The organism is Microbacterium sp. NPDC088619, from assembly GCF_044752825.1.
Classification (GTDB): domain Bacteria; phylum Actinomycetota; class Actinomycetes; order Actinomycetales; family Microbacteriaceae; genus Microbacterium.
The window spans coordinates 2,359-113,835 of the sequence record NZ_JBIVLZ010000001.1 but is presented as its reverse complement, the minus strand read 5'-3'; the positions used below and the strand labels follow the sequence as shown (position 1 = coordinate 113,835).

At 67.0% G+C, this 111,477-nt stretch carries 115 protein-coding genes, 2 tRNA genes and 1 pseudogene (1 of these 118 only partly in view); 39 read left to right on the top strand and 79 right to left on the bottom strand.

The window, feature by feature from the left end; genetic code table 11:
• Positions 1–1,247 carry the 5' portion of a 30S ribosomal protein S1 gene (gene rpsA / locus ACIP5T_RS00605; protein WP_056377208.1) on the bottom strand. 208 nt of this gene lie to the left of the window's left edge, so 1,247 of the gene's 1,455 nt are visible here — the first part of the coding sequence; the start codon lies at positions 1,245–1,247; its stop codon lies off the left edge, out of view.
• A gap of 203 nt (positions 1,248–1,450) precedes the next feature.
• Here rpsA and ACIP5T_RS00600 point away from each other — a divergent pair, with 203 nt between their 5' ends.
• Complete coding sequence (locus ACIP5T_RS00600) at positions 1,451–2,386, top strand: 5'-3' exonuclease H3TH domain-containing protein (protein WP_400859749.1); 936 nt, start codon at positions 1,451–1,453, stop codon at positions 2,384–2,386.
• A gap of 1 nt (position 2,387) precedes the next feature.
• On the opposite strand, the gene ACIP5T_RS00595 is transcribed toward ACIP5T_RS00600, so the two are convergent.
• Both ACIP5T_RS00595 and trpD read right to left on the bottom strand, forming a co-directional pair.
• Complete coding sequence (locus tag ACIP5T_RS00595; RefSeq protein ID WP_400859747.1) at positions 2,388–3,374, bottom strand: PHP domain-containing protein; 987 nt, start codon at positions 3,372–3,374, stop codon at positions 2,388–2,390.
• A gap of 8 nt (positions 3,375–3,382) precedes the next feature.
• Positions 3,383–4,447, bottom strand: coding sequence for an anthranilate phosphoribosyltransferase (gene trpD / locus ACIP5T_RS00590; protein WP_400859746.1), 1,065 nt, complete (start codon positions 4,445–4,447; stop codon positions 3,383–3,385).
• A gap of 192 nt (positions 4,448–4,639) precedes the next feature.
• Between trpD and ACIP5T_RS00585 the strand changes: the two genes are divergently transcribed.
• From ACIP5T_RS00585 to ACIP5T_RS00555, 7 genes are all read left to right on the top strand, one after another.
• On the top strand, positions 4,640–5,293 hold the full coding sequence (locus ACIP5T_RS00585; RefSeq protein WP_091234540.1) for a heme-copper oxidase subunit III: 654 nt from the start codon (positions 4,640–4,642) through the stop codon (positions 5,291–5,293).
• 20 nt (positions 5,294–5,313) lie between these two features.
• Positions 5,314–6,117 carry a c-type cytochrome gene (locus tag ACIP5T_RS00580; RefSeq protein ID WP_400859745.1) on the top strand — a complete coding sequence of 268 codons (804 nt, stop codon included), beginning with the start codon at positions 5,314–5,316 and terminating at the stop codon, positions 6,115–6,117.
• Positions 6,118–6,153: 36 nt separating this feature from the next.
• Entirely contained in the window at positions 6,154–7,230 is a 1,077-nt protein-coding gene (locus ACIP5T_RS00575) for a ubiquinol-cytochrome c reductase iron-sulfur subunit (RefSeq protein WP_042538395.1), read from the top strand.
• Positions 7,227–9,041, top strand: a complete 1,815-nt coding sequence (locus ACIP5T_RS00570) for a cytochrome bc complex cytochrome b subunit (protein ID WP_400859744.1) — start codon at positions 7,227–7,229, stop codon at positions 9,039–9,041. The genes ACIP5T_RS00575 and ACIP5T_RS00570 overlap by 4 nt, the downstream gene beginning before the upstream one ends.
• A 96-nt stretch (positions 9,042–9,137) precedes the next feature.
• The gene (locus ACIP5T_RS00565; protein WP_400859742.1) at positions 9,138–9,551 is read left to right on the top strand and encodes a RidA family protein; all 414 of its coding nucleotides are present in this window, start codon (positions 9,138–9,140) and stop codon (positions 9,549–9,551) included.
• Positions 9,548–10,051 carry a GNAT family N-acetyltransferase gene (locus tag ACIP5T_RS00560; protein WP_400859741.1) on the top strand — a complete coding sequence of 168 codons (504 nt, stop codon included), beginning with the start codon at positions 9,548–9,550 and terminating at the stop codon, positions 10,049–10,051. Before ACIP5T_RS00565 ends, ACIP5T_RS00560 begins: the two co-directional genes overlap by 4 nt.
• 86 nt (positions 10,052–10,137) lie before the next feature.
• Positions 10,138–10,557, top strand: coding sequence for a rhodanese-like domain-containing protein (locus ACIP5T_RS00555; RefSeq protein WP_400859739.1), 420 nt, complete (start codon positions 10,138–10,140; stop codon positions 10,555–10,557).
• Between the two features lie 55 nt (positions 10,558–10,612).
• On the opposite strand, the gene ACIP5T_RS00550 is transcribed toward ACIP5T_RS00555, so the two are convergent.
• The 5 genes from ACIP5T_RS00550 to ACIP5T_RS00530 form a co-directional block, all read right to left on the bottom strand.
• The gene (locus ACIP5T_RS00550) at positions 10,613–11,047 is read right to left on the bottom strand and encodes a cytochrome c oxidase subunit 4 (protein WP_400859737.1); all 435 of its coding nucleotides are present in this window, start codon (positions 11,045–11,047) and stop codon (positions 10,613–10,615) included.
• Positions 11,048–11,050: 3 nt separating this feature from the next.
• Entirely contained in the window at positions 11,051–12,784 is a 1,734-nt protein-coding gene (gene ctaD, locus ACIP5T_RS00545) for a cytochrome c oxidase subunit I (protein ID WP_042538403.1), read from the bottom strand.
• 3 nt (positions 12,785–12,787) lie between these two features.
• Entirely contained in the window at positions 12,788–13,687 is a 900-nt protein-coding gene (coxB, locus tag ACIP5T_RS00540) for a cytochrome c oxidase subunit II (protein ID WP_400859734.1), read from the bottom strand.
• A gap of 96 nt (positions 13,688–13,783) precedes the next feature.
• Positions 13,784–14,149 carry an iron-sulfur cluster insertion protein ErpA gene (erpA, locus tag ACIP5T_RS00535; protein WP_194763425.1) on the bottom strand — a complete coding sequence of 122 codons (366 nt, stop codon included), beginning with the start codon at positions 14,147–14,149 and terminating at the stop codon, positions 13,784–13,786.
• 71 nt (positions 14,150–14,220) lie between these two features.
• Positions 14,221–15,642: a dipeptidase gene (locus tag ACIP5T_RS00530; protein WP_400859732.1), complete on the bottom strand. Its 1,422-nt coding sequence runs from the start codon at positions 15,640–15,642 to the stop codon at positions 14,221–14,223.
• A 46-nt stretch (positions 15,643–15,688) separates the two neighbouring features.
• On the opposite strand from ACIP5T_RS00530, the gene ACIP5T_RS00525 reads away from it, so the two are divergent.
• A complete protein-coding gene (locus ACIP5T_RS00525; protein WP_400859730.1) occupies positions 15,689–16,276 on the top strand; it encodes a DUF3043 domain-containing protein in 588 nt (195 codons plus the stop codon).
• 71 nt (positions 16,277–16,347) lie between these two features.
• On the opposite strand, the gene ACIP5T_RS00520 is transcribed toward ACIP5T_RS00525, so the two are convergent.
• The 27 genes from ACIP5T_RS00520 to ACIP5T_RS00390 form a co-directional block, all read right to left on the bottom strand.
• On the bottom strand, positions 16,348–17,370 hold the full coding sequence (locus ACIP5T_RS00520) for a quinone-dependent dihydroorotate dehydrogenase (RefSeq protein WP_400859728.1): 1,023 nt from the start codon (positions 17,368–17,370) through the stop codon (positions 16,348–16,350).
• A gap of 10 nt (positions 17,371–17,380) precedes the next feature.
• Positions 17,381–17,851, bottom strand: coding sequence for a transcriptional regulator NrdR (nrdR, locus tag ACIP5T_RS00515; RefSeq protein WP_400859726.1), 471 nt, complete (start codon positions 17,849–17,851; stop codon positions 17,381–17,383).
• Positions 17,852–17,861: 10 nt separating this feature from the next.
• Positions 17,862–19,169, bottom strand: a complete 1,308-nt coding sequence (hisD, locus tag ACIP5T_RS00510) for a histidinol dehydrogenase (RefSeq protein ID WP_400864540.1) — start codon at positions 19,167–19,169, stop codon at positions 17,862–17,864.
• Complete coding sequence (locus tag ACIP5T_RS00505) at positions 19,169–20,527, bottom strand: hypothetical protein (protein WP_400859724.1); 1,359 nt, start codon at positions 20,525–20,527, stop codon at positions 19,169–19,171. The genes hisD and ACIP5T_RS00505 overlap by 1 nt, the downstream gene beginning before the upstream one ends.
• A 113-nt stretch (positions 20,528–20,640) precedes the next feature.
• Positions 20,641–24,159 carry a DNA polymerase III subunit alpha gene (gene dnaE, locus ACIP5T_RS00500; protein ID WP_400859722.1) on the bottom strand — a complete coding sequence of 1,173 codons (3,519 nt, stop codon included), beginning with the start codon at positions 24,157–24,159 and terminating at the stop codon, positions 20,641–20,643.
• A gap of 64 nt (positions 24,160–24,223) precedes the next feature.
• Positions 24,224–25,348, bottom strand: a complete 1,125-nt coding sequence (locus ACIP5T_RS00495; RefSeq protein WP_400859720.1) for a hypothetical protein — start codon at positions 25,346–25,348, stop codon at positions 24,224–24,226.
• Positions 25,335–25,919, bottom strand: coding sequence for an RNA polymerase sigma factor (locus tag ACIP5T_RS00490; RefSeq protein WP_400859718.1), 585 nt, complete (start codon positions 25,917–25,919; stop codon positions 25,335–25,337). The genes ACIP5T_RS00495 and ACIP5T_RS00490 overlap by 14 nt, the downstream gene beginning before the upstream one ends.
• Positions 25,920–25,950: 31 nt before the next feature.
• Complete coding sequence (locus ACIP5T_RS00485) at positions 25,951–26,550, bottom strand: GNAT family N-acetyltransferase (RefSeq protein ID WP_400859716.1); 600 nt, start codon at positions 26,548–26,550, stop codon at positions 25,951–25,953.
• 43 nt (positions 26,551–26,593) lie between these two features.
• Entirely contained in the window at positions 26,594–27,514 is a 921-nt protein-coding gene (locus ACIP5T_RS00480) for an RluA family pseudouridine synthase (RefSeq protein WP_400859714.1), read from the bottom strand.
• 2 nt (positions 27,515–27,516) lie between these two features.
• A complete protein-coding gene (gene lspA / locus ACIP5T_RS00475; RefSeq protein WP_400864537.1) occupies positions 27,517–28,125 on the bottom strand; it encodes a signal peptidase II in 609 nt (202 codons plus the stop codon).
• Positions 28,126–28,176: 51 nt separating this feature from the next.
• Positions 28,177–28,782, bottom strand: coding sequence for a DivIVA domain-containing protein (locus tag ACIP5T_RS00470; protein WP_400859712.1), 606 nt, complete (start codon positions 28,780–28,782; stop codon positions 28,177–28,179).
• A 154-nt stretch (positions 28,783–28,936) separates the two neighbouring features.
• Positions 28,937–29,236: a YggT family protein gene (locus ACIP5T_RS00465; protein WP_400859710.1), complete on the bottom strand. Its 300-nt coding sequence runs from the start codon at positions 29,234–29,236 to the stop codon at positions 28,937–28,939.
• A gap of 3 nt (positions 29,237–29,239) precedes the next feature.
• Positions 29,240–29,716, bottom strand: a complete 477-nt coding sequence (locus tag ACIP5T_RS00460; protein ID WP_400859708.1) for a cell division protein SepF — start codon at positions 29,714–29,716, stop codon at positions 29,240–29,242.
• 42 nt (positions 29,717–29,758) lie between these two features.
• Positions 29,759–30,463, bottom strand: coding sequence for a YggS family pyridoxal phosphate-dependent enzyme (locus ACIP5T_RS00455; protein WP_400859707.1), 705 nt, complete (start codon positions 30,461–30,463; stop codon positions 29,759–29,761).
• Entirely contained in the window at positions 30,460–31,611 is a 1,152-nt protein-coding gene (gene ftsZ, locus ACIP5T_RS00450; RefSeq protein ID WP_400859705.1) for a cell division protein FtsZ, read from the bottom strand. The genes ACIP5T_RS00455 and ftsZ overlap by 4 nt, the downstream gene beginning before the upstream one ends.
• A 176-nt stretch (positions 31,612–31,787) precedes the next feature.
• Positions 31,788–32,735: an FtsQ-type POTRA domain-containing protein gene (locus ACIP5T_RS00445; protein ID WP_400859704.1), complete on the bottom strand. Its 948-nt coding sequence runs from the start codon at positions 32,733–32,735 to the stop codon at positions 31,788–31,790.
• 3 nt (positions 32,736–32,738) lie between these two features.
• Complete coding sequence (gene murC, locus ACIP5T_RS00440) at positions 32,739–34,136, bottom strand: UDP-N-acetylmuramate--L-alanine ligase (protein ID WP_400859703.1); 1,398 nt, start codon at positions 34,134–34,136, stop codon at positions 32,739–32,741.
• A gap of 65 nt (positions 34,137–34,201) precedes the next feature.
• On the bottom strand, positions 34,202–35,278 hold the full coding sequence (locus tag ACIP5T_RS00435; protein ID WP_400859701.1) for a UDP-N-acetylglucosamine--N-acetylmuramyl-(pentapeptide) pyrophosphoryl-undecaprenol N-acetylglucosamine transferase: 1,077 nt from the start codon (positions 35,276–35,278) through the stop codon (positions 34,202–34,204).
• Positions 35,275–36,513, bottom strand: coding sequence for a putative lipid II flippase FtsW (gene ftsW / locus ACIP5T_RS00430; RefSeq protein ID WP_400859699.1), 1,239 nt, complete (start codon positions 36,511–36,513; stop codon positions 35,275–35,277). Before ftsW ends, ACIP5T_RS00435 begins: the two co-directional genes overlap by 4 nt.
• Positions 36,482–38,020: a UDP-N-acetylmuramoyl-L-alanine--D-glutamate ligase gene (gene murD, locus ACIP5T_RS00425; RefSeq protein WP_400859697.1), complete on the bottom strand. Its 1,539-nt coding sequence runs from the start codon at positions 38,018–38,020 to the stop codon at positions 36,482–36,484. The genes ftsW and murD overlap by 32 nt, the downstream gene beginning before the upstream one ends.
• A complete protein-coding gene (gene mraY, locus ACIP5T_RS00420) occupies positions 38,010–39,122 on the bottom strand; it encodes a phospho-N-acetylmuramoyl-pentapeptide-transferase (protein ID WP_400859696.1) in 1,113 nt (370 codons plus the stop codon). The genes murD and mraY overlap by 11 nt, the downstream gene beginning before the upstream one ends.
• Positions 39,119–40,531, bottom strand: coding sequence for a UDP-N-acetylmuramoyl-tripeptide--D-alanyl-D-alanine ligase (gene murF, locus ACIP5T_RS00415; protein WP_400859694.1), 1,413 nt, complete (start codon positions 40,529–40,531; stop codon positions 39,119–39,121). Before murF ends, mraY begins: the two co-directional genes overlap by 4 nt.
• Before the next feature lie 28 nt (positions 40,532–40,559).
• A complete protein-coding gene (locus ACIP5T_RS00410) occupies positions 40,560–42,341 on the bottom strand; it encodes a peptidoglycan D,D-transpeptidase FtsI family protein (RefSeq protein WP_400859692.1) in 1,782 nt (593 codons plus the stop codon).
• Between the two features lie 39 nt (positions 42,342–42,380).
• On the bottom strand, positions 42,381–42,956 hold the full coding sequence (locus tag ACIP5T_RS00405; RefSeq protein WP_400859690.1) for a hypothetical protein: 576 nt from the start codon (positions 42,954–42,956) through the stop codon (positions 42,381–42,383).
• Complete coding sequence (rsmH, locus tag ACIP5T_RS00400; protein WP_400859688.1) at positions 42,953–43,891, bottom strand: 16S rRNA (cytosine(1402)-N(4))-methyltransferase RsmH; 939 nt, start codon at positions 43,889–43,891, stop codon at positions 42,953–42,955. Before rsmH ends, ACIP5T_RS00405 begins: the two co-directional genes overlap by 4 nt.
• Positions 43,892–44,008: 117 nt before the next feature.
• On the bottom strand, positions 44,009–44,440 hold the full coding sequence (gene mraZ / locus ACIP5T_RS00395; protein WP_311259213.1) for a division/cell wall cluster transcriptional repressor MraZ: 432 nt from the start codon (positions 44,438–44,440) through the stop codon (positions 44,009–44,011).
• Between the two features lie 289 nt (positions 44,441–44,729).
• Positions 44,730–45,101: a DUF3040 domain-containing protein gene (locus ACIP5T_RS00390; RefSeq protein WP_042538457.1), complete on the bottom strand. Its 372-nt coding sequence runs from the start codon at positions 45,099–45,101 to the stop codon at positions 44,730–44,732.
• Between the two features lie 86 nt (positions 45,102–45,187).
• On the opposite strand from ACIP5T_RS00390, the gene ACIP5T_RS00385 reads away from it, so the two are divergent.
• Complete coding sequence (locus ACIP5T_RS00385) at positions 45,188–46,288, top strand: polyprenyl synthetase family protein (protein WP_400859686.1); 1,101 nt, start codon at positions 45,188–45,190, stop codon at positions 46,286–46,288.
• A 34-nt stretch (positions 46,289–46,322) separates the two neighbouring features.
• Here the strand turns inward: ACIP5T_RS00385 and ACIP5T_RS00380 are convergent, their stop codons facing one another.
• A complete protein-coding gene (locus ACIP5T_RS00380) occupies positions 46,323–46,667 on the bottom strand; it encodes an Rv2175c family DNA-binding protein (RefSeq protein WP_400859684.1) in 345 nt (114 codons plus the stop codon).
• A gap of 204 nt (positions 46,668–46,871) precedes the next feature.
• On the opposite strand from ACIP5T_RS00380, the gene ACIP5T_RS00375 reads away from it, so the two are divergent.
• Positions 46,872–48,062, top strand: a complete 1,191-nt coding sequence (locus tag ACIP5T_RS00375; RefSeq protein WP_400859683.1) for a LysM peptidoglycan-binding domain-containing protein — start codon at positions 46,872–46,874, stop codon at positions 48,060–48,062.
• Positions 48,063–48,141: 79 nt separating this feature from the next.
• Positions 48,142–50,088 (top strand): Stk1 family PASTA domain-containing Ser/Thr kinase, encoded by a 1,947-nt coding sequence (pknB, locus tag ACIP5T_RS00370; RefSeq protein ID WP_400859681.1) that lies wholly within the window; start codon positions 48,142–48,144, stop codon positions 50,086–50,088.
• Between the two features lie 120 nt (positions 50,089–50,208).
• Here the strand turns inward: pknB and ACIP5T_RS00365 are convergent, their stop codons facing one another.
• Together ACIP5T_RS00365 and ACIP5T_RS00360 are read right to left on the bottom strand one after the other, a co-directional pair.
• Positions 50,209–51,549: a class II 3-deoxy-7-phosphoheptulonate synthase gene (locus tag ACIP5T_RS00365; RefSeq protein ID WP_042538465.1), complete on the bottom strand. Its 1,341-nt coding sequence runs from the start codon at positions 51,547–51,549 to the stop codon at positions 50,209–50,211.
• Between the two features lie 38 nt (positions 51,550–51,587).
• Entirely contained in the window at positions 51,588–52,286 is a 699-nt protein-coding gene (locus tag ACIP5T_RS00360; RefSeq protein WP_400859680.1) for a lysophospholipid acyltransferase family protein, read from the bottom strand.
• Positions 52,287–52,437: 151 nt separating this feature from the next.
• Between ACIP5T_RS00360 and ACIP5T_RS00355 the strand changes: the two genes are divergently transcribed.
• A complete protein-coding gene (locus tag ACIP5T_RS00355; protein WP_400859678.1) occupies positions 52,438–54,270 on the top strand; it encodes an AMP-dependent synthetase/ligase in 1,833 nt (610 codons plus the stop codon).
• Positions 54,271–54,331: 61 nt separating this feature from the next.
• Here the strand turns inward: ACIP5T_RS00355 and def are convergent, their stop codons facing one another.
• The 3 genes from def to ACIP5T_RS00340 all read right to left on the bottom strand — a co-directional run bounded on the left by def (position 54,332) and on the right by ACIP5T_RS00340 (position 60,288).
• On the bottom strand, positions 54,332–54,823 hold the full coding sequence (gene def / locus ACIP5T_RS00350; protein ID WP_400859676.1) for a peptide deformylase: 492 nt from the start codon (positions 54,821–54,823) through the stop codon (positions 54,332–54,334).
• Positions 54,823–56,814: a MinD/ParA family protein gene (locus ACIP5T_RS00345; protein ID WP_400859674.1), complete on the bottom strand. Its 1,992-nt coding sequence runs from the start codon at positions 56,812–56,814 to the stop codon at positions 54,823–54,825. Before ACIP5T_RS00345 ends, def begins: the two co-directional genes overlap by 1 nt.
• Positions 56,815–56,880: 66 nt before the next feature.
• Positions 56,881–60,288, bottom strand: coding sequence for a pyruvate carboxylase (locus tag ACIP5T_RS00340; RefSeq protein WP_400859672.1), 3,408 nt, complete (start codon positions 60,286–60,288; stop codon positions 56,881–56,883).
• 94 nt (positions 60,289–60,382) lie between these two features.
• Between ACIP5T_RS00340 and ACIP5T_RS00335 the strand changes: the two genes are divergently transcribed.
• Positions 60,383–61,195, top strand: a complete 813-nt coding sequence (locus tag ACIP5T_RS00335) for a ParA family protein (protein ID WP_290161951.1) — start codon at positions 60,383–60,385, stop codon at positions 61,193–61,195.
• A 75-nt stretch (positions 61,196–61,270) separates the two neighbouring features.
• Here ACIP5T_RS00335 and ACIP5T_RS00330 read toward each other — a convergent pair whose 3' ends face one another.
• The 3 genes from ACIP5T_RS00330 to ACIP5T_RS00320 all read right to left on the bottom strand — a co-directional run bounded on the left by ACIP5T_RS00330 (position 61,271) and on the right by ACIP5T_RS00320 (position 63,087).
• Positions 61,271–61,816 (bottom strand): MerR family transcriptional regulator, encoded by a 546-nt coding sequence (locus tag ACIP5T_RS00330; protein WP_079113096.1) that lies wholly within the window; start codon positions 61,814–61,816, stop codon positions 61,271–61,273.
• Positions 61,817–61,915: 99 nt separating this feature from the next.
• On the bottom strand, positions 61,916–62,602 hold the full coding sequence (locus ACIP5T_RS00325; RefSeq protein WP_400859670.1) for a MerR family transcriptional regulator: 687 nt from the start codon (positions 62,600–62,602) through the stop codon (positions 61,916–61,918).
• The gene (locus tag ACIP5T_RS00320; RefSeq protein WP_311259203.1) at positions 62,602–63,087 is read right to left on the bottom strand and encodes an FHA domain-containing protein; all 486 of its coding nucleotides are present in this window, start codon (positions 63,085–63,087) and stop codon (positions 62,602–62,604) included. The genes ACIP5T_RS00325 and ACIP5T_RS00320 overlap by 1 nt, the downstream gene beginning before the upstream one ends.
• Positions 63,088–63,186: 99 nt before the next feature.
• Between ACIP5T_RS00320 and ACIP5T_RS00315 the strand changes: the two genes are divergently transcribed.
• Positions 63,187–63,846 (top strand): copper resistance protein CopC, encoded by a 660-nt coding sequence (locus ACIP5T_RS00315; RefSeq protein WP_400859668.1) that lies wholly within the window; start codon positions 63,187–63,189, stop codon positions 63,844–63,846.
• Between the two features lie 9 nt (positions 63,847–63,855).
• Positions 63,856–65,253: a dihydrolipoyl dehydrogenase gene (gene lpdA / locus ACIP5T_RS00310; protein ID WP_400859667.1), complete on the top strand. Its 1,398-nt coding sequence runs from the start codon at positions 63,856–63,858 to the stop codon at positions 65,251–65,253.
• Positions 65,254–65,393: 140 nt separating this feature from the next.
• Here lpdA and ACIP5T_RS00305 read toward each other — a convergent pair whose 3' ends face one another.
• Genes ACIP5T_RS00305 through ACIP5T_RS00285 form a run of 5 tightly spaced genes read right to left on the bottom strand, consistent with a single transcriptional unit; the run spans position 65,394 to position 68,685 of the window.
• The gene (locus ACIP5T_RS00305) at positions 65,394–66,113 is read right to left on the bottom strand and encodes a methyltransferase domain-containing protein (RefSeq protein WP_400859665.1); all 720 of its coding nucleotides are present in this window, start codon (positions 66,111–66,113) and stop codon (positions 65,394–65,396) included.
• Positions 66,110–67,276 carry a type III polyketide synthase gene (locus tag ACIP5T_RS00300; RefSeq protein WP_400859663.1) on the bottom strand — a complete coding sequence of 389 codons (1,167 nt, stop codon included), beginning with the start codon at positions 67,274–67,276 and terminating at the stop codon, positions 66,110–66,112. Before ACIP5T_RS00300 ends, ACIP5T_RS00305 begins: the two co-directional genes overlap by 4 nt.
• Positions 67,277–67,330: 54 nt before the next feature.
• On the bottom strand, positions 67,331–67,975 hold the full coding sequence (locus ACIP5T_RS00295; RefSeq protein WP_400859661.1) for a CYTH domain-containing protein: 645 nt from the start codon (positions 67,973–67,975) through the stop codon (positions 67,331–67,333).
• The gene (locus ACIP5T_RS00290; protein ID WP_042538484.1) at positions 67,968–68,180 is read right to left on the bottom strand and encodes a hypothetical protein; all 213 of its coding nucleotides are present in this window, start codon (positions 68,178–68,180) and stop codon (positions 67,968–67,970) included. Before ACIP5T_RS00290 ends, ACIP5T_RS00295 begins: the two co-directional genes overlap by 8 nt.
• A 34-nt stretch (positions 68,181–68,214) precedes the next feature.
• Positions 68,215–68,685, bottom strand: coding sequence for a prepilin peptidase (locus ACIP5T_RS00285; RefSeq protein WP_400859658.1), 471 nt, complete (start codon positions 68,683–68,685; stop codon positions 68,215–68,217).
• A gap of 132 nt (positions 68,686–68,817) precedes the next feature.
• Between ACIP5T_RS00285 and ACIP5T_RS00280 the strand changes: the two genes are divergently transcribed.
• From ACIP5T_RS00280 to ACIP5T_RS00270, 3 genes are read left to right on the top strand one after another with little or no spacing between them, the layout of a single operon-like run.
• Complete coding sequence (locus ACIP5T_RS00280) at positions 68,818–69,615, top strand: hypothetical protein (RefSeq protein ID WP_400859657.1); 798 nt, start codon at positions 68,818–68,820, stop codon at positions 69,613–69,615.
• Complete coding sequence (locus ACIP5T_RS00275) at positions 69,612–71,153, top strand: DNA polymerase Y family protein (protein ID WP_400859655.1); 1,542 nt, start codon at positions 69,612–69,614, stop codon at positions 71,151–71,153. Before ACIP5T_RS00280 ends, ACIP5T_RS00275 begins: the two co-directional genes overlap by 4 nt.
• The gene (locus ACIP5T_RS00270) at positions 71,153–74,614 is read left to right on the top strand and encodes an error-prone DNA polymerase (protein WP_400859653.1); all 3,462 of its coding nucleotides are present in this window, start codon (positions 71,153–71,155) and stop codon (positions 74,612–74,614) included. Before ACIP5T_RS00275 ends, ACIP5T_RS00270 begins: the two co-directional genes overlap by 1 nt.
• A 5-nt stretch (positions 74,615–74,619) precedes the next feature.
• On the opposite strand, the gene ACIP5T_RS00265 is transcribed toward ACIP5T_RS00270, so the two are convergent.
• Together ACIP5T_RS00265 and ACIP5T_RS00260 are read right to left on the bottom strand one after the other, a co-directional pair.
• Entirely contained in the window at positions 74,620–75,009 is a 390-nt protein-coding gene (locus ACIP5T_RS00265) for a hypothetical protein (RefSeq protein WP_400859652.1), read from the bottom strand.
• 268 nt (positions 75,010–75,277) lie between these two features.
• The gene (locus ACIP5T_RS00260) at positions 75,278–75,880 is read right to left on the bottom strand and encodes a TetR/AcrR family transcriptional regulator C-terminal domain-containing protein (protein ID WP_400859650.1); all 603 of its coding nucleotides are present in this window, start codon (positions 75,878–75,880) and stop codon (positions 75,278–75,280) included.
• Between the two features lie 181 nt (positions 75,881–76,061).
• Here ACIP5T_RS00260 and ACIP5T_RS00255 point away from each other — a divergent pair, with 181 nt between their 5' ends.
• From ACIP5T_RS00255 to ACIP5T_RS00240, 4 genes are all read left to right on the top strand, one after another.
• On the top strand, positions 76,062–77,297 hold the full coding sequence (locus ACIP5T_RS00255) for an MFS transporter (RefSeq protein ID WP_400859648.1): 1,236 nt from the start codon (positions 76,062–76,064) through the stop codon (positions 77,295–77,297).
• A complete protein-coding gene (locus ACIP5T_RS00250; protein WP_400859647.1) occupies positions 77,297–78,886 on the top strand; it encodes an amidohydrolase in 1,590 nt (529 codons plus the stop codon). The genes ACIP5T_RS00255 and ACIP5T_RS00250 overlap by 1 nt, the downstream gene beginning before the upstream one ends.
• Positions 78,887–79,120: 234 nt before the next feature.
• Positions 79,121–79,405, top strand: coding sequence for a hypothetical protein (locus ACIP5T_RS00245; protein WP_400859646.1), 285 nt, complete (start codon positions 79,121–79,123; stop codon positions 79,403–79,405).
• A 53-nt stretch (positions 79,406–79,458) separates the two neighbouring features.
• A complete protein-coding gene (locus ACIP5T_RS00240; RefSeq protein ID WP_400859645.1) occupies positions 79,459–79,737 on the top strand; it encodes a hypothetical protein in 279 nt (92 codons plus the stop codon).
• A gap of 82 nt (positions 79,738–79,819) precedes the next feature.
• Here the strand turns inward: ACIP5T_RS00240 and ACIP5T_RS00235 are convergent, their stop codons facing one another.
• Positions 79,820–79,987: a hypothetical protein gene (locus ACIP5T_RS00235; protein ID WP_400859643.1), complete on the bottom strand. Its 168-nt coding sequence runs from the start codon at positions 79,985–79,987 to the stop codon at positions 79,820–79,822.
• Between the two features lie 209 nt (positions 79,988–80,196).
• Here ACIP5T_RS00235 and ACIP5T_RS00230 point away from each other — a divergent pair, with 209 nt between their 5' ends.
• The 3 genes from ACIP5T_RS00230 to ACIP5T_RS00220 all read left to right on the top strand — a co-directional run bounded on the left by ACIP5T_RS00230 (position 80,197) and on the right by ACIP5T_RS00220 (position 82,707).
• Positions 80,197–81,033 (top strand): hypothetical protein, encoded by an 837-nt coding sequence (locus ACIP5T_RS00230; protein ID WP_400859642.1) that lies wholly within the window; start codon positions 80,197–80,199, stop codon positions 81,031–81,033.
• Between the two features lie 38 nt (positions 81,034–81,071).
• A complete protein-coding gene (locus tag ACIP5T_RS00225) occupies positions 81,072–81,605 on the top strand; it encodes a hypothetical protein (protein WP_400859640.1) in 534 nt (177 codons plus the stop codon).
• 901 nt (positions 81,606–82,506) lie between these two features.
• Positions 82,507–82,707 (top strand): hypothetical protein, encoded by a 201-nt coding sequence (locus tag ACIP5T_RS00220; protein WP_400859638.1) that lies wholly within the window; start codon positions 82,507–82,509, stop codon positions 82,705–82,707.
• A 462-nt stretch (positions 82,708–83,169) separates the two neighbouring features.
• Here ACIP5T_RS00220 and ACIP5T_RS00215 read toward each other — a convergent pair whose 3' ends face one another.
• Positions 83,170–83,319 carry a hypothetical protein gene (locus ACIP5T_RS00215; RefSeq protein ID WP_400859636.1) on the bottom strand — a complete coding sequence of 50 codons (150 nt, stop codon included), beginning with the start codon at positions 83,317–83,319 and terminating at the stop codon, positions 83,170–83,172.
• 327 nt (positions 83,320–83,646) lie between these two features.
• Between ACIP5T_RS00215 and ACIP5T_RS00210 the strand changes: the two genes are divergently transcribed.
• The 3 genes from ACIP5T_RS00210 to ACIP5T_RS00200 all read left to right on the top strand — a co-directional run bounded on the left by ACIP5T_RS00210 (position 83,647) and on the right by ACIP5T_RS00200 (position 85,706).
• Positions 83,647–83,958, top strand: coding sequence for a hypothetical protein (locus tag ACIP5T_RS00210; protein WP_400859635.1), 312 nt, complete (start codon positions 83,647–83,649; stop codon positions 83,956–83,958).
• A gap of 50 nt (positions 83,959–84,008) precedes the next feature.
• Positions 84,009–84,686 carry a DUF2510 domain-containing protein gene (locus ACIP5T_RS00205; protein WP_400859633.1) on the top strand — a complete coding sequence of 226 codons (678 nt, stop codon included), beginning with the start codon at positions 84,009–84,011 and terminating at the stop codon, positions 84,684–84,686.
• A gap of 153 nt (positions 84,687–84,839) precedes the next feature.
• Positions 84,840–85,706, top strand: a complete 867-nt coding sequence (locus ACIP5T_RS00200) for a hypothetical protein (RefSeq protein ID WP_400859631.1) — start codon at positions 84,840–84,842, stop codon at positions 85,704–85,706.
• A 67-nt stretch (positions 85,707–85,773) separates the two neighbouring features.
• Here ACIP5T_RS00200 and ACIP5T_RS00195 read toward each other — a convergent pair whose 3' ends face one another.
• The 6 genes from ACIP5T_RS00195 to ACIP5T_RS00170 all read right to left on the bottom strand — a co-directional run bounded on the left by ACIP5T_RS00195 (position 85,774) and on the right by ACIP5T_RS00170 (position 88,173).
• Positions 85,774–86,034 (bottom strand): hypothetical protein, encoded by a 261-nt coding sequence (locus tag ACIP5T_RS00195; protein WP_053097287.1) that lies wholly within the window; start codon positions 86,032–86,034, stop codon positions 85,774–85,776.
• A gap of 9 nt (positions 86,035–86,043) precedes the next feature.
• Positions 86,044–86,376: a hypothetical protein gene (locus ACIP5T_RS00190; protein ID WP_400859629.1), complete on the bottom strand. Its 333-nt coding sequence runs from the start codon at positions 86,374–86,376 to the stop codon at positions 86,044–86,046.
• A 2-nt stretch (positions 86,377–86,378) separates the two neighbouring features.
• The gene (locus ACIP5T_RS00185) at positions 86,379–86,777 is read right to left on the bottom strand and encodes a hypothetical protein (protein WP_400859627.1); all 399 of its coding nucleotides are present in this window, start codon (positions 86,775–86,777) and stop codon (positions 86,379–86,381) included.
• A 91-nt stretch (positions 86,778–86,868) separates the two neighbouring features.
• Positions 86,869–87,132 (bottom strand): hypothetical protein, encoded by a 264-nt coding sequence (locus ACIP5T_RS00180; protein WP_400859625.1) that lies wholly within the window; start codon positions 87,130–87,132, stop codon positions 86,869–86,871.
• Positions 87,129–87,560, bottom strand: a complete 432-nt coding sequence (locus ACIP5T_RS00175; protein WP_400859624.1) for a hypothetical protein — start codon at positions 87,558–87,560, stop codon at positions 87,129–87,131. The genes ACIP5T_RS00180 and ACIP5T_RS00175 overlap by 4 nt, the downstream gene beginning before the upstream one ends.
• A 271-nt stretch (positions 87,561–87,831) precedes the next feature.
• Positions 87,832–88,173: a hypothetical protein gene (locus ACIP5T_RS00170; RefSeq protein ID WP_400859622.1), complete on the bottom strand. Its 342-nt coding sequence runs from the start codon at positions 88,171–88,173 to the stop codon at positions 87,832–87,834.
• A 44-nt stretch (positions 88,174–88,217) separates the two neighbouring features.
• Here ACIP5T_RS00170 and ACIP5T_RS00165 point away from each other — a divergent pair.
• Positions 88,218–88,290: transfer RNA gene (locus tag ACIP5T_RS00165), tRNA-Val, on the top strand.
• Positions 88,291–88,329: 39 nt separating this feature from the next.
• Here the strand turns inward: ACIP5T_RS00165 and ACIP5T_RS00160 are convergent.
• Positions 88,330–88,674 carry a hypothetical protein gene (locus ACIP5T_RS00160; RefSeq protein ID WP_400859621.1) on the bottom strand — a complete coding sequence of 115 codons (345 nt, stop codon included), beginning with the start codon at positions 88,672–88,674 and terminating at the stop codon, positions 88,330–88,332.
• A gap of 33 nt (positions 88,675–88,707) precedes the next feature.
• On the opposite strand from ACIP5T_RS00160, the gene ACIP5T_RS00155 reads away from it, so the two are divergent.
• Entirely contained in the window at positions 88,708–89,328 is a 621-nt protein-coding gene (locus ACIP5T_RS00155; protein WP_400859619.1) for a hypothetical protein, read from the top strand.
• A 210-nt stretch (positions 89,329–89,538) separates the two neighbouring features.
• On the opposite strand, the gene ACIP5T_RS00150 is transcribed toward ACIP5T_RS00155, so the two are convergent.
• Positions 89,539–90,165, bottom strand: coding sequence for a hypothetical protein (locus ACIP5T_RS00150; RefSeq protein WP_400859617.1), 627 nt, complete (start codon positions 90,163–90,165; stop codon positions 89,539–89,541).
• 92 nt (positions 90,166–90,257) lie between these two features.
• On the opposite strand from ACIP5T_RS00150, the gene ACIP5T_RS00145 reads away from it, so the two are divergent.
• Both ACIP5T_RS00145 and ACIP5T_RS00140 read left to right on the top strand, forming a co-directional pair.
• Positions 90,258–90,482, top strand: a complete 225-nt coding sequence (locus ACIP5T_RS00145; protein ID WP_400859616.1) for a hypothetical protein — start codon at positions 90,258–90,260, stop codon at positions 90,480–90,482.
• A 158-nt stretch (positions 90,483–90,640) separates the two neighbouring features.
• Complete coding sequence (locus tag ACIP5T_RS00140) at positions 90,641–91,135, top strand: tyrosine-type recombinase/integrase (protein ID WP_400859615.1); 495 nt, start codon at positions 90,641–90,643, stop codon at positions 91,133–91,135.
• Positions 91,136–91,317: 182 nt separating this feature from the next.
• On the opposite strand, the gene ACIP5T_RS00135 is transcribed toward ACIP5T_RS00140, so the two are convergent.
• A tRNA-Pro gene (locus ACIP5T_RS00135) sits at positions 91,318–91,394 on the bottom strand.
• Between the two features lie 118 nt (positions 91,395–91,512).
• Between ACIP5T_RS00135 and ACIP5T_RS00130 the strand changes: the two genes are divergently transcribed.
• Genes ACIP5T_RS00130 through ACIP5T_RS00105 form a run of 6 tightly spaced genes read left to right on the top strand, consistent with a single transcriptional unit; the run spans position 91,513 to position 95,162 of the window.
• Positions 91,513–92,097, top strand: coding sequence for a GNAT family N-acetyltransferase (locus tag ACIP5T_RS00130; protein WP_400859613.1), 585 nt, complete (start codon positions 91,513–91,515; stop codon positions 92,095–92,097).
• The gene (locus ACIP5T_RS00125) at positions 92,094–92,291 is read left to right on the top strand and encodes a hypothetical protein (protein WP_400859611.1); all 198 of its coding nucleotides are present in this window, start codon (positions 92,094–92,096) and stop codon (positions 92,289–92,291) included. The genes ACIP5T_RS00130 and ACIP5T_RS00125 overlap by 4 nt, the downstream gene beginning before the upstream one ends.
• A gap of 20 nt (positions 92,292–92,311) precedes the next feature.
• On the top strand, positions 92,312–92,767 hold the full coding sequence (locus ACIP5T_RS00120) for a hypothetical protein (RefSeq protein WP_400859609.1): 456 nt from the start codon (positions 92,312–92,314) through the stop codon (positions 92,765–92,767).
• A gap of 39 nt (positions 92,768–92,806) precedes the next feature.
• Positions 92,807–93,475 (top strand): lysoplasmalogenase family protein, encoded by a 669-nt coding sequence (locus ACIP5T_RS00115; RefSeq protein WP_400859608.1) that lies wholly within the window; start codon positions 92,807–92,809, stop codon positions 93,473–93,475.
• The gene (locus tag ACIP5T_RS00110; protein ID WP_400859606.1) at positions 93,475–93,861 is read left to right on the top strand and encodes an RNA-binding S4 domain-containing protein; all 387 of its coding nucleotides are present in this window, start codon (positions 93,475–93,477) and stop codon (positions 93,859–93,861) included. Before ACIP5T_RS00115 ends, ACIP5T_RS00110 begins: the two co-directional genes overlap by 1 nt.
• A 38-nt stretch (positions 93,862–93,899) precedes the next feature.
• Entirely contained in the window at positions 93,900–95,162 is a 1,263-nt protein-coding gene (locus tag ACIP5T_RS00105; protein ID WP_400859604.1) for a DUF222 domain-containing protein, read from the top strand.
• A 340-nt stretch (positions 95,163–95,502) separates the two neighbouring features.
• On the opposite strand, the gene ACIP5T_RS00100 is transcribed toward ACIP5T_RS00105, so the two are convergent.
• The 17 genes and pseudogenes from ACIP5T_RS00100 to ACIP5T_RS00020 all read right to left on the bottom strand — a co-directional run.
• Positions 95,503–96,480 carry an NUDIX domain-containing protein gene (locus tag ACIP5T_RS00100; RefSeq protein ID WP_400859602.1) on the bottom strand — a complete coding sequence of 326 codons (978 nt, stop codon included), beginning with the start codon at positions 96,478–96,480 and terminating at the stop codon, positions 95,503–95,505.
• A gap of 89 nt (positions 96,481–96,569) precedes the next feature.
• Complete coding sequence (der, locus tag ACIP5T_RS00095) at positions 96,570–98,090, bottom strand: ribosome biogenesis GTPase Der (RefSeq protein ID WP_311259174.1); 1,521 nt, start codon at positions 98,088–98,090, stop codon at positions 96,570–96,572.
• Entirely contained in the window at positions 98,083–98,757 is a 675-nt protein-coding gene (gene cmk, locus ACIP5T_RS00090) for a (d)CMP kinase (protein ID WP_290161905.1), read from the bottom strand. Before cmk ends, der begins: the two co-directional genes overlap by 8 nt.
• Positions 98,750–99,895, bottom strand: coding sequence for a prephenate dehydrogenase (locus ACIP5T_RS00085; protein ID WP_400859600.1), 1,146 nt, complete (start codon positions 99,893–99,895; stop codon positions 98,750–98,752). The genes cmk and ACIP5T_RS00085 overlap by 8 nt, the downstream gene beginning before the upstream one ends.
• A complete protein-coding gene (locus ACIP5T_RS00080; RefSeq protein ID WP_400859599.1) occupies positions 99,892–100,680 on the bottom strand; it encodes a pseudouridine synthase in 789 nt (262 codons plus the stop codon). The genes ACIP5T_RS00085 and ACIP5T_RS00080 overlap by 4 nt, the downstream gene beginning before the upstream one ends.
• Before the next feature lie 73 nt (positions 100,681–100,753).
• Positions 100,754–101,368, bottom strand: coding sequence for an SMC-Scp complex subunit ScpB (gene scpB / locus ACIP5T_RS00075; protein WP_400859597.1), 615 nt, complete (start codon positions 101,366–101,368; stop codon positions 100,754–100,756).
• The gene (locus ACIP5T_RS00070; RefSeq protein WP_400864534.1) at positions 101,358–102,161 is read right to left on the bottom strand and encodes a segregation and condensation protein A; all 804 of its coding nucleotides are present in this window, start codon (positions 102,159–102,161) and stop codon (positions 101,358–101,360) included. Before ACIP5T_RS00070 ends, scpB begins: the two co-directional genes overlap by 11 nt.
• A 91-nt stretch (positions 102,162–102,252) precedes the next feature.
• On the bottom strand, positions 102,253–103,086 hold the full coding sequence (locus tag ACIP5T_RS00065) for a ParA family protein (protein WP_140038740.1): 834 nt from the start codon (positions 103,084–103,086) through the stop codon (positions 102,253–102,255).
• Positions 103,087–103,246: 160 nt separating this feature from the next.
• Positions 103,247–104,149: a site-specific tyrosine recombinase XerD gene (xerD, locus tag ACIP5T_RS00060; protein ID WP_400859595.1), complete on the bottom strand. Its 903-nt coding sequence runs from the start codon at positions 104,147–104,149 to the stop codon at positions 103,247–103,249.
• Positions 104,150–104,151: 2 nt separating this feature from the next.
• Positions 104,152–104,730, bottom strand: coding sequence for an NUDIX domain-containing protein (locus ACIP5T_RS00055; protein ID WP_400859593.1), 579 nt, complete (start codon positions 104,728–104,730; stop codon positions 104,152–104,154).
• A 58-nt stretch (positions 104,731–104,788) separates the two neighbouring features.
• The gene (locus ACIP5T_RS00050) at positions 104,789–106,486 is read right to left on the bottom strand and encodes a CTP synthase (protein ID WP_400859591.1); all 1,698 of its coding nucleotides are present in this window, start codon (positions 106,484–106,486) and stop codon (positions 104,789–104,791) included.
• A 17-nt stretch (positions 106,487–106,503) separates the two neighbouring features.
• A complete protein-coding gene (recN, locus tag ACIP5T_RS00045; protein WP_400864531.1) occupies positions 106,504–108,195 on the bottom strand; it encodes a DNA repair protein RecN in 1,692 nt (563 codons plus the stop codon).
• Entirely contained in the window at positions 108,192–109,106 is a 915-nt protein-coding gene (locus ACIP5T_RS00040) for an NAD kinase (protein ID WP_400859589.1), read from the bottom strand. The genes recN and ACIP5T_RS00040 overlap by 4 nt, the downstream gene beginning before the upstream one ends.
• Positions 109,103–109,900 carry a TlyA family RNA methyltransferase gene (locus ACIP5T_RS00035; RefSeq protein WP_400859587.1) on the bottom strand — a complete coding sequence of 266 codons (798 nt, stop codon included), beginning with the start codon at positions 109,898–109,900 and terminating at the stop codon, positions 109,103–109,105. Before ACIP5T_RS00035 ends, ACIP5T_RS00040 begins: the two co-directional genes overlap by 4 nt.
• Positions 109,897–110,073: a hypothetical protein gene (locus tag ACIP5T_RS00030; protein WP_400859585.1), complete on the bottom strand. Its 177-nt coding sequence runs from the start codon at positions 110,071–110,073 to the stop codon at positions 109,897–109,899. The genes ACIP5T_RS00035 and ACIP5T_RS00030 overlap by 4 nt, the downstream gene beginning before the upstream one ends.
• A gap of 63 nt (positions 110,074–110,136) precedes the next feature.
• Positions 110,137–111,174 carry an HAD-IIA family hydrolase gene (locus ACIP5T_RS00025; RefSeq protein WP_400859583.1) on the bottom strand — a complete coding sequence of 346 codons (1,038 nt, stop codon included), beginning with the start codon at positions 111,172–111,174 and terminating at the stop codon, positions 110,137–110,139.
• Positions 111,174–111,477, bottom strand: a pseudogene (locus ACIP5T_RS00020) (hypothetical protein); the annotation flags it as partial. The pseudogene ACIP5T_RS00020 and the gene ACIP5T_RS00025, both read right to left, overlap by 1 nt.

The window sequence follows — 111,477 nt, the reverse complement described above, 5'->3', positions numbered from 1 at the left end:
CGCTGGGTGTCGAAGCCTTCCTTCCATGCACCGGTCTCGGGGTCGAAGCCCTCCGGGTACTTGTACTCGCCGGCCTCGTCGTACTCGGCGAGCATGCCGTAGAGCGCCGGGTCGAACTCGGTGCCGTTGACGTCGACGGCCTCGTTCGCCTGCTTCAGCGAGAGCGAGATGCGGCGACGCTCGAGGTCGATGTCGATGACCTTGACGAAGACCTCTTCGCCGACCGACACGACCTGCTCGGCCAGCTCGACGTGCTTGCTGGAGAGCTCGGAGATGTGGACGAGGCCCTCGATGCCGTCTGCGACGCGAACGAACGCACCGAACGGAACGAGCTTGGTGACCTTACCCGGCGTGACCTGACCGATCGCGTGGGTGCGGGCGAAGACCTGCCACGGGTCCTCCTGCGTCGCCTTCAGCGACAGGGAGACGCGCTCGCGGTCGAGGTCGACCTCGAGGATCTCGACGGTGACCTCCTGGCCAACCTCGACGACCTCGGAGGCGTGCTCGATGTGCTTCCAGGACAGCTCGGAGACGTGCACGAGGCCGTCCACGCCGCCCAGGTCGACGAACGCACCGAAGTTGACGATCGACGACACGACACCCTTGCGGACCTGACCCTTGTGAAGGTTGTTCAGGAACGTGGTGCGCGACTCCGACTGCGTCTGCTCGAGCAGCGCACGGCGGCTGAGCACGACGTTGTTGCGGTTCTTGTCGAGCTCGAGGATCTTGGCCTCGATCTCCTGGCCGAGGTACGGCGTGAGGTCGCGGACGCGGCGCAGCTCGATGAGCGAGGCCGGCAGGAAGCCACGGAGGCCGATGTCGACGATGAGTCCACCCTTGACGACCTCGATGACCGTTCCGGTGACGACGCCGTCGTTCTCCTTGATCTTCTCGACGTCTCCCCAAGCGCGCTCGTACTGTGCACGCTTCTTGGAGAGGATCAGACGGCCTTCCTTGTCCTCCTTCTGGAGAACCAGGGCCTCGACCTCGTCGCCGACCTTGACGACCTCGTTCGGGTCGACGTCGTGCTTGATCGAGAGCTCGCGCGAGGGGATGACACCCTCGGTCTTGTATCCGACGTCGAGGAGGACCTCATCGCGGTCGATCTTGACGATCGTTCCCTCGATGATGTCGCCGTCGTTGAAGAACTTCAGGGTCTTCTCGACCGCGGCCAGGAAGTCTTCAGCAGATCCGATGTCATTGATCGCGACCTGCTTGGTGGCCGGGGCGGTCGTTGCGGTAGTCATGTAGTGGGTTGTCCTTGTGAATGGAGACTCGGGCTGAGGGCTCCGGCCGCGCACGACCGATGTTGAGCTCTGCAGCGATTGATTTGGTTTCGACACCAGGGCATGCACAGGCACGCCACGAGTGACAATCAAGGCTATCAGATCACGGGGCGATATGACGGACTCGATACCATCCCCGCCGGGCACGCTGACAGACTGTCTGCATGCCCCGCGCCGACAAGCTCCTCCTGCTCGACACCGCAAGCCTCTACTTCCGGGCCTTCTACGGGGTGCCTGACAAGGTCACGGCACCCGACGGCTCTCCCATCAACGCCGCGCGAGGGCTGCTCGACATCGTCGCGAAGCTGGTCACGCTGTACGAGCCGACGCACGTGATCGCGTGCTGGGACGACGACTGGCGGCCCCAGTGGCGTGTCGATCTGATCCCGAGCTACAAGGGGCATCGCGTCGTCGAGGTCGTCGCCGCCGGGCCCGACGTCGAGGAGGTCCCCGACCCCCTGGAAGCGCAGATTCCGCTGATCCGTCGGACGCTCGGAGCATTGGGGATCCCGATCATCGGCGTCGCCGCGCACGAGGCCGACGATGTCATCGGCACCCTCGCGACCCACGCGACCATGCCGGTCGACATCGTCACGGGCGATCGGGACCTGTTCCAGCTCGTCGACGACTCCAGGAACGTGCGCGTCATCTATACGGCTCGGGGAATGAGCAACCTCGAGATCGTCACGGATGCCGTCGTCGTGGCGAAGTACGGCGTGCTGCCCGGCCAGTACGCCGACTTCGCGACCATGCGCGGAGATGCATCCGACGGGCTGCCCGGCGTCGCGGGCGTCGGCGAGAAGACCGCAGCCACGCTCCTGCAGACTCATGGCGACCTGATCGGCATCCGAGCGGCGGCCGAAGCTGGCGAGGGCATGAGCGCGGGCGTCCGTGCGAAGATCCTCGCCGCGGCGGACTACCTCGATGTGGCACCGACCGTCGTCGCCGTCGCGCCCGACCTCGACATCGTGGCGCCGACCGATCCGCTCCGCCCGCTCGATCCCGCCGAGGTCGACGCTGCGACCGCGCTCGCGGAGAAGTGGAACCTCGGAGGCTCGATGACGCGCGCCGTCGCCGCGATCGCGACTGTCGAAGGCTGACTCAGCTCGCCCAGGCGAGCAGCCGGTCGAGTCCCCACGTGGTGACGATCCTCGATGCGGGGACGCCGGCTCGCTCCGCTCGTTCCGCACCGTGATCGAGCAGCGAGAGTTGACCAGGTGCGTGCGCGTCCGAATCTATGGAGAACAGGCATCCCGCCTGCAACGCGATCGAGATCAGCTCGTCGGGCGGATCCTGGCGTTCGGGTCGGGAGTTGATCTCGACGGCCACACCGTTCTCCGCACATGCCGCGAAGACCGCTGCCGCATCGAACTGGGATTCGGGCCGCGTGCCGCGTTCGCCCTGCACGAGGCGGCCCGTGCAATGACCGAGGACGTTGACACGCGGATGCGAGACGGCTGCGATCATGCGGGCCGTCATCGGTCTCGCGTCCATGCGCAGTTTGGAATGCACGGATGCCACGACGATGTCGAGCTCGCCGAGCAGAGCATCGTCCTGGTCGAGGGCGCCGTCTTCAAGGATGTCGACCTCGATGCCGGCGAGCAGCGTGAACCCATCCCCCGACTCGGCGCGCACGAGCGGGATCTGCTCGCGAAGTCTTTCGGGTGAGAGCCCGCGGGCGACCCTGAGGCGCGGCGAGTGGTCGGTGATCGCCTGGTATTCGTGTCCGAGCGCTCGCGCGGCCGCCGCCATCACGGGGATGGGCGTCGTGCCGTCCGACCAGTCCGTATGGGCGTGCAGATCTCCGCGCAGCTTCGCCCTGAGCGCGGAAACGCGCTCGGGCTCGACGTCGCCACGCAACTCGACCAGATAGTCGGGCACCTCTCCGCCCTGCGCCTCGCGGATGACTGCGAATGTCGACTCGCCGATCCCCTTCGCAGCCCGCAGCCTCGTCGGATCGGCGCGGACATCCTCCGGCAGCTGCTGCAGAGTGGCCGCGGCCTGACGGAAGGCCTTCGCCCGATAGCGAGATGCCCGTTCGCGCTCGAGCAGCGAGGCGATCTCGAGCAGAGCGGCTACGGGGTCCATCGTGCTGTCTACGCCGACGCGAGCTCGCGGCTCACGCCGATCCACTCATCGAGCTTCGCGATGGCGCGGCCGTCGTCGACCGCGGCAGCTGCTCGCTCGTATCCCTCGCGGAGGCGCTCGAGGATCGGGCGCTGCACCTGCGTCGCATCCTGGGAGAGCTCGAACGCGACGATCCCGGCCGCTGCGTTGAGCAGGACGATGTCTCGCACGGCTCCTGTCTCGCCCTCGAGCGTCCTGCGCAGCACGGCGGCGTTGTGATCGGGTGTTCCGCCGATCAGATCCGCGAGGTCTGCGATCGGGATGCCGAGGTCGCGCGGGTCGAGGTCGTGCTCGTGGATGTCGCCGCGCGTGACCTCCCAGATACGGCTGTGCCCCGTGGTGGTCAGCTCGTCGAGCCCGTCGTCGCCGCGGAACACCAGCGCGGTCGCGCCCCGCGTGCGGAACACACCAGTGATGAGGGGAACGCGCTCGAGCTGAGCCACGCCGACGGCGTTCGCCTCCGCACGAGCAGGGTTGCAGAGCGGACCGAGCATGTTGAAGACAGTGGGGACGCCGAGTTCGGCGCGGACAGCGCCCGCGTGCTTGAAACCGGGGTGGAAGGCACCCGCCCAGGCGAAGGTGATGCCCGTGCGGTCGAGAATCGACGAGACCGCTGAGGGGTCCAGGGTGAGCTCGAGCCCGAGCGCGCTCAGCACGTCCGAGGATCCGGAGGCCGAGCTGGCGGCACGATTCCCATGCTTGACGACCGGAATGCCGGTGGCGCCGATGATGACCGCCGCGGTCGTGGAGACGTTGACCGTGCCGACCCGGTCACCGCCGGTGCCGACGATGTCGAGCACGTTCGACGACACGGGAAGAGGAACCGCCGCCTCGAGGATGGCGTCGCGGAACCCGACGATCTCGTCGATCGTCTCCCCCTTGGCTCGGAGAGCGACGAGGAAGCCGGCCAGCTGCGCCTGGGTCACGTCACCGCGCATGATCTGACGCATCGCCCAGGTCGACTCCCAGACGCTGAGATCGCGACGCTCCAGAAGAGTGGTGAGCACGTCGGACCAGGTCAGGGAATCAGCCATGTGTGCGATCCTATCGGCGCCGGGAAAACGTGCAGACTCTTCCAAAGCCCGGACCCAGCGTGGCGCATCCCTTGTTTCCCGCGTATTCACCGAGGATTCGCAGCGTTTTCTTAGGGTTGCCTAAGTCGATCGAGGGCGAAACCGGGGCCTCCGGTGCGAGAATCATGCCCGCGGATCGGCCATAATGGAAGGGTGACGACCTCAGCGACGTATGCCCCGGCGGCAAGAACGATCAAGCGCCCCAACCCGGTAGCTGTCGGCACCATTGTGTGGCTCGGCAGCGAGGTGATGTTCTTCGCGGGACTCTTCGCGATCTACTTCACGCTCCGCAGCACTTCTCCCGAGCTCTGGGCCGACCGCACTGAACTGCTGAACGTTCCGTTCGCGTTCGTGAACACGGCGATCCTCGTGCTCTCCTCGTTCACGTGCCAGATGGGCGTGTTCGCGGCCGAGGATCTGCAGCCGTACCGCATCGCCAAGGGGCAGAAGAACGGCGCCGGCCGCCGTCGCCTGTTCGGCTGGGGCATGGTCGAGTGGTTCTTCCTCACCTTCGCCCTCGGCGCGATCTTCGTCTCCGGACAGGTGTGGGAGTACGCACAGCTGGTCGCTGAGGGCATGCCGATCAGCGCCGACTCGTATGCCTCCGCGTTCTACATCACCACGGGCTTCCACGCCCTGCACGTCACCGGTGGTCTGATCGCGTTCCTCCTCGTCATCGGGCGCGCATACGCCGTCAAGAATTTCCGGCACAAGGAGGCGACCTCGTCGATCGTGGTGTCCTACTACTGGCACTTCGTCGACGTCGTCTGGATCGTGCTGTTCGTCGTTATCTACTTCCTGAAATAAGAGCGGAGCTGATCCCCGAGATGGCACGAGAGAAGAAGCGCCGTTCGAATGGCCGTCGCAGCCCACTGGCTGCGGTAGCCCTCATCGGAGCAGGCCTCATGATCACCGGCGCGGTATACGCCGGAACGTCCGCAGCCTTCGCTGCGGCCGACACCCAGACCACTGCTGCGAGCACGCTCACGGTCGAGGACGGCGAGAAGCTGTTCACGGCGAACTGCGCCACCTGCCACGGTCTCGATATGCAGGGCACGGCGAACGGACCGAGCCTCTACGGCGTCGGCGAGCTCGCGGTCGAGTTCCAGATGTCGACGGGTCGCATGCCCCTGCAGATGCAGGGACCGCAGGCACCCCAGAAGGAGCCGCAGTTCACCGAGGAGCAGATCCTCGCGATCTCCTCGTTCGTGCAGCAGTCGGCCCCCGGTCCCACCTTCCCCGAGGACCACATCCTCGACGGTGAAGGCGACGTCGCCAACGGCGCAGAGCTGTTCCGCGTGAACTGCGCGATGTGCCACAACGTGGCCGCAGCCGGCGGCGCCCTCACCGAGGGCAAGTACGCCCCGGCACTGACCGAGACCAGCGCGCTGCACATGTACGCCGCCATGGTCACGGGCCCCCAGAACATGCCCGTCTTCGGCGACATGAACCTGTCGGACGAAGACAAGCGCGACATCATCTCGGCTCTGCTCTACCAGCAGCAGTCCGTGCAGATCGGCGGTTTCTCGCTCGGTTCGCTCGGTCCCGTCTCCGAGGGCCTGTTCGTCTGGATCTTCGGAATCGGCGCGCTCGTCGCCATCACCGTGTGGATCACGGCGAAGTCCAACTGACGCTTATTCATCGAAGAGGAACGTACGAGGAGCACCATGGCACACGACGACGACTCGCAGGCTCTTGACAGGGCCTACCAGCCCTCTCCAGGGCTGGGTGTCGCAGTCAGCGATCCCGTGCAGAACCCGGGGCTGCCGCCGCACCGCGCGCGGATGACCGACAAGGACCCGCGCGCTGAGAAGGCTGCGGAGCGCACGGTCTACACCCTGTTCTATCTCTCGCTGGCAGGAAGCATCTGGGCGGTCGCCGCCTACATGCTCTTCCCCATCGAGAGCGGCGCGCTCATCGACATCCGTCAGAACAACCTCTTCATCGGTCTGGGCATCGCGTTGGCGCTGCTCTCGATCGGCATCGGCGCCATCCACTGGTCCAAGGCGCTGATGAGCGACAAGGAGCACATCGAGCACCGCCACCCCACCCGGGGCAAGGACTCGACGCGAGAGGCCGTAGTCGAGGCATTCGCGACCGCGAACGAAGAGTCCGGTTTCGGACGACGCACGATGATCCGCAACTCGCTGTTCGCAGCGATCGTGGCCTCGATCATCCCCGGTGTCACGCTCTTCCGTGGTCTCGCTCCGCACAGCACTCCGGATGACCCCACCGCGGGCGACCCGGTGACGCTGCTGAAGCACACGATGTGGGAGAAGGGTCAGCGCCTCGTCCGCGACCCCGACGGCACACCGATCCGCGCAGCGGATGTCACCCTCGGATCCGCGTTCCACGTGATCCCCGAGGACCTCGCCGAACTCAGCCACCACGACGGCTACCTCGAGGAGAAGGCGAAGGCCATCGTGCTGATGATGCGCCTGCGCCCCGAGCAGCTCATCGAGGCCGAGGACCGCAAGGACTGGTCGTACGACGGCATCGTCGCGTACTCGAAGGTCTGCACGCACGTCGGATGCCCTGTGGCTCTGTACGAGCAGCAGACCCACCACCTCCTCTGCCCCTGTCACCAGTCGCAGTTCGACGTCACGGATCACGCCAAGGTCATCTTCGGACCGGCCGCACGTCCGCTGCCGCAGCTGCCCATCACCGTCGACGACGAGGGCTACCTCGTCGCGCGCAGTGACTTCACCGAGCCCGTCGGCCCGAGCTTCTGGGAGCGCCATTGAGCACCGCAACGCTGTCCAAAGAGGACAAGGACAACAAGGCGCCTCTCGGCGGTCGATTCGTCGGCGCCGCGTCGAACTACATCGATGAGCGCACCAGCATTTCGGGCTTCGTCAAGGAGCTCGGCCGCAAGATCTTCCCGGACCACTGGTCGTTCATGCTGGGCGAGATCGCGCTGTGGAGCTTCGTGGTCGTGTTCCTCTCGGGAACCTTCCTGACGTTCTTCTTCCAGGCCTCGATGGTCGAGACGCACTACACGGGCGCCTACGCCCCGATGCGCGGTATCGAGATGTCGGCGGCGCTCGAGTCGTCGCTGCACATCTCGTTCGACCTCCGCGGTGGCCTTCTGGTTCGCCAGATCCACCACTGGGCCGCGCTCGTCTTCGTCGCCGGCATCGGCGTGCACATGTTGCGCGTCTTCTTCACCGGCGCCTTCCGCAAGCCTCGCGAGCTCAACTGGGTGATCGGCTTCGTGCTGTTCGTCCTCGCGATGGCCGAGGGCTTCACGGGCTACTCCCTTCCCGACGACCTGCTCTCGGGCAACGGCCTGCGCATCATCGACGGAATGATCAAGGGCATCCCGCTGATCGGCACCTGGACGTCGTTCCTCCTCTTCGGTGGCGAGTTCCCGGGCACCGACATCGTCGGCCGCCTGTACACGCTGCACATCCTGCTGCTTCCGCTGCTGGTCATCGGTCTGATCGCCGTGCACCTGATGCTGATGATCGTCAACAAGCACACGCAGTTCGCCGGCCCCGGCCGCACGAACGACAATGTCGTCGGCTACCCGATGATGCCCGTGTACATGTCGAAGATGGGCGGCTACCTGTTCATCGTCTTCGGCACGATCGTGCTGATCGCGACGTTCTTCCAGATCAACCCGATCTGGAACTACGGCCCGTACGACCCCTCCCCCGTCTCGGCCGGTACTCAGCCTGACTGGTACATCGGATTCGCCGACGGTGCTCTGCGTCTCGCTCCGTCGAACCTCGATGTGGTCTTCCTCGATCACACCTGGTCGTTCGGAATCCTGCTGCCGCTGGTGGTCCTCGGTCTGTTCATCGTGCTCGTCGCGATCTATCCGTTCATCGAGGCATGGGTCACGGGCGACAAGCGCGAGCACCACATCGCTCAGCGCCCGCGCAACGCGGCGACTCGCACCGCGATCGGCGTGGCCGGCGTCATCTTCTACGCCGTCCTGTGGGCTGCAGCATCGTCCGACCTCATCGCGACGCACTTCATGCTCACGATGGAGGGCGTGATCCACGCGCTTCAGGCACTGCTGTTCGTCGGACCGGTTCTCGGATACTTCATCGCCAAGCGGATCGCCATCGCCCTGCAGAAGAAGGACCGCGAGATCGTCCTGCACGGTTTCGAGTCCGGCCGTATCGTCCGCCTCCCCGGTGGCGAGTTCATCGAGGTCCACCAGCCCGTCGACAAGTACGACCGCTGGAAGCTCATCGATGTCGACGGCTACGAGCCGCTGGTCGTGCGCCCCAACGCGAAGGGACGCATCTCGTGGACCGAGAACCTGCGATCCTCGATCTCGCGCTGGTTCTTCGAGGACCGTCTCGCTCCGCTCACGCAGGCGGAGATCGAGGCCGCGGACGCGCACCAGCATCACGTCACGGCTCAGAACGACGAGACCGAGGCCGCCGAGATCCAGGGCGCGCACGAGCGTGCAGGGTTCCCGGATGCGCCGCTCACCGTCAGTGAGACGCATGTCGATGAGACGCCGAACACCCCCAGCACGGTCATCTCGACCGAGCCGGTGAAGAAGCCGCGCAAGAAGAAGTCCGAGGACGACCAGTAACATCTCCGCTCCTCATGCCAAAGGGCCCTGTTCGATTCTCGGACAGGGCCCTTTCGCATCCGCGAGCCGTTCATACACGCGTGGCAGGATCGAGATATGAGCTCAGCAGTCCAACTCATCCGTTCCACCGACCTCGCCGCAGCACCCTACGCATATGCGGCGACCGCCCCCGCCGGCTCCCGGCTCATCTTCCTCGCCGGGGCGTGTCCCCTCGAGGAGGATGGTTCGACGACCGCCCCCGGTGACTACTCCGCCCAGGCCGCTCGCTGCGTCGAGACGCTCGTCACCGCGCTTCGGGCCAGCGATGCCAGCCTGTCGGATGTCATCAGCACACGAGTCCTGGTGGCATCCTCGTCTCAGGCCGATCTGGTCGCAGCGTGGGATGTCATCCATGCGGCCTTCGGCGACCACGACGTGCCGAGCACCCTCCTCGGCGTCACCGTGCTCGGCTACGACCACCAGCTGGTGGAGATAGAAGCGATCGCGGCGGTCGCGGAGGACGCGCGATGAGCGACGTCATACGGCTCGCCGTCGCTGACGATGCGGAAGTCCTGCGCGCCATCGAAGCGCAGGCCGATGCCCTCCTGATCGACAGTCTGGGAGCGCCGGAGTGGCCACCCCCAGGCGATGGCGGTGAGCGAATCGCAGCTCCCGGGTTCGTGCTCGTGCTGGAAGGCCGCAGCACCTCCTCCCCCGTCGGATTCGTGCATGTCCTCGACATCGACGGCCACGCGCACCTCGAGCAGCTCTCGGTGTTTCCGAGCTCCGGCCGTCAGGGCTTCGGACGCAGACTCGTCAGCGCGGCGCTCGAGACCGCCCGGGAGCGCGGCTACACGCGCATGACGCTGCGGACGTTTGCGGAGATCCCCTGGAACGCTCCGTTCTACGCGTCGTGCGGTTTCCTCGAGAGCATCCCGGAGACTCCGTTCCAGCGAGGCCTCGTCGACACAGAGAACTCTCTCGGGCTCGATCGATACGGACGCCGAGTCCAGATGACCGTCGAGCTCTGAGGCGCTCCGTCGACATTGGCGGGATCCTGTCTGCCGGCGTCAGGAAGAGGACGACAGTCGCTGACGCGGCTCCCTAGGCTGGGGACATGATCGATCGCGCTGAGTACTATGCCGCCAAGCTCGCCTACGAGACCGACGCGAGCGACGTGTACGCCGCTCTCCGGGCCACGGATGACGTCGTCATCATCGATGTCCGCTCAGACGAGGCGTGGGCTCAGGGACGCGTCGCGGGGGCGACGCACATGCATTACAGCGAGATCGCGAGCCGCGCGCCAGCTGAGATACCGGCGGGTTCCGCTGTGGTGGTCTACTGCTGGAGCCCCGGGTGCAATGCGGGCGCCAAAGGCGCTCTGGAGTTCGCGAAGCTCGGATACGCCGTCCGGGAGATGATCGGAGGATTCGAGTACTGGGTCAGGGAGGGCTATCCCGTGGAGGATGCCGACGGTGTGCACCGCCGCCCGGTCGACCCCCTGACCGGCGTGGCCCGCATCCGCTCTCGGGCGTAGCCCCGACATGGAGAAAGCCCCTGGGATCGCATCCCAGGGGCTTTCTCTGTGCAGGTCAGCGGGCGAAGTTCCCGCGGTAGTACTCGTAGACCCAGCCGACGATCGCGACGACGAAGATCGCCAAGCCGATCGGGAGCAGGAAGTGCCCGACCGCGAGTCCGACGACGAAGATGCCTGCGGATCCAGCCAGCACGATCGGCCACCAGGACCAGGGGCTGAACTCACCGAGCTCGGGGTCCCCGTCGTCGATGTCGCTGGTGAGGATGTCTTCAGGCAGTTCGCCGTTCTGAGCCTTGTGCGTGCGGTCGAGGTAGAACGCGATCATCGCACCCATGAAGGCCGCGAAGAACAGCGCCACGGTGCCGACCCACTCGATGCGCTCGGCGAAGTTGTCCGACGGCGTGGCGAGGATGTGCCAGCCGGTGTAGACGACTCCGACCAGGGCGAAGAAGGCGGTCAGAACCCACCAGAGGATGACATTGTCGCGCATGGCTCAGTGGCCCTCTCGCTCGCCGGGTGCGGCCGGTGTGAACTCGGCGGCCTCCGGGTGATTCAGGTCGAACGCAGGACGCTCGCTGCGGATACGCGGGATCGACGTGAAGTTGTGACGCGGCGGCGGGCAGGAGGTCGCCCACTCGAGCGAAGCACCGTAGCCCCACGGGTCGTTGACCGTGACCTTGGGTGCCTTGCGAGCCGTGATCCACACGTTCAGGAAGAACGGCAGCATGGACGCTCCGAGGATGATCGCACCGATCGTCGAGACCTGGTTCTGCCAGGTCCAGCCGTCGGCTGCCGAGTAGTCCGCGTAGCGACGCACCATGCCGTCGACACCCAGCCAGTGCTGGATGAGGAACGTCATGTGGAAGCCGATGAACAGCATCCAGAAGTGCACGTAGCCGAGACGCTCGTTGAGCATCCGTCCGGTCCACTTGGGCCACCAGAAGTAGAACCCGGCGAACATCGCGAACACCACGGTGCCGAAGACGACGTAGTGGAAGTGGGCGACGACGAAGTAGGAGTCGGACAGAGCGAAGTCCAGCGGCGGAGCCGCGAGGATGACGCCGGTCAGACCACCGAAGACGAACGAGACCAGGAAGCCGAGCGCGAACACCATCGGCGTCTCGAAGGTCACGGATCCGCGCCAGAGCGTGCCGATCCAGTTGAAGATCTTCACACCCGTCGGCACCGCGATGAGCATCGTCATGAGGGCGAAGAAGGGCAGCAGCACCGAACCGGTCACGTACATGTGGTGAGCCCACACCGCGACGGAGAGCGCCGCGATGGCGATGGTCGCGTAGACGAGCGTCTTGTACCCGAAGATCGGCTTACGGCTGAAGACCGGGAAGATCTCCGACACGATGCCGAAGAACGGCAGGGCGATGATGTAGACCTCGGGGTGACCGAAGAACCAGAAGAGGTGCTGCCAGAGCAGGACTCCGCCGTTGGCCGGGTCGTAGATGTGAGCGCCGAGGATTCGGTCTGCTGCCGCGGCGAAGATCGCAGCTGCGAGCACCGGGAAGGCCATCAGGATCAGGAGGCTCGTGATGAGCGTGTTCCACGAGAAGATCGGCATACGCCACATGGTCATGCCGGGCGCACGCATCGTGATCACCGTGGTGATGAAGTTCACTGCACCGAGGATCGTTCCGAATCCGGAGATTCCGAGGCCGACCATCCACAGGTTTCCGCCGGCACCAGGCGAGAACGACGCGCTCGCGAGCGGCTGGTAGGCGAACCATCCGAACGACGCCGCGCCCTGCGGCGTGAGGAAGCCCGCTACGGCGATCGTGGAGCCGAAGAGGAAGAGCCAGAACGCGAAGGCGTTCAGACGCGGGAAGGCGACGTCAGGTGCACCGAGCTGCAGCGGCAGGATCGCATTCGCGAAGCCCGCGAAGAGCGGGGTCGCGAACATGAGGAGCATGATCGTGCCGTGCATCGTGAAGAGCTGGTTGTACTGCTCCTTGGTCGGGATGATCTGCATCCCGGGAGCGAACAGCTCTGCGCGGATGACGAGAGCCATCACGCCACCGAGGAGGAAGAACAGCACCGAGGCGATCAGGTACATGTACCCGATCGTCTTGTGATCGGTGGAGGTGATCCACTTGACGACGATGTTGCCCTTCTGCTCGACGCGCGAGGTGCTCATCAGAGCGGCCTGGCGCGCGGGCAGAGTGGTGGGTCGAGAGCGAGGGGCCTCGTCGGTGCGGGGGGCTTCAGTGGTCGACATGGCTTACTCCTCTCCTTCCTCGGAGGTCGGGGCGGTTGTCCCGGGGTAGTTCGACAGACGGTCGTAGGCGTCCGTGATGTCTCCGGTGTTGCCTTCCTCCTCGAGCGACTGGAGGTAGGCGTCGTATTCGTCCTGCTCGACGACCTTCACGTTGAAGAGCATCATCGAGTGGTACTCGCCGCAGAGTTCGGCGCACTTGCCGGCGTACTCGCCGACACGCGTCGGGATGAAGGACCAGGAATTGTCCTTCCCGATGTACATGTCCTTCTTGTAGAGGAAGTCGATGATCCAGAAGGAGTGGATCACGTCGCGAGACTGGAGGTTGATCGTGACCTTCTGGTCGACGGGAAGCACCAGCGTCGGAAGCTGCGCCTGGTCGATGTTGCCGTCCGCGTCGGGCTGAGCCTGGATTCCCATGGTCCAGACGGCGTCGGAGTTGTCCTCCTCCTCGCCGTCGTACTGGAAGTCCCACGCCCACTGCTTCGCGATAGCCGTGATCTCGACGTCGGGCTCGTCCCACTTCGCCTCGATGGCGGACTGATCACGGGCCGTGAAGAAGAACATGCCCAGCACGAGGATCAGCGGCACGACCGTGTAGAAGATCTCGATCGGCATGTTGTAGCGCATCTGCACGGGCAGACCGGTCTGACCCTTGCGGCGGCGGTAGGCGATAGCCGCCCACGCCATCAGGCCCCAGGTGATCACGCCGACGGCGAGCAGGACGATCCAGGAGTTGACCCAGAGCGACGACACGCGCTCGGTCTGGTTGGTGGCCGCAGGCTCACCCTCCACGAAGCCAGGGAGGTAACCGTTCAGCTCAGTGGCAGTACATCCCGCCAGGGCCACGGCTGCCGCTACTCCCAGGGGGAGAGCGGCCCAACGAAGGCGGCGTTTCGAGGGCACGATGCACCTTTCAGATTGCGGACAGGGCACACCCAAGTCTAGGGCAACCTCACACCTGATTCATGCCAACCACGCAGGTTGGCGAGGGGGTCCGGATCAGTGGAAGCTGTCTCCGCAGGCGCAGCTGCCCGCGGCATTCGGGTTGTCGATCGTGAAGCCCTGCTCCGAGATCGTGTCCTTGAAGTCGATGGACGCGCCATCGAGGTACGGGACGCTCATGTTGTCGATGATGACCTCGACTCCGTCGAAGTCGACGGTCTCGTCGCCCTCGAGGAACCGCTCGTCGAAGTACAGCTGGTAGATCAGGCCGGAGCATCCGCCGGGCTGGACGGCTACGCGCAGACGAAGGTCGTCACGGCCCTCCTGCTCGAGGAGATTCTTCACCTTGACGGCCGCGGCGTCGGTCAGCTTCACGCCGTGCGCCTGGGTGGTCTCTGCTGAGGTCAGTGTGGTGTCGCTCATGTCGCTCCTTGGGACGGGCCGCGCGTGCACGGCTGGTAACTCGATTTTACCCTCTGGCTCGGGGATCGGGCTCAGATGATGATGTCGTTCATGCGGGAGAGCAGCAGCGCCTCGGTCGCCACCGCGTGGCGGAACGTGTCGAGGTGCAGGGATTCGTTGGGGCTGTGCGCCCGCGAGTGCGGGTCTTCCACGCCCGTCACGAGGATCTGCGCGTCAGGGAACTCCCGCACGAGGTCGGCGATGAACGGGATCGACCCGCCGACACCGAGATCGACGGGGGGCACGCCGTAGCCGTCTCGCATGGCATCCCGCGTGAGCGCGACGGCCCAACCGCTGGTGTCGACGAGGAAGCCGTTGCCGAGATCGACGTCGGAGAAGGTCAGCTCAGCGCCGTACGGCGCGTTGGCGCGCAGATGCGACTCGAGGGCGGCGTAGGCCTCCTCCCCGGTCTGGCCGGGTGCGACACGCGCGCTCACGACGACCGTCACCTCCGGGAGCAGGGTGTTGGAGGCCGCAGCGACGCTGGTCGCGTCGATTCCGATGACGGTCACCGACGGCTTGTTCCAGATCCGGCTGAGGATGCTGCCGCCTCCGATCGGCGACGTGCCTGGCAGAAGACCGGCTTCATCTCGAAGCGTCTCCTCGCTGTACTCGGGCGTGGGGGCCTCGCGCTCGGTCATCCCGTCGACTGCGACAGAACCGTCCTCGTGCCAGAGGGTGGAGAGCATCTTGACCGTCGCCATCATCGCGTCGGGGACGGCTCCCCCGAACATCCCGGAGTGCGAGGCGTGATCGAGGGTGCGCACGCGCACGGTGAATCGCGCGTTGCCGCGGAGCGAGACGGTGAGCCCGGGTGTCACCGAATCCCAGTTGCCCGAGTCGGCGACCACGATCGCATCCGCACGGAGAGCCTCCTTGTTGTCCGAGAGGAACTGCGCGAAGGAACGGGATCCGTACTCCTCCTCGCCCTCGATGAACATCGCGATGCCCAGTTCGAGATCGTCGCCTACGACCTCGGCGACGGCCCGGATCGAGGCGATGTGCGCCATGATCCCGGCCTTGTCGTCGGCGGCGCCGCGACCGTAGAGGCGTCCGTCGCGCACGGTCGGCTCGAACGGCGGCGTCTCCCACAGGGCGTCGTCCCCAGGAGGCTGCACATCGTGGTGCGCGTAGAGCAGGATCGTCGGCTTGCCGTTGCGCGCGGCACGTGTCGCGAGCACCGCCGGCTGCCCGTGCTCGTCGGTGCCGGGGATCGCGGCGCGGAGAACGCGCACCTCGTCGAAGATCCCGGTGGCGGTGGCGAGTGCGGCGACAGCCTCAGAGCTGCGTTCGAGCTGCGTCTGGTCGAATGCGGGCCACGCCATGCCGGGAATGCGGACGAGCGAGCCCAGGTCGCTCAGTGCCGCGGGAAACCCCGTCGACACAGCCTCGAGGACGGCCGGTTCGCGTTCGCTGGACAGATTCTGTTCGCCGGGCTGGGCAGGAGATGTCATGCGAGTAATCTTAAGGTGATCCGCCTTCACTGAACCGAGGAACCTCGTGGCCACTACCCCTGTCCCCCACTCGACGAACGACGACGCTCCCGAGACGACTGCGTCGGGCAAGGGACGCGCGACGCCGACCCGGGCCGAACAGGAGGCGGCTCGCCGCCGACCTCTGGTCGCGAACACCAAGGAGGCGAAGGCTGCGGCACGCGCCGAGCTCAACGAACGCCGCAACCGCGCACAGGCCGGTCTGGCCGCCGGCGAGGAGAAGTACCTCCCGGCTCGTGACAAGGGGCCGCAGCGCCGCTGGGTGCGTGACTACGTGGATGCCGGGTGGCACCCGGCCGAGTTCGTGATGGGCGTCATGGTGCTCGTCATCCTGATCTCGCTGCTGCCCGCGAACCTCGCCATCGGCGGATTCGCCATCGCCGGATGGGCATATCTGGTGATGATGGCGTACCTGATCCTCGCGATCGGCGGGATGGTGCTGCTGGGCATGCGCGTCAAGCGCAAGGTCGCCGCGAAGTTCGGCAAGGAGCGCATGGAGCGCGGCCTCGGATGGTACGCCGCCATGCGGTCACTGCAGATGCGGTTCATGCGTCTTCCCAAGCCGCAGGTCAAGCGCGGCGACTACCCCGCCTGACCCCCGGCTTCCAGAAGAGGCGCCTCCTGCTCCCTGAGCACGAGGCGCTTCTCGTATGCGGGTGCGATGGTTCAGCGGGCGAGGAGGCCCCGGTTGATCTCGCGACCCCAGAAGGGACCGCGGTAGAGGAAGGCCGTGTAGCCCTGCACGAGCGTGGCTCCGGCTTCGAGTCTCTCCTGCACGTCTGACGACGTCTCCACTCCCCCCACGGCGATCACGCAGAAGTCCTCGGGCACCGCCGAACGCACGAGACGCAGCACCTGCAGGGAACGCTCCTTGAGCGGCGCTCCCGAGAGCCCGCCAGCCCCGATCTCCGCGACCGTCGCCGCGTCCGTAGTGAGTCCGGCCCTGCTGATCGTGGTGTTGTGAGCGATGATTCCGGCGAGTCCTTCGTCGACCGCGAGCTTCGCGATGGCGACGATCTCGTCGTCTGAGAGGTCGGGAGCGATCTTGACGAGCAGCGGAGTCTCACCGGATGCTGCCCGCACCGCCCTGAGGAGCGGGGCCAGCGTCTCGACGGCCTGAAGTCCTCGCAGACCGGGGGTGTTCGGGGATGAGACGTTGACTGCCAGGTAGTCGGCGAGGGGTGCGAGTCTCGTCGCCGAAGCCACGTAGTCGGCGGTGGCGTTCTCGACGTCGACGACCCGACTCTTGCCGATGTTCACTCCGATGACCGTGTCGGGTGCGCCGCGCCGCAGTCGCGCGAGTCGGCGGGCGGCGGCGTCCGCTCCCGCGTTGTTGAACCCCATCCGGTTGATGACCGCTCGATCGGCGACCAGGCGGAACAGCCGCGGCTTGGGGTTGCCCTCCTGCGGGATCGCCGTGACGGTGCCGATCTCGACATGTCCGAAGCCGAGCGCGGCGAGACCGCGGACGCCGACGGCGTTCTTGTCGAATCCCGCCGCGATGCCGAACGGAGAGGAGAAGGTGAGGCCGAGCGCCTGCACCCGCAGGGACGGGTCGGGCTTCGTCAGCGCGCGTGTCGCCCGGGAGAACGGCGGAGCACCGAGCACGCGGATCACCGCCATACCGGCGTGGTGGGCGAACTCGGGGTCGAAGCGCGACAGGACAGCGCGAAAGAGCAGCGGATACATCCCTGCCAGATTACCGGTCGACGGGCTCCGGCTTGACGTGGTCCGAGCGAAGATCTGTGATCGCGCTCTCGAAGTCCTCGAGCGAGTCGAAGGCCTGATACACGCTGGCGAACCGCAGGTAGGCGACCTCGTCGAGGTCGCGGAGAGGTCCGAGGATCGCGAGGCCGATCTCATTCGTGTCGAGCTGCGAGACGCCGGTCTGTCGGACGGCCTCCTCCACCCGCTGAGCGAGGATCGCCAGATCCGCTTCCGTGACGGGCCGCCCCTGACAGGCCTTGCGCACGCCCGAGATGACCTTCTCGCGACTGAACGGCTCCATGACGCCAGATCGCTTGATGACGTTGAGGCTCGCGGTCTCCGTCGTCGTGAAACGACCACCGCACTCGGGACACTGACGTCGACGCCGGATCGAGAGACCGTCATCACTGGTGCGGGAATCGATGACCCGGGAGTCCGAGTGACGGCAGAAGGGGCAGTGCATCTGACCGATCCTACGCGGTGAACCGCGCCTCGATCGCCTCACCGTGCGCAGGGAGCACCTCGGTCTCGGCGAGGGCGACCACTCCTGCGCGCACCTCGGCGAGTGCAGCTCGATCGTATGAGATGACCTGCTGCGGACGAAGGAACGTGTACGCGCCGAGTCCGGGCGCATAGCGCGCCTGTCCCCCGGTGGGCAGGACGTGATTGCTGCCGGCCATGTAGTCGCCGAGACTCACCGGGGTGTGGTCTCCCACGAACACCGCGCCTGCGCTGGTGAAGCTGTCTGCCGCGGCCTCGGCATCTTCGAGGTGCAGCTCGAGGTGCTCGGGAGCGTACGCGTTGCTGAACGCCGTCGCCATCGCACGGTCATCGACCAGGACGATCGCCGACTGCGGCCCGTCGAGAGCCGCCGCCACGCGCGTCGCGTGGCGCGTGGCGCCCGCCTGCCGCTCGACCTCGGCGGCGACGCTGTCGGCCAGCTGCGGAGAATCGGTGACGAGCACAGCCGACGCCTGCTCATCGTGCTCCGCCTGGCTGACGAGGTCGGCGGCGATGAGCCGCGGGTCGGCGGCGGCGTCTGCGACGACGAGGATCTCGGTGGCCCCTGCCTCCGAATCGGTGCCGACGACCCCGGCCACCGCACGTTTCGCGGAAGCGACGTAGTTGTTGCCCGGCCCTGACAGGACGTCGACCGGATCGAGCCCGATCCCCGCGACGCCGTGCGCGAAGGATCCGATCGCCCCGGCTCCGCCGATCGCGTACACCTCGGTGATGCCGAGCAGACCTGCCGCGGCGAGGATCGTGGGGTGCACACGCCCGCCCTGGTCCTGCTGCGGCGGTGAGGCGAGCGCGATCTGCCGCACTCCCGCGACCTGCGCAGGAACGACGTTCATGATGACGCTGGACGGATAGACGGCTTTGCCTCCGGGGATGTACACCCCTGCTCGGTGCACCGGCTGCCACCGCTGCGTGATCGTCGCGCCGGTGCCGATCCGCGTGATCCGACGTTCGGGAACCTGTGCCGCCGAGGCGATGCGCACTCGGCGGATCGCCTCTTCGAGAGCGACACGGACGTCGGGCGCGAGGACCTCGAGGGCGTCGGCGATGTGCTGGGCGGGCACCCGGATATCGTGGCCGGTGACCCGATCGAAGCGTTCGGCCTGCTCGCGCAGAGCATCCTCGCCCCGCTCTCGCACGTCGTCGACGATTCGTGCGGCGGTATCGAGCGCCTCGGCTCGTGCCTGGGTGGCGCGCGGCACGGCCGCGAGCATGTCAGCCGGCGAGAGCGTGCGCCCCCGCAGATCGATCGTGCGCAAGATCAGCCTCTCGTGATGTCTGCGATGTCGTGCAGGTAGCCGATGCGCCCGTCGTCGTGTCTGATGACGAATGCACCACCGCGGTCCTCGATGACGAGAGCCCACGCGTTCGGACCGATCCTGAAGATGCTCTCGCCGCGTTCGTCATGCACGTCGCGCTCCGTCGGCGCGAGGATCCAGAATGGCTGCGGGGCCGAGAAGGAGTCCTGCGGGTTCGTCGCAGCGAAGTCGGTCTCGTCGTCGAGGGCGGGGAACGCGGTCGTCTCGGCCGACGAGACATCGCGAGCGGTCGTACCCAGGAGAGACTCGATGCTGCCCGTGTCCGAGACGATCTCGGGTTCCTGCCCGCGCGACCGACGTGAGTACGCGGGCGTGTACTCCTCATCGGAGGTCGTCTCCTCGGTTCCCGTCCCCCCGCCCGAGGCGTGCGAGGAGAGGGGCACCTGCTCGGCGAGATCCAGACGAGCCACCTCATCCGTCGCCTGCTCACCGGACAGCTCGACGTCGATACCCGCCGCCGGAGCGGCCGTGGTCGTGTAGGCCGGCGGCGCGGCCTCGATCGTGTGCGGTGCCGGGACGGGGTCTGTGGTGGGAGCCACCGGGGCGAGGTGCGACTCGGAGGCGTCGGAAGCCGCATCAGGAACGATGTGGCCAGCTTCCGGCTCCGCCTCCGTGTGCGTGTGCGGGGCGGGGTGTGCATCGGAGGCCACGGACGTGTCGTGCTCGGGGGCGGCGGGCTCGGGGCGTGGCCGCGCGATGACCGGCCGGACCGGATTGGCATTGCGGTGCGCGAGGGTGACGAGTCGGCCCTGGAAATCTTCCTTGAGACCGGGCACCAGCGGAGCGAACACCGTGAGGACGACGAGCGCGAGCGCCGCGAGGAGCTGGACGACACCGTTCCAAGGCAGCCCGAAGACACCGAACTCGATCACGAACGCGACGGCGTTCCAGAGGGCTCCCAGCCAGAAGACCGCCGAGACGGAGAACGCCACCGACGCGAACTGGTCGATCCCCAGCGAACCGACACGGCGGATGCCGTCAGGCGAGAAACGGCGAAGGACCAGCAGGAACACCGCGACAGTCGGCGCACCGATGGGCAGAATCCACTGGATACCGGCCCCCCAGATCGACGCGTCGCCGACGTAGGGGAAGAACGAGGCGATGAAGGCGATGAGCCACACGCCGACGATCAGCAGCTCTCGCAGTGTGAAGCCGAGGATTCCGTACTCCGGCGTCACCTGGTCATCGTAGAGAACGCCGTCGTCATCGGAGAATTCCTCGTCGACGGCCACTTCGTCTGCGGCCGCGTAGCGGTCCGCATCCGATTCGTCATTGTTCAGGAAGGGTGATTCCGTGCTCATGGGGAGGGTCCTTTCGCCACGGTGCAGCGCCTCTGCGGCGTGCACCCGAACGCGTCCTGATACTACCCGGTGCATCCGTGAGGACCCATCGAGCGGTGGTGCTTCACCGACGCTCAGCCCAGGCAGGTCGGACCGAGCAGCGACTTGAGATCGCCGAACAGATCGGCCGAGACCTTGACGGGCATCGGCACGTCGAAGACCTTGGCCGTGCCTCCGCGGTGCACGCGCAGAACCACCTCGGTGTCGCCGTTGTGACGTCGAAGCACTTCGGCCAGCTCGGTCATCACCCGCTCGGTCGCCCTCTGCTCGGCCAGCACGAGCGACAGGGGGCCCGCGGCGTCGAACGAGCCGACATCCGGCGCGAAAGCCGACTGGGCGTGCAGGTTGAGACCGTCATCGCGCTTCGACACCCGTCCGCGCACGGCGAGGATGGAGTCCTGCTGCAGGATGTGCTGGAACTCGGTGTACGTCTTGCCCATGAACATGACCGTCACCTCGCCGTTGAAGTCCTCGACGGTGATCATGCCGTACGGGTTTCCGCTGGCCTTGGCGACACGGTGCTGAACGCTCGTGACGAGACCGGCGACAGTGACCTGCTCTCCGTCCTGCATGTCCTCGGAGTTGATGAGGTTGTGGATCGAGATCGATGCGTGCTTCGCGAGCGGCACCTCGAGCCCGGCGAGGGGGTGGTCGGAGACGTAGAGCCCGAGCATCTCGCGCTCGAAGGCGAGCTTGTCCTTCTTGATCCACTCCGGACGTGCCGGCACCTTCGCAGGCGCCACCTCCTCCGTGCCGTCGTACAGGCTGTCGAAGTCGAATCCGATCGCGCCCTGCGCCTCGTTCCGCTTGCGATCCACAGCCGCCTCGACCGCATCCTCGTGGACTTCGAGCAGGGCGCGGCGGGAGTCCCCCATCGAGTCGAATGCGCCCGCCTTGATCAGCGATTCGACGGTGCGCTTGTTCGAGACATGCAGCGGCACCTTCTCGAGGAAGTGATGGAACGACGTGAATCGCTCGTCTTTGCGCGCCGCGATGATGCCCTCGACCACGTTGCTGCCGACGTTGCGGACGGCACCCAATCCGAAGCGAATGTCGTCACCGACGGCGGCGAAGTACTTGATCGACTCGGAGACATCGGGCGGGAGCACCTTGATGCCCATGCGACGGCACTCGTTGAGGTACAGCGCCATCTTGTCTTTCGAGTCGCCGACGCTGGTGAGCAGCGCGGCCATGTACTCGGCGGGATAGTGGGCCTTGAGGTAGGCGGTCCAGTACGAGACCACGCCATAGGCAGCCGAGTGCGCCTTGTTGAAGGCGTAGTCCGAGAACGGGAGCAGGATCTCCCAGATCGCGTTGACGGCTCCGTCGGAGTATCCGTTGGCGTGCATACCGGCCTGGAAGCCCTCGAACTGCTTGTCCAGCTCCGACTTCTTCTTCTTGCCCATCGCCCGACGGAGGATGTCGGCCTGTCCGAGGGAGAACCCGGCCACGCGCTGTGCGATGGCCATCACCTGCTCCTGGTAGATGATCAGACCGTAGGACTCGTCGAGGATGTCGGCGAGCGACTCTGTGAACTCCGGATGGATCGGCGTGATGGGCTGCTGACCGTTCTTGCGCAGCGCATAGTTCGTGTGCGAGTTCGCGCCCATGGGCCCCGGACGGTACAGCGCGATGAGCGCCGAGATGTCACCGAAGTTGTCGGGGCGCATCAGGCGCATGAGCGATCGCATCGGACCGCCGTCGAGCTGGAAGACGCCGAGCGATTCGCCTCGCCCGAGCAGATCGTAGGCCCCGCGGTCGTCGAGCGCGAGGTGCTCGAGGTCGAGCTCCTCTCCGCGGTTGGTGCGGATGTTGTCGAGCGCGTCCGAGATGATCGTCAGGTTTCGCAGCCCGAGGAAGTCCATCTTGATCAGGCCGAGCGACTCGCACGAGGGGTAGTCGAACTGCGTGACGATCTGGCCGTCCTGCTCGCGGCGCATGATCGGGATGATGTCGATCAGCGGCTCGGACGACATGATCACGCCCGCCGCATGCACGCCCCACTGGCGTTTCAGGCCCTCGAGGCCGAGCGCACGGTCGAAGACGGTCTTCGCCTCGGGGTCGGTCTCGATCAGGACGCGGAACTCGCTCGCCTCCTTGTAGCGGGGGTGCGCGGAGTCGAACATTCCGTCGAGGGGCATGTCCTTGCCCATCACGGGCGGCGGCATCGCCTTGGTCAGCCGCTCGCCCATGCTGAACGGGAAGCCGAGCACGCGGCCGGCATCCTTCAGCGCCTGCTTGGACTTGATCGTGCCGTACGTGACGATCTGGGCGACACGCTCGGATCCGTACTTCCTGGTCACGTAGTCGATGACCTCGCCGCGACGCCGGTCGTCGAAGTCGACGTCGAAGTCGGGCATCGAGACGCGGTCGGGGTTCAGGAAGCGTTCGAAGATGAGCCCGTGCTCGAGTGGGTCGAGATCGGTGATCTTCATGGCGTAGGCGACCATGGAGCCGGCTCCGGAACCACGTCCCGGCCCCACCCGGATGCCATTGTCCTTGGCCCAGTTGATGAAGTCGGCGACGACGAGGAAGTAGCCGGGGAATCCCATCTGGAGGATGATGCCGGTCTCGTACTCGGCCTGCTTGCGCACCTTGTCGGGGATCCCGTTCGGGTACCGGTAGTGGAGCCCCGCCTCGACCTCTTTGATGAGCCAGCTGTCTTCGGTCTCCCCGTCGGGCACCGGGAACCGCGGCATGTAGTTCGCCGCCGTGTTGAACTCGACCTCGCAGCGTTCGGCGATCAGCAGAGTGTTGTCGCACGCCTCGGGGTGATCGCGGAAGAGCTGACGCATCTCGGCGGCGGTCTTGATGTAGTAGCCGTCGCCGTCGAACTTGAAGCGGTTCGGGTCGTCGAGCGTCGAGCCCGACTGCACGCACAGCAGCGCCTCGTGCGCGTCGGCCTCGTGCTGGTGCGTGTAGTGCGAGTCGTTCGTGCCCACGAGCGGGATGCTCAGATCCTTCGCGAGCCGGATCAGATCGGTCATGACCCTGCGCTCGATGGAGAGACCGTGATCCATGATCTCGGCGAAGTAGTTCTCCTTGCCGAACAGGTCCTGGAACTCCGCAGCCGCCGCGCGTGCGGCGTCGTACTGGCCGAGGCGCAGACGTGTCTGGATCTCGCCCGACGGGCACCCGGTCGTGGCGATCAGGCCCTTGCCGTAGGTCTGGAGCAGCTCACGGTCCATCCGGGGCTTGAAGTAGTAGCCCTCCATGCTCGACAGCGAGCTGAGGCGGAACAGGTTGTGCATGCCCTGCGTGCTCTCGCTCCACATCGTCATGTGGGTATAGGCACCGGAGCCCGAGACGTCATCGCTCTTCTGGTCCGGAGACCCCCACTGCACTCGAGTCTTGTCGCTGCGATGCGTGCCGGGCGTGACATAGGCCTCGAGCCCGATGATCGGCTTGACGCCCGCCGCATTCGCCGCTTTGTAGAACTCGAAGGCGGCGAACGTGTTGCCGTGGTCGGTCACCGCGATGGCCGGCATGTCGTAGTCGGCCGCCGCCTGGGTCATCGCCGCGATCTTCGCCGCCCCGTCGAGCATCGAGTACTCGCTGTGCACGTGCAGGTGGACGAAGGAGTCGGATGCCATGATTCGAGTCTACTTTCGGCCTGGGACATCGAGCGCCCGGCGCCCCTCACCGTCGCCCTCCACGTCACGGAAGCGAATCGACCACGCTGACGGTGTAGACGTACCGCTCGTCGACCATGGTGGCGGGGATCAGGCCCGACACGATGTCGAGCGTCGCCGTCTGCTCCCGCACGAGGCCAGTGGTCGTGTCGATCGTGACCGAGCGCCTCTGGGTGGCGTCCTCGCCGGAGAGCGCTTCGGTCGCCGCCGAGAAGCGCAACGTCACCAGGTCTCCGTCGGTGGAGACGATCTCAGATCCGGGAAGCAGGCTGAGAGCCTCGTACATCGTCGCGCGCTCCGCGCTCGAGCCGAGGTTGTGCGACAGCAGCTCGATGAGGACCCACCCGACCTTGTAGTCCTGATCGCCGGTGCTGACCCCCTGATTCGCGCGGATCCACTCGATGAGTCCCTGCGGGTCCGTCGGCATCGCCGCGAAGAACGCTCCGAGACCGTAGCCGTCAGGGGTCGCCCAAGGGGCTGACGGCCCGTCGTCGAAGTAGGAATCGCCGTTCGACGAGATCGCGTCCTTGTGTGCCTGGGACAGTTCCACGGCGTCGGGTCCGAATGTGTCGGTCACCGTCCAGGGCTGATCCGGAGCGATGAGCCACTGTTCTGCGGGATCTGCCGGGGAATAGGAGTAGTAGGACGACGTCCCGCGCCAGGCGTTCTGGGCGTTCGATCTGTCCGCCTGGTACTGGCCGCCCTCCGGATCGGGCTGGTGATAGACGACCTGCTCCGATTGCGTGTGCACGCGCAGATACTGTCCCGGCGCGAGCGTCAGCCCGGTGAACGCTCGGGACGCGGTCGCGGCGGCGCCGAACACCTGTGCGGACGTCATCGGAGCCTGTGTGGGAGCAGGTGTCGGGGGCGCGGGCGTCTGAGTCTGCCCCGGCTCACTCGTCGGGACGGCCTCGATCGCAGGGGTCGTCTGAGCCGTGATCCCGTTGACTGCCACCACTCCGATGACGACCGCGACCGCAGCTCCGAGCACCGAGCCGGCAAGCACCCATCTCGGCCTGGAAGAACGCGCGGCGCCTGGACTCGTGTTAGCCGCGATCTCGCGCAACAGTCGAGCGCGAGCCGCCTCGAGGTGCGAATCTGCACCGTCGAGATCCGGCTTGGTCTGCTGAACCCTCTCAAACACGTCCACGAACTTCTCCTTCCTTCTGCTTCTCGAATGCCTGGATCCTTCGTGCGGGATCCAATCGCCTGCGAACGCGATTCAGCCGTGATCGCACGGTGCCCACCGGCACCCCGAGCGCATCTGCGACGTCGTCGTAGCTCATGCCCTGCCAGGCATACAGCAGCAGCGTCTCGCGGTCCTTGGGGGCGAGCGCCGTGATCCTCTCCCTGAGCGCGCGCAGTTCGCGCTCGGCATCCACGCGCCGCATCGCCTCGTCGAGTCCGCCGAGCGACACATGGTCCTCGCCGACGACAGCGGCGAACGCACGCCAGTGCCGTGCCTCCACGGCTCTGTGCCGACGGATGAGCCGTGAGGCGATCCCGAGCAGCCACGGTGCGGCCGAGTCCTTGCTCAGGTCGAAATCGGCCCGGCGACGGAACGCGACGAGGAATGTCTCGCTGAGCACGTCTTCGGCTGCGTCGGAGCCGATGCGGTAGGCCGCGAACGCGTTGACCGCGCGCGCGTGTCGGTCGAACAACTCGGCGAATGCCTCCGGCCGGCCCAGCGACCGCCGGATGATCTCACTGTCTGTGCTCACACTATGTATTGCCTCTGTGGGGTGATGAGGTTCACGCTTTCTTCGCCCGTAGGCGCGATCCGCGTAGATCGAGGCGCATCAGCACTCGGGGGAACCCGTCGAGAGTGGATCCGGTGTCAGCGGCCTTCTGGAACCCTGCGCTCTCGAACAGTCGCCTGGTCCCGACGTAGGCCATCGTCAGGTTCACCTTCTCACCGCGGTTGTCGACCGGGTACCCTTCGACCGCCGGAGCCCCGCGCTGCTGCGCGTAGGCGACCGCACCCTCGATCAGTGCATGCGAGATGCCCTGCTTCCGATGACCGGGGCGGACGCGGATGCACCACAACGACCAGGGGTCGAGGTCATCGATGTGCGGGATCAGCCGATTGCGGGCGAAGCTCGTCTCACTGCGAGGATGCAGAGCCGCCCACCCCACGGGCTCTGCGTCGAGATAGGCGATGACTCCTGGCGGCGGGTCCTGATGGCAGAGCTCGCGCACGCGGTCGGCACGCTCCGTGCCCCGCAGTGCGTTGTTCTCCTTGCTGCCGATCCGGTAGCTCAGGCAGAAGCACACGTTCGACGTCGGCTTCTTCGGACCGACGAGAGCCGCGACGTCGTCGAAGTCTGTCGCCGCGCGCACCTCGATGCTCATATGCTCAGTCTGACCCACATGGCCGACATTCCGTGCTGCCGATTCACTCGCCGCGCAGGATCTCCAGCGCATGCTCGAAATCTGCGGGGTAGGGCGACTCGAACTGCACCCAGTCCCCCGTCGCCGGGTGCGCGAACGCGAGCCTGTGCGCATGCAGCCATTGACGGGTCAAGCCGAGTCGGGCCGACAGCGTCGGATCAGCGCCGTAGAGAGGGTCACCCGCACAGGGGTGCCGAAGCGCCGCCATGTGCACGCGGATCTGGTGCGTGCGCCCGGTCTCGAGGTGGATCTCGAGCAGCGACGCCCCTGGAAACGCCTCGAGCGTCTCGTAGTGGGTCACCGACGGCTTGCCGTCCGGCACCACTGCGAACTTCCAGGAGTGATTCGGATGCCGGCCGATCGGTGCATCGATCGTTCCGGTCAACGGGTCAGGATGCCCCTGGACGACCGCATGATAGATCTTCTCGACCGTGCGTTCTTTGAACGCATGCTTCAACCTCGTGTAGGCGTTCTCGCTCTTCGCCACCACCATGAGACCGCTGGTGCCGACGTCCAGACGATGCACGACGCCCTGACGCTCCGGAGCCCCACTGGTGGCCACCCGGAAACCTGCCGCGGCGAGAGCGCCGACGACCGTCGGGCCCTCCCACCCGAGTGAGGGGTGCGCAGCGACGCCCGTGGGCTTGTCGACCACGACGATGTCGTCATCGTCGTAGACGATTCCGAGTTCGGGAACCGCGATCGGGATGATCCGCGGCTCCTCCTTCGGCTGCCACTCCACCTCGAGCCATCCTCCGCCGCGCAGACGGTCGGACTTGTCGAGGGTGACTCCATCGAGGCGCACTCCTCCGGCAGAGGCGACGTCGGCGGCGAACGTACGCGAGAAGCCCATCAGCTTCGCGAGCGCTGCGTCGACGCGTGAGCCCTCCAATCCGTCAGGAACCGGGAGGGAGCGGAACTCCACGCTCAGCGTCCGTCCGAGGCCGGGGCCGGGGCATCAGGAGACGCTCCGTCCTGGCGGGACACGTCGGGGCGAGAGCCCGAGTCGGCTTCTTCGGCCAGGGCGGCGGCCTCGGCCTGCTCATCGGTCTCGACAGGCGCATGGTCTCGTTCGCGCGTGCCGTCGAAACGGAGCCCGAGCACCACGAGCAGTGCGACGGAGATCATTCCGCTGACGATGAAGATGTCGGCGACGTTGAAGATCGCGGGCATCATCCAGGGCATCGAGATCATGTCGACCACGTGTCCCATGGGGAACCCGGGATCGCGGAAGAGGCGATCGGTGAGGTTGCCGAGAACTCCTCCGAGCAGGCATCCGAGCACCACGGCCCAGAGGCGGGAGTGAAGCCCGAAGGCCTTCCACACGATCACGCCGGCGACCACCGCGAGCGCGATGGTGAAGATCCATGTGACATCGGATCCCAGCGAGAACGCCGCACCGGGGTTGCGCACGTAGTAGAGCTGAAGGAACTCACCGAGCACCGGCACCGGCTCCTGCAGAGGCAGGTTCTCGGTGGTGAGGTACTTCACAAACTGATCGGCGGCCAGCACGATCGCTGCGAGAACCGCAACGATCGCGCCGGCCGCCGACCGACGAAGGGGACGACGTCCTGGCAAAAGGACGACCTACAGTCCGATCGCGGAGACCGGAGTCGAGTCCGTCGACGCCGACTTCTCGTCGAGATCGCGGAGCTGACCCTCGATGTAGCCGCGAAGCTGCGAGCGGTAGTCGCGCTCGAAGTTGCGGAGTTCGGTGATCCGAGCCTCGAGTGCATTGCGCTCGCGCTCGAGACGGGCCGACTCTTCGCGCTGCTTGGCCTCGGCCTCGGTGCGGATGCGGTTGACTTCGCCCTCCGCCTCTGCGATGAGCTGAGCGCGCTTGGCCTCACCCTCGGCGACGTGCTCATCGTGCAGGCGCTGCGCCAGCTCGATGATGCCGGCGGTCGCGGTCGCGGAACCCGACGGAGCGGGCTCTGCGGCAGCGGGAGCCGACGCGGGAGCCTCTTCGACGACCGCGGCGGGTGCCTCTGCAGCGGCTGCGGGAGCGGCCGGCGCGTCGCCGGACTCGTACGCGGCCAGCTTGGCCTTGAGTTCGACGTTCTCTTCGAGGGCCTTGCGCCACTCGATGACGATCTCGTCGAGGAAGTCGTCGACCTCGTCTGGGTCGAAGCCGTCCTTGAATCGGACGTGCTGGAACTGCTTGGTGACGACGTCATCCGGGGTAAGTGCCATGGTGGCTCCTTCGATGAGTTCGGTTGCCAGTTTGGAGAATGGCGTGGTCGAGATTCGGCGCGAACCCGGGGCGCGCACCTGGGAGCCAAGCATAGTCCCCGAGCCTGTCAGTCGCGACGCCGCGACACCCCAGGGTGCCGAAGTCGCGCAGGTCTCAGATGAAGCTTCGGACGATGCTCATGAGGATCAGCACGATCAGGATCGTGATCGAGAACCCGAAATCCAGGGACAGCGCGCCGATTCGCAGGGGTGGGATGATCCGCCGGAAGAACCGGACGGGCGGATCGGTCAACGTGTAGACGAGTTCGGCTGCAACGAGTCCGGCACCCTTGGGACGCCACTCCCGATTGAACATCGGGATATAGCTCAGGATGAGACGTGCGAAGAGCACCAGCAGGTACAGCAGAAGAGCCAGATGTACGATGCTGGCGACGATGGAGACGACGAACCCCACGGTTTACGACTGGTCGAAGCCCGCGGACTCTGCGTCCGCGTGCGCGATTCCCCCGTGGCCCGAGACCGCGATGTTCTCCGGCGAGAGCAGGAAGACCTTCGACGTGACCCGCTCGATACGGCCGTAGAGTCCGAGCGAGAGTCCCGAGGCGAAGTCGATGAGACGGCGAGCATCCGCATCGCTCATCTGCGACAGGTTGATGATGACCGGCACGCCTTCACGGAAGCTCTCCGCGATGAGCTGAGCATCGCGGTACTGCTTCGGGTGCACGGTGAGGATCTCGTTCACTGCCCCTCCTGCGGGCTGGCGCACGGCGACGGGGCGCCGTAGCGGAGTCACGGGCGCCGGAGCGGGCTCCTCGCGTTCGCGGTCGCGATCACGCTCTCGGTGGGAGCGGGCCGGAGCCTGCTCTTCCTCGTAGACCTCTTCCTCGTCGGCGAGGCCGAGATACACCATGGTCTTCTTCAGCGGGTTACCCATCGTGTCCTCCGGTTCGAACGTGTCGGGTGGTCTTTGTAGAGGTTAACCCCGGTCGGGGCGGGGTCCCGTGATTGCGGACCCGATCCGCAGGTGTGTCGCGCCCGCATCGATGGCCGCGACGAAGTCGCCGGTCATCCCTGCGGATATCCAGTCGGCGGACGGTTCCACTTCGCGCACTCTCTCGGCGATCGCGTGCAAGCGCGCGAATGCCGACGAGGGTTCCTCGTCGAGTGGCGCGACAGCCATCACGCCCCGCAGGCGCAGCGACGGAAGAGAGAGGATGTGCTCCGCGAGCGACCGGGCATCGTCGGGCTCGACTCCCCCACGACCCGCGTCGTCGGTGAGGTTCACCTGCACGAGGACGTCGAGGAGGTCGTCGCCTTCTGCGGCCCTGTGCAGGGCGTCCGCCAGCCGGTCTCGGTCGACCGAGTGCACGGCATCCGCGCTGCGGCGGATCGCGGAGGCCTTGTTGGTCTGCGCCTGGCCGATGAAGTGCCAGCGAAGATCCAGGTCATCGAGCTCGGCTGTCTTCGAGGAGAGCTCCTGCTGTCGGTTCTCCCCCACTTCACGCACGCCGAGAGAATGCAGTTCGCGGACGAGCGACGACGGATGGAACTTCGTCACGACGATCCGGGTGATCTCCCCCGGATCCCTTCCGGCCAGGCGCGCGGCGTCGGCGATCCGTTCATCGATCGCCGACAGCCGCGCTGCCAGACCGGAATCGGTCTGGCCCGGCGCCGAAGTCACTTCAGGAATTCGGGGATGTCGATGTCGTCATCCGCGAAAGCCGGCTCGATGCTCGTCGCCGCGACTCGCTGCTGCACCTTCTCGGGCGCGGGCGCCTCTGCCGCGGGCTTGCTGTCCTCGTCGTTCGACAGCGCCACCTCGGGCAGCGTGCTGGCCGCGGCCGGGCGCGATACGACCATCGGATCCAGACGGAGCGAAGGCTCGCCGCTGTCGAACCCGGCGGCGATCACGGTGACGCGCACCTCATCGCCGAGCGTGTCGTCGATGACCGTACCGAAGATGATGTTCGCCTCGGGGTGCGCAGCCTCCTTCACCAGGTCTGCCGCATCGTGGATCTCGAAGATCCCGAGGTTCGAGCCGCCCTGGATCGAGAGCAGGACTCCGTGCGCGCCTTCGATGCTGGCCTCGAGGAGCGGCGACTCGACGGCCAACTCGGCGGCCTTGATCGCGCGGTCGGCGCCACGGGCGGATCCGATTCCCATGAGCGCGGAACCGGCGCCCTGCATGACCGACTTGACGTCCGCGAAGTCGAGGTTGATGAGACCCGGCGTCGTGATGAGGTCGGTGATGCCCTGGACACCCGCGAGGAGCACCTGGTCCGCGGTGGCGAATGCCTCGATCATCGAGATGCCGCGATCGCTGATCTCGAGGAGGCGGTCGTTCGGCACCACGATGAGGGTGTCGACCTCTTCCTTGAGCTTCACCACACCGGCCTCGGCCTGACTCTGACGGCGGCGACCCTCGAAGGAGAACGGCTTGGTGACGACACCGATGGTCAGGGCGCCGATGGACTTCGCGATGCGAGCGACGACGGGGGCTCCACCGGTTCCGGTTCCGCCTCCCTCACCCGCGGTGACGAAGACCATGTCCGCACCCGTGAGAGCCTGCTCGATCTCTTCGGCGTGGTCCTCAGCGGCGCGTCGACCCACTTCGGGGTCCGCACCCGCGCCGAGCCCGCGCGTGAGCTCGCGGCCCACATCGAGCTTGACGTCGGCGTCGCTCATCAGCAGCGCCTGAGCGTCGGTGTTGACGGCGATGAACTCGACTCCGCGGAGGCCGAGATCGATCATGCGGTTGACGGCGTTGACGCCGCCACCGCCGACGCCGACGACCTTGATCACGGCGAGGTAGTTCTGGTTCTGGCTCATGGCCGGCCTCCGAATAGTCGAACCTGTCTGTGGGGAGATTCCGCCGGGTTGAACCTTAAACCTCAACTAGAGGTGTAAAGTATTTCCCGGTATTGGTTTCTCTTGTTCGAAGGTAAGCGTCACGCCCCCGTGCACTCGCAGCGACACGGGCGTGTCGCCCGTTTGCCGTCGAAACCTCAGCCCACGACCACCGCATGCGGTGATGTGACGTCGATCGTCGACGCCTCCGGGTTGCTGAGCAGGGTCTTGGTGAGCACTTCGCTCTTCATCGGAGAATCCTCCGAGCTGCCCCAGACGACCGTCAGGCCGCTGCTCAGCGTCAGTGTCACGTCGTCGGGCGTCGTGGCGCTCACTCCGGTGAGCAGGGCGCGCAACTCTGCGGGAACCGAGCGCACCACGAGACCCGCGCTCTCGAAGGCCGCAGAGTCCGTGCCGCCGTCGATCTCGAGCAGAGGCTGTCCGGCCGGCTGGTCGGTGGTCGTGGCGAGAGCGACTCCTGCGGCGTCGACGAGCGTGTAGCCGGCCTCCGAGCGGATGACACCGACCGGAGTGCGTTCGACGATCCGCACGGTGAGATCGTGTGGCGGCTTGGCCTCGAGCGCATAGGTCTCGATCAGCGGAAATGCCAGCAGGGCCGCCTTCACCTCGCTCGAGTCGACCAGCGCCAGCGGGGTGCCGACCTGGTCCGCGAGCGAGGCCTCGACCGCAGCGGCATCCAGCGTCGTCGCGCCCAGCACCGTGATCTTCTCGACGGCGAAGAGCGGACTGTACGCGGCCGCAGTGGTGCCGCCGATCAGCAGGACCACGGCGCCTATCGCGCTGAGCCAGATGATGCGACGCCGACGCGACCGCTGCGTGAACCGCCTGATCTCTGCCCGGAGCGCCTTGCGCCGCGCCCTCGCCGCTCGCCACACATCCCGCGTGGACGTCGGCCGCGCCGCGGCATCCTCGGCGGCCTCCGCGCCGACCTCGGGCGCCGGCCTCAGGGGAGCGACTCGACCGCCTGCCTGTTCGTCGAACTCCGGGTCGCGCGAGCGAGCTCGGGATCCCGACTCCGCCCGTCGCCGGGGCGCGCCCTCCGCGAGACCCGCGGGAGGCGTCGGAAGCGGAGGCGGACGACGCATCTGCTAGACCTCGGTGGTCCGCAGCGACTCGAGCACCTGCGGGATGATCTGGTAGACATTGCCGCAGCCGAGCGTGACGACGAAGTCGCCGTCGCGCGCCACCGACGCCGTGTAGTCGGCCGCCTGCTGCCAGTCGGCCACGAAATGCACGTGCGAGGGGTCGCGGAATGCGCCGCTCACCAGCTCGCCGGTGACACCGGGTACCGGGTCCTCCCGCGCGCCGTACACATCGAGCACCACCGTGTGGTCGGCATACGTCTCGAGCACATCTGCGAACTCACGGAACATGTGCTGCGTGCGTGAGTAGGTGTGCGGCTGCTGGATCGCGATGATCCTGCCCGACCCGGCGATCGATCGCATCGCCTCGAGCGCCGCGCGCACCTCTGTGGGGTGATGGGAGTAGTCGTCGTAGACCGTGACACCGCGCTCGACGCCGTGCTGCTCGAGGCGGCGCACCGTGCCGGCGAAACCCTCGACGGCGCGCGCGGACTCGGCCAGGCCGAAGCCGACCGAGAGCAGCACCGTGATGGCGCCGGCCGCGTTGATCGCGTTGTGCACGCCGGGCACGGCGAGCTGCAGTCGCACACTCTCCGACCCCCGACTCACCGTGGCCGACACGGGCCCGTCCGTCACGATGTCGGTCACTCTGACGTCCGCGCCCTCAGCCTGCCCGAAGGTGATGACGTTGGGGTGCGAGAGACCCGCTCCCACGCGCAACGCGCCGGGGTCGTCGCTCGAGATGACGACGGCCTCCGTCGCCGCATCGGCGAACCGGACGAACGCATCGTGGAACGCCTCGTCGGAACCGTAGTGGTCGAGGTGATCCGGGTCGACATTGGTGATCAAGGCGACGGCGGTGTCGTAGAGCAGGAAGGTGCCGTCGGACTCGTCGGCCTCGATGACGAACAGTTCACCCGACCCCGTCGCGCTGGAGACGCCGAGCTGTTCGATCACCCCGCCGTTGACGAAGTTCGGGTCGGCACCGAGCTCCTGAAGAGCGGTCACGATCATTCCGGTCGAGGTCGTCTTGCCGTGGGCGCCGGCGACCGAGACGAGCCGGCGAGCACCGATCAGCCAGTGCAGCGCCTGCGAGCGATGGATGACGTGCAGCCCACGCTCCTTGGCGGTGACGAACTCGGGGTTCTCGGGCCAGATCGCCCCGGTGTGGACCACGGTGTCGGCGTCCGCGAGGTGGGCTGCGTCATGCCCGACGTGCACGACCGCTCCGGCCGTCGCAAGCGCGCGCAGATTGTCGCTGTCGGCGCGATCGCTCCCCGAGACGCGGATACCCGCCTCGAGGAACATCTTGGCGAGCCCGCTCATGCCGGACCCGCCGATGCCGATGAAGTGCGCGGAGGAGATCGACTCGGGGATCGGGAGGGAGAGGTCAGGTCTGATCATGTCGAGTTCAGTCTACTTTTCGGTGTTGACATTGAGGTGGTCGCGGAGCCGTGTCTGCGTCGACGTCAGGAGGCCTTGAGCGCGCGATCCACCAGGGCGATGAGATTCTCCGTGCCGCTGCGGGTGCCGACCTGCACGGCGGCCGCCTGCATGGTTTCGAGCTGCTGCTGATCCTTCATCACCGGGATCACCAGGCGACGCACCGCATCGCCGTCGAAGGTGGCATCGTCGAGGAGACGCGCGGCGCCGGCGGCGACGGCGGACGCCGCGTTCAGTCGCTGCTCGCCGTTGCCCACCGAATACGGCACGTACAACGCGGGGATCCCCAGCGCGCTGATCTCGCTCACTGTGGCGGCGCCCGATCGCGAGACGATGAGGTCGGCGAGGGCGAACGCGAGATCCATCCGGTCGACATAACGACGCATCGCGTACCCGGGCACCTCGGGGTCAGCGAGATCGCTTCGCTCACCCGTGACATGCAGCAGCTGCCACCCGGCCGCCAGGATGTCACCCCAGGAGTCGGCGATGGCCTCGTTCAGCCGCTGAGCGCCGAGCGAGCCGCCGAACACCAGAAGGACGGGGCGCGCGGGGTCGAGCCCGAAGCTGGCGGCGGCTTCATCGCGCACGGCCGCACGGTCGAGCTCGATGACCTCTCGTCGCAGCGGCATGCCCACCACCTCGCCGCCTCGCAGTGGCGTTCCGGCGAAGGCGACGCCCGTGGCCGCAGCTCGACGCGCGCCGAGCACGTTCGCCAGGCCCGGCTTCGCGTTGGCCTCGTGCACGACGAACGGCACGCGCTCACGGCCTGCTGCGACGTAGGCCGGTGCGGAGGCGTAGCCGCCGAAGCCCACGACGACATCGACGTCGTGGGCGCGGATGTGATCGCGCACCTGCGCGACGGCGCGGCGGAACTTCGCCGGGAAGAGCGCGGCCTGCCGATCGGGCCGCCGCGGGAAGGGCACCTTGTCGACGACGAGCAGCTCATATCCGCGCGCGGGGACCAGACGGGACTCGAGCCCCTCGGCCGTGCCGAGCACCAGCACGGTCGCATCCGCGTCGCGGGCGCGCAGCGCATCGGCGACGGCGAGCAGGGGGTTGACGTGACCGGCGGTTCCACCGCCGGCGAGAAGGTACGTGGTCACCGTGTGACCTTACCCCGCCCTGCTGAAGCGGCCCGTCCAGCCGAACGTCCCTCGGCGACGGGAACGGTGCGGGCGAACGACAGCAGCACTCCGCAGGCGATGAGAACAGCCAGAAGCGCAGTGCCGCCCTGTGACATGAAGGGCAGCGGAACACCCATGACGGGGAACAGCCCGATCACGACGCCGATGTTGAAGACGGCCTGCCCGGTGATCCACACGGTGATGCCACCGGCCGCGACGCGGATGAACGGGTCTGCGGTCTTGCGGATGATGTGGAAGGCGCCGACGGTGAAGAGCGTGAACAGTGCCAGCACGACGATGCAGCCGATCAGCCCGAGCTCTTCACCGACGATCGCGAAGATGAAGTCGTTGCCGGCGGCGGGAAGCCAGCCGTATTTCTCCTGCGAGTTGCCCAGCCCCACGCCGAAGATGCCGCCCGACGCCATGCCCCAGATCCCATGGATCGACTGGTAGCAGTCGCCTGTGTACGCCGACATGTCGGAGCACGTCGCCGTGATGCGGCGCATGCGGTCAGGGCTGGTGACGGCCAGGGCGATGACGGCGACGACGCCGAGCAGCACGGGCAGGATGAACAGCCGGAGCTTCACCCCCGAGAAGAAGAGGCACCCGAGCAGGATGATGACCAGCACCATCGCGGTGCCCAGGTCCTTGCCCGCGATGACCGTCCCGATCGCGAGTGCTCCGACAGGCACGACCGGGATGAAGACCTGGTGCCAGGTGCCGAGCATCGTCTGCTTGCGCAGCAGGACGTAGCCGATCCACAGCGCGAGGGCGAGCTTGAGGAACTCCGACGGCTGCAGGGTGAACCCGGCGATCATGATCCAGTTGCGGTTTCCGCCGTCCTCGATACCGAGCGGCGTGAAGACGAGGAGCTGCAGAGCGATGGATCCGAACAGCGCCGGCCATGCCATGCGCTTGAGGAACGCGATCGGAAGGCGAGAGATCAGGAACATCAGCGGCACGCCGAGCACGGCGAAGATCCCCTGCCGCAGAGCGCCGTCCATCGGGTTCTCACCCTTGGACACGGCGGTCGCGCTCGTCGCCGAGAGCACCATCACGAGACCGAAGATCGTCAGCATCAGCGCGGCCGATGCGATCATCAGGAATTCGGTCGAGACGGGGGTGAAACGACGCCCGAGCGACACCCGCGCGGCGAGGCCCCCTGAGGCGGTGCTGCCGGGTTCAGAGCGGTGGGGGCGTTCGACCTGCGTCATCGGCGCTCCCCCGGTCTATCCAGTCCCGCACCGCTTCGGCGAAGCGGTGTCCGCGATCCGCGTAGCTGGAGAACTGATCGAAGGAGGCCGCTGCGGGGGCCAGCAGGACTGTGCCCTCGTCGTCGACGATCCCCGCGGCGATCTCCACCACGCGATTCATGACCTGACCAGTCTCGCCAGCATCCACCTCGAACACCGGCACCTGCGGCGCGTGTCGCTCGAATGCCGCGACGACCGCCGTGCGCTCGACTCCGATGATCACGGCCGCACGAGCGGTCGTGCCGACCGTCGCGACCAGATCGCCGATGTCGACGCCCTTGAGATCGCCGCCGACGACCCAGATCGCACCGGGATAGGCGCGGAGTGATGAGGCGGCTGCGTGAGGGTTCGTCGCCTTGGAGTCATCCACCCAGGTGATGCCGGCGTGTCGGGCGACCACCTGGATCCGATGCTCGTCGAGCCGGAACGACTGCAGTGCCGCGTGGATGGCCTCGGGCTCGACTCCCAGCGAGCGGGCGAGTGCACTCGCCGCCAGGATGTTCTGCACGATGTGCGGCGCCGCGAGACCGGCTTCCCGGAGGTCGGCGACGGTCGTGAGCTCGAGGGCGCTGCCGGCCCGGTCGTCGAGGAACGCGCGATCGACGAGCAGCCCCTCCACGACACCGATGTCGCTCGGACCGGGGATGCCGAGATCGAAACCGATCGCGCGCGCCCCCTCGACGACCTCGGCCTCCTCGACCATGATCCTGGTCGCTTCGTCGGCCTTGTTGTAGACGCAGGCGACACGGGTGTTGCGGTAGACGAGAGCTTTGGCGTCACGGTACGCCTGCGCGCTCCCGTGCCACACCAGGTGGTCGTCCGCGAGGTTGAGGCACACCGAGGCGTGCGGGTACAGCTCGCCTTCGGCCTGGGAGAGCCCGAGGTACCAGAGCTGATGGCTCGAGAGTTCGACGACGAGAACATCGAATCCCGCCGGGTCGCGCACCGCATCGAGCACCGGCACTCCGATGTTGCCGCAGGGCGCTGCGCGCAGACCCCCTTCGACCAGCAATGAGGCGGTCAGCTGCGTCGTGGTCGTCTTGCCGTTGGTGCCCGTGATGAGCACCCAGTCGGCAGGTGTGCCATCGGGGCGCGGCGTCTTGTCACGCACGCGCCAGGCGAGCTCGATGTCGCCCCATAGCGCGATGCCGGATTCCTGAGCCCAGCGGATGACGGTGTGCGAGGGAGCGAAACCCGGAGACGCGATGACGACCTCCGGCGCGAAATCGGTCAGGACCTCGGGGACCCGATCGAGAGGACCGAGTTCGAGCCGGGCGCCGATCACCGGCAGGAGCTTGGCGTACTCCTCCTCGGCCGATTCGGCCAGGACCAGCACGTCCGCGCCGAGTTCGGTGAGCGTGTCCGCCGCCGAGAAGCCGGTCATGGAGAGCCCGAGAACGGCCACTCGCAGATCCGACCAGTCGGAGTTCCAGCTCGTGAGCGTCGCGAGCCTCGTCTCAGTCGACACGCGTCAGCCACTCCACGTAGAACAGACCGACCGCCGAGATGGCGAGGAGTCCGGCGATGATCCACATGCGGACCACGATCGTCACCTCGGACCACCCTCGCATCTCGAGATGGTGGTGGAAGGGGCTCATCAGGAACAGTCGCTTGCCGCGGGTGATCTTGAAGTAGGCGCGCTGCAGGATCACAGACCCCGAGGCGAGGACGAAGACGCCGGCGATCACGAAGAGCAGCAGTTCGGTGCGTGTGAGGATCGCCATCGCAGTGATGACGCCGCCGATCGCCATGGAGCCGACATCGCCCATGAAGACCTTCGCCTTGGGCGCGTTCCACCAGAGGAAACCGATCAGGCTCGCGGCGAACGAGGCGGCGATTATCGCCAGGCTGAACGGGTCGCGGACCTCGTAGCATCCGCCCAGTGCCGCCGTCTCGACGCCTTCACCGACGCACGACTGCTTGAACTGCCAGAAGGCGATCAGGCTGTACGCACCGACGACGATGACCCCCGCGCCGGCCGCGAGACCGTCGAGTCCGTCCGTCAGATTGACGCTGTTCGACGTCGCCACTCCGATGACGGAGATCCACAGCAGATACAGCGCCCACCCGAGGATCGCGGTGAAGGCGAAGAGGTTCAACCAGGGGATGTCGCGGAAGAGCGAGATCGAACCGGATGCCGGGGTCTGATCGAACGCGTTCGGGAAGTTCAGGGCGACGATCCCGAACGGGATGATCACGATGAGCTGACCGATGATCTTGCGCCAGCCCGAGAGCCCGAGACTGCGCTGGCTGCGCACCTTCATGTAGTCGTCGATGAACCCGACGGCTCCGAAGCCCACCATCAGCCAGATGACGAGGAGCGCGGACAGCGCAGGGGTGCCCCCGCCGACGTAAGTGCCGGTGAAGTAGCCGACCATGGTGCCGACGATGAAGATCACACCGCCCATGGTGGGCGTTCCGCGCTTCGCCTCGTGGTTCGGGTTCTCGATCGCCTCGGGCGTGCGGATGACCTGGCCCCAGCCCCACTTCCGGAAGAGCCGGAGGAAGACGGGAGTCAGAAAGAGTGTGAAGGCGAGCGAGATGGCAGCCGCCATGATGAGAGATCTCACGAGAACAATTCTCCCAGACGATCGCCGAGGTGCCGGAGGCCTACGGAATTGGAGGATTTCACGAGCACGCGGTCGCCGTCTCGGAGTTCGGTGCGCAGGTAGTCGAACGCTGCGTCCTGGTCGGGGAAGAAGATGGCCTCGCTGTCCCACGAGCCTTCGCCGATGGCAGAGATGTAGAGCCTGCGGGCCTCAGGGCCCACGACGACGATCCGCTGGATGTTCAGCCGCACGGCGAGCAGTCCGATCCGGTCGTGCTCCTCACCGGCGGTCTCGCCGAGCTCGCTCATGGCGCCGAGCACCGCGACGGTCCGCTCACCCGGGCCGGTGATCTGAGCGAGAGTCCGCAGCGCCGCCGACATCGAGTCGGGGCTGGCGTTGTAGGCGTCGTTGATGATGCGCACCCGGTCGCTGCCCATCGGCTGCATGCGCCAGCGCTCCGCGATCTCGACCGTCTCGAGACGCGCGATGGCGTCGGACGCCGACACGCCCAGGACCCCCGCGGCGGCGATGGCCGCCAGCGCATTGCCGATGTGGTGCGCCCCGAGCACCTGCAGACGAAGGGGCAGGCTCTCCCCCGCCGTCTCGATCACGCACGAGGTGCCGGACGCGGTGACCTCGAGGTCGTGGGCCTGCACGTCTGCCGCGGCGCCCTGCCCGAAGCTGACGACCCGCATGCCCCGCGACTGCGCGAGCTCGGCCATGGCCGCGACACGGGAGTCGTCGACGTTCAGCACGGCTGTTCCTGTCGACCTCGCAGCGGCCACGAGCTCGGACTTCGCCTTGGCCGTCGCCTCGATGCCGCCGAACCCGCCGGCGTGGGCCATGCCGACCATCAGCACGACCGCGACGTCGGGCTCGACGAGTCCGGCGAGGCGGGCGATGCTCCCTGGCGCATCCGCCCCGAACTCGCTGACCAGGAACCTCGTGTCGTACGTGACCCGCAGCATGGTGACCGGTGCGCCGACCTCGTTGTTGTACGAGTTGATGGGCGCGACGGTATCGCCCTCGTCGGCGAGGATGCGGGCGAGGAAGTTCTTCGTCGTCGTCTTGCCGTTCGATCCGGTGATCCCGACGATCTTGAGGTCGCCCGCAGCTCGCACGCGTGCCACGACCTCGCGGGCGAGGTCGGCGAGGGCGACGATGACGTCGGGAACGACGATCTGCGTGATCTCGTCGTCGACCACGTGCTCGACGATCGCGAGGGCGGCACCGGCGGCCAGAGCCGAGCCGACGAACCGATGGCCGTCCGTCTCGGCTCCCGGCTTCGCGACGAAGACGGATCCGGGCACCATGTTGCGCGAGTCTGTGTCGACGACGCCGTCGACGACGGTGTCGGCGGTGGAAGAACCGGCGAGGCGGAGATCACCCCCGATGACGGCGGCGATCTCAGCAAGCGACAGGGCGATCATGACGTCTCCAGGCGCGGCGGGGCGCCGTCTATTCGAACTTGGGAAGCAGTGCGTCCATCGGGCTGGAGGACGGCATCACGCGGTAGGTCTTCATGGTCTGGGTCATCGCCTTCTGGAAGGCCGAGGCGGTAGCAGCAGACGATGTAACTCTAGTCGGCTCGTCGAGAGTCACCACCACGACGTACTGAGGATCGTCGACGGGAGCGAAGCCCACCATGCTCGTGTAGTAGACGCCCGACTTGTATCCGCCGTTGCCATCCGGGATCTGCGCGGTACCGGTCTTGCTGGTCACCCGGTAGCCGGGAACCTGGATGCGGTCGGCGTTGCCGCCCTGGACCGCGACGTTCTCGAGCATCCGCGTGAGGTCGGCCGCGGTCTCGGGCTTGACGATCTGCTCCGACTCCGGCGCCTCGGGCGTGACGACGGTGCCGTCAGGTGCCGTGCAGGACTCGACCAGCGAGAGGCCGATCTTCTCGCCCCCGTTCGCGATGGCCTGGTAGGCGCCGGCGAGCTGGGGAGCGGTGACCGTGAAGTACTGGCCGAACGTGGTGGTGTACAGCGACTGGTTGTCCCATTCGCTCGTGGGGTGGATCTCCCCGGACGTCTCGTTGGGGAAGCCGATCGTCGTGTCGCCCACTCCGAAGCGCTCGAGGTAGTCGTGCCGGATGTCAGGACTCACCATGGTGCCGAACTTCGACAGCGCGACGTTCGAGGAGTCGATGAGTGCGCCGGCGAGGGTGTACTGGAAGGTCGGGTGGACGAACGCGTCGTTGATGACGGCGCCGTTGTCGAACTTCTCATGCGACGACGCTGACACGGTCGGACTCGTCATGGTCACGCCGGCGTTCTCCATGATTGCCGCGGCGGTCACCGCCTTGAACGTCGACCCCGGCTCGAACGGATAGGTGAAGAGCTTGCTCGTCCAGGTCTCGGGCGACGATGCGTCGAGATCGTTGGGGTCCATCGTCGGCCATTCCGCCGCGGCGCGGATCTTGCCGGTGCCGACCTCGACGACCGTGACGGTGCCGCCCTTGGCACCCTGGGCCTGCGCCTCCTCGGCGATCATCTGCTGCATGTACCACTGCAGATCGCTGTTGACGGTCAGCTGCACGGTGCCGCCGTCGACCGCATCCACTCTGCTCTCGCTGCCGGGGATGACGACGCTGTTCTTGCCGGTGCGGTAGGACTCCTCGCCGTCGGTGGGAGCGAGGCACTTCTCGTCCATCTTCTCGATGCCGGTCTGCGCGGTGCCCGTTCCGTCGAGGTAACCGAGCAGGTTTCCTGCGACGGCCCCGTTCGGGTAGACCCTGACCTCGCGCGGCTTCATCTCGAGGTAGGACGACACCTTGAGTTCACGGAGTTCGATGTACTTCTCGGTGCTGAGGCCCTTGACCAGCGGGAGGTACTGCGAGTCGGGGTTCTCGGCGAGCTTGGCCGCGACCTCCGCCCGCAGCTCGTCTGCATCCAGGCCCATGATCTCGGCGATGCGGGTCGACGCCTCGGCCCACGGGAGCTTCGGAGGGTTCTTCTCGTCCTCCTCCAGCAGGCGGATGACCTGGGGGCTGAGCTGCGCGTCGTAGACCATGACGCTCTCGGCGAGCACCGATCCCTCGCTGTCCACGACCGATCCGCGCTCGCCCGGAATGGAGGTGCGATGCGCGATGAACTCGAGCGACTGGGCGACGTGCTCGTCTGCCTTGACCACCTGGATGTCGACGAGACGAACGACGAACGCCGCCAGGATCGCCAGGATGACCGCGAGCGCGACGACCGTGCGTCGCCGGGGCGTCCGGGTTGCTCGTGTCGTCATGGACTCTCTCCGTCAGGTCTCGGTGGTGGGCGGATTCGACTAGCGGGTGCTGGGGCTCGGAAGCCCGTCGGTGATCGCAGGCGGCAGCTCCTGCGCGGATTGACCCGCCGTTCCTTCAGGCACGGCGTCGTCTGCCGTCGAGGCGTTGACGGGCACATCGTTCAGCAGGGAGTTGCTCACGGCGCCGGCGCCGTTCGGATCGATCGTCGACGATCCTGTCGCGCCGGTGCCCTGACCGAAGACGGCGCCGTCGCTCAGTCGAAGATAGGACGGAGCCCCTGCCACGACCATGCCGAGGGATGCGGCGCTGGTGGCGAGCGACTGAGGCGAGCTCATCCCGGTGAGGTCCTCCTGCAGGGCGTTGGCGTGCAGGTCGAGCTCGTGCTGCTGCGCAGACAGACCTGCCAGTACGAAGGAGTCCTGCGTGATCGCCAGCGAGAGTCCGATCTGCACGGCTCCGATGATCATCGCCCCGGCCAATGCCGCGATCGCGTAGGCGAGCTTCGGCTTGCGGCGGACGGGGGTGCCCGTGACGGGCTCGAGACGCCGGCGCGGAGCACGCGCGGGCGCGTCGGGCAGTGCGCGGGGTTTCGGAGCTGCGACGTTCAGGCTCATGAGGTCTCCCGCACTTTCTCTGCGGCACGCAGTCTGACCGGAATGGCGCGGGGGTTGCGCGCACGCTCGTCGTCGTCGGCGAGCTCCGCTCCCTTGGTGATGATGCGGAATCGCGGCGCGTGCTCCGGCAGCTCGACGGGCAGGCCCCTCGGTGCGGTGGAAGCTGCACCTGCGGCGAAGGCCTGCTTCACGAGTCGATCCTCGAGGGACTGGTAGGACATGACCACGATGCGCCCGCCGACGGCGAGGGCGTCCATGGCCGACGGGATGGCGTCCGCCAGGACGTTGAGCTCGGCATTCACCTCGATGCGCAGAGCCTGGAAGACGCGCTTGGCCGGGTGTCCGGCACGCTGAGCCGCCGCAGGCGTGGCCGCTTGCAGTATCTCGACGAGTTCACCGGATCGCGTGATCGGCTTCTTCTCGCGCGCGGCGATGATGAACCGCGCATAGCGGCCGGCGAGCTTCTCCTCGCCGTAGCGCTCGAAGATGCGACGCAGGTTGCCCTCGTTGTAGGTCGCGATGACCTCGGCGGCCGTGACGCCCTTCGTCTGATCCATCCGCATGTCGAGCGGGGCGTCCTTGGAGTATGCGAAGCCGCGATCCGCCTCGTCGAGCTGCAGCGAGGAGACGCCGAGATCGAAGAGGATGCCGGCCGCGCCCTGGGCGTGCAGCCCGATCTCGTCGTAGACGGTGTGCACGAGCGTGATCCGGTCGGCGAAGCGGGCCAGCCGCTCCCCCGCGATGCGCAGGGCGTCGGTGTCGCGATCGAGTCCGACCAGGCGGATGTGGGGGAAACGTTCGAGCAGTGCCTCGGAGTGACCGCCCATGCCGAGGGTGGCATCGACGAGCACCGCTCCGTCGGCCTGAAGGGCGGGAGCGAGGAGCTCGACGCAGCGGTCGAGCAGAACGGGGGTGTGGATGTCGCGGAGGTTCATGATCTTTCTCGGGTGACCTCTGTATGTCGGTGACCAGGGCCCTGATCCCCCTCCGCTTCACGACCCGGCACCGGGGAAGTGTGTCGGGGCGGGAGCGGCGGGGCATCACAGCCGTGGTCAGAAGAGTCCCGGAATCACCTCCTGCTCGAGATCGGAGTAGGTCTCCTCGCCGGCTGCGAGGTAGCTGTTCCAGCTCTCGGCATCCCAGATCTCGGCGTGGGCGCCGACTCCGGTGACGATGAGTTCCTTCTGCAGGCCCGCGTACTGACGAAGGTGCACGGGGATGGTTATGCGGTTCTGGCTGTCTGGCATCTCCGCACTCGCACCGGAGAGGAACAGTCGCATGAAGTCACGCGCCTGCTTGTTGGCGAGCGGCGCCTGACGGATCCGCTCGTGCATCGCCTCGAACTCGGCCGTGCTGAAGACGTAGAGGCAGCGTTCCTGCCCTCGGGTGACGACGATGCCGCCACCGAGGTCTTCGCGGAACTTCGCGGGAAGGATGACCCGTCCCTTGTCGTCCAACTTCGGAGAATGCGTTCCCAGCAACATCAGCCATCACCCCCTCTCCGTCCGGCCAACTCGAGGTGCGCCCCACTTTACTCCACTTTCCTCCACAAACCTACGATCAATCCGCGCTCAGGCGGCAGGCAGGCGCCACGGCGTGCGAATGAACCGCATGATTACGCGGCTTCTCGGAGTGGAGGGCGGTGGAGCACGAGTGGAGGATCAACGCGGGATCAGCGGACCGCCATCAGCGCGCAGTCGTGCCGCGATTCAGTGTCCGGACACGACGAAGGCCCGGATGCTCAGAGCATCCGGGCCTTCGAGGAAGTGGTGGTCAGTTGCCGTCTTGGCGGCGATCCCATCGATCGTTCATGCGATCCATGAAGGAGGCCGAACTCCGCTGCTTGGGCGCTCGTTCACGAGGGACCGCGGAGAGCGGCTTGCGGACGGGGGTCACGGCGATCATGACACCACCGAGCATGGCGGCGAATCCGATGACGCCGACCACGACGCCCCAGACATCTCCGAGCACGACTCCGACGATGAGGCCGCCCACTCCGGCGAGGAGCAGAAGGGCTCCGTAGACCAGGTTGCGGTAGCTGAGAGCTCGATCGCCTGACGGCGCACTGACGACATCGGCGTCGTTGTGGAGGAGATGGCGTTCCATCTCGTCGAGCAGACGCTGCTCCTGTTCGGAGAGTGGCATTTCGTCCCCCTCGGGTATTCGTTCGTCCATTCTACGCGCGGTATGCCGCTGTGGGCTAGCAGCAAGGGCCTCCGTTGGCTTTACGTATGCTGGGAGTCGTGCCGTCCCCCTCATTCGTCTCCGACGCTGTCGCCGCACGCCTGCGGCTGTTCCTCGACCGGATGAGAGGCGAGTCGGCCGACTACGGCCCTGACGCCGAGGGCCTGATCGATTCGGCCGCCGACACGCTCGTGGGCGGCAAGCGACTGCGTGCCCGTTTCTGCCACGCGGGCTGGCAGGCCGTCGCTCGCGTCCGCGATCGCGACGCCGCGGAGTCCACCACCCTCTGGGACGTCTGCGCAGCGCTGGAGATCTTCCAGTCCGCGGCGCTCGTGCACGACGACCTGATCGACAACTCCGACACGCGACGCGGGCGGCCGGCCGCGCACCGCGCACTGGAGAGCGCTCATGTCGGAGCCGGTTGGCGCGGGGACCCGGCGGCGTTCGGCCGCTCATCGGCGATCCTCCTCGGCGATCTGCTGGTGGCCTGGAGCGACGACCTCCTCGAGGACGCGATCGAACCGCTCCCCCATGCCTCGGCGGTCCGCCGCCAATACGGACGCATGCGCAGAGACGTCACCGTGGGTCAGTTCCTCGACATCGCCGAGGAATCCGCATGGAGCGTCCACGCCACCGACTCGCACGTCGAGCGTGCCCTTCGTGTGGTCTCGCTCAAGTCCGCGCGATACAGCATCGAGCAGCCGCTGGTGCTCGGCGCCGCGATCGCCGATGGCGACGACGACCAGCTGCTGGCATTGCGCCGATTCGGCCATCCGGTCGGGATGGCGTTCCAGCTCCGCGATGACCTGCTCGGCGTCTACGGCGATGCCACGGTCACGGGCAAGCCGGCGGGCGACGACCTGCGCGAGGGCAAGCGCACGGTGCTCGTGGCCCTCACGAGGCAGACGCTCGACACGTCAGCTCGGAACCTGTTCGATGAGATGCTCGGCGACCCTGAGCTCACGAGCGAGCAGGTCGCGTTCCTGCAGGCGACGATCACGGCGTCCGGCGCTCTCGAGCGCGTGGAGCGAATGATCGACGAGTACGCACGAGAAGCCGATCGAGCGCTCTCCGGGGCGCGACTCGACAACGCGGCCGTCGGAGACCTGCGTGATCTCGCACGCGCGGCGACGGTGCGGTCAGCCTGAGATCGGTAGGACCGAGCAGTCGTGACCGCGTGGCTCAGGCGAGGGTTCGGGCGACCCGGCGGACAGCGCTCTTGTGTCCGGCGAGCAGCGCGTCGATCGGCGAGCGACCCAGTTCCTCGTCGGGGGCAAGGAGCCAGTCGATGACCTCGTCATCAGTGAAGCCCGCGTCCTGGAGGACGATGATGGTGCCGCGCAGCGAGGACAGCGGGTGGTCGTCGACGATGAACACCGACGGAACCGCGAACACGCCGGAACGACGCGAGCCGACGAGGTAGTGCTCGTCGATCAGTCGACGCACGCGGCCCAGCGTCTCATCGAGGACGTCCACGAGATCGGGCATGGTCAGCCACTCGGTGGCGGTGACGCCGGGGATGCTCACGGCGTTCTCCGACTGCGGAGTTTCGGAGGGATTGCTTTCAGACGACACAGACACAGTGCAACTATCTCACCTCTGAGTGCCGACCGCATGTCGGCCGGAGCGTGACCGAGTTTTCATTCGTCTCATCAGCAACACCAGTCACTTCTGTTGACTTCCGTTTACATACGTGTCAGCGTGGGCGGACGTCGAACAAGGGAGACCACCTTGACCACGCACACTGTCGCGCGACGAACGCGCTTCATCCAGCTCGGGGTGCCCGCCGCCGTGCTGGGCACGCTTTCGGGGGCGATCGCCGTCACCCCCGCCTCTGCGGACGCGGTCTCGGGGCCGGTCGAGCGACTCCAGTCGGCCCCCACGCGCATCGCGTCGGCCGAAGCTCCCCCCGCCGCCTACGTCGTGCAGCCTGGCGACACGATCACATCCATCGCCAACAGGTTCGGGCTGCGGACGGTCGACGTGCTCGCATGGAACGGACTGAGTTGGCGTTCCGTCATCTACCCGGGTCAGACCCTGTCGCTGACAGCGGGCGCCGCTCCGACGGCGCCGCCGGCGCAGGCCGCGACGGACTCGACCGCCACGCACACCGTCGCCGCGGGCGACACCGTGTTCAGCATCGCGCAGCGGCACGGCACCAGCGTCGACGCCGTGCTCGCGGCGAACGGCCTCACTCGGGCATCCGTCATCTACCCCGGTCAGCAGCTGCTGCTCTCCGGCGCTTCGGGTTCCGCTCCCTCGCCCGTGGCGGTGGCCGTCACCGCGCCCGCTCCCGTGGCAGCTGGCGGCCAGACGCACGCCGTGGCGGCAGGCGACACCCTGTTCGCGATCGCGAAGAAGTACGGCACGACCGTCGCTCAGCTCTACGCCATGAACGGCCTGGCGTCGGGAGCGATCATCTACCCTGGTCAGACCCTGACCGTCGCCGCAGCGCCGGTCGCCGCACCGGCACCCGCCGTGGTCGTCACCGCGCCACCGGCCCAGCTGTTCGCCACCCTCGACGCCGAGCAGGCGGGCAACGCCTCGACCATCATCCGTATCGGTCGCGATCTCGGTGTGCCCGACCGCGCCATCGCGATCGCACTCGCCACGGCGATGGTGGAATCCAGCCTGCGCAATCTCTCGTGGGGCGACCGCGATTCACTAGGTCTCTTCCAGCAGCGCCCCAGCATGGGCTGGGGATCTCCCGAGCAGGCGGTCGACGCCGACCGCAGCACGAGGGTCTTCTACGGCGGCGCTGCCGACCCGAACGGAAACGCGTCGCGGGGGCTTCTCGACATCTCCGGATGGGAGAGTCTGCGATTCGCGGATGCGGCACAGGCGGTGCAGATCTCGGCCTATCCCGAGCGATACGGCCAGTGGGAGACTCAGGCATTTCAGTGGCTCAGCGTCCACGGTTGACCGGCTTCCGGGCAAACCCGCAGGCGCAAGGGGCGAGCCGCTCCCCGGGCTTTCAGGCAGTTCTCCATAGAATCTTGACGTGACGACCAATCAGCAGGCCGACCCCCTCATCGGGCGGCTTGTCGACGGTCGGTACCGGGTGCGCGCCCGGATCGCGCGCGGAGGCATGGCGACCGTCTACGTCGCGACCGATCTGCGGCTCGAGCGACGCATCGCCCTGAAGGTCATGCACGCCCATCTGAGCGACGACTCCGCCTTCCAGAGCAGATTCATCCAGGAGGCACGCGCAGCGGCACGGCTGGCCGACCCGCACGTCGTCAATGTCTTCGACCAGGGCCAAGACGGCGAACTCGCCTATCTGGTGATGGAGTATCTGCCGGGCATCACGCTGCGCGAGCTCCTGCGCGAGCAGAAGCGGCTCACGATCCCGCAGACCATCACCATCATGGATGCCGTCCTCGCCGGGCTCTCGGCAGCGCACCGTGCGGGAATCGTCCATCGCGATGTGAAGCCGGAGAACGTCCTGCTGGCCGAAGACGGCCGCATCAAGATCGGCGACTTCGGTCTCGCCCGCGCGACGACCGCGAACACGGCCACCGGCCAGCAGCTGCTCGGCACCATCGCCTACCTCGCACCCGAGCTCGTCACCCGCGGAACGGCCGACGCCAGGAGCGACATCTACGCGCTCGGCATCATGCTCTACGAGATGCTCGTCGGCGAACAGCCCTATAAGGGCGAGCAGCCCATGCAGATCGCCTTCCAGCACGCCACCGAGTCGGTGCCGCGTCCGAGTGTGCGGAACCCCGGCGTGCCGGAGCAGCTCGACGAGCTCGTGCTCTGGGCGACGGAGAAGTCGCCCGACGAGCGCCCTGACGACGCCGGTCAGATGCTCGAGCGCCTGCGCGAGATCGAGCGCGGTCTGGGCATCGCCCCCGCCGTCGCCGCCGCGACAGCCTCCCAGCGCTCCCAAGCCGACTCCGCAGATCTCACCAAGGTCATGCCGAGCACGATGGTCATCGCCGATCCCACCGCCCCGGTGCAGGCCGCCGTCGACAACGCCACGCTGCTGCGGCGCCGGTCGTCGCGACGCCGCGCACGGGGAGCGTTCCTGCTGACGCTGGTGCTGCTCCTCGCGACGGTGGCCGGCGGTGTCGGGTGGTGGTTCGGATCCGGCCCAGGGTCCCTCGTCGCCGTGCCCGGAGTCGCCGGCCTGTCGTACGACGATGCCGCGGCGGCGTTGACCGCCGAGGGCTTCATGCCTGTGCGCGGCGAGGAGAGCTCCATCGATATCGCCAGCGGTGAGACGATCCGGACGGATCCCGAGGAGGGCGAGCGGCTCGACAAGGGCACCGAGATCACGGTCTTCGTCTCCTCCGGCCCCGCGTCGCACACGGCGGAGACCCTGAACGGCAAGACCGAGCAGGAGGCCCGCGACTACCTCGCGGACATCAAGGTCAACGTCACAGACACTCCCCTGCTGCTCTTCTCCGATGCCGAGGCGGGGCGGGTGATCAACGCCTTCGTGACACCTCGTGATGGCGGCGAGGTGTACGCGTGCGCCGAGGGCTGCGAGCTGCTCGAGGACGACACCGTCGAACTCTATGTCTCGGCCGGCACCTTCCCCGACGTCGCGGGAATGAGCGTGGATCAGGCGACGAGCACTCTCCGCGACAAGGGTGTCGAGGTCAACCCGGACTCGCAGTTCGTCTTCAGCGGTTCTGTCGCGAAGGACCTCGTCATCGGTGTCACCGACCGTGCCGAGGAGGGGAATCGACGCCCCGGCGACACCGTCCAGCTGATCGTCTCCAAGGGACCCGAGCTGTTCCCGGTGCCGGATGTCGAGGGGATGAGTCGGGACGAAGCTGCCCAGACGATCCGCGATGCGGGTTTCGAACCGACCTGGAACGGGATCTGGAACGCGTTCCCCAATGACTTCACCGAGGTCACCGGGTCAGATCCGGGAGCAGGCTCCCAGCGCGCGAAGGGCACGGAGATCACTCTGCAGATCAAGAGCAGCGCGTTCTAGGGCGACACCCGTCGAGGCCCCTCTGGTCCACTCGACCAGCCCCGTCCCGCATCCTGCTGCTTGACAGAAAGACAGCCCCCTCCGTGCGCGGAGGGGGCTGTCTTCTCGTGAGGCTCGCGGTCAGCGCTTCTCGAGCTCTTCCGCGACGAGGAAGGCCAGCTCGAGCGACTGCATGTGGTTGAGGCGAGGGTCGCACAGGCTCTCGTAGCGAGTCGCCAGGGCGGCCTCGTCGATGTGCTCCGAACCGCCGAGGCATTCGGTGACGTCATCGCCGGTGAGCTCGACGTGGATTCCGCCCGGGAACGTGCCCACGGCGCGGTGCGCCTCGAAGAATCCGCGGACCTCGTCGACGACGTCGTCGAAACGACGCGTCTTGTATCCGGTGGGGGTCGTGATCCCGTTGCCGTGCATCGGGTCAGTGACCCACAGCGGCTGCGCGCCCGAATCGCGGACGGCTTCGAGCAGCGGCGGCAGCGCGTCACGGATCTTGCCCGCACCCATGCGCGTGATGAACGTCAGACGTCCCGGCTCACGGTTCGGATCGAGCTTGTCGATCAGGGCGAGCGCGGTCTCGGGGGTCGTGGTCGGACCGAGCTTGACACCGATGGGGTTGCGAATCTTCGAGAAGTAGTCGACGTGCGCCCCGTCGAGCTCGCGGGTGCGCTCACCGATCCACAGGAAGTGCGCCGAGGTGTTGAACGGCGTGTCCGTGCGGGAGTCGATGCGGGTCATCGGACGCTCGTAGTCCATCAGCAGGCCCTCGTGGCCCGTGAAGAACTCGACGCGGGTGAGCTCGTCGAAGTCGGCGCCGGCCGCCTCCATGAACTTGATGGCGCGATCGATCTCGGCAGCCATCCGCTCGTAGCGCTGGTTGGCCGGGTTCTGCGCGAAGCCCTTGTTCCACGAGTGCACCTCGCGCAGGTCGGCGAACCCACCCTGGGTGAACGCACGGATCAGGTTCAGCGTCGATGCGGCAGTGTGGTAGCCCTGAAGCAGACGACCCGGATCGGCTCGCCGAGACGCCTCGGTGAAGTCGTAGCCGTTCACGATGTCGCCACGGTATGCGGGAAGCGTCACGTCGCCGCGGGTCTCGGTGTCGCTCGACCGCGGCTTGGCGAACTGGCCCGCCATGCGACCCATCTTCACGATGGGCATCGAAGCGCCATACGTCAGCACGACCGCCATCTGCAGGACGGTCTTGATGCGGTTGCGGATCTGATCGGCGGTGGCGCCCGCGAACGTCTCTGCGCAGTCGCCGCCCTGAAGGAGGAACGCCTTGCCGGACGCTGCGCGCGCGAGACGATCGCGGAGGTTGTCTACCTCACCTGCGAACACCAGGGGCGGAAGCGTCGAGATCTGCGCGGAGACCTCGGAGACACGCTCGGCGTCGAGCCACTGGGGCTGCTGCTTGATCGGGAGCGAACGCCACGCATCAAGCGCGTCGATGTGGTGCTGGAGCATGGTGTCCAGCCTAGTGCTCGCGGCGAAGTCGGGATGCCTCAGGAGCGCTGTGTGACGCGGGCCGGAAGCCTGTCCTTCACGCTCGACGCGTACACGTCGTCGTACTGCTGCTCGCCCAGTCTCTGAAGGGCGACCATGATCTCGTCCGTGACGGACCGCAGGATGTAACGGTCGTTCTCCATGCCCGCATACCGGGAGAAGTCGAGGGGCTCGCCGATGACGATCCCGACCCTCACCACGCGCGGCAGCCGCTGCCCGATCGGCATCGCAGTGTCGGTGTCCACCATGATCACCGGAACCACGGGGACCTTCGCCTCCATGGCCATCCGCGCGATCCCGGTGCGGCCCCGATAGAGCCTCCCGTCAGGGCTTCGCGTGCCCTCAGGGTAGATGCCGAGCAGGTCTCCTCTGCCGAGCACCTGCAGGCCGGTGTTCAGAGAGGCTTCCGAGGCCTTGCCGCCGGAACGGTCGATCGGGATCTGCCCTGTGGCCTTCATGAAGAACTTGGTGGCCCAGCCCTTGATCCCGCGCCCGGTGAAGTAGTCGCTCTTCGCAAGGAACGACATGGGGCGGTCGATCATCAGCGGAAGGAAGATCGAGTCGGCGAACGACAGGTGGTTGCTGGCGAGGATCGCGGCGCCGTTGGCCGGAATGTTCGCGCGCCCGACCACCCATGGTCGGAATATTGCTTTGACCACAGGGCCGATCGCCACGTACTTCATCAGCCAGTAGAACATCGAGGTGAAGTCTAGCGCCGTGGTCGGCATCCGCCAGCGCCATGTGTCGACGACGCGTGATTGGCGACTGAGTTCCACCTGACATGCGACCGAGTCCCATGCTCTAGACTCGTGTGCAACCCAGTGCCCGACCGGTACCGAAGGAGCTGCCGTGGTCCAGTTTGAAGTCCCCGCCGTCGTCCCCGCCGATCCAGAGGGGAACGTCGCAGACCTCCTGGCGAAGCGCGTCAAGGCGACGCCGGATCGCCCCCTGTTCTCCGTGCCCGAAGGTGAGGGCTGGCGTGACATCACCGCAGCCGACTTCGAGACTGCCGTGATCGCACTGGCCAAGGGCTTCGTCGCCGCCGGCATCCAGCCGGGTGAGAAGGTGGGCTTCCTCGCCCGCACCACCTATGACTGGACGCTGGTCGACTTCGCCCTGTTCTATGCGGGCGCCGTGATGGTGCCGATCTATGAGACCAGCTCGCCCTCTCAGATCCAGTGGATCCTCGAGGACTCCGGCGCCATCGCACTCGTGCTCGAGTCGCCCGAGCACTTCGCACGCCTCGATGAGGTGCGCGGCGACCTCCCGCTGCTCCGCGAAGTCTGGCAGTTGCACCTCGGCGCGATCGACTCGCTGACCGCACAGGGTGCATCGGTGCCTGACTCGGAGATCGAGCGCCTGCGCAGCATCGCTGTCGGCTCCGACATCGCCACGCTCATCTACACCTCAGGCTCGACCGGTCGTCCGAAGGGCTGCGTGCTCACGCACAGCAACTTCGTCGAGCTCTGCCGCAATTCGGCCAAGGCGCTGGACGCCGTCGTGCAGACTCCCGGCGCGTCGACGCTCCTGTTCATCACCACAGCGCATGTCTTCGCTCGATTCATCTCGATCCTGAACATCCACGCGGGTGTCCGCACAGGGCACCAGCCCGACACGCGACAGCTGCTGCCGGCGCTCGGCTCGTTCAAGCCGACCTTCCTGCTCGCCGTTCCCCGCGTGTTCGAGAAGGTCTACAACTCCGCGGAGCAGAAGGCCGAAGCCGGCGGCAAGGGCAAGATCTTCCGCGCCGCCGCAGACGTGGCGATCCAGCATTCGAAGCTGCTCGAAGAGGGGAAGAGCATCCCGTTCGGCACCCGCCTCAAGTTCGCGCTGTTCAACAAGCTCGTCTACAGCAAGCTGCGCGAGGCGATGGGCGGCAACGTCGTTTACGCCGTGTCTGGCTCGGCTCCCCTCGGTGCGCGACTCGGCCACTTCTTCCACAGCCTCGGCGTCGTGATCCTCGAGGGCTACGGCCTGACCGAGACGACCGCTCCCGCGACGGTGAACCTCGCAGACAAGTCGAAGATCGGCACCGTCGGCCCGGCGCTCCCCGGAGTGGGCGTGCGGCTCGCTGACGACGGCGAGATCGAGGTCCGAGGCATCAACGTGTTCAAGGAGTACTGGAACAACCCCACAGCCACCGCCGACGCGTTCAGCGAGGGCGGCTGGTTCCGCACCGGCGACATCGGCAGTTTCGACTCCGAGGGCTTCCTCACCATCACCGGTCGCAAGAAGGAGATCCTCGTGACGGCGGGCGGCAAGAACGTCGCACCCGCCGCCCTCGAGGACCCGATCCGCGCGAATCCGATCATCGGACAGGTCGTGGTCGTCGGAGACCAGCGCCCGTTCATCTCCGCCCTCATCACCCTCGACCCCGAGATGCTGCCGACCTGGCTCGCCAACGCCGGGCTCCCGAAGGAGATGTCGCTCGCCGAGGCCTCGAAGAACGACGCGGTCCGAGCCGAGATCCAGAGGGCTGTGGATGCCGCGAACGCCCGGGTGTCCCGCGCAGAGTCCATCCGCAAGTTCACGGTGCTCGACAGCGAGTGGACCGAGGCGTCCGGTCATCTCACCCCGAAGATGTCGATCAAGCGCAACGTGATCATGAGCGACTTCGCCGACGAGATCGCCGCCATCTACGACGAGCCCGTCACCACGACCAACGTCGCCATCGGCGGCTGAGGCCCGCGAGAGATGAGAAAGGCCCCGCCTCGGCGGGGCCTTTCTCATATCCACCCGGAATTCAGAACCAGGCGCTCTCTCGGACCTCGCGCATCGCACGCTTGCGCGTCTCGGCATCGAGTCTCGTGAGGTAGAGCTTGCCGTCGAGATGATCGGTCTCATGCTGAAGCGCCTGCGCCATCAGGCCGCTTCCTTCCAGCACCACCGGATCGCCGTCGAGGTCGATGCCCTCGACTCTCGCCCAGGGGTGGCGCAGTGCGTCGTGCCATAGCCCGGGAACGGACAGGCAGCCCTCCCCCGTCGGCACGGGCTCACCACGGACCTCGGTCAGGACGGGGTTGAGCACATAGCCGATGTCCCCGTCGATGTTGTAGCTGAAAGCGCGGAGCGCGACACCGATCTGCGGGGCGGCGACGCCAGCACGCCCCGGCAGCTCGACGGTGTCGAGCAGATCGGCGACGAGCGCGCGAATGCCCTCGTCGACGGCATCGATCGGGGCGCAGACGGTGCGAAGGACGGGGTCTCCGAAGACTCGGATCTCACGCACCGCCATCAGGCGACCTTCGCTCGCAGGCCCTCGACGAGCAGCGCGGCGAGCTCGCGCGCCGCCACTCGAGTCTCAGGCTGCAGGTTGGCGAACACGATGGTCCCGCCCCCGGCGATCTGCGCGTCGTACGGCATCCGCACCACGTGCTTCGCCCTCGTGCGGAAGTGCGCCTCGAGCTCGTTCAGACGCACGAGGGGGGCGCCGGGGGTCGACTGGTTCAGCACGACGACGGCCTCCCGCGCCTGCTCCGCGTATCCGTTGCTCTCGAGCCAGGTCAGCGTCTCGGACGCCAGGCGCGCCTCGTCGACACTCAGCCCGGAGACGATCACGATCTGATCGGCGAGATCGAGTGTGGCCGACATCACGGAATGCACGATGCCCGTGCCGGTGTCCGTGAGGACGAGCGAGTAGTAGTGCGCGGCGACACCGGCCACGTCCCGGTAGTCGCTGTCGCTGAACGCCTCTGCGATCCGCGGATCGGAATCCGAGGCGAGCACATCGAGGCGGGTGGCGTCTCGTGCGACGATCGCGGAGATGTCGTGATATCCCCTGACCTCGTCATGGATCCGCACGAGATCCCGGACGGACTTGTTGTGGTTCGGGCGCACCACGCGTTCGGCGAGGGTGCCGCGATCGGGGTTGGCATCGACCGCGATCACGCGATCGTCACGGGCGTCGGCGAGGGCCATGCCGAGCAGAGCGGTGATCGTCGTCTTGCCGACTCCGCCCTTGCGCGACAGCACGGGCACGAAGCGCGCCCCTCCGACGATCGGCGCGGCGATCCTGGCGCTCAGCGCCTTGCGCTCGCGCGCGCGTCGTCCGTCTCCGATGTTGATCCGACGTCCCGAGATCGCATAGAGGAAGTGGCTCCAGGCGCCCTCGGGCTCGGGCTTGGTCATGCGGTGCGGATCGAGCAGGCGGTCCGCAGTGAGCAGGTCGGCGCTCTCACGAGAGGAGTCGCCCAGATCGTCCAGACGCTTCGCGGAGAGTTGCACATCGCCGCGGCCGGATCTGGACGTCGGGGTCGTAGCCCGCTGGGGCTTGTCAGCATTCATGGCGGAGCTCTCCTTCTTGGCGAGTGATGATGCCGCCGACGATCTGCGCGAGCTGGGAACAGCGTCGACATCGGCTTTCGCCCTCGCGATGAAGGCCGCGGCCGCGGCGGCCTCCGCTGCGACGGCGTCAACAGGAGCAGCATCCGACTGAGTCGAAGCTGTGCCGACCGCTGTCAGCGGTGCAGTCTTCGGAGCGCGTTCGCGGGTGCGCGCAGGCGTGGGAGCGGGCGCCGCTACGGGCTCCGGCTCCGGTTCCGCCTCAGGCTCCGGTTCCGCCTCGGGCTCCGGTTCCGTCTCGGGCTCCGGTTCCGTCTCGGGCTCGGGCTCGGGCTCGGGCTCGGGCTCGGGCTCCGGCTCCGGCTCCGGCTCCGGCTCCGGCTCCGGCTCCGGCTCCGGCGATCCTTCCAGCTCTGTCGCGGGCTCGGAATCCAGCTCCGACTCAGGCACCGCAGGGGGCTCAGGATCGGTCTCAGGCTCTTGCTCCGGCACCAGTTCCGGCTGCACCTCGGGCTCGGGTTCGACCTCGGGCTCGGGTTCGACGTCAGGCTCGGGTTCGACCTCGGGCTCGGGTTCGACCTCGGGCTCGGGTTCCTGCTCTGCAGACGCCTCGGACTCGAGTTCGATCGTGTCGGTCGGATCGTCCACCGCCGCAGGCTCCGGTGGCAGCTCGATGATCATAGGAGCCGCACCGAGCGGTGCAGGTGAGATCTCTGCAGCGGCCTTCGCTGCGGCGACCGGCTCATCGATGATCAGGTCGGCGACGACTTCGCCCTCGACGACGCCATCGTCCTCCAGGTCGTCGTCATCGTCCTTCGGGAGGACGACGCTCACTTGCGCCGTATTGCCGAGTATGCCGATGGCCGAGGTGTCCAACGACGTAGCGTCGTCGAGCACCCCTCTGGACTCGTCGTCCGGGTTGTCTGCCACGTTCTTCGGGGTCACTGTGTCGCTCCAAGCTTGTGCGGGCCTCGGGTGCGTTGCGTCGAACGCGGCCTCGCCCGCACAAGATTAGTGCGCTGGACGGATGACGACCAAAAGATCTCCGGCCTCGACCTGCTGCGTCGCGCCGATCGCCAGTCGCTCCACGACGCCGTCGACGGGGGCGGTGATGGCCGCCTCCATCTTCATCGCCTCGATGGATGCGACCGGCTCACCGGCGTGCACCGAGTCACCGACGTCTGCTTTCAGCGTCACGACACCGGAGAACGGCGCGGCCACCTGGCCGGGCACCGATGTGTCGGCCTTCTCGATCTCGTGGGCATCGACCGCCACCGATCTGTCGCGCACGAACACCGGGCGCAGCTGACCGTTGAGGGTCGTCATGACGGTGCGCATACCCTTGTCATCCGCGTCTCCGATGGCTTCGAGCCCGACGTACAGCTGGACGCCGCGATCGATCTCTACGACGTGCTCCTGGCCCTGCACGAGTCCATACAGGTAGTCGGCGGTGTCGAGCACCGAGAGGTCACCGAACAGCTCCCGCCTCTCGGTGAACTCGCGCATGGGAGCAGGGAACAGCAGCGTGTTCAGCCGCGCACGACGGGTCGCGCTGTCACCCGCCAATGCTGCCTCGTCGTCGTCGGAGATCTCCGTCATACCGATGCGCACCGACCGTCCCGCCAGCACCTTCGTGCGGAAAGGCTCCGGCCATCCGCCCGGGAGGTCACCGAGTTCGCCAGCCATGAAACCGACGACGGAATCGGGCACGTCGTACTTCTCGGGGTTCGCCTCGAAGTCAGCAGGATCTGCCTTCACCGCGGCCAGGTGCAGGGCGAGATCGCCGACCACCTTCGACGACGGCGTCACCTTGGGAACGCGGCCCAGGATTCGATCGGCTGCGGCGTACATGTCCTCGATCAGCTCGAAATCGTCCGCGAGCCCGAGCGCCTTCGCCTGCTGACGGAGGTTCGACAGTTGCCCTCCCGGGATCTCGTGGTGGTACACCCTCCCTGTGGGGCCCGGAAGCCCGGACTCGAACGGCGCGTACATCCGGCGGACCGCCTCCCAGTACGGCTCGAGGTCCGAGACGCTGTCGAGAGAGATGCCGCTGTCCCGATCCGTGTGCGCGAGGGCGGCGACGAGGGACGAGAGCGAAGGCTGGCTGGTGGTGCCGGAGAGCGGAGCGGATGCCGCGTCGACCGCGTCCACTCCTACGGCGCTCGCAGCGAGCAGGGTGGCGAGCTGGCCTCCAGGGGTGTCGTGGGTGTGGAGGTGGACGGGGAGATCGAAGCGCTCTCGGAGTGCTGCGACGAGCGTCGCCGCCGCGGCGGGGCGCAGCAGTCCTGCCATGTCCTTGATGGCGATGATGTGGGCGCCGGCCGCGACGATCTGATCCGCGAGCTTCAGGTAGTAGTCGAGCGTGTAGAGATCCTCGGCGGGGTCGAGCAGGTCGCCGGTGTAGCAGAGCGCCACTTCGGCGACCGCCGTGCCGGTGTTCCGGACCGCCTCGATCGCCGGGCGCATCTGCTCGACGTCGTTGAGCGCATCGAAGATCCTGAAGATGTCGACGCCGCTGGCCGCCGCCTCCTGCACGAAGGCCTCGGTCACGGCTGTGGGGTACGGCGTGTACCCCACCGTGTTGCGTCCGCGGAGCAGCATCTGGATCGCGACGTTCGGAAGCGCGGCCCGCAGCTTGTCGAGACGCTCCCAGGGGTCCTCTCCGAGGAAGCGCAGTGCGACGTCATAGGTCGCCCCTCCCCAGGCTTCGACCGAGAGCAGCTCCGGTGTCAGCCTGGCGATGTGGGGTGCGGCTGCGACGAGGTCCTTCGTGCGCACACGGGTCGCGAGCAGCGACTGGTGGGCATCGCGGAACGTCGTATCGGTGATCGCGAGAGCACTCTGCGCGCGCAGGCTCCGGGCGAAGCCCTCAGGACCCAGCTCGAGCAGACGCTGTCGTGAACCGGCGATCGGGGTGGAGGAGAGGTCGACGGCGGGGAGTTTGGCAGCCGGATCCAAGGATCCAGGGTGGATCCCGTGGGGCTTGTTGACCGTGACGTCGACCAGCCAGTTCAGGATCCGGGTGCCGCGGTCCTTCGACTCGCGGCCACGGAGAAGATCCGGACGCTCATCGATGAAAGACGTGCTCACATCGCCGGCGATGAAGGCGTCATCCTCCAGCAGCGCCTGCAGGAACGGGATGTTGGTCGAGACGCCGCGAATGCGGAACTCGGCCAGCGCTCGCCGCGCCCGCGCCACGGCCGCCGGGTAGTCACGTCCCCGGCAGGTCAGCTTGGCGAGCATGGAGTCGAAGTGCGGACTGATCTGCGCGCCCTGATGCACCGTGCCGCCGTCGAGGCGGATGCCCGCGCCACCCGGCGAGCGGTAGGTGGTGATCTTGCCCGTGTCGGGACGGAATCCCTGAGTCGGGTCCTCCGTCGTGATGCGGCACTGCAGCGCCGCTCCACGCACCTGCAGGTTGTGCTGTTCCAGCCCGAGTTCGGCCAGGGTCTGGCCTGCGGCGATGCGCATCTGGCTCTGCACGAGATCGACGTCGGTCACCTCTTCGGTGACGGTGTGCTCGACCTGGATGCGCGGATTCATCTCGATGAAGACGACCTCACCGGTGCGCTCCCCCGCGGTCTCGAGCAGGAACTCGACCGTTCCCGCATTCTCGTACCCGATGGATCGCGCGAACGCGACCGCGTAGCCGTGCAGTGCGGTGCGGATGCTGTCGTCGAGATTCGGCGCCGGGGCGATCTCCACCACCTTCTGGTGGCGCCGCTGCACCGAGCAGTCGCGTTCGAAGAGGTGGACGGTCTCGCCGGTCTTGTCGGCGAGGATCTGCACTTCGATGTGCCGGGGACGGAGCACGGCCTGCTCGAGGAACATCCGCGGGTCGCCGAAGGCGCTGGCCGCTTCGCGCATCGCCTCGGCGAGTGCGGGCGCGAGTTCCGCCGCCGACTCGACCCGACGCATGCCCCGGCCGCCGCCGCCGGCGACGGCCTTCGCGAAGAGCGGGAAGCCGATGTCCGGAGCCTGGGCGACGAGAGCGTCGACGTCATCCGAGGCCTCGGTCGAGCGGAGCACCGGCACCCCCGCCTCGATCGCATGGCGTTTGGCCTCGACCTTGTTGCCTGCCATCTCGAGGACCTTCGCGGGCGGCCCGATGAAGACGATGCCGTTCGCCGCGGCCTTCTCGGCCAGCTCCGGATTCTCTGACAGGAACCCGTAGCCGGGGTAGATCGCGTCCGCTCCCGCATCCTTCGCGACGCGGATGATCTCATCGACGTCGAGGTACGCGCGCACGGGGTGACCGCGCTCGCCGATCTCGTAGGCCTCATCGGCCTTGAGGCGGTGGACGGAGCCGCGGTCCTCGTGCGGGAAGACGGCGACCGTTCTCGCCCCGACTTCGAAAGCCGCACGGAAGGCACGGATCGCGATCTCGCCGCGGTTCGCCACAAGGATCTTCTGGAACATGCACACCTCTGGAAGCTCGATGCGCACTTGCAATCTGCGCGCATGGGGCGGGGCTGAGTGTGCACCCAGCCTAGGGGAAGGTAACGTGGTGTTCGTGCACGTACTCAGCGTCAGCTCTCTCAAGGGAGGCGTCGGCAAGACGACCGTGACCCTCGGCCTGGCCTCAGCGGCCTTCGCCCGTGGTGTCCGAACGCTCGTCGTCGACCTCGACCCTCAGTCCGATGTGTCAACCGGGATGGACATCCAGGTGGCCGGTCGGCTCAACATCGCCGATGTCCTTGCCAACCCCAAGGAGAAGGTCGTCCGTCAGGCGATCACCTCCAGCGGCTGGGCGAAGGTGCACCCCGGAACCATCGACGTGCTGATCGGCAGCCCGTCCGCCATCAACTTCGACGGCCCTCACCCGAGCGTGCGTGACGTGTGGAAGCTCGAAGAGGCGCTCGCCTCCGTCGAAGCCGACTACGACCTCGTCCTCGTCGACTGCGCCCCGTCGCTGAACGCCCTCACCCGCACCGCATGGGCCGCGAGCGACCGCGTGATGGTCGTCACCGAGCCAGGACTCTTCTCCGTCGCTGCGGCCGACCGTGCGCTGCGCGCGATCGAGGAGATCCGCCGGGGCCTCTCCCCCCGCCTGCAGCCGCTCGGCATCGTGGTCAACCGCGTGCGACCCCAGTCGATCGAGCACCAGTTCCGCATCAAGGAGCTGCGCGACATGTTCGGCCCCCTCGTGCTCTCACCGCAGCTTCCCGAGCGCACCTCGCTCCAGCAGGCGCAGGGTGCTGCCAAGCCGCTGCACATCTGGCCGGGTGACTCGGCGCAGGAACTCGCTTCGGACTTCGACCAGCTGCTCGATCGGATCATCCGCACCGGGCGCATCCAGGTCGCGGATTCCGGCCCGCAGGCCTGACCCCAGAAAGCAGAACGGCCATCCTCTCGCGAGGGTGGCCGTTTCTTCGTATCGGGCGACTCAGGCCGCGATCGATCAGGCGGAGCGCTTGGTGCGGCGTGCCGACAGCTCGTCGACCGGGTCCGGTGAGGTCGCGTCGAACTCGACGAGGGTGGACTCGACCTCGCGCAGGACCTTGCCCACGGCGATGCCGAACACGCCCTGACCGCGGCTGACCAGGTCGATGACCTCGTCGTTCGACGTGCACAGATAGACCGATGCGCCGTCGCTCATCAGGGTCGTGCCCGCGAGGTCGCGGATGCCTGCGCGACGGAGCTCCTCGACGGCCGTACGGATCTGCTGCAGCGAGATCCCCGTGTCGAGCAGGCTCTTCACGAGCTTGAGCACGAGGATGTCGCGGAAGCCGTAGAGACGCTGCGATCCGGAACCGCTGGCCCCTCGCACAGTGGGCTCGACGAGCTCGGTGCGTGCCCAGTAATCCAGCTGGCGATAGGTGATGCCCGCCGCGCGCGCCGCTACCGCACCGCGGTAGCCGACCTCGTCGTCCATGGCCGGAAGGCCGTCGGTGAAGAGGAGTTCTGGCACGAACCGCGGGTCGCCTGCACGCTCATCCGCATTCATTTGAAATCCTCCCTGGAGCTGTTACCTCCACGCTAGAGCAGCCCTCCGGCACCGGCAATGACATCCGTGGGACGCCGAAGGTGTGTCGCAATCAGTTCGTTACGAAAGCAACCTGGTGAGTGCGTCCTTGACGAAGAGCGAACGCACCTCGTCGATCTTCGCGGCGAGGTTGGGCGCCATGTCGCTCGCCTTCGCGCGCGAGGCGGCGTCTGTGCGACGGAGCAGCGAAGACATGGCGGACTCGATCAGCGCGACCTCGCGCTCGGCGCCCTGTCGCAGTGACCGGAGATGGCGCGGTTCGATGCCGTGGCGGTCGAGCGCGACCAGACCGCGCAGCAGTGTGACGGTCGCCTCGGGATAGCTCTCCTGAGCGACGATGACGCCGGTGCTGATCGCATCGTTGAGAAGCTGCGGGCCCGCCCCGGCCGCCGACAGCAGCTCGCTGCGGCGGTAGCGACGAGGGGTCGGCGTGATCGAGGGCGGCGGAGCGAGGGCGGCTGATTCGCCGTTCGCCTCCGCGTCGTCGAGCTGCTCTCGGATGATGCTGAGAGGGAGGTAATGGTCACGCTGCAGCGTGAGGCCGAGGCGCAGGCGCTCGATATCGGCCTGCGAGAACTTGCGATAGCCCGACTCTGTGCGGGACGGGCTGACGATCCCCTGCACTTCCAGGAAGCGGAGCTTGCTGGAAGTGAGCTCCGGAAACTCCGGAGTGAGCCGAGCCAGCACCTGGCCGATGCTCAGAAGACCCGCGGACGCTGAGCGTTCGCGGGCGGGAGAAGCCGCCATCAGTCGATCGCCGCGACGCGATCGACGGGAGAGGCGAAGAAGTTCAACCGGAACTTGCCGACGCGGAGCTCGGTGCCGTCGACCAGCGCGCTGCGGTCGACGCGCTCGCCGTTGACGTACGTGCCATTGAGCGAGCGCTGATCGATGATCTCGAACGTCGAGCCGTTGCGAGTCACCTCTGCGTGGCGGCGCGAGACGGTCACGTCGTCGAAGAAGATGTCGGCCTCGGGGTGGCGACCCACGGTCGTCACATCGGTGTCGAGCAGGTAGCGAGCCCCCGCGAGAGCTCCGGAGCGCACCAGGAGCAGCGCGGAACCGGAAGGAAGCGCTGCGATGGCGCCCTGCTCCACGTCAGTGAGCTCCACGCCGAAAGGCACGAAGGAGAGGTCCGAGTCGTGCCCGAACGTCTGCGTCACGTCGTGCCTCTGCTCGCCGGGACGGTGGATCGCGGCGTCTCCGCCCGATCGATTCTGGCTGTCTGTCACTATGCCCTCCTAGTCCTCCAGACTAACTGATCGGACGCCGCTCGCGGGAGCTCGCTTCACACTCAGGCATCGCATACCGATGCTTCATAGGCTGAGGGGGTGAAAACCACAGCCCGCCGCCTCCCTACAGCTCCGGTCGCACTCGCCGCCTCCCTTCTGACCGCGTTCCTCGTGCTGTTCGCGCCTCTGTCCGCCTCCGCACACGACAGCCTGCTCGCGTCGTCTCCAGAGGCCGAAAGCACGGTCGACACGCTTCCGACCGAGTTGACGCTCACCTTCAGCGCGAAGCTCATCGACGAGACCGGGGCGACCGAGGTGGTCGTGACCGATCCCTCCGGCAACTCGGTCATCGAGGGCGCTGCCACCGTCGAGGGTGCGATCGTGACGCAGCAGCTCGCCGCGGAGGCCCCGGCGGGCGCTTATCACGTGATCTGGAAGGTCGTCTCGAGCGACGGCCACCCGACCTCGGGAGAGTTCGACTTCACGGTCGCGAACAGCACCGAGGCCGCCCCGACCGAGGAGCCGAGCGCCGAGCCCACGGAGACGGCTACGGTCGCTCCCGCGCCGAGTGCGACCGCAGGGCCCGGCACCGACGCCACTCCCGCCCCCGAGAGCGACGACTCATCCGCCTCCACGACGCTGATCTGGGTGCTCGCCATCGCCGGTGCGCTCGTGATCATCGCCATCGTGGTCTGGCTCGTGATCCGCGGTCGCCGCGACCGGGCTTCCACCGATTCCGACCTCCCCTCGGAGCGATAGGCTTAAGGCATGCCACATTACGATGTCGTCATCCTCGGTGCAGGTCCTGGCGGATACGTCGCTGCGGTTCGCAGCGCGCAGCTCGGTCTGTCCACCGCCATCATCGAAGAGAAGTACTGGGGCGGTGTCTGCCTCAACGTGGGCTGCATCCCCTCCAAGGCTCTTCTGAAGAACGCGGAGCTCGCGCACACGCTCAACCACAAGGCCGAGTTCTTCGGCATCTCGGGTGAGTTCACGATCGACTACGGCAAGGCGTTCGACCGCAGCCGTGTCGTCGCAGACGGCCGCGTCAAGGGCATCCACTTCCTCATGAAGAAGAACAAGGTGACCGAGTACGACGGTCGCGGCACCTTCACCGGCCCCAAGGCGATCTCGGTCGCCAAGGCCGACGGGTCGACCGAAGAGGTCACCTTCGACAACGCGATCATCGCGACCGGCTCGAAGGTGCGTCTGCTCCCGGGCGTCCAGCTCAGCGACAACGTCGTGACCTACGAGGAGCAGATCCTCAGCCGCGAGCTCCCGAAGTCGATCGTCATCGTCGGAGCCGGCGCCATCGGCATGGAATTCGCTTACGTGATGACCAACTACGGCGTCAAGGTCACCATCATCGAGTTCCTCGACCGCGCGCTTCCCAACGAGGATGCCGATGTGTCGAAGGAGATCGCGAAGCAGTACAAGAACTACGGCGTCGACATCCTCACCTCCACCAAGGTCGAGTCCGTCGTCGACAACGGCTCTTCCGTCACCGTGTCGTACACCGGCAAGGACGGGCAGCAGAGCTCGATCGAAGCCGACAAGGTGCTCATGTCGGTCGGCTTCGCCCCCAACATCGAGGGCTTCGGCCTCGAGGCCACCGGCGTGAAGCTCACCGAACGCGGCGCGATCGACATCGACGACCACATGCGCACGAACGTCGAGGGCATCTACGCCATCGGCGACGTCACCGCCAAGCTGCAGCTCGCCCACGTGGCCGAGGCGCAGGGTGTGGTCGCGGCCGAGACCATCGGCGGCGCCGAGACCCAGACGCTCGGCGACTACCGCATGATGCCTCGTGCGACGTTCTGCTCGCCCCAGGTCGCCTCGTTCGGCCTCACCGAGCAGCAGGCGAAGGACGAGGGTCGCGAGATCAAGGTCGCGACCTTCCCGTTCATGGCCAACGGCAAGGCACACGGCCTCGGCGAGCCCCTCGGATTCGTCAAGCTGATCGCCGACGCCGAGCACCTCGAGCTCATCGGCGCCCACATGATCGGCCCGGACGTCTCCGAGCTCCTTCCCGAGCTGACTCTGGCCCAGAAGTGGGACCTCACGGCCCTCGAACTGGCCCGCAACGTGCACACCCACCCGACGCTGTCGGAGGCGCTGCAGGAGGGCTTCCACGGCCTCGCAGGTCACATGATCAACTTCTGATCCGAGCATCAGATCGAAGGCCCGGCACGCTCACGCGTGTCGGGCCTTCGTGCGTCCACCGGCAGTCGTTCTCCACGCTGGTGAGAGCGGCGTCGGCATGAGAATCGGATGCTCAGGTCGATCCGCGGTCGCCCGGCGCCCTACGTGAGGGGGGAACTCTCCCCGCGCAGCTCCAGCCGCGAGGGCAGTCCGAAGCGCACAGTCCACCCGAACGGCACGAGAGAGGCGAGTTCTCTCCGCGTGTACGAGCGCCGGATGCTGATGAGGCCGTCCTCGCGGATGAACGAACCGCGGAACAGCGTGCCGGAGAGGATCCACGTGGCGGCGTCGTACAGCACATAGGCGAGTCGGGTGCGGGCGATGTCCCGATGCACCACGACTCCGCCGGGGCCGACGAGCGCCGCAGAGTCGCGCAGCAGGCCGTCGAGCTCTGCCGCGGTGAGGTGATGCAGCACGTGATTCGAGAAGACCACGTCGTACTGCTCCCCCTCCGCCACCAGGTCTGAGGCGAAGGCGCAGCGATACCGGATACCAGCCCCGTCATCGTGATCCGCCGCCCAGCGGATCGCCCGCTCGTCGGCGTCGAGGGCCGTGATCTCGGCGTCCAGTCCCGCCCGCCGCAACCGGGCCGCGATCATCCGGCACACGTCTCCACCGCCGGCGCCGATGTCCAGGATGCGGATGGGACCGCGGCGGGCGCGCGGCCGGATCTCCTGGCGATAGAGCAGCCCCGGCCGGGAGACGAGCGCGTTCACGAGACGGAAGCGCCGGTAGGTGTGCTCCAGCATCCCGATGTCCGCGTCCGGATCGTCCATGAGCTCGCGCGCCTCGATGGCGCGCGTCGAGAGGTCGTGCCTCACGAGACGCCGGTGGTGACCGTCATCAGCGCGCTCTCGGCCGTCAGTCCCGGCCCGAAGGCCATCGCGGCGACCCGCGACCCCTCGATCGCGCCGTCGTCGAGGATCCGTTTGATGACGAAGAGCACCGTCGCGCTCGACATGTTGCCGTTCTCGCGCAGCGTCTCCCGTGCCGGGTGCAGCTGGGCGTCGCTCAGCTGCAGGCGCTCCTGGACGCGGTCGAGGATGCTGCGGCCGCCCGGATGGATCGCCCAGTGCTCCACCCGCTCCCCCACCCGTCCTTCGTCGAACGCGGCCGCGAGCTCGCCGTCCCGAGCGTACAGCGGGCGGATGGCGCCGATGATGGTCTCGCCGATGATCTGAGGCACCTTCGTCGAGAGGATCATCTCGAAGCCGTGGTCCCCGATCGTCCAGGCCATGTCCTTCTCGCCTTCCGCGGCGATCGCGGTGTGGAAGCCGTCGAGACGGACCCCGGGCACCGGAGTCGGGAGGTCGCGCGCGGTGACGATGCCGGCGGCCGCTCCGTCCGCGAAGAGAGAGTTCGCCACGATGAGATCCGGATCCTCCGACGAGCGAAGGTGCACGGTGCACAGCTCGACGCTCACCACGAGCACCACCGCTGCGGGGTCGGCCGCGCAGAACTGACTCGCCGCACGGAGCGCCGGCATCGAGGCGTAGCAGCCCATGAACCCGAGGTGATAGCGCTGCACGCTGTCGGAGAGACCCAGCCCCCTCACGATCTCGTACTCGGGTCCTGGCGCATGGAAGCCCGTGCACGATGCGGTGATGACATGCGTGACGTCTGCGGCGACGATGTCCGGGTCTGCGTCCAGGGCGCTGCGCGCGACCTCGACGAAGAGACGGGACGCCTCGCGTATGTAGAGGTCGTTGCGCGCCCCGGTTCCTGGAGAGTGCAGAAGACCCGACTCACGATCGAAGAAGACCGGCTCGTGGGTGCTCGCCGTGGGCCTCGCCGTGGGCGCCAGCTCTTCGATGACGGTGTGGCGGGTGTCGATGCCCGATCCGTTGAAGGACGCTCCGATGATCCTCTGCGCGAGGCGCCCGACGTCGGGCTGCGAGGCGAAGATGTCGCGCACCTCGTGCTGCTCGATGACGGTGTCTGGAACGATCGTCCGCAGCGAGCGGAGTACGGCGGAGCGGGTCATGTCTGCCACTCAAGCATGGCCCCGCTCACGCACGGAAGGGGCTTGCGCCGTGAGTCAGAAACCCAGAGCACGGGCGAGCTTGGAGCCGGATGACGCCTCGCGACCCCCGGCGGCGAAGATCACCGTCTCGACGGCCTCGAACAGGACGGCTCGCCCCACCTCGTCGGCGGGAGCAGCGGGGCCGAGCTCGAACTCCCACTCGCGCCATTCACGCTGCACGTCGTGCCGGAGGTCGGTCGCGCGAACTCTGTCGTCGACGAATTCGGCGACCACTCCGGCGGTTCCGGTGAGCAGATATGCCGTTCGGGTGTTCTCGATCCGGGCGAGAGGCGTCAGCGGGGCCGACGTCCATCGCGAGAGCGTCTCGGTCACCGCATCCGGGATCCCGTCATCGTCGCCCAGGGGCCAGCCGATCTCGAGACGGCCGTCGCCCTCGCGCGGTCCCTTTATGTGCCAGCCGGCATCGGGGCCGCCCGTGCGGCGACGAAGAGCCACCCCTGAGCGTGAGAGCTCGCCGTCCGCGGTGTCGAAGTAGCGTGCGTCGAGCTCACGCACCTCGCCGGAGGACACCGCATCGACGCCGGGAATGCCCACCCACTCCGGAAGGGGCGTGGTGTCATCGACGTCGTACTTGCGCTCGACCTCGACGACCCTGGAGGGTTCGAGGCCGGACCGCGGAGCGTTGTGGTGCTCAGTCATCCGACGGGCTGATGTCCTCGAGGGATTCGTCGTACCAGTAGTCGATCTCGGTGGGACCGTCGGTGTCGCCGGTGTTCTGCGCGTCACCGCGCCTGTTGTACACCACCTGGGTCTCGCTGTAGGGGACGATGAGCTTGTCGTCCGCATCGCCGAGAGGAATGATCTGCCCGTCCAGCGGGCCGCCGTGAAGCCGTGCAAGTGCCATGTGCTCACCCTATCGCCGACGCGTTGCACGGTGCTCACTCCATGAGGATGCCGAGGATCGCGCCGATGATCATCCACGGCCCGAAGGCGATGCGCGTGGAGCCGTCGGCCCTGCGGAGCATCATCAGCGACAGGGAGAACAGGGCGCCGAGGACGAAGGCGGATGCTGCTCCCACGGCGAGCGCCTGCCAGCTGTGCCAACCGAGGATCAGGCCGATGACGGCGGCGAGCTTGACGTCTCCTCCGCCCATCCCCTCGCGGCTGAGCGCACGGAGCGCCGCGTAGAAGCCGCCGAGGATCAGCATGCCGAGTGCGGCTCTGGTCATCGCCGCGCTCTCCCCCGAGGCGAGTGCGTCGGCGGCCCCGAGGACGACGAGCGCCGCCAGGGTGGGGAGCACGATCCGGTTCGGCAGCCGATGGGTGCGGATGTCGACGGCGACGAGCCTGCAGGCGATCACGAACAGCGTCAGATGAACGGTCACGACAGCCACGGTGCGCAGATCCATGCCGGAAGGCTAGAAGAAGACGGATGCCGGCGAGGACTGCGTGTGGATAACCTCCCACCCCGATGTCCGAGGTTCGAACTATCGTCATCTACTCCAGTTGCTTTATTAGTACATATCTTCGAGGATGGATTCATGGGGATCGGGCTCGATGCGGTGACCGCGCTCTCTCCGGCTGGCGACTCCCGCGCCGGAGAGGTTCTTCGGCTGCGCCGGGAGATCAGCCGCATGCAGCGCAGACGCAGCGAGCACCCGCTGCTCCCCCTCGATCCCGCCTTCTCCTCTCTGCTCCCCGAAGAAGGACTGCAGACGGGGACGACCTACACCGTCTCCCCCTCGCCCAGCCTCATCCTCTCGCTGCTCGCTGCCGCGTCGAGCAAGGGCCACTGGTGTGCGGTGGTGGGCATGCCCACACTGGGCGTCGAAGCTGCAGCGGCGTTCGGCATCGAGCTGCCTCGACTGATCCTCGTCCCCGACCCCGGAGACCGCTGGCTCGCCGTGACCTCTGCGCTCGCCGAGGTGGTTCCGCTGATCGCCGTGCAGCCAGGAGGCAGGGCACGCGATGCCGATGTGTCACGGCTGAGCGCCCGGCTGCGAGACCGCGGGAGCACCCTGCTCATCACCGAGTCGACCGCGTCCGGCGCCTGGCCGCAGAGCGAGGGCTCCATCCGGCTGCATGACCAGCACTGGCTCGGCGTCGGCGAGGGGTGGGGGCTGATCGAGGGTTCCACGGCGACGGTGTCAGCGCGGACGCGGCACAGTCCGCTGGTGTCGAGCGTGCGCGTGCGTCTTCCCGGTGTCCACGGCGCGGTCGAGGAGCTGCCCGCCGAGCACATCGCCGTCGAGACCATGGCCGAGATGACCGCGCTGCCCGGCCTGCGCGGTGCCGATGCCGCTCCACCCGAGTACCCGCGTCTGGCGGTGGCCGGATGACCGCCGCTCCGCTGCGGGTCCTCGTCCTGTGGCTTCCCGATTGGCCGTTGCGTGCCGCTCTGGGCGGGCCCCCGCCTCATCCGCCGACGGCTCTGGTGCACGCGAACACCGTCGTCGCGTGCACCGCTTCGGCGAGAGAGCACGGTGTGCGCGCGGGTCAACGCCGCCGAGTCGCTCAGGGGCATATCTCGTCGCTGCGCGTGCTGCCTCACGACGCCGCCCGCGACGAGAGAGCCTTCCTTCCGGTGCTGCAGCTCATCGAGAAGCATGCCCCCGGGGCCGCCCTGCTGCGCCCAGGACTCGCGGCCGTGCGGGCGCGGGGCATCTCCCGCTACCACGACGGCGAGGCTGAGGCGGGGCGGGCCCTCATCGACATCCTCACCGAGGCGGGCTTCCCCGAGGTGCGCGTGGGCATCGCCGACGGCCCCTTCACGGCAGAGCTCGCCGCCAGAGGAAGCGCACCGTGCACCGTCGTACCTGCAGGTCTGGCGAAGGACTTCCTCGCACCGCTGCCCGTGGGGGTTCTGCGAGACGAACAGCTCAGTGGTCTGCTCATCCGACTCGGCGTACGCACGCTCGGCGACTTCGCAGCCCTCGACGAGATCGAGGTGCGCGATCGCTTCGGCGAGCGCGGCTCCCGCCTGCACTCCCTCGCCGCCGGCGCCGATTCCCGCGCAGTGGTGGCACGACCGCCCGACCCCGAGCTCGCGCGCTCCGTCGAATTCGAACCGCCACTCGCGGGAGCCGATCAGGTGGCCTTCGCAGTGAGGCAGACGGCCGATGCGGTCATGCTCGCTCTCGGAGAAGCCTCGGTGGTGTGCACAGAGATCCGCATCGACCTGATCGGCGACGACGGCAAGGTGTTCTCCCGCCCGTGGCTGCACCCGACCTGCTTCGATGCCGCTGACCTCGTCGACCGGGTGCGCTGGCAGCTCGAGGCGCTGGGGGCGGAGTCCGCGAAGGAGCCGATCGATGAGGCTCGGGCGTTCGGCGGCATCGCCCTGGTGCGGATCGTGCCCGTGGCGGTCGATGATGCCGCCCATCATCAGCCCGGGCTCTTCGGCTCCGGCACGGATGAGCGTCTGCACCACGCCATCTCCCGCGTGCAGACGATGCTCGGTCACGAGGGTGTCGTCACCGCCGCCCTGTCCGGCGGGCGCTGGCTCGCCGATCGACAGGTGCTCACTCCGTGGGGCGAACGCGCCGTCGCTCCCAGAGACCCCGGCCGCCCCTGGCCGGGAAGCCTTCCCGATCCTCTTCCCGCCGAGGTGTTCCGACCGCCTCGCCCCATCGGAGTCCTTGCGCCTGACGGTGAGACCGTCCTCGTCGACGACCGCGGGGCGCTCTCGGCGGTGCCCGCTCGCATCGACGGCGACGATGTCCAGGCCTGGGCGGGCCCATGGCCGATCCATGAACGTCGATGGGACGCCTCCGGAGGAAAGAAGGGGCACCGTCTGCAGATCATCGACGATCATGATCGGGCCTGGCTCGTCTTCTGCACCGGCGATCGCTGGTGGGCCGAGGGGCGGTACCGCTGATGGGCTGGCACAACCCGCCCCTGTCCTGGAACGAACTGGAGCGCACTCTCAGCGGCGAGGAATCGCCCTACCCGACCGGAGGCATGCCCCCCGGCAGCCGCCCGGATCCCGGCCCCGTCAGCACCAAGCGCACACGGAACCCTCCTACATCCGTGAGCCGGCCGGAGGATGCCGTTCCCTATGCCGAGCTGCACGCGCATTCGTCGTACTCCTTCCTCGACGGCGCCTCCTCGCCGGAGGACCTGCTCGCAGAGGCCGAGCGTCTGGGGCTCACCGCGCTGGCCCTCACCGACCACGACGGTTTCTACGGGGCGGCCCGCTTCGCCGAGGTCGCGGAGCTGATGGATGTGAGCGTCCAGACGGTATACGGAGCAGAGCTCTCGCTCGGTCTGGACGCACCGCAGCGGGGCACCCCCGATCCTGTCGGCGACCATCTCCTGGTGCTCGCCGACGGCCTGGAGGGCTATCACCGTCTCTCCGGCGCGATGACGGCCGCTCACCTGCGCGGCGGCGAGAAGGGGCGCCCCGTGTACGACCTCGATGAGCTGGCGGCAGCCGCCGACGGGCACTGGACGATCCTCACCGGGTGCCGAAAGGGCGGCGTCCGGCGTGGCCTCGAAGCCGGAGACGCGCAGACACCGCTGCGCCGCCTGGTCGATCTGTTCGGCCAGGATCGCGTCGCCGTCGAGCTCTTCGACCACGGCGACCCACAGGACACACGTCGCAACGACGCTCTCGCCGATCTCGCCAGACGGATGCGGCTGCCGGTGGTGGCGACGAACAACGTGCACTATGCCGCCCCCGAACGTGCATCGCTCGCCGAGGCAGTCGCCGCTGTGCGTGCCGTGCGCAGCATGGACGAGCTCGACGGCTGGCTTCCGACCCACGGAGGAGCACATCTGCGCAGCGGTGCGGAGATGGCGGCGCGCTTCCGGCGCCACCCCGGCGCGATCTCCTACGGGCTCGAACTCGCCGCAGCGTCGGCCTTCTCCCTCCGCCGAGCGCGACCGGCACTCCCGCAGCAGAAGGTCGCCGACGGCCATACCCCCATGAGCTGGCTGCGCCACCTGGTGTGGGAGGCCGTGCCGACGAAGTACCCGAATCTGGATGACGACGGCCGCCGCAGGATCGGGCGCGAGCTCGACGTGATCGAGGAGAAGGACTTCCCCGGCTACTTCCTCATCGTGCACGGCATCGTCACGGAGGCACGTCGTCGCGGCATCCTGTGTCAGGGGCGTGGCTCTGCCGCGGCGAGCGCCGTCTGCTATCTGCTCGGCATCACCGCCGTCGACCCGATCCTCTACCGCCTGCCCTTCGAGCGGTTCCTCGCGACGACGCGTCAGGAAGAACCCGACATCGATGTGGACTTCGACTCCGATCGCCGGGAGGAGATCATCCAGTGGGTGTACCGCGAGTACGGAAGAGAGCGCGCGGCCCAGGTGGCGAACGTCATCCAGTACCGTCCGAAGAATGCCGTGCGCGATATGGCGAGGGCTCTCGGCTACTCCCCAGGGCAGCAGGATGCCTGGTCCAGGCAGGTCGACGGGTGGAGCACCGGACTCGAGGTGGCCGACGAGCACGATATCCCCGCGAAAGTCCTCGACTATGCGGGTGAGCTGCTGAAGGCTCCCCGGCACCTCGGCATCCACTCCGGCGGCATGGTGCTCACGGCACGCCCCGTCGGCGAGGTCGTCCCCGTCGAGCATGCGCGCATGGAGAACCGCACCGTGATCCAGTGGGACAAAGACGACGCGGCCTGGATGGGGCTGGTGAAGTTCGACCTCCTCGGGCTCGGCATGCTGGCAGCGCTTCAGCACTGCTTCGATCTCATCGACGACGCCACGGGCGAGCGGTGGACGCTCGAGACCCTTCCGAAAGAAGAACCGGCCGTCTACGACATGCTCTGCCGCGCTGATTCGATCGGGGTGTTCCAGGTCGAGTCCCGCGCTCAGATCGGCCTGCTTCCCCGCCTGCAGCCACGCGCCTTCTACGACCTCGCCATCCAGATCGCGCTCATCCGCCCCGGGCCCATCCAGGGTGGGGCGGTGCATCCCTTCGTTCGACGCAAGATGGCGAAGGATGCGCTCGACGAGGAGAACCGCGCCAGGGCGGCTCGTGGCGAAGAACCTGTGGTGCTCGACATCCCGTATCCGCATGATGACCTCAAGCCGATCCTCGAGCGGACGCTGGGCATCCCGATCTTCCAGGAGCAGCTGATCCAGATGGCGACGGCCATCGGCGACTGCACTGCCGACGAAGCCGATCTGCTCAGACGCGCCATGGGATCCAAGCGCGGGCTCGAGAAGATCGAGAAGGTGCGCGACAAGCTCTATGCGGGGATGACCAGACGCGGGCTCTCCGCCGAGCAGTCGGATCGCATCTACGCGCAGATCCAGGCGTTCTCGAACTTCGGATTCGCCGAGTCGCACTCGTTGTCCTTCGCACTTCTCGTCTATGCGAGCTCCTGGCTCAAACTGCACTATCCGGCGGCGTTCCTCGCCGGACTGCTCCGGTCGCAGCCGATGGGCTTCTACTCCGCTTCGACGCTCACCGCAGACGCTCGACGGCATGGCGTCGAGGTGCGTCGACCCGATCTGCACGCCTCCGGTGTCACCGAGACACTCGAACCCCTCGAGGGCGCACCGCTGCGGATGCCGACGGGACTGGACGCCTGCGGTGATCCGCTGCAGCCTCGGGTGCCGCGTTTCGACCGGTCCTCATCCGACGAGTCGGCGGCGCACCGCAGGGATGGCGCGTATGCGGTGCGCATGGGGCTCAGCGGTGTGCGCGGCATCGGCACACCGCTGGCGGAGAGAATCGTCGCAGAACGCGAGGCCGCCGGCCCGTTCCGCGATCTGAACGATCTGGTGAGGCGCACCGATGCCACCGCAGCGCAGTTGGAATCCCTGGCGACCGCCGGCGCGTTCGAGTGCCTCGGGCTTCAGCGCAGAGAGGCGATCTGGATGTCGGGGGCAGCCGCTGAGGATCGTTCGCGGTACCTTCCCGGCACGACGATCGCCGTGCAGCCACCGCTGTTCAGCGACCAGTCCAGCTATGAACGGCTCTCCGCAGATCTCTGGGCGACCGGCGTCTCGACCGACGACCACCCGATGGCGCACTTCCGCGGACTCCTGCGTGAGCGGGGCGTGCTCACCTCCGCCGACCTCCAGAGCCACGAGACGGGCAGGCGCATCGAAGTCGCCGGCCTCGTGACTCACCGTCAGCGCCCGGCGACGGCAGCGGGCGTCACGTTCCTCAACCTCGAAGACGAGAACGGCCTGGTCAACGTCATCTGCTCGACGGGGGTGTGGGGTCGTTACCACCGAGTGGCGCGGGACTCTCCTGCTCTGATCATCCGCGGCATTCTCGAGCGCTCAGCGGAGGGAGTGGTGAATGTCCTCGCGGACGCATTCGAAGACCTCCGCACCGGAGTGACGCATCGATCGCGGGACTTCCGCTGAGCGGTTCACCAGAAGCGTTCGGGCTCAGGCTCGGGCACTCGGTCGGCACCGCCCCAGCGGTCCGCTTCGGCCTTCGCCGCATCGACCGCCGCATCCGCGCCGTGCAGGGCGGCCCTGGCACTCGTCGCACCGGATCCGTCCCCCTCGGCATCGACGATGAGAACCGTCTGCGACGAGTGCCCGCCGATCGTCACCGTGCAGTCGACGACACGACCCCGCCACCGGATGAGCTCGCCGCGGGGCTCTTCGATGCGGCGATATCGGATGCCGGTGTCGAGGTCTCTGACAGACAGGATCAGGGACTCCCCGGTCAGCTCATCGAGGCGCTCCGTCACCTCGACTCGGTGCCCGTGAGCGATGGCGAGGTGCGCGTTCAGCACGAGCTTTCTGTCCATGAACCCACTCTATGAGTGGACGTTCTCGCGGCAAGCCCCAGTCTTGGAAGAAACATTCGTAGATTTCTTTGTCCCCCAAATGGCGGACAGAGCGATTAAGCGATATTCTGCTGGAAGTAGCGGGGGCTACCGGCTGAACATCTGGGGATATCAGTCGAGAGAGCAGCGAAAGTCTTTCGCCGCCTCCCCTACCGTCCGGGACGGACGGTGAGCCCTCTCGAGTGATCCAAATGGGGTTGGATGACTCGAGAGGGCAACCATTCCAGCCTCATCTGCCGAGGCGAGCCCGAAGCGAGTCGACCAGCAGCCCGATTCCGAGCTCGAACGTGCGATCCGCCCGCGCAGCGCCCCGCTCCGCGCCCTCGAGCACGCGACCGAGTGTGCGAGTTCCTTCACCCGGCTCCCACACCTCGTCCGGCGAGGCCAGATCGAGACCGAAGCCGATAGCGAAGGCATCGATGATCGCGATCACAGTGAGCACCTCGTCGTCGGGGAAGCCTCCGTCGACGAGAACGGTCGCCAGGTCGTCGTATGCGGCGATGACCGTCGGATGCGTGATCGTCTTCCCGATCAGGAGCGGCACGAGCTGCGGGTGATCGGCATACATCTGGCGCTGGCGTCTCAGAAGATCGACCAGGAAGACGTCCCACTCGCGCTCCCCCGGCCCGACCCTGTACTCCTCGACCAGCCGGCCGCGCATCACCTCGATGATGCCCTCCATGCCGTCAACGTGGTTGTACAGAGACGACGGCCTGACGCCGAGCCGGCGGGCGATCGCGTTCACGCCGAACGGCTCGCCGGCCCTGGACAATTCGAGGCCAGCCGCACCGATGATCTCAGGCGACAGCAATGGACTCGAAGGCCTGGGCATCGCACGCTCACTCTCTGTTCCCGGAGCCGTTGAGAAAACCTCTTCCCTCCGGTACCCCTCCTGTGCATAATAGTGAACATCATTCGTTGACGAACACCATTCGTTTTTGAATTCGCGCCCCACCCGATGCGCATTGGCAGAACCTTCGCGCACATCGCCGTGCCTTCTCAGTGGGAGAACCATGACCGCCATCGACCTCAGTACCCGGGTTCCGCTCCGGCTACCCACCGCCACAGCCACCTTCGCGATCGGAATCGCGGGCTATCTCGGCGTCAACCTCTCGCCCTACATGATCACCGCCGCTCAGCAGGGTCTCGGAATCGATGTTCTCGCCGCCAGCTGGCTCGTCACCGCGACCCTGCTGCTCACCGCGGTCACCGGACTCGCGATCGCTCCGCTCTGCGCCGGCGGCCACCGGCGAGCCGTGGCCCGAAGCGGTCTCGCCATCGCGGTGATCGGCTTCGCCGTCGCAGCGCTGGTCCCGGCGCTCATCATTCCCGCGCTCCTGGTCGGCGGAGCCGGAGCCGGTGGTGCCGTCGCGGCCTCGGGCGCTGCGCTCGCCGCGTTCCGGAACCCCGACAGGGTCGCGGGGTTCAACGGTCTCGCGAACCGTGGCGTGATCACGATCGTGCTGGCGGCGATCCCCCTCGTCGGACTCGCACCGATCGATGTCTTCGGTGCGCTCGCGCTGTTCAGCATCGTCGGACTGCTCGTCTCGGCGTGGTTGCCCGCGGCCCCCGTGATCGATCCCCGGGCCGGAGCCGCCGTCGCCGAGGCGATGCCGATCGACGTGCCGCCGACAGGTACGGTGCGTCTCTCTCCTGCACGCTCGCGAACCGTCACTATCGCCGGATTGAGCCTCCTCGTCGTGTTCGCGCTGTGGGCGGCGAGTGAGGATTCCCTCTGGGCCATGGCCGGCATCATGGGCGCGGAGCAGACGGGCTTGACGCCCGAGGGGCTGGGCCTCGCGCTCAGCGGTGCGACGGCGGGCGGCCTCATCGGGTCTGTGCTGCTCATGGTCGTCGGATCCCGGCTGGGGCGAGCCGTGCCGCTCGCGGTGTTGCTCGTGACCGGCGGCGTGCTGAAGATCGTCGAGGGATTCACCTCTGATCCGACCGCATTCATCGTCGTCTTCATCGCCTGGAACACCGTCTACGCGATCGCCTTCATGTACTTCGTGTCGACCTCGGCGGCGCTCGACGCCGATGGCCGCTGGTCCGGCCCCCTCCTCGCGGTCTACCTCGTCGGCTCGGCGCTCACTCCCGTGATCGGCGCGGCGCTCGTCGGCGCGCTCGGGTTCCAGGGGTTCGCCGTCGCTTTGGGCATCGCGAGCTTCGTGCTCGCCGTGCCTGCGAGCGCGATCGCTCTGCTCTCGACACGCCTCGAGCGTGCAGCCACCACCGAGGAGACGCTCTGATGCCCCGCACGCTCTATCGCAATGCCCGCTTCTTCACCGCTGACGACACCGCCTGGGCCGAAGCCGTCATCGTCGACGGCACGGAGTTCGCCTTCGTCGGTGCCGAGGCCGACGCGCCGCCGTCGGATGCGACCGTCGACCTCGGCGGCAGAGTCGTTCTTCCCGGCTTCACCGACGCACACACTCATCTGCTGATGATGGGCGAGGCGCTCGGCCAGATCGGACTGACCGACGCACACTCACTGGACGAGATCCAGCGCAGAGTGCGGCTGGGGCGAGCGATGTCCCCCGGCGAGGTGCGCGGACGCGGATGGCTCTTCGACGCGATCCCGGGCGGATCTCCGACCGCCGCGATGATCGACGCGGTCGTCGCCGACGTCCCCGTCTATCTCGATGCCAACGATTACCACTCCTGCTGGGTCAACTCCGCGGCACTCGAGGAGTTGGGGATCACCCGCGAGACACCCGACCCGATCGGCGGGCGGATCGAGAGGGATGCCGACGGCGAGCCGACCGGGATGCTCTACGAGACGGCCGCGCAGCAGCACGCGTGGGCGCACAGGGATGCCACGACCACCGACGAGCAGCGGGATGCGGCGGTGCAGCGCGTCGTGGAGGCCTATCTCGCGGCGGGTGTCACCGGCGCCGTCGACATGGCGTTCGACGGACTCGCCCTCGCGGCGCTCGAGCGGGCGGAGCGGCGCGGTGCGCTGCCCATGCGGATAGCCGCGCACTGGTTCGTCGCGAACACCGGTGACGACGCGCTGAACCTGGCCCAGGTCGCCGAGGCGGCGGAGCGTGCCAGCGCCGCCTCGAGCGCTGTTCGGGTGATCGGGATCAAGCTCGTGCTCGACGGCACGATCGATGCATGCACCGCCGCGATGCGTGCACCGTATGCGGACGGTACCAACGCGGCACCGATCTGGCCGGCAGAGCGCCTGTTCCCCATCGTCGCGGCTGCGGATGCCGCGGGGCTGCAGGTCGCGCTGCACGCGATCGGGGATGAAGCGAGCACACTCGCTCTGGATGCGATCGAATACGCGATCACCGTCAACGGCGATCGTCCGCGTCGTCATCGGATCGAGCACCTCGAGTATGCGGCGCCCGGCACCGCCGAGCGGATGGCGCGTCTGGGCGTCACGGCGTCGATGCAGCCGGTGCACGCTGATCCCGCGATCTTCGCCAACTGGGCGGCCCAGCTCGGCGATGATCGAGCGGAGCGGGCGTTCGCATGGCCGGAGTACGAGGATGCCGGTGCACTGCTCGCCTTCTCGACGGACGCGCCCACCGCGCCGCACGCGGCGCTCGCCAACATGTACGTGGCCACAACGCGGGCGTCTGCTCTGGATCCGGACGTCCCGGCGGTGCATCCGCAGTTCGCCCTTCCCCTCGGACGCGCGATAGCCCATGCGACGCGTGACGCAGCGGCGTCGATCGGCGACGGGGCGTGGCGTGGTCGCATCGCAGTGGGTCAGGCAGCGGACTTCGCCGTGCTCGACGTCGATCCCTTCTCGGAGGGCACCGGGACGCTGCTCACAGCCCGCGTCCTACGCACGGTGATCGCCGGGAACACCGCCTTTGAGGCGTGAGGCGGAGCTCACGGCATCCGCGCAGGATCCGCCCTCATCCGCAAGCTCCACCAACGTCCGCATCCACCCACGATCCTCTTGAGCGATATACCGGTTTGTTCTTATAATTCTGGTGAACTCTGGCGGGCAGAGGGCGCCCGCCGGCCAGGCGGTTCCCCCATCTCGCCCGGTCGCGGAGCGCTCCCCCTGTCAGACGATGCCGAAACGACTGATTGGAGTGTTGAGATGTCCGCGATGCCCGATCCGAGATTCGAGCTCCGCAGGGTCACGGAGACGGAGTGGCTGATCGTCGATCACCGGTACGAGCCGCACGACGCACGTCAGACCGTCGCCTGCATCTACCAGGTGGATGCCGTCGAGGTGGACGTGCTCTGGTTGCGCAATCTCCCCCTGGCGAGCTCGTACATGTCTGCCGAGGAGGTGCTGAGCGATCTTCAGCGGTTCCACAATCCGCCGAGCCGGTCGACGGCGCCGATCACGATCCCGCACCTTCCTCCGCTTGCGGCGACACCCGGTTGACACCCCCTGCGGAGCGGTACCCCGACGTCGCGCCCGCCGCGCCATAGGCTGGCATGATGCTCATCGCTCTGATCCGCCCCATCGAGACCAGCACTGCAGATGTGGTGGGAACGACGCTCGCCGAGGTGCTCGTCGAGCTGGAACAACATCGCAAGCCGGGCTTCGAGCTGGCCTCCGCGCCGGTGCGGATGCTGAAGGGCGTGGCCAAGATGGAGGCGACCGGCACATTCACACGCGTCGACGGCGTGCAGGAGATCGAGGCCGACGACATGGCATCGCTCGAGGCGAAGGTGCCGGAAGGATGGCGGATGCTGACGGTGCGCACCGCCTAGGTCGAGAGACCAGCCGACAGCGAGAAGACCCCCACCGGCTCAACGCCGAGTGGGGGTCTTCGCGCTCCAGGGCGTGGCCGATTCAGCCGCCGGACGGGTTCTCGAGAGGCGCACCGTCTTCGTCGGTGGTCTCGTCTTCGAGGATCTCGTCCGTGTCCTTGGACGTCGAATCATCGGGGGCACCACCCGAGGCGGTGTCGGCCTCTTCGTGGGCGTCGGCGGTTCCGTGCGTGTTCTGCAGATCGCTCATTGCATCTCCTCTGTCGATGAGCCGACGGTACGCCGCTCAGGCGGCGCCGGTGAGGGGGTTGACGCGAGTGCAGTGGCGGACCTACGCGCCGTTCCCCTGCGCGCGCAAGGAAGCACCGCCGCAGGAACGTCGGCGACACGCACAGCTAATCTGAATCGCGTGGCCGGGACGACGGCCCGCGAAGTCAAGGGTGAATGGATGAGAGCATCATGAGCAAGCGGACGATGGTGCTGCACAGTGCGCACCAGGACCAGTTCGACGTGCCGGACAGAGACCTCGTGTTCTACGACCAGCCCTACGACGCCGAGCAGCTGTCACGCATCACCGATGTGCACCTGTGGTCGCCCCTCGACGGGCCGATCGACCGTCTCCCGGAGATCATCTCGGCGATGACGAACCTGAGAGCCCTCAGCATCGGGCCGGGGAGGATGCTCCCCACCGTCGTCACCGGACTGCGGCAGGGGGATCTCCCAGAGAGTCTGGAAGAGCTCTCGGTGCACATCGGCGATCGGACCCTGGTGTGGCCGGAGGTGGTGGTGCCGAACCTGCAGACCCTCTACGTCGGCGAACCCTTCCGCTTCAAGAACGAGCACTTCCCCCAGCTCCGGGCCCTCTCCCTCTACCCGCAGAGGTCTCTGAACAATGTGCGCCAGGCACTCGAACTGCCGTTGGAAGAATTGAACCTCTTGAACGTGCCCGTTGACGAGGAGATCTTCCGCCTCGTCGAACCGGTCGGGCTTCGCCGTCTCGGACTGATTGGCGGACGGACGCTGACGAGCCTCACCGGGATCAGTGCGCTCCCCCAGTTGGAGTCGTTGCGGCTGAAGAACCTCACCGCTCTGGGGGACATCTCCGAGCTGTCTGCTCTCCAGCAGCTCGAGATCGTGAACATCCAGTACTGCAAGAAGATCACCGGCATCGCCGCCATCAACGACCTCCCGCGATTGCGCAGGCTCACCCTGGTCGGATGCGGGAACGTCGGCCTTGAGAAGATCGAGGCGAAGTTGACGGCCCTGGAATGGGTCAACACCGGCGCGACCACGTGACCGTCTGCCTATAGAGACTGCTCGGTAGCGTGGGGAACATGACGGAACTCATCCGCAGTGCCACCGGATGCTTGCGGGAATCCGGTTGGACATGTGAACCGCCGATGCCCGCGCAGAAGGATCTTCCTTCCGCGCTGCAGACGGCGCCCGAGACGGTGATCCGCTGGGTGTCCTCGTTCTCACTGCTGTCGAACTCGGACGAGACGGTGTGGTTCCTCTCCCGCCACGACTACTCGACCAGCGCCGAGGGAGCGTTCGCGTGGAACGAATGCGAACGGCTGAGCACCGAGGCCGCGGCAACAGATGAGGAGGCGTCCGCGGTCTCCCGTTTCTGGAAGCGTCACCTACCCATCCTGCTTTCCGTTCGCAGCGGATACGAGTACCTGGCAGTGCGAGACGATGGAGCTGTCGTCCACGGAACAGAGCCGGAGTTCGAAGAGGCTGCTGTCGTGTTCTCTCACTTCGAAGATCTACTGAGGCACATCAGCGTGCGGCCAGTCCAACTCGACCACGTCGTCGACAGATTGCTGTTCGATGCCACCGGCATCCCTGACACGATGCCGAGCCACTAGGGCGCGCTGTTCGCATCTTGCGGCAGACGGCGTTGCGCGAGCCACCCGGACTCGAGCCGTGGATCGCAGGAGGCGCTCGTCGGGCATCGGCCACTCACCGGCCTCAGGAGGTTTCTGTCGGCAGGCTGTGTCACGGTTCCTGTCGGGTGAGCGTGCCGACAACCTCTCCGCCACCGTTGCGTAGTTCCAGAGAGCCGTCTTCTGCCTGCGCCGCGGCCTCGGCCGTGATCAGCCACACGCTGCCCTCCGGACATCCTTTTCTCCGTCCCTCCGAGGAATTGCAGGCGTACTCCGTCGGCTGTGGATGCCCAGGCGCCTTCGACGGTGTTGCAGTTGTCGAACCCGACGAACGTGCCGTCCTCATCGAACTCTAGGAACTCAACTCCCTCCGGACTGCGCCAGGTTCCTTCGAGGTGTGAGATGGTCTCCGTCGGTGTCGGTTCAGGGTCGGGCCCAGAGGTGCAGCCAGCCAGAGTGAGTCCAGCGGCCGCGAGAACACTTGCCCCGACGAGAGCCGTCCAGTACCTGCGCATGATCGCCTCTCGAAACTCGCCATTGAATGTGAGTTCAACCTATCCAGCCCCGACCTGGCCAGCAAGACAGTCTTCAATCCGATCCTGTGCGTACGAAAAGGCGCCGGAGTTCCGCAGATTCCTGCGGTTATCCGAGGTTTTGTGGTGGGCTGACGGGATCTGGGACCCGCGCCAGCCCAGCACGACGACCGGCCATGCCAGCCAGCCAGCACATACGCACGGATCTGGGCGGCGATCCATGCGGCCCTGGCGAGTGGTCGACGTCCCCGCGAACGCCTCGTCGCCGCCGCGACTGAAGAGGTGTCCGAGGGTCGAGATCCATCGCGTGGGGGATGTGGGGGTTCACGTGTCGCAGTAGCGTCGATCGCATGACCGACCCCAAACGAGACTTCACGATGAAGCCCGGCGTCGGTATTGCGCTCGGCATGGCACTCGGATTGCCGGTGGGCGCTGCGATCGGATCGATCTTTTTCGACAGCACCGCTATCGGCGTAGCGGTCGGCCTCGCTGCGGGTGTCGCCGTCGGTGCCGGGTTCGAAGGCTCGCGGAAGGGCGACAAGCGCGAGTAGCTCACAGCTCAGCTCTGGTCCTTCCTGCCTAACCGCGGCCAGGGATGCGTTGAGGGCGTCCCACGTCCGCGTCGCTTCCTTGGCGTTCATGCGCGCCCGGTGGCCCTCGGCGTCGATCCCACGCCTTCGCCTCAATGGCCAGCGACGACATCTGCACGGCGAGGTCGACCGGGTTCTCCCCTCGGTACGTGGATACGGGGATCGGCGTGGATCCGAATCTGCGGTGTCGGACGGCTCGATCTCCACCCGAATCGTGGCATGAAAAAAGCCCCGGAGTTCCGCGTATTTCTGCGGTTCTCCGGGGCTTTGTGGTCGGGCTGACAGGATTTGAACCTGCGACCCCTTGACTAGCGGAGGGGTATAGACAGCGAAAGACATCGACGGACAATGACCCGCATTTACCACTCTTGAACAGGCATTTTTACGCGCTGGGTGGCGACCTTCGCTGACACTGAAAGACAGTCACGTACTTTGCCATGTTGGACGTATCTTGGACGCTGGCACAGCAGGTGTCATCGCCGAGGACGCCTCGGACTTGGGGACGCGGATGCGTGCCGCGACTTTGGCCGCGAGCAATTCAAGCAGAGGTTCCAGGTCAAGGTTGATCGTCATGAGCTGAGCGTATTTCGCTTGACCCTGCCGCCGCGGCATCACGGAGCGCCAGGTTCTCGAGGATGCGGGCAGCGACGTCGCCCGATCGGCGCCATGCAGCGTCCGAAGGCTCTCGCCGCCGTTGCTGCCGACTCGGTACCGCTTGCTCGCCGCGAACATCGAGCGAGGCCTGCTCTTGCTTCTTCGGTCGCATGCACGACATCGTACGTTCGATGACTGATGGTTGAACAGCGTGATCTACGGCGACGTCTGCGCCTCGTCGTAGACTCATCGTCTCGGCCGGAGGAAGGACACCCGGCCATGCCTCGAAGGCTCTCCCCCGACGTGATGCTCAGTATCACACTCGACGCGATCTGCTCGAGGAACAGGTACACCACCGACCCGGCCCCGGTGATCTCCGAGCTCTACGCGACCGCCGGCGACCGGCTCGACATCCTCACCGAGTCCGTCGGCATCTGGGTGGGGTTCTTCGAAGAGGCCCACATCATCACTCTGTGCACGGCGCTGCGCGAACTGCCAGGACTCGAGCCCTGGATAGCGATCGGCGCGGGTCGCCGTGCGCAGCCTGACCATCGCACGCCAACCGCGCACGCGGGGGCGTCGTGGCCGGAACGGGCACCGGTGGCGGGAGCCCGATAGCATGCGGTCATTGACCCCGGAGGGTCTGTCACCCGCGAGAGGAACCACCAATGTCTGACCAGCTGCCCCCGCCAGGATGGTACGCCGCACCCCACGCCAACAACGAGCAGCGCTACTGGGACGGCGCACAGTGGCTCGAGCAGCCGCCAGCAGAGAAGGCACCGAGCCGCCTGCAGGCGATGGCGTCGAACGTGACCTCGAAGCACGACCATTCCAGCGATAGCGACACGATCTGGTCCGCTGTTGGCAAGCCCATCACGGGTATCGGGGGCGGACGATACAAGCTCACCGACGAGTACCTCTTCCACGAGAAGGGCACGCTGTCCACGAAGGCCCAGCAGATCCGCACAGCGGACATCTACGACGTCGACTCTTCACAGAGCCTCGGACAGAAGGCGCGCGGCATCGGCACGATCACCCTGTACGCGCAGCGCGGCGCCGACCAGGAGCGCGAACGCGTCGTCCTCGAAGACGTCCCCGACTATCGCGAGGGCGTGAACGCGATCAACCGTGCCGCGCACACCGCACGGGAGTCTCGCCGCGTGCGAGAGAACACCCAGCATGTGAGCTACGCCGGCGGCTCCCCCGTCGCCGCACAGTCCGCACCAACCGCGTCGCCGGCCTTTGACCTGAACGCCGAGCTCACGAAGCTCGGCGAGCTGAAGGCGCAGGGCGTCCTCGACGACGAGGAGTTCCGCGCCGCGAAGCGCCAGCTGCTCGGCCTCTGAAACGACAGAAGACCCCCACCAAGCCGAGGCTAGGTGGGGGTCTTTCTGTGTGTGCTGCGTCCAGCGAAGGTCGCGGCACAGATGCCGATCGCAACCGCGCTATCGTGAGCGCATGTTTATACCCCGACGAACGTCGCGCAACGGATCAGATCGATGACGAAACGTACCGCGGCGGCGTTGACCGACGAGGAGTTCATCGCAGCATTCGTGCGAGCATCTCGGCGTCTATCGAGGCACTTGGACTATGTCGATGCTGGGGACGAAGACGCCCGGGACGACCTAGCTCTGATACTTCGCATGCTTGTGTGCCCCGGGAACGGCGACAAGCTCATTGGCCGTGCGGTCGACCGCTTCAAGCTGGACGAACCTATCGTGCTCTGTGGCGGCGCGCCGCCCGACCGGAAGACCGCCTACCTTTACATCGGGTCAATCCCCAACAGTGGGTCCAGTGGGGACCCTGAAGAATCGCTACGTTCCGTTCCCTTCATGCAATGGGCGCTGAGCACAGTAATCGTGACGGGACGCAGCACGCCACGAGTTGTGAAGTGGACTGAACTCATCTCCTCGTATGCAAACACGTACGGTGCTCACGCGAGCGGAACAGTGCCCGACCTTCTAGGGCACGTGTCTCTATTGGGCGTCGCGGCAACTGACCTGGGAACTTATCTTTTGAGACAGGCAGGTCGCGCAACTGAAGGCGCTTGCGCGGAGATCCTGCATAAGCTCGGTCAGCGCGAGGATGCAGCTGTTGCGCGTCCGTGGCACCTGCGAACCACGTGGCCGGTTGCGCTGAAGGTAGACGTAGAGGACGGCTTCCTCGTCGACTTCAAATCAGATCTCGGCCTTGCGCCAGTCCTGTCCCCTCACACCGCACTTCGAGTCGTCACAGATGACGTCGAGGCTGCGATGGAAGTCGGAGAAGATCGCGCTGTCACGTTGAAAATCGGCGGTCGGATCGACACCAGCAGGATGTTGAATGGAGATGCTCTGCCCGGAATCTGGCCGGCGTCAGGAACCTAGAGCCACTACCAACAAAAGGGCCCCACCCAGCCCGAAGGCTGGGTGGGGTTTTTCTGCGAGTGCTGGCTCAGCGAAGGTCGCGGCGCAGCAGCGCGCGCGGGGTCGGAACGTTCGGCACGGTGACCGCGAGGCCGAACAGGCTCGACAGGTACAGGTAGCCAGCGGTGATCGGGGTCGTGATCTCGGTGATGTCGAACGCGGCCGTCGCGCCGTCGACGACAACAGCCGTGCCGAGGATGATGCCAGCGGCGCCGAGTACGATGCCGGCGGCCTTGCGGACGGTGGGGTTTTGAACGACGACGTTCGGCGTCTGGGTGGGCGTGCTCATGGTGACCTCCTAGGTCTTCTTTGGGTTGAGGGTGTCTTCGAGATCGTCGGGCAGGGTGTCCGGGGTGATCCCGCTCAAACGGAGCCGGTACGAGAGTGTGCCGGCGTGGAGCTGCCAGGCGATGCGGAGCGCTCGTTCGCGATCCGCTCGCGCCTGCTCGGCGTTCGCGCGTTCGAGGGCGGCGTCGCGCTGACCGATGATGTCGTTCTTCCGGTTCGATTCCCGAGTGGAGACGCCGCGCCGAACCTTGGAGACGATGTCGGCGATCTCACGCGCGAAGGCCCCCAGGCCGCCCGCGCCGAGGACGGCGACGATGATGGTGACGAGGCTGGCCTTCTCCACGCCTACTCCTCTCGCGGAGCGACGTTGCCCGTTCGCCTCCGGAATGCCTCGGCCATGCGATCGGTGAATCCGTGCACCTTGGGGTCGGTGCCGAAGATCTGCAGCGCGATGTAACGGCGGAATAGCTGGATCATCGCGTAGAACATGAACGCCGCAGCGACGCCCGCGGTGAGTGACTGGAACAGGGTGCCGCTGAGCACGACGAAGTACATCGCCGCGCCGATGATCGCAGCGACGTCGGCGGGAGGCTCGAGCACCCAGATGCGAGAGATGCGCCCGACCATGCCGAGCCCGCCACCGACGAGCAGAATCCCCGCCCACATCAGCACGAGCCAGCTCGCGCCGGCGAGCTCGTTCTGCACACTGTCGGGCGTCCAGAACAGCGCGTAGCAGCCGCCCACGAGGATTATGAAGTACGCGACGATGTCGATGATCCGGATGATCGCCTTGAGGACGCGCCGCTTCTTCTCTCGGCGACTGGATGCCGGTCCATCAACTTGCCTCGGTGAGTTGCTCGACGTACGCCCTTGTCTGTTCCGACGTGACCTTGACCTCGGCGACGGTGGAGCGGAGCGCGTTGGTGGCCGACCACAGTGCTCCCGCAGACACGATCCCGGTGAGCGGGTCGAGCACGACGAACGAGCCTTTGCGGATGTCCCAGATGTGTAGGTCGCACGCGTAGGTGCGCAGCACGGAAGGGAGCCGCTGGATCGGGATGTCGGTCCAGCGGTCATCAGCGGTGCAGACGTTCTTCATCCACTCGGGGTCGTGGCGTCGATCAGATGCCGAAGATGTCCGTTGCCGATGATGGGGTGGTGCTTCACACCATTGCCGTCTGTGATTCGTGCGGCGATCATGTCGTCCTCCTCGGGGACAGGTGCGGTGTTGGCACCGCCGGCGGGTGCCGGGGCGCCGATGGTTCCGAGCGGACCCCAGTAGGTCCAGTGCCAGAGCACGCGGAAGTTCTCGCCCTCGCGGCTGATGCTGTGGCGCTTCCCGAGCTCTTTCGCGCGGCGCGCGGCCGCGGTGTCCGAGTTGTACGGGGCGCGGAGGTCGTTCGACCGGCGCTTCTCGTGATTGCTGGTGTCCGGGATGCCGACCGCGTCAGGGTGGATCTGATACCAGAGACGGCCCTGCCACCGCTTCCGGCCGTAGACCTTCCGGCGACCTGGCGTGAGCGTCATCCGCGCGGGAGGTGGGCAGCACCGGGGCGGCCCTGGAATTTCTGGCGATCTGTGTGCGGGTGCTCAGCGGCCTCGCATGGTCGCGGTGGCCCCACGCCGATGCGCAGGAAGCCGAGAGCGAGGCTGAGGTACCACCGGCGGCTGTTCAGCGCTGCTCCGGGACCGGGGCGGGAGGCTATCAGCTTGATTGGCAGGGTTGCTACCTCCATCGGGTCGCTGTCTCCCACGATGAGGATCACTCGGGTGTTGAGTGTCGCCACGGTGACGGTCATCAGGCGACCTCGGTCGTGGCGAGCGAGGGTCCAGCGTGCACCATGAGCTCAGCGACCACCTCAGCAGTCAGGTCCGGCGCCTCGAGGATCTCGTCGGCGAGGATGCTGCGCGATGCGACGGGGCTGCGGGGCGTGACGATGGCGACAGGCTCGATGCCCAGGCGCTCGGCATGCTCGTGTCCGGCTGTCTTCGTCGGGGCGAGCAAGATGATGCGGCGCTTCGGATCAGGTGCGACGTCGACGCCCTGCACCGGGTCGCCCAGCACATCGACCATGTCCTTCACGCCTGCTGCCGGCTCGCCATCAGCGACGACCACGTCGACTCGGTTGCTATTCCGCACGGTTACTCCTCACTGTGACAGTTGGTCTAGGATCATCTTCAGACCGCTCGTAGCTCAACGGACAGAGCACCCGTGTGACGCACTGGGAGGTTGTGGGTTCGAGTCCCACCGAGTGCTTAGAGGGCCCCCGACGAAGAAGTCCGGGGCCCTCAGCTTTCAGCTCGCCGCCCAGATCTCCGTGGCGGCGTGATCGTTCTTCCGGCTGTTGCAGCTCAGGTGCATCGGCACGAGCAGACCTCCTGCGAGACGTCCACCGTTCGCGAGTGGCGTGTCATGGTCGGCGGTAAACGACATGCGGTGCCGGGCGGGCAGGTCGGTATCGATGTGCTCGCCGCATCCCCACCCCGAGGGTGAGCCATACCCGCAGGGCAGGTCTTGCGCTTTCGTGCGACGCTTCAATGCCACTTGCTCGCGACGATAGGCGCGATGGCCGTTGCCGTCCCGGATCGCCCCGCTCCCCGATTCCGTCACCTCCGGGCTCGCAAGAGTCGTATTCAGCAAGGACCCCTCGACCGGTTTCCCTACAGTATGACTATGGACTGGAACCTCACCATCGCTGGCCTTAGTTTGGTTCTCACTGCGGCGACCCTCTGGTTCGTTCTATTGGACCGCGTAGAACGTGGACGGCAGTATCGTCGGGCGGCCTGGGATTTCCGCGTATCCCACACGGTGCATGCGCGCGACGACCGAAATACGCAGCTGGCGACTGTCTTGCGCCTCACGAACACCGGTGGCGGTATGGGCACCCTGATTGGCGCGATGATCGTCGGTGCAGTCGTCGACGAAGAGGACAACCCGCTGATACCCGCGGGCTTCGTCGCAGGCGCGTTCCACGAGTTTCGAATCTTGCCGGCAGATCTGGACAACGTTTGGATCTGGCTCGCGTACAGCGATACAGACGACCGCCGATTCGCCCACGCACTCTGGATTCCCGCGGGTGGCGAAGGTGTCTTGATCGAAGAGCACAACAGGCAAAGCGATGGTCTTGGTTCCGTCCGAAGTGCGCGCCGGCGCGCACTTCGAGCCTCGGCAGCGGTGGGTCCGGGCGGCGTATTTCGACGCGCTATTCGTCGGGATCGTGGCGGCTGGACCGGTATTCTCGACGCCACTGCCGACATCGCGCGGAAGGCGGACGGGAAGCGAGTTTCGCTATAGTCGCGCCGATCGTCCCGCTGAGAGCGGGTCGGTGTACGAGCGAGCAGCCGAGGTCATGGCAGCAGGTCGCTTGCAGGGAGGTGTGAGCGTGTGGTGGCGGAGCCACACCGGACATGAAGAAAGCCCCGCCGAATCGGCGAGGCTTTGGTCATGGTTCAGCTGCAAGCACAGCTTAACACACCAGTTGGACACGTTTGATACGTTTTTACGTCATGCGTGCGCCTCGTTGGGATCCGCGGCAGGCACGGCGTGGAGGATGGTCGTGAGGTTGCGAGTGGTCTCGGTGAAGTCATCGACAAACTGGGGCGTCAGGACCGTCTCGGTCGCGCGATGCACAATGCTGTTGCGCACCCTCTGCAGTGACCGCGCGATGCTCACCGCCTCCCTGCTGATCAGGCCGTCGTGCTCGAGAGCGCCGAACAACACTACAAGATTGCGTGAGAACTGCGCCGACTTCTGCCGACGAATCCCGGCCTCTCTCGCGGCGACCTCCAAATCGGACCACGCAAGGAGCATCCGCCCCAGCAGAGTTGCAGGCTCCGGCGCCTCTGGGGTGGAAGGAACTTCGCCACGCTGTTCCTCGCTCGCTTGAGCGGCGGCTAGGTCCGGGAGCACCTCTGACTTCTCGGACAGGTGGCGCATCTCGGTCTCGAATTCGAACCATCCCATCTTCCCGCTGCGCACTCGGTCGATGAAGTCGCGCAACTGCCGACGAAACATCCACAGGCCCCATACGACGACGGCCGGCCACACTATGACCTTTAGATAATCGAGGAGCAGGGTAGCTAGCTTCATGCCGACGTCGAATGCCGCGGCGAGCAGCGCGAAGAGGTCCATCCGCTCAGTATGCCCGAGGCAAGAGTGATCGGTTTGAGGCGGTTTTCGCCTGAGTGTTCCCCTGTCGGCAGGGCGACCCCTACGCTGAGGCCATGGCTAAGCACATCCTCCTCGGAGACACGAATGCTAACTTCCGACTCGACCCCAGTGTCAACGCAGACACCCTTTCCACCCAGCTCCAGAATGGTGCCTCCTCGGGCGTGACAATCGCGGTATCGGTGACGACGCCCGATAGTTTCAACATGTTCACCGTCTGGGTGAATCCCGCGCAACTCCCGTGGTGGACAATCATGGAATTCCCCGACGCGGACGCGTGAGCCACGGCACCACTCGCACTCACTCGTCGATTCCGGCGAATGCCTGCCATGCACGCATCACTCCCCCGGACCCTGCAAACACATCGGTGAAGTCGTCCTGCGGCTCGGCGCCGAGGAGATCGAACATCCATCGGCAGAAGGCCGCCGGTTTCGCCCCGATGACGCGGCCTGGGTCCTTCAACCTGCTCGCGAACAGCGGCCCGCGCATCGGCGAAGCGACAGCTCTGAAGATCAAGGATCTCGACCTCGAGAACAAGCGCGCCCGCATCCACCGCACGTGGACGGTCAACCGCGCGGGTCTGCGCAAGCTCGGGCCCGTGAAGACGTGGGAGAAGCGCTGGCTGCCCCTAGCCGACTTCGTGGTCTCCGGCTTGGAGACCTTCATCTCCGGCCGCGACGACGAAGATTTCGTCTTCGTCACCGTCCGCGGTGCAGCTGTCGACGGAAAGAACTGGTACAACCGCGTCTGGCTCAAGGCGCGCCGAGCGGTTCAGTCCGCCTCCGGCTATTCAGTGCACGACCTGCGCCAGGTTGCGGCGACGAACGCCGTCGCCGCCGGCGCGACTGTGAAGCTCGTGCAGCTGATGCTCGGACACAGGACGCCACAGAGACCCTCAACACCTACTCACACTTGTGGCCAATCGTGTCGATGAGGTGATCGACGCCGCCGAGCGACGACGCGCGAAGGCTTTGTGCCTCGGCGATCTGCGCGCTCTCTGACTCTCGACGAGCATCTCCATGTTGGACGCATGTTGGACGCGCGCATCTGCGACCATTTCCGGGCATGAAAAAAGCCCCGGAGTTCCGCGTATTTCTGCGGTTCTCCGGGGCTTTGTGGTCGGGCTGACAGGATTTGAACCTGCGACCCCTTGACCCCCAGTCAAGTGCGCTACCAAGCTGCGCCACAGCCCGTTGTTCTGCACTCTCGCGCAGGCAACTCCCCTATCTTAGCCCTACACGCCCGCCCTCCGCGAACCGCGTGAGCCCCGGGCGTTGCGTGGTGTCGGAGGCGCGGCGTACCGTCACCTGCATGGCGACGATCACGACAGAGGTGGCGACGACCGCCCGATGGGACGACGTTCAGACTGCTCTCACCGGCGGGGGCGATGGCGCCAGTTGCCAGTGCATCTGGCCGATGCTGAGCAACAAGGACTGGGATGCGACGACCACGCCGCAACGCACTGAGATGCTGCGCGACGAGATCGACGCAGGCCCTCCGCCCGGTCTGATCGCGTATGTCGACGGCGCTGCCGCCGGGTGGATCCGGATCGGGCCTCGCACGAAGCAGCAGCGGGTGGCGCGCACGCGCATGATCGCGGCAGCCTCCTCAGAGCCTTTCGACGACGACTCGGTGTGGGCCGTCACGTGTTTCGTGGTCCGTCGCGAACACCGAGGCTCGGGCCTCAACCTCGAACTGCTGCGCGCTGCCGTCGAATTCGCGCGAAGCTCGGGGGCCCGACTCATCGAGGGCTACCCCGTAGACACCCGGGGCGAGAAGAAGCGCACGAACGACCTGTTCCACGGCCTACTCACCACGTTCCTGGCAGCAGGCTTCGAAGAGAGGGCCGAGATGAAGCCGGGACGCACTCTCGTCGCAGTGGAGCTCTCCACGTGAGCGAAGAGACAGAGCTGCCGACATCCATGGGCACCGTCGCACGTAGGGCGCTGGCTCAACAGGGGCTCACTCGTCTCGACCAGTTCGACGGAGCGTCAGAGCGTGCACTCCTCGCTATTCACGGAGTGGGGCCGAAAGCCGTCCGCATCCTGCGCGAACACCTCGAGTCGCTCGGCTCGGCTCTCGAACCGTGATCGACCGCTAGCGTGGTGACATGAGCGACGAGAACCCCACCATCGAAGATCCCGAGCTGGGCACCCTCGTGCGCGCGTCGACGGAGCTGTCTGACGGGACCGTTCTGACCCACGACTGGTACGCCGGCGGCACGGTGGTCAACGGCGAACCCCTCGATCTCATGATCGAGGGGACAGACATCGATGAGGCGTCCGCTCTGCTCCCCCACGTCCATCAGACCATTGCCGCTCTCAGCGTTCTGCGGCGATTGGCCACGGATGCGGTCGTGGCGGCGTTCAGCAGCGTCACCCCCGAGCAGCACGAGCTCGATGACGCGGCGACCGACCTCAGCCTCGAGACGCTCGAGGCCTCATCCGACGGCACCGTCATACTCCACCTCATCGACACCTGCGGCCAGCATTTCCCCGAGGGATACTGGCCCGCCGTGCACCTCGGCACCGACGGTCAGATCACGCAGGTCACCGTCGAGTCCTGAGCGAGAGGGGCGCGGTTCAGTCCCGCCTACGATGGGGAGATGCAGCGCCGCCGTCAGCCTGACCCGCTCGTGTGGGCATTCCTGCCCTACATCGCGTTCTCGGTGATCCATGTGACGCTGCTCGGCCTCGACAGCCCCGCGGCCGGACCCACCAAACTGCTGCTCATGCCGATGCTCGCGGTGCCGGTGCTGGTGTCGCTTCGTCAGATTCGAAAGCGCACGGCAGGGGCGCTGATTCTCGCGGCGATAGCGTTCTCGTGGCTCGGCGACAGCGCGGGCGCACTCTTCCCGGCCGCGCCGGAGGTGCCGCTCATGCTGATGTTCTTCGGCATCGCGCATCTGGCATACATCACCCTCTTCGTCCGCCACCTCGCCATGCGCCGGATGCCCTGGTGGGCGCTGGTCTACGCCGCATGGTGGGTGGCGATGGTGACCTTCGTGGGGCCACATGCCGGCGGTCTGCTGATCGCCGTCGCGATCTATGGCCTTGTCCTCGGTGCCACCGCAGCATTCTCCACTCGCTGCCATCCGCTCATTGCGATCGGAGGCGCCTTCTTCCTCGCCAGTGACACCCTGCTGGCACTCCGGCTCTTCCTTCCGGACTCGCTCCCGGCCTGGGGCAGCCCGACCATCATGGCCACGTACACGGTCGGTCAGGGCCTGATCATCGCCGGCGCCGTGATCACGCTGAGAAAGCGAGGTGCCTGATGGCCGATGCCGCACGGGTAGACAGCTGGCTCTGGGCGATCCGCGTCTACAAGACGCGCTCGGCCGCCACGACTGCATGCCGGGCAGGGCATGTGCGCTTGAACGGAGACAAGGTGAAGGCCGCACAGCACGTGCGGATCGGTGACGAGCTTCGTGTGCGCATCGCCGGTTTCGATCGGATCCTCATCGTTCGCCAGCTGCTCGTCAAACGCGTCGGTGCGCCGGTCGCGGCACTCGCCTATGAGGACCGCACACCGGAACGCGAGCCTCAAGCCGCTCTCGGACTGCGTGATCGAGGTGCGGGTCGACCCACTAAACGCGAGCGACGCGATATCGACAAGCTGCGGGGTCGAGGATACGAGGATGACGGCATATTCCAGGGCTGACGCTGGTCTGATTCGAACATATCTTCTACACTGAGGATATGGCTCAGCGCACTGATCTCGACCTCGATCTCGAGGAGCGCCGCCGCCTGCTCGATGACTGGCTCGCCACGCGGCGCCGGATCGCGGCCCTTGAAGCCGAGTCGTACGCGCTCCTCGTCGAGCGCATCCGCGTGCACGACACCGACGTCTCCCAGAGCCCCCACCACCGTGACGCGATCTATCGCTCGATGATCGCGGAGTACTCCGCGGCGGGGCATATCCCGAAGGGTTCCGTCGAGTACGCGTTCACCGATGCGCGCACCCTGTCACGGGCACTGCCTGCCGTGTTCGCCTCCTTTGCGGCGGGCTCGATCACTGCGCACCATGTGCGTGAGATCGTGCGAGCCAGCGAGATCGTCGACGATGCGATCCGCGACGGACGCGTGGAAGCCGCGACGATGGGACTCTACGAGGCCGCAGTGCTCGTTGTCGCCGAGCAGGACACCGCGTCGCGCACGAAGCCCCACGCTCGTAAGGTCGCGGCCCGTCTCGTGGGCGAGACCGTCGTCGAGACCCAGCGGCGCGCGACGGCCGAACGCTGTGTCACCGTCAGGTCGGTCGGCGATGGCCTGGCTGCTCTCACGGCGATTCTGCCTGAGTGGGTCGCCGTGGCGATCTCCGATCGCCTCACGCGAATGGCTCGACACATCGCCCACACCCGCGACGAGCGGGAGCCGATCCTCGCGCCGCTCGACGACGAGTCCGAGGCCTCCCTCCGCCTCTCCGATCTCTCCCCCGAAGATCCCCGGTACGACGCGTACTTCGAGACCGGAGTGATCGCCGCCGACGGCACCTTCGTCACCGATCCGCTCGCCGACCTGATCGATCCGATGACCGACCCGGCGAGTCCCGACATCGAGCACCTTTCCGGCGATACCCGCACGTTCGATCAGATCCGCGCCGATCTGTTGTCCGATCTGCTGCTCTCCTCTGATCCGAGCCGAGCGAACGGCACAGGACTCGAGAATGTCTCGGCCCGCATTCAGGTCACGGTCGCTGCGAGCACTCTCGCCGGACATGACGACCGCCCCGCCGAGCTCGATGGACACGGACCACTCGATCCCGATGTCGCGCGCAGACTCGCGGGGCACTGCACCGGATGGTCGCGCCTTTTCCTCGATGCGACCGGCCTGGTGACAGAGACCGATTCCTACTCCCCCACAGCGCAGATGAAACGCTTCCTTCGAGCGCGAGACGAACACTGCAGGTTCCCCCGGGTGCAGGATGCCGGTGCACCGCTGCGAGATCGACCACAACCATGACCACGCTCGCGGCGGACGGACACGCATCGACAACCTCAGCCACTTCTGCACCACCCACCACTCACTCAAACACCCCGACATCGATGAACGGCATCGGTGGACGGCCCGTCAGACTCCCGATGGAACTGTTACTTGGACCAGTCCGCTCGGCAGAGACTACGCAGACCCGCCTCGTCGACGGGTCATGTTCGTCTGATCGCGACGACGCGCTCCGTGTGGAGCCATCCAGCGAGCGCCGTCACGCCTGCACCTGTTGCGACTGGAGAACCGTCTCGGCGGGAGCGGTCGCGGCTGCAGCCGCCCCTACGGGAGCCATCACAGTTGCAGGCGGTCAAGCCTGCTACGGCAGCACACCCAACAGCCAGCCGGCGGAGAGCACGTGCGCGGCGCCGGCCGCGACGACGCGGTTCTGCAGCTCGCGGTCGCTCGTGACGGCGACGACGTGTTGTCCCGCACGAGATCTACGCTCGACCTCGGTGACGATCGCATTGTCGCCTGCCGCGTCTGCGCGCACAATCGACACCCCTCCCGCTGGAAGCAGCTCGGGGGCCTCCGCACCAGCACCAGCACCAGCACCAGCACCAGCACCAGCACCAGACGATGACGATGACGACGGCGTGGAGATCCCGCGCGCCTGCCCCTCGACGACGAGGGCGATCTGCGGGAACCAGAGGGTTCCACCCAGCCCGAGGTCTGACGCAGGCACGGCGAGACCCTCGAGCCGCGAAGCGAGACGACTTGCCGCACCCGCGCGATCCTTCCACCACCCGTCCGGCACTGAGCCGACCACGTTCGCGGCATCGACGACGAGCGAAGGACGAACCTCGAGGAGGGCACGAAGCGCCGGCCAGGCGCCGCCGAAACCGGGGTGCAGAGGTCGAGAGTCGACCTCGTCCACCGGCACCCATTCGAGTGCCACGCTCTCCGGATCGCTGATCACCGGTTCGAACGGACGCACCACATCGGCGATCACTGTCGTGTACGACCACACATCGAGATCGAGCACACTGGTGAACCGCGGTCGCACGGAACCATCGGGCACCCCCGCTTCCTCCTGCGCCTCACGCACAGCGCCGACGATCGCGCTCTCGTCCTGGTGCATCGCACCGCCGGGCAGTCCCCAGGTGCCGCCGAAGTGGCTCCATGAGACGCGGTGCTGCAGCAGGATTCCACGGTCGGAGTCGAACGCCAGCAGGCCCGCGGCACCGAAACGCCCCCAGTACTTCTCTCCCGACGGGGCGATCACCCAGGCGTCTCCAGGGTTCCGGGGCCCATCGGGGCGGCGGGGCTCGCCTGCGGCGGGAGGTACGACAGTCACCCCTTCAGCCTGTCACAGCATCAGGGGATCGGCACGCATCCGGGTCACACGAGGCAACAGCTGCGCGCACGTGTGACCCGGCTTGCGGCTCAGCGCTGACGCTTCTCGCGCACTCGCATGTTGATGACGATGGGCGTTCCGTCGAATTCGTAGAGCTCGCGCAGGCGGCGCTGGATGAATCGACGGTATCCCGGGTCGAGGAACCCGGTCGTGAACAGCACGAACGTCGGCGGCCGAGTCGACGCCTGCGTGCCGAACAGGATGCGCGGCTGCTTGCCTCCTCGCAGCGGGTGCGGGTGCTCCGCGACCAGCTCGGCGAGGAACGCGTTGAACTTGCCGGTGGGAATGCGACGGTCCCAGTTCGTCAGGGCGGTCTCTAGCGCCGGGACGAGCTTGTCGAGGTGGCGGCCGGTCTTCGCCGAGATGTTCACGCGAGGGGCCCAGGCGACGTGCGCCAGGTCCTTCTCGATCTCACGCTCGAGGTAGCGACGACGATCAGCGTTCTCGAGGTCGTCGTCGTTCAGGCGATCCCACTTGTTGAACGCGAGCACGAGCGAACGCCCGGACTCCAGCACCAGGTCGATGATGCGAACGTCCTGCTCACTGATCGACTCGGAGACGTCGAGGACGACGACACCGACCTCGGCCTTCTCGAGCGCGGCCGATGTACGCAGCGAGGCGTAGAAGTCGGCGCCCTGGGCCATGTGCACGCGGCGACGGATGCCGGCGGTGTCGACCAGACGCCACAGCTTGCCGCCGAGCTCGACGATCTCATCGACGGGGTCGCGGGTCGTGCCGGCCAGGTCGTTGACGACCACTCGCTCTTCGCCGGCGGCCTTGTTGAGCAGTGACGACTTGCCGACGTTCGGCCGACCCAGGATCGCGACGCGACGCGGCCCGCCGATCTCGGCCTTCGCGACGGCCGAGACATCGGGGAGCGTCTTCAGCAGCGCGTCGAGCAGGTCTGCGACACCACGACCGTGGATGGCCGAGACCGGGTGCGGCTCACCGAGACCGAGGTTCCAGAGGGCTGCCGCCTCCGGCTCCTGGCGGGCGTCATCGATCTTGTTCGCGACGAGGAAGACGGGCTTGCCGCTCTTGCGCAGCATCTTCACGACGTGCTCGTCGGTCGATGTGGCGCCGACCATCGCGTCGACGACGAACAGCACGACATCGGCCAGGTCGATCGCGACCTCCGCCTGCGCGGCGACCGAGCGGTCGATGCCTCGTGCGTCGGGTTCCCAACCTCCGGTGTCGACGAGCGAGAAGCGACGGTCGGCCCACTCGGCCTTGTACGTCACGCGGTCGCGGGTCACGCCGGGGGTGTCCTCGACGACGGCCTCGCGGCGGCCGAGGATGCGGTTCACGAGCGCCGACTTGCCGACGTTCGGGCGACCGACGATCGCCACCACCGGCAATGCGGGGAAGAACTGGATGCCGTCCTCACCCATCGTGATGCCGGCGAGGAGCGCGGCATCCTCATCGTCGAGGTCGTAGTCGGCGAGGCCCGCGCGCAGCGTCTCCGCACGTGCCTCGGCGAGCTGCTCGTCGAGCTGCGCCATCTTCTCGGCGAGCTGGTCGGGGCCGCCTTCGTATTCGTCGTCAGCCATGGTGTACTCCTCGGGTTCGTTCGATCACCGCGAGGACGGCGTCGATGGTCTGTGTGAAATCGAGCTCCGTCGAATCGACGACCTCGACGCCTTCTGCGGCGTTCAGGAAGTCGACGACGGCGCTGTCTGAAGCGTCGCGCTTGTGCAGTGCGGCCGCGACGGTCTCGGCGTTCTCGCCGGCGAGTTCGCCGGCACGTCGTGCGGCGCGCACCTCGGGTGCAGCCGTGAGAAGAATGCGCACCGGGGCGTCGGGTGCAACCACGGTGGTGATGTCGCGTCCCTCGACGACGACCGCCGGGTATGGCGCCTCTGCGACGAGGGTGCGGAACAGACGGTTGACCTGGTCGCGCACCTCGGGGACACGGGCGACGCCGCTGACGGCGCCCGAGACGGAGGGTTCGCGGATCGCGTCCGTGACGTCGACATCGCCGACGCGCACCGTGCGATCGTCGGGGTCGAGACCGAGTCGCACAGGGAAGTCGGCGACGGCGTCGAGCACCGCAGCGGCATCCGCCGTATCGGCCCCTCGATCGAGCACATGCCAGGCGAGGGCGCGATACGCCGATCCCGTGTCGAGGTAGCCGAAGCCCAGAGTGCGGGCGACTGCCTTGGACACACTGGACTTGCCGGAACCTGCGGGTCCGTCGATCGCGATGAAGTCAGTCATTGGTCGTCCCTGCAATCCGCCAGCCGCGTTCCTGGAGTCCGGTGATCGCGCCGTGCAGCGCTGCGGGCTCGACACTGATCTCGGCGAGTCCGAACTGTGCTCCCGGTGAGTGCTCGAGACGCAGGTCCTCGACGTTGACGCCGAGCTCTCCGAGCTCGCCGAACAGACGACCGAGCTGTCCTGCCGTGTCGTCGATCATCACGACGAGAGACTCGAACCGCTGGTTCTGTCCATGCTTTCCCGGGAGACGCTCGACACCGTCATTGCCCTGTCGGATCGTCTCGGCGACCACGCGCCGAGCGCCAGGAGCTTCGGGCGCGCGCAGCGCGTCGGACACTTCCCGGAGGTCGGATGCCAGAGCGTCGAGGATCTCGACCACCGGCCCGGCGTTCGCTCCGAGGATCTGCACCCAGAGCTCAGGGGCGGATGCCGCGATGCGGGTCGTGTCGCGAACGCCCTGGCCGGAGAGCCGCAGCGCACCCTCATCCGCCTCGGCGAGCCGTCCGGCGAGCAGGCTCGCGACGACCTGAGGAACGTGAGAGGTGAGCGCGACCGAGCGGTCGTGCTCCTCCGGAGTCATCTCGAGCGGCATCGCCCCGACGTCGAGAGCCAGCGCCTCGACGAGTGCGAGATCTGCTGCCTTGGTGTCGGCGTCACGGCAGACGACCCACGGGCGTCCGATGAACAGGTCTGCCCGCGCGGAGATCGCGCCGCCGCGCTCGCGCCCCGCGAGCGGGTGTGAGCCGATGTAACGGGTCAGATCGACTCCGCGTCGCTGCAGACTGTGGAAGGGCTCGAGTTTGACGCTCGCCACGTCCGTGACGACGGCGTGCGGAAAACGAGTCAATTCCGACTCGATGACATCGGCCGTGACGTCGGGCGGCACGGCGACCACGATCAGTGCTGGCGAGTCGTCGTCGGCGGCCGAGCGGCCCGCTCCGTAGTCGATCGCGAGGCGCAGCTGCGCCGGCGAAGTGTCGGCGAGCACCACATCCACGCCCTTGGCGCGAAGTGCATGACCGATGCTCGCGCCGAGCAGACCGGCGCCGACCACCCGTACGGTGCCGGAGAGCCTGGCCGCGGTTCGCGGCGCGACAGAACTCCGAGCCCCCGCGGGCGCACTCGTCGTATCGGTCACTCGTTCTCCTGTTGCTCGCCTGGCGCCTCGGCGACACCGGAATCACGGCGCGACAGAGTCAAGAGTGCGCCGAGTTCGATTTTAGTCAGTTCGCGGGTCTTCCCAACCGGGAGGGTTCCCAGGTGCAGCGGACCGAACTGGCGGCGAACGAGTTCGGTCACCGGATGGCCGACGGCCGCCAGCATCCTTCTGACGATCCGGTTCCGTCCGGAGTGCAGCGTCAGCTCGACGAGACTCGACCCACGAGAGGTGTCGAGCAGGCGCGCCTTGTCCGCCGCGATCGGACCGTCGTCCAGATCGATGCCCTTGGTGAGCTTCGAGATCGTCTGCGCGGTGACCTCGCCCTCGACCTTCGCGATGTAGACCTTGGTGACGCCGAACGACGGGTGAGCGAGCACGTGTGCGAGGTCGCCGTCGTTCGTCAGGACGAGCAGCCCGCTGGTCTCCGCATCGAGTCGCCCGACGTTGTACAGGCGCTCCTCATAGTCGTCGGTGAAGACGCGCAGATCGGGCCTGCCGTTCTCGTCGCGAAGGCTGCTGACCACTCCGGTCGGCTTGTTCAACATCACGTAGCGCTTCGACACATCGAGCTGCACCGCGGTGCCGTCCACATCGATGAGGTCGGTCTCGGGGTCGACGCGGCGTCCGAGCTCGGTGACGGTCTGCCCGTTCACCCGGATGCGTCCCTCGACGATGTACTGCTCGATCACGCGTCGTGAGGCCACGCCCGCCGCCGACAGCACCTTCTGCAGGCGGATGCCCTCTGGTGTCTCGAAGCCGCTCATCGGATGGTCCCTTCGTTGAAACTGAATCTGTGCCTCGCGTCCGCGCGCGCGGACGTCATCGAACCGACCGAGATCATCGGATGGTCCCTTCGTCGAAACCGTCTGCGCCGTCGTCGAGCAGAGGAGAGATCGGTGGCAGCTCGTCGAGCGAGTTGATGCCCAGATGCTGCAGGAGCTCATCTGTCGTGCCGTAGTTGATCGCACCGGTCTCGGAGTCTGCGAACAGCTCGGTGATGAGGCCTCGAGCAAGCAGCGTGCGCACGACCGAGTCGACATTCACTGCTCGGATCGACGCCACCTGGCTGCGCGTGACCGGCTGTTTGTAGGCGATCACGGCAAGCGTCTCGAGGGCCGCCTGAGAAAGCCGCGCCGGCGCCTGCCCGCCGACGAACTCCGCGACGACGTCGTCGTGGTCCTCGCGTACGTAGAGGCGCCATCCGCCGCCGACCTCGCGCAGCTCGAAGCCCCGACGCGGGCCCTGGCCCTTGCCGTCGTAGTCGTCGACGAGCGTCTCGATCGTCTGCCGCACAGCCGCCACCGGCGAGCCCACGGCCGCAGCGAGGGCGACGAGGCCGATCGGCTCGTCGATGATGAGCAGAATCGCCTCGATTCGCTCGGACAGCGGCGACTCGCGCACTATGTCCTCGGTCGCAGCGCCGGTCGTCGCTTCAGTCACATCATCGGTCATAGTCGGCTCCCAGCGATGCCAGTGTCTCGTCCGACCAGGAGTCGGCGGCCCAGCGCAGCGTCAGCTCGCCGAGCGGTTCCAATTGTTCGAAGGAGAGGGCGGCGTGCCGGTAGAGCTCCAGCACGGAGATGAACCTCGCGACCACGATTCCCGGCTCGCTGACGCCCGCGACGAGCTCGCGGAAGCTCACCGACTCCGCAGCGCGAAGCAGCGTGACGACGATGGCTGCCTGCTCGCGGATGCTGACGAGCGGCGCGTGCAGGTGATCGAGTCCCACATGCGGGATCTCCTTCGGCGCGAACGCCAGGAGAGCGAGTGCAGCGAAATCATCGGCGCTGAGTGACCAGACGAGCTCAGGCGTCTTCCGCCGGTGCTTCTCGTCGAGCCTCACTGCACGCGCGTGGCGCCGATCCTCGCGCTGCAGGCAGCGCGCGAACCAGGCAGACACCTCTTTGAATGCGCGGTACTGCAGAAGGCGCGCGAAGAGCAGGTCTCGGGCTTCGAGGAGCGCGACGGCCTCGGCATCCACCAATTCGCCCTGCGGAAGCAGACCGGCCACCTTCATATCGAGCAGCGTCGCCGCGACCACCAAGAACTCCGAGGCCTGGTCGAGCTCCTCATCGTCGTCGAGCTCCTTGAGATACGCGATGAACTCGTTCGTGACAGCGCTCAACGACACCTCGGTGATGTCCATCTCGTGCTTCGAGATGAGGTTCAGCAGCAGATCGAACGGACCGTCGAAGTTCGACAGCGAGACGCGGAATCCGTCGTCCGAGATGGAAGCCTCTTCCATCACCTCGACATCGAGATCCGATGCCGCTTCTGCTGGCGAGACGGACTGAGCCGGTGTGTCGGACTGAGCCGGTGTGTCTGACGGCTCGAGCTCAGGCGACAGCGCCACGGGTGACCAGCTCCCGCGCCAGCCGCAGGTACGCCTGCGCGGCAGCGTGCTCCGGAGCGAACTCGGTGATCGGCACACCGGAGACCGACGCATCCGGGAACTTGACCGTGCGACCGATCACCGTCTCCAGGACATCGTCGCCGAACGCCTCGACCACACGCTCGAGAACCTCACGCGAGTGCAGCGTGCGCGGGTCGTACATGGTGGCGAGAAGGCCGTCCATCGTGATCGACGGGTTCAGCCGGTCTCGCACCTTGTCGATGGTCTCGATCAGGAGCGCCACACCACGAAGCGCGAAGAACTCGCACTCGAGCGGGATGATGACGCCATGAGCCGCGGTCAACGCGTTCACCGTGAGCAGACCGAGCGAAGGCTGGCAGTCGATCAGGATGACGTCGTACTCCCCCGCCACCTGACGGAGCACACGCGCGAGGATCGTCTCGCGGGCGACCTCGTTCACGAGGTGCACCTCGGCGGCGGACAGATCGATGTTCGCGGGCATCACGTCGAGACCGTCGACACCCGAAGGCACGATCGCGTCGTGGGCATCGCGCTTCGTGTCGAGCAGCAGGTCGTACACGGTCGGCACGTCGTGCGTCTGGATGCCGAGTCCGGCGGACAGGGCACCCTGCGGGTCGAAGTCGACTGCAAGCACCTTGCGGCCGTATTCGGCGAGGGCCGCTGCGAGGTTGATCGCGGTCGTCGTCTTGCCGACGCCGCCCTTCTGGTTGCACAGCGCGATGATGCGTGCGGGCCCGTGCGAGGCGAGCGGTTCAGGGGTCGCGAAGCCGTGATAGGGACGCCCGGTGGGTCCCATGGGGGTGTCGTCGTTCTTCGACGTCTTCGCCCTGGACTTCGCCGCGTTCTCAGCCACCGATTCTCCTGCTCTTTCGTGCTCGGTCGAGTCTACCGATCGACCGACGGGATCACCGCCTCAGCCCCGGCGATCCCGCGATTTCGCCTCGTGCGCCGTTGTCTCAGCGGGCGCGCGGGTGCGATGTGGCGTAGATGTCGCGCAGGGTGTCGACCGACACGTGGGTGTAGATCTGCGTCGTCGCGACCGAGGCGTGACCGAGCAGCTCCTGCACGACACGCACGTCGGCGCCGCCCTGCAGCAGGTGTGTCGCGAACGAGTGCCGCAGCGTGTGCGGCGACACTTCGGCGGTGATGTGCGCGTGCTCCGCCGCCGCGCGGATGATGAGCCATGCGCTCTGTCGGGACAACGGGGCGCCGCGTGCACCGAGGAAGAGCCGGGCCGATGCTCGCCCCCTCGCCGCGAGCCCCGGGCGGACCCTGGTGAGATACGCATCCACCGCGACACGAGCGAACGAGCCGATCGGCACGATGCGCTCCTTCGACCCCTTGCCCCGAAGGCGCAGCACATCGCCGTGGGCGAGGTCGTCGACGTCGAGACCGACGGCCTCGGACACTCGAGCGCCGGTCGCATAGAGCAGCTCGAGGAGGGCCCTGTCCCGGATCCCCATCGGATCTTCGGCGCTGGGTGCGCCGAGCAGGCGCTCGACCTGGTCGATCGTCAGCGCCTTGGGCAGACGACGAGGGGCCTTCGGCGGACGAAGACGGCCGCTCGGATCATCCTGTTCTATGCCTTCACGCGCCAGGAATCGGTGCAACCCGCGCACGGACGACTGCAGCCGCGCAAGACTCGTCGCGGCCGGGGAAGGATCGGCGCCCGATCGATCGGCGATGAACCGCCCGACGACGGCCGCGCTGATCTCCGCCGTGTCGGTGATGCCCTCGGCATCCAGCCATTCGACGTAGGAACCGAGATCACGACGATACGCGGCGATCGTGTGATCGCTGAGACCGCGCTCGATCGTGACGTGGCGCAGATAGGTGTCCAACGCTCGATCGAGCTGCATGCTCAGCTCCGGTCGCGCAGCCTCTGCGCGGCCGCGAGCACGCCGATGCCGAGGATGCCGTTGCGCATCCGCCCGTCGAGGACCGCTGCGACCGCGGCGTCGAGCGGAATCCACTCCACGCGGATGTCAGCCTCTTCGTCCTCACGAGCATGCGCGTTCTGCGCCGCTGAGACGCCGGTGGCGAGGAAGACGTGGATGAGCTCGTCGTTCCCGCCGGGAGTCGTCCACGTCGAGACGAGCGGCTCCCAGTGCGCCGCGACCAGATCCGCCTCTTCGGCGAGCTCGCGTCGAGCGGCCTCGAGCGGCTCCTCGCCAGCCACGTCGAGCAGCCCGGCAGGCAGCTCCCAGTCGCGGTGACGGATCGGATGCCGGTACTGCTGGATCAGCAGCACCCGCCCCTCGTCATCCAGAGCGAGGATCGCGACGGCGCCCGTGTGCGCGACGTACTGGCGGCGGATCTCTCCGTCGCCGTACCGCACCCGATCGTCGCGGACGTTCCACACGGCACCCTCGTATACGAGATCGCTGCGCAGAACCTCCGGTTCGAAGGGTTCGTCGCGCAGGTCGTCGAACTCAGGCATCGGCTCCGCCGAACTCATGCATCGGCTCCGCCGAACTCACGCATCGGCTCCGCCGAACTCACGCATCGGCTTCGACGTCGAACAGCTCGCTGGAGCGGTGACGTTCGATCGCGGCTCCGACCAGCCCGCGGAACAGCGGGTGCGGGGCGGTCGGACGCGAGCGGAGTTCCGGGTGCGCCTGCGTCGCGATGTAGTACGGGTGAACGTCGCGCGGCAGCTCGACGTATTCGACCAGATCGAGCTCGGGGTTCACGCCGGAGAACACGAGACCGGCCTCGGAGAGACGCGCACGGTAGGCGTTGTTGACCTCGTAGCGGTGACGGTGGCGCTCCGAGGCCTCGGGTGCGTCGTACAGCTCACGCGCCAGGGATCCCTCGGCGAGTGCGGCCTGGTAGAGGCCGAGACGCATGGTGCCGCCGAGGTCGCCGCCGTCGAGGATCTCGACCTGCTCGGCCATCGTGGCGATGACGGGCTCCGTGGTCTGCGGGTCGAACTCGCTCGAGGATGCGTCGGCGATGCCGGCCACATCACGGGCATACTCGATGACCATGCACTGCAGGCCGAGGCAGAGGCCGAGCGTCGGGATGCCCTGCTCGCGCGCGAACTTCAGCGCCCCCAGCTTGCCCTCGATGCCACGGATGCCGAATCCACCGGGGACGCAGATGCCGTCGAGCTCGCCGAGCTGCTCCTTCGCACCCTCAGGGGTCTCGCAGCGGTCCGACGGGATCCAGCGGATGTTGACCTTGGTCTCCTGAGCGAAACCGCCGGCCTTGAGCGCCTCGGTCACCGAGAGGTACGCATCGGGCAGGTCGATGTACTTGCCGACCAGACCGATGGTCACCTCGTGCTTGGGGTTGTGCACGGCGTGCAGCACCTTGCTCCAGCGCGTCCAGTCGACCTCGTCGGCGGCCTTCTGATCGAGACCGAGGCGTCGCACGATGTACGAGTCGAGACCCTGGTCGTTGAGCGTCGACGGGATGTCATAGATGCTCGGCAGGTCGACCGTGTTGATGACGCCTTCGGCGTCGACGTCGCACATGAGAGCGATCTTGTTGCGGTTGCTCTCGCTCACCGGGCGGTCGCTGCGCAGCACGAGCGCGTCGGGCTGGATGCCGACCTGACGGAGAGCCGCGACGGAGTGCTGCGTCGGCTTGGTCTTCTGCTCGCCGGACGCGCCCATGAACGGAACCAGCGACACGTGCACGAAGAACACGCTGTCGCGGCCGAGTTCGTGGCGGAGCTGACGAGCCGACTCGAGGAACGGCTGCGACTCGATGTCGCCGACCGTGCCGCCGACCTCGGTGATGATCACGTCAGGACGCGGGTCTTCGGTCGCCTGCAGCCGCATGCGGCGCTTGATCTCATCGGTGATGTGCGGGATGACCTGCACGGTGTCGCCGAGGTACTCGCCGCGGCGCTCGCGGGCGATCACCTGAGAGTAGATCTGGCCGGTCGTGACGTTGGCGGCCTCGGACAGGTTGATGTCGAGGAACCGCTCGTAGTGTCCGATGTCGAGGTCGGTCTCGGCGCCGTCGTCCGTGACGAAGACCTCGCCGTGCTGGAACGGGTTCATGGTGCCCGGATCGACGTTGAGGTACGGGTCGAGCTTCTGCATCACGACGCGGAGTCCGCGGGCCGTGAGGAGGTTGCCGAGGCTTGCGGCAGTCAGCCCTTTACCCAAAGACGAAACGACACCACCCGTCACAAAGATGTGCTTGGTCGTGTCGTTCTTGGGCCCCGCAGAAGAAGAGTTCATCACGGGCTTCGATCCTATCAGGAGGTGAGGGTGCCGAGGCTGAGAAGTTCTCGGGCGTGGGTGATGGCGGCATCCGAATCGGTCAATCCGGACAGCAGTCGGGCCATCTCGGCCTCGCGCTCCTGCCCCTCGAGACGGCGGACACTCGATGCGGTGACTGCGCCGTCGCTGGATTTGACGACCGAGAGATGGTTGGTGGCGAACGCGGCGACCTGAGCGAGGTGCGTCACCGCGATCACTTGGGACTTCTCTGCAAGTCGGGCGAGTCGTCGGCCGACCTCGATCGCCGCGGCACCGCCGATGCCGGCATCGACCTCGTCGAACACGAAGGTCGGCACGGGGTCGGTTCCGGCGATGACGACCTCGATCGCGAGCATCACGCGCGAGAGCTCACCGCCCGACGCACCCTTGCCGACAGCGCGGGGCTCGGCCCCCGGGTGGGGTGCGAGCAGGATGGCGACGTCGTCGCGACCGTGCGCGCTCTCCGTGCCCGGTGTCACCGCGACCTCGAGGGTCGCATCCGGCATCGCGAGCGCGTGGAGCTCCTCGCTGACGGCTACGCCGAGCCGAGAGGCAGCCGCTGTGCGCTCCGCCGTCAGGGCCTCAGCATGTGCATCGAGATCCGTACGGGCGGCATCGCGTTCGGCTTCGAGGCGCTCGAGTCGCTCGCCGTCGTCGTCGAGCTCAGCGAGCCTCGTCGATCCCGTCTGCCAGAGCTCGAGAGCCTCATCCAAAGAACCGTGCGCGCGGATCAGAGTGCCCAGAGCTGCCCGTCGCTCTTCGACGGCCGCCAGCTCGTGCGGTCCTGTCTCATCGAGATCGGCGAGGTAGGCCGAGAGTTGCCCTGCGACATCGGCGATGCGGTAGCCGATGTCGGCGAGAGCGGCCGAGATGTCGGTGAGAGCGGTGTCGGAGACGCGCTCGAGCACCCGACGGGCTTCGGCGATCAGAGCGGACGCATCCGGCTCGCCTTCTTCGCTCGAGAGGGCGCTGTGCGCGAGAGTGGCGGCCAGTCGCAGCTCTTCGGCGTTCGCCAGACGTTCTGCCCGCGCGGACAGCTCGACGTCCTCCCCCGGTTCGGGAGCAGCGGCCTCGATGAGTGCGAGCGCTTCGCGGAGGCGTGATGCCTCTTCGGCTCGGCGGTCGCGGTTCTCGGTGATGTCGGCGATCTCGGCATCCAGCTCGCGCCACCGCGTGAACGACGACGTGTAGGCGTCCAGCGCCTTGGCGATCGGCGCGCCTCCGAAGCGATCGAGGGCATCGCGCTGCGCCGCGGAGGAGCGCAGCCTCAGCTGCTCGGACTGACCGTGCACGACGACCAGCTCCTCGGCCAGAGCAGACAGCACTCCCGCCGGCGCCGCGCGTCCTCCGACGCTCGCGCGGCTGCGGCCCTCGGCGCTCAATGTGCGGGAGACGTACAGCTCAGCGACCCCGGAGCCTGCAGGCTCGAGTTCTCCCCCGGCATCGGCGACGATGTCGGCGACGTCGCCCGTCTCAGGCACGATCCACACACCAGCAACGGATGCCTGTGCCGCACCGGCTCGTACGGCTCCGGAGTCGGCCCGCTGCCCGAGCAGCAGCCCGAGGCCGGTCACGACCATGGTCTTGCCCGCGCCGGTCTCGCCGGTGATCGCGGTGAATCCGGCGCCCAGGGGCAGCACGGCGTCGGCGATCACGCCGAGTCCCTGCATCCGCATCTCCTCGATCACGAGGCCGCCCCCTGTCCGCGCCATCCGGCGACCGGCAGCTGGAACTTGCGCACCAGTCGATTGGTGAACTCCGTGGGGTGCAGGCGCGCCAGACGCACCGGACGCGAGGACTTGCGCACCACGACACGTGCGCCCGGAGGCAGGTCATGCGAGCGGCGGCCGTCGCACCAGAGGATGCCGGAGCCCGACGTGCCCTCGAGCATCTCGATGGCCACGGCAGCGTCGGGGCTGACCACGAGCGGCTTGGCGAACAGCGCATGAGCCGACAGCGGCACGACCGCGATGGCCTCGACGCTGGGCCAGATCACCGGTCCGCCCGCCGAGAAGTTGTAGGCCGTCGATCCGGTCGGCGTGGACACGACCATGCCGTCGCAGCCGAAGCTCGACAGGGGAAGACCGTCGATCTCGAGCACGACCTCGATCATCCGCTCTCGGCTGGCTTTCTCGACCGTGGCCTCGTTGAGCGCGAAGGTCTCGTACACGACGGCACCGTCGACGTCTTTGACGCGCACCGACAGCGCCAGGCGCTCTTCGACTTCGTAGTCGCGATCGATGACGCGCCGCACAGCGGCATCCATGTCGTCCCGGTCGATCTCGGCGAGGAATCCGACGTGGCCCATGTTGATGCCGAGCACGGGGGCCGAGCAGCCGCGCACCAGTTCGGCGGCGCGCAGGATCGTGCCGTCGCCGCCGAGTACGATCGCGAGTTCGAGCTCGTCCTGCTGCACCGTCTCGCCGAGTATGTCGACATCGGCGAAATGGGGGTCGACGGCTCGCAGATCGCCGCTCTCATCGGGTGGGAGCACCGGGCGCGCGCCGGCACCGCGGAGTTCGTCGACGACCTTGCGGGCCGCCTCGACGGTGGCCTCCCGGCCGGCGTGGGCGACGACCAGGATGTTGCGCTCGTTCATCGTCTCCCTGCCAGTGCGTTGATGCGGTCTGACCATTCTGACGGATCGCTGCCGCGCCCCGGCGCGAGGTGCAGGAGATACTCCGAGTTGCCGTGCGTTCCGAGGATCGGCGAGGTCAGGATGCCGAGCATGCTCAGTCCGGCATCCCACGCGCTCCACGCTGTCCGCGCGACCGCGTCCGCCCGCGTGGCCGGATCGGTGACGAGTCCACCGCGCACCGCGGTGCGCCCGACTTCGAACTGCGGCTTCACGAGCAGGACGATGTCTGCACTCGCCGCGGCGACCGAGGCGACCGCAGGCAGCACGTGCTCGAGGGAGATGAACGACAGATCGCCGACGATGAGGTCGGGAGCCTCCGGTTCGCCAGTGACCTCCTGCAGGTTCTCGGGAGTCATGTGGCGGACGTTGTAGCCCTCGACGACCACGACGCCGGCGTCGGATGCCACGGCTGCGGCCATCTGGTCGTGCCCCACGTCGACGGCAAGAACACGCCGCGCTCCGCGCTCACGAAGCACCTGTGTGAAACCGCCGGTGGACGCACCCATGTCCAGCGCGAGGCGGCCTTCGGCAGAGATTCCGAATCCGTCGAGAGCGGCGATCAGCTTGTGCGCTCCCCGACCGACGTAATGATCGGCGCCTGCCACAGTGAGCTCCGAGGCGTCCGTGACCGGCGTCGAGGCCTTCACGACAGGGCGGCCGTCGATGCTGACGAGACCGCCTGCGATGAGCGTCGCAGCGTGCGTGCGCGAGCGAGCGAGACCTCGCGCGGCGAGGGCGGCGTCGAGTCGCGTCATCGGGAGCCCGGCGCGTCGCGCTGGTCGAGCTTCGCACCGCCGTCGAGGCGGCGGGACAGTTCGTCGTGCAGCCCGGAGTATGCGTCTGCCCTGGCAGCGAGAGGCTGCCCCTCGATCAGGCGCAGGCGACTCCACAGACCGTCGGTCGGTGCGTTTGTCGTCTCATCGCTCACGCTTCTACTGTACGCGGCGGCGCCGACACGTCGGCGGAGGCACGGCGACGCGACGCACGCCGGTCAGGGCCGATGGAACGGGTCGTCGTAGAGGCGCTCGGGCACTCGCAGCACGAACACCGGTGTTCCGGATGCCCAGATCGCGGATGCGCCGGCACGAAGCAGATCGATCTGCGAATCTCCCTCCGCGATGATCTCGACGTCGGCGCCGACGACACGCACGGACGCGGCGTTGACCGAGTGGACTCCGTCTTTCGACGTCACCTCCGGGTACGGCTGGTGCAGTTCGCGAAGGTCGCTGAGGATGTACTTCGGGCGCGACCCCTCAGGCGCGGCGAGCACGTGCTTCGGTCGATCGATGCCGGTGAGCACCAGAGCAGAGTCGATTCCTGCGCGGACGGCCCCGAGGATGTCCGTGTCGAGGCGGTCGCCGATGAACAGCGGCTTCTTCGCCCCGAATCGCGCTGTCGCCTCTTCGAAGATCGGGGTCTCCGGCTTGCCGGCGACGGTGGCGAGCCGGCCGATCGCTGTGTGCACAGCAGACACGAGCGTCCCGTTGCCCGGGGCGACGCCGCGCTCCCGGGGGATCGTCCAATCGGTGTTGGTGGCGATCCACGGGATGCCGCCCTCCTCCTCCGGGACCTTCAGCGCGAAAGCCGCCTCGGCGAGATCCGTCCACGCGACCTCGGGGGCGAAGCCCTGTACGACGGCGTCCGGAGCATCTTCGGCGCTGCGAGTGACGGTGTAGCCCGCCTTCTCCGCCTCGTCGACGAGTCCTGCTCCGCCCACGATCAGAAGTGTGGCGGGTGGCGGGACGATACCGGCCAGCAGCCGCATCGCGGCCTGCGGACTGGTGATCACGTCAGCGGGTGCCACGTCGAGACCCAGGCTGCTCAGGTGCTCGGCGACCGACGCGTCTGTACGCGACGCGTTGTTCGTGATGTACCCGAGCCGCGCGGTCGACGCCGCGGCGTTGAGGCTCTCCACCGCATGCGGCAGAGCACCAGGGCCCGCGTAGACGACGCCATCCAGATCAGCCAGCACGGCGTCCACGCCGTCGAGCGGGGTGCGCAACGCGGGCTTCTTGGAGAACAGCCCCACTACGCCTCCTTCGGCGAATCGGATGCTGCGGAGTCCGCGACTGTGTCGTTCGCGTTCGCGTTCGAGTCGTCGGCGTCAGCGTCGTCTTCGCCGAGCAGCTCACGGACCTCGTCGTCGATGGACGGCTCAGGCTCAGGCTCGTCAGCGTCAGCAACATCGACGTCCGTAGCGTTTTCGCCATCCACGTCGGCGTCATCCACGTCAGCATCAGCATCAGCATCAGCATCAGCATCAGCATCAGCATCAGCATCAGCATCAGCATCAGCATCAGCATCAGCATCAGCATCAGCATCAGCATCAGCC

What these genes read in the sequence shown, in the direction of transcription:
- ACIP5T_RS00600 (WP_400859749.1), top strand. Translation starts at nt 1,451, where the DNA reads ATGCCCCGCGCCGACAAGCTCCTCCTGCTCGACACCGCAAGCCTCTAC.
- ACIP5T_RS00595 (WP_400859747.1), bottom strand. Translation starts at nt 3,374, where the DNA reads ATGGACCCCGTAGCCGCTCTGCTCGAGATCGCCTCGCTGCTCGAGCGC.
- trpD (WP_400859746.1), bottom strand. Translation starts at nt 4,447, where the DNA reads ATGGCTGATTCCCTGACCTGGTCCGACGTGCTCACCACTCTTCTGGAG.
- ACIP5T_RS00580 (WP_400859745.1), top strand. Translation starts at nt 5,314, where the DNA reads ATGGCACGAGAGAAGAAGCGCCGTTCGAATGGCCGTCGCAGCCCACTG.
- ACIP5T_RS00575 (WP_042538395.1), top strand. Translation starts at nt 6,154, where the DNA reads ATGGCACACGACGACGACTCGCAGGCTCTTGACAGGGCCTACCAGCCC.
- ACIP5T_RS00565 (WP_400859742.1), top strand. Translation starts at nt 9,138, where the DNA reads ATGAGCTCAGCAGTCCAACTCATCCGTTCCACCGACCTCGCCGCAGCA.
- ACIP5T_RS00560 (WP_400859741.1), top strand. Translation starts at nt 9,548, where the DNA reads ATGAGCGACGTCATACGGCTCGCCGTCGCTGACGATGCGGAAGTCCTG.
- ACIP5T_RS00555 (WP_400859739.1), top strand. Translation starts at nt 10,138, where the DNA reads ATGATCGATCGCGCTGAGTACTATGCCGCCAAGCTCGCCTACGAGACC.
- ACIP5T_RS00550 (WP_400859737.1), bottom strand. Translation starts at nt 11,047, where the DNA reads ATGCGCGACAATGTCATCCTCTGGTGGGTTCTGACCGCCTTCTTCGCC.
- ctaD (WP_042538403.1), bottom strand. Translation starts at nt 12,784, where the DNA reads ATGTCGACCACTGAAGCCCCCCGCACCGACGAGGCCCCTCGCTCTCGA.
- erpA (WP_194763425.1), bottom strand. Translation starts at nt 14,149, where the DNA reads ATGAGCGACACCACACTGACCTCAGCAGAGACCACCCAGGCGCACGGC.
- ACIP5T_RS00530 (WP_400859732.1), bottom strand. Translation starts at nt 15,642, where the DNA reads ATGACATCTCCTGCCCAGCCCGGCGAACAGAATCTGTCCAGCGAACGC.
- ACIP5T_RS00520 (WP_400859728.1), bottom strand. Translation starts at nt 17,370, where the DNA reads ATGTATCCGCTGCTCTTTCGCGCTGTCCTGTCGCGCTTCGACCCCGAG.
- nrdR (WP_400859726.1), bottom strand. Translation starts at nt 17,851, where the DNA reads ATGCACTGCCCCTTCTGCCGTCACTCGGACTCCCGGGTCATCGATTCC.
- ACIP5T_RS00505 (WP_400859724.1), bottom strand. Translation starts at nt 20,527, where the DNA reads ATGAGCACGGAATCACCCTTCCTGAACAATGACGAATCGGATGCGGAC.
- dnaE (WP_400859722.1), bottom strand. Translation starts at nt 24,159, where the DNA reads ATGGCATCCGACTCCTTCGTCCACCTGCACGTGCACAGCGAGTACTCG.
- ACIP5T_RS00485 (WP_400859716.1), bottom strand. Translation starts at nt 26,550, where the DNA reads ATGAGCATCGAGGTGCGCGCGGCGACAGACTTCGACGACGTCGCGGCT.
- ACIP5T_RS00470 (WP_400859712.1), bottom strand. Translation starts at nt 28,782, where the DNA reads ATGGCACTTACCCCGGATGACGTCGTCACCAAGCAGTTCCAGCACGTC.
- ACIP5T_RS00460 (WP_400859708.1), bottom strand. Translation starts at nt 29,716, where the DNA reads ATGGGTAACCCGCTGAAGAAGACCATGGTGTATCTCGGCCTCGCCGAC.
- ftsZ (WP_400859705.1), bottom strand. Translation starts at nt 31,611, where the DNA reads ATGAGCCAGAACCAGAACTACCTCGCCGTGATCAAGGTCGTCGGCGTC.
- ACIP5T_RS00445 (WP_400859704.1), bottom strand. Translation starts at nt 32,735, where the DNA reads ATGCGTCGTCCGCCTCCGCTTCCGACGCCTCCCGCGGGTCTCGCGGAG.
- murC (WP_400859703.1), bottom strand. Translation starts at nt 34,136, where the DNA reads ATGATCAGACCTGACCTCTCCCTCCCGATCCCCGAGTCGATCTCCTCC.
- ftsW (WP_400859699.1), bottom strand. Translation starts at nt 36,513, where the DNA reads ATGACGCAGGTCGAACGCCCCCACCGCTCTGAACCCGGCAGCACCGCC.
- murF (WP_400859694.1), bottom strand. Translation starts at nt 40,531, where the DNA reads ATGATCGCCCTGTCGCTTGCTGAGATCGCCGCCGTCATCGGGGGTGAT.
- ACIP5T_RS00410 (WP_400859692.1), bottom strand. Translation starts at nt 42,341, where the DNA reads ATGACGACACGAGCAACCCGGACGCCCCGGCGACGCACGGTCGTCGCG.
- ACIP5T_RS00405 (WP_400859690.1), bottom strand. Translation starts at nt 42,956, where the DNA reads ATGAGCCTGAACGTCGCAGCTCCGAAACCCCGCGCACTGCCCGACGCG.
- rsmH (WP_400859688.1), bottom strand. Translation starts at nt 43,891, where the DNA reads ATGAACCTCCGCGACATCCACACCCCCGTTCTGCTCGACCGCTGCGTC.
- mraZ (WP_311259213.1), bottom strand. Translation starts at nt 44,440, where the DNA reads ATGTTGCTGGGAACGCATTCTCCGAAGTTGGACGACAAGGGACGGGTC.
- ACIP5T_RS00390 (WP_042538457.1), bottom strand. Translation starts at nt 45,101, where the DNA reads ATGCCACTCTCCGAACAGGAGCAGCGTCTGCTCGACGAGATGGAACGC.
- ACIP5T_RS00385 (WP_400859686.1), top strand. Translation starts at nt 45,188, where the DNA reads ATGCTGGGAGTCGTGCCGTCCCCCTCATTCGTCTCCGACGCTGTCGCC.
- ACIP5T_RS00365 (WP_042538465.1), bottom strand. Translation starts at nt 51,549, where the DNA reads ATGCTCCAGCACCACATCGACGCGCTTGATGCGTGGCGTTCGCTCCCG.
- ACIP5T_RS00360 (WP_400859680.1), bottom strand. Translation starts at nt 52,286, where the DNA reads ATGTTCTACTGGCTGATGAAGTACGTGGCGATCGGCCCTGTGGTCAAA.
- def (WP_400859676.1), bottom strand. Translation starts at nt 54,823, where the DNA reads ATGGCGGTGCGTGAGATCCGAGTCTTCGGAGACCCCGTCCTTCGCACC.
- ACIP5T_RS00340 (WP_400859672.1), bottom strand. Translation starts at nt 60,288, where the DNA reads ATGTTCCAGAAGATCCTTGTGGCGAACCGCGGCGAGATCGCGATCCGT.
- ACIP5T_RS00330 (WP_079113096.1), bottom strand. Translation starts at nt 61,816, where the DNA reads ATGAATGCGGATGAGCGTGCAGGCGACCCGCGGTTCGTGCCAGAACTC.
- ACIP5T_RS00325 (WP_400859670.1), bottom strand. Translation starts at nt 62,602, where the DNA reads ATGGCGGCTTCTCCCGCCCGCGAACGCTCAGCGTCCGCGGGTCTTCTG.
- lpdA (WP_400859667.1), top strand. Translation starts at nt 63,856, where the DNA reads ATGCCACATTACGATGTCGTCATCCTCGGTGCAGGTCCTGGCGGATAC.
- ACIP5T_RS00300 (WP_400859663.1), bottom strand. Translation starts at nt 67,276, where the DNA reads ATGACCCGCTCCGCCGTACTCCGCTCGCTGCGGACGATCGTTCCAGAC.
- ACIP5T_RS00295 (WP_400859661.1), bottom strand. Translation starts at nt 67,975, where the DNA reads ATGACTGAGCACCACAACGCTCCGCGGTCCGGCCTCGAACCCTCCAGG.
- ACIP5T_RS00290 (WP_042538484.1), bottom strand. Translation starts at nt 68,180, where the DNA reads ATGGCACTTGCACGGCTTCACGGCGGCCCGCTGGACGGGCAGATCATT.
- ACIP5T_RS00285 (WP_400859658.1), bottom strand. Translation starts at nt 68,685, where the DNA reads ATGGATCTGCGCACCGTGGCTGTCGTGACCGTTCATCTGACGCTGTTC.
- ACIP5T_RS00280 (WP_400859657.1), top strand. Translation starts at nt 68,818, where the DNA reads ATGGGGATCGGGCTCGATGCGGTGACCGCGCTCTCTCCGGCTGGCGAC.
- ACIP5T_RS00275 (WP_400859655.1), top strand. Translation starts at nt 69,612, where the DNA reads ATGACCGCCGCTCCGCTGCGGGTCCTCGTCCTGTGGCTTCCCGATTGG.
- ACIP5T_RS00270 (WP_400859653.1), top strand. Translation starts at nt 71,153, where the DNA reads ATGGGCTGGCACAACCCGCCCCTGTCCTGGAACGAACTGGAGCGCACT.
- ACIP5T_RS00265 (WP_400859652.1), bottom strand. Translation starts at nt 75,009, where the DNA reads ATGGACAGAAAGCTCGTGCTGAACGCGCACCTCGCCATCGCTCACGGG.
- ACIP5T_RS00260 (WP_400859650.1), bottom strand. Translation starts at nt 75,880, where the DNA reads ATGCCCAGGCCTTCGAGTCCATTGCTGTCGCCTGAGATCATCGGTGCG.
- ACIP5T_RS00255 (WP_400859648.1), top strand. Translation starts at nt 76,062, where the DNA reads ATGACCGCCATCGACCTCAGTACCCGGGTTCCGCTCCGGCTACCCACC.
- ACIP5T_RS00250 (WP_400859647.1), top strand. Translation starts at nt 77,297, where the DNA reads ATGCCCCGCACGCTCTATCGCAATGCCCGCTTCTTCACCGCTGACGAC.
- ACIP5T_RS00245 (WP_400859646.1), top strand. Translation starts at nt 79,121, where the DNA reads ATGCCCGATCCGAGATTCGAGCTCCGCAGGGTCACGGAGACGGAGTGG.
- ACIP5T_RS00240 (WP_400859645.1), top strand. Translation starts at nt 79,459, where the DNA reads ATGATGCTCATCGCTCTGATCCGCCCCATCGAGACCAGCACTGCAGAT.
- ACIP5T_RS00235 (WP_400859643.1), bottom strand. Translation starts at nt 79,987, where the DNA reads ATGAGCGATCTGCAGAACACGCACGGAACCGCCGACGCCCACGAAGAG.
- ACIP5T_RS00230 (WP_400859642.1), top strand. Translation starts at nt 80,197, where the DNA reads ATGAGCAAGCGGACGATGGTGCTGCACAGTGCGCACCAGGACCAGTTC.
- ACIP5T_RS00225 (WP_400859640.1), top strand. Translation starts at nt 81,072, where the DNA reads ATGACGGAACTCATCCGCAGTGCCACCGGATGCTTGCGGGAATCCGGT.
- ACIP5T_RS00220 (WP_400859638.1), top strand. Translation starts at nt 82,507, where the DNA reads ATGACCGACCCCAAACGAGACTTCACGATGAAGCCCGGCGTCGGTATT.
- ACIP5T_RS00215 (WP_400859636.1), bottom strand. Translation starts at nt 83,319, where the DNA reads ATGACGATCAACCTTGACCTGGAACCTCTGCTTGAATTGCTCGCGGCC.
- ACIP5T_RS00210 (WP_400859635.1), top strand. Translation starts at nt 83,647, where the DNA reads ATGCTCAGTATCACACTCGACGCGATCTGCTCGAGGAACAGGTACACC.
- ACIP5T_RS00205 (WP_400859633.1), top strand. Translation starts at nt 84,009, where the DNA reads ATGTCTGACCAGCTGCCCCCGCCAGGATGGTACGCCGCACCCCACGCC.
- ACIP5T_RS00200 (WP_400859631.1), top strand. Translation starts at nt 84,840, where the DNA reads ATGACGAAACGTACCGCGGCGGCGTTGACCGACGAGGAGTTCATCGCA.
- ACIP5T_RS00195 (WP_053097287.1), bottom strand. Translation starts at nt 86,034, where the DNA reads ATGAGCACGCCCACCCAGACGCCGAACGTCGTCGTTCAAAACCCCACC.
- ACIP5T_RS00180 (WP_400859625.1), bottom strand. Translation starts at nt 87,132, where the DNA reads ATGAAGAACGTCTGCACCGCTGATGACCGCTGGACCGACATCCCGATC.
- ACIP5T_RS00175 (WP_400859624.1), bottom strand. Translation starts at nt 87,560, where the DNA reads ATGACGCTCACGCCAGGTCGCCGGAAGGTCTACGGCCGGAAGCGGTGG.
- ACIP5T_RS00155 (WP_400859619.1), top strand. Translation starts at nt 88,708, where the DNA reads ATGGACTGGAACCTCACCATCGCTGGCCTTAGTTTGGTTCTCACTGCG.
- ACIP5T_RS00150 (WP_400859617.1), bottom strand. Translation starts at nt 90,165, where the DNA reads ATGGACCTCTTCGCGCTGCTCGCCGCGGCATTCGACGTCGGCATGAAG.
- ACIP5T_RS00145 (WP_400859616.1), top strand. Translation starts at nt 90,258, where the DNA reads ATGGCTAAGCACATCCTCCTCGGAGACACGAATGCTAACTTCCGACTC.
- ACIP5T_RS00140 (WP_400859615.1), top strand. Translation starts at nt 90,641, where the DNA reads ATGACGCGGCCTGGGTCCTTCAACCTGCTCGCGAACAGCGGCCCGCGC.
- ACIP5T_RS00130 (WP_400859613.1), top strand. Translation starts at nt 91,513, where the DNA reads ATGGCGACGATCACGACAGAGGTGGCGACGACCGCCCGATGGGACGAC.
- ACIP5T_RS00120 (WP_400859609.1), top strand. Translation starts at nt 92,312, where the DNA reads ATGAGCGACGAGAACCCCACCATCGAAGATCCCGAGCTGGGCACCCTC.
- ACIP5T_RS00115 (WP_400859608.1), top strand. Translation starts at nt 92,807, where the DNA reads ATGCAGCGCCGCCGTCAGCCTGACCCGCTCGTGTGGGCATTCCTGCCC.
- ACIP5T_RS00110 (WP_400859606.1), top strand. Translation starts at nt 93,475, where the DNA reads ATGGCCGATGCCGCACGGGTAGACAGCTGGCTCTGGGCGATCCGCGTC.
- ACIP5T_RS00105 (WP_400859604.1), top strand. Translation starts at nt 93,900, where the DNA reads ATGGCTCAGCGCACTGATCTCGACCTCGATCTCGAGGAGCGCCGCCGC.
- der (WP_311259174.1), bottom strand. Translation starts at nt 98,090, where the DNA reads ATGGCTGACGACGAATACGAAGGCGGCCCCGACCAGCTCGCCGAGAAG.
- cmk (WP_290161905.1), bottom strand. Translation starts at nt 98,757, where the DNA reads ATGACTGACTTCATCGCGATCGACGGACCCGCAGGTTCCGGCAAGTCC.
- ACIP5T_RS00080 (WP_400859599.1), bottom strand. Translation starts at nt 100,680, where the DNA reads ATGAGCGGCTTCGAGACACCAGAGGGCATCCGCCTGCAGAAGGTGCTG.
- scpB (WP_400859597.1), bottom strand. Translation starts at nt 101,368, where the DNA reads ATGACCGATGATGTGACTGAAGCGACGACCGGCGCTGCGACCGAGGAC.
- ACIP5T_RS00070 (WP_400864534.1), bottom strand. Translation starts at nt 102,161, where the DNA reads ATGGAAGAGGCTTCCATCTCGGACGACGGATTCCGCGTCTCGCTGTCG.
- ACIP5T_RS00065 (WP_140038740.1), bottom strand. Translation starts at nt 103,086, where the DNA reads ATGGGACCCACCGGGCGTCCCTATCACGGCTTCGCGACCCCTGAACCG.
- xerD (WP_400859595.1), bottom strand. Translation starts at nt 104,149, where the DNA reads ATGCAGCTCGATCGAGCGTTGGACACCTATCTGCGCCACGTCACGATC.
- ACIP5T_RS00055 (WP_400859593.1), bottom strand. Translation starts at nt 104,730, where the DNA reads ATGCCTGAGTTCGACGACCTGCGCGACGAACCCTTCGAACCGGAGGTT.
- ACIP5T_RS00050 (WP_400859591.1), bottom strand. Translation starts at nt 106,486, where the DNA reads ATGAACTCTTCTTCTGCGGGGCCCAAGAACGACACGACCAAGCACATC.
- ACIP5T_RS00040 (WP_400859589.1), bottom strand. Translation starts at nt 109,106, where the DNA reads ATGAACGAGCGCAACATCCTGGTCGTCGCCCACGCCGGCCGGGAGGCC.
- ACIP5T_RS00035 (WP_400859587.1), bottom strand. Translation starts at nt 109,900, where the DNA reads ATGACGCGACTCGACGCCGCCCTCGCCGCGCGAGGTCTCGCTCGCTCG.